We start from the raw sequence: 103,395 nt of genomic DNA on the forward strand, positions 1-103,395 counted from the left end.
CCATCGGCCCCGCCCGCGCCGCCAGGGCCACGCATATTGGGATCGACGCCGGCGTGGCCGTACTGGTCGTAGGCAGCCCGCTTTTGCGGGTCGCTCAGCATCTCGTAGGCTTCTTTGGCCTCTTTGAATTTTTCTTCAGCAGCCTTGGTCGCATCACCCTGGTTGCGGTCCGGGTGGTGCTTCATCGCCAGCTTGCGGTAGGCTTTTTTGATGTCTTCGTCGCTGGCGCTCTTGGGCACGCCCAGGATTTCGTAAAAGTCGCGTTTGGCCATATCGGTACCCGGTTAGTCGTGCAGCGCAAACGCCGCGCCCGGGCGGCAGGGGGCCCGGGTCGCGGCGGCGCGTGTGCTTTAGGCGCGCACAAGGCGCGGCAATACTGGCAGCATCAGTCCTTCTTGACTTCTTTCACTTCGGCATCGACCACATCGTCGGCCGAGGCAGATCGGGCACCGGCATCGGCTGTCGAGCCGCCCGCAGCGCCCGCTGCACCGGCCGCCGCGCTGGCCTGCTGATCGGCGTACATTTTCTCACCCAGCTTTTGGCTGGCGCTCATCAGCTCGGCGCTGGTGGCCTCGATGGCGGCCTTGTCCTCGCCCTTGACGGCTTCTTCAGCAGCCTTGATGGCGGCTTCGATTTTCTCTTTTTCGGCCGCGTCGAGCTTGTCGCCGTACTCTTTCAGGCTCTTGCGCACCGAGCTCACCAAGCCATCGGCCTGGTTGCGCGCCTGCACCAGCTCCACTTTTTTGTGGTCTTCGGCGGCGTTGAGCTCGGCGTCTTTGACCATGTTCTGGATTTCGGCCTCGGTCAGGCCCGAGTTGGCCTTGATCGTGATCTTGTTCTCTTTGCCGGTGCCCTTGTCTTTGGCGCCCACGTGCAAAATGCCGTTGGCGTCGATGTCAAAGCTGACCTCGATCTGCGGCAGGCCGCGCGGCGCGGGCGGAATGCCCTCGAGGTTGAACTCGCCCAGCAGCTTGTTGCCGGCGGCGATCTCGCGCTCGCCCTGGAACACCTTGATCGTGACGGCGGGCTGGTTGTCGTCGGCGGTCGAGAACACCTGCGCGAACTTGGTCGGGATGGTGGTGTTCTTGGCGATCATCTTGGTCATCACGCCGCCCATGGTCTCAATCCCTAGGCTGAGCGGGGTCACGTCGAGCAGCAGCACATCTTTGCGCTCGCCCGAGAGCACCTGGCCTTGGATCGCCGCGCCCACGGCCACGGCCTCGTCGGGGTTGACGTCTTTGCGCGGCTCTTTGCCGAAGAACTCTTTGACCTTCTCTTGCACCCGGGGCATGCGCGTCATGCCGCCCACCAAGATCACGTCGTCGATCTGGCCCACGCTCACGCCGGCGTCTTTGATGGCGGTGCGGCAGGGCGCAATGGTGCGCTCGATCAGCTCATCGACCAGCGCTTCGAGCTTGGCGCGCGTGAGCTTGATGTTGAGGTGGCGCGGACCGTTGGCGTCGGCGGTGATGTAGGGCAGGTTGAGGTCGGTCTGGGTGCTGTTGGAGAGCTCGATCTTGGCCTTTTCGGCCGCTTCCTTGAGGCGTTGCAGGGCCAGCACGTCTTTGGTCAGATCGACGCCTTGTTCTTTTTTGAACTCGGTCACGATGTAGTCGATGATGCGCTGGTCGAAGTCTTCGCCGCCCAAGAAGGTGTCGCCGTTGGTGGAGAGCACTTCGAACTGTTTTTCACCGTCGAGGTCGGCAATTTCGATGATCGAAATGTCAAAGGTGCCGCCGCCGAGGTCATAAACCGCGATCTTGCGGTCGCCCTTGCCGTGCTTGTCCAGCCCAAAGGCGAGCGCGGCGGCGGTGGGTTCGTTGATGATGCGCTTGACTTCCAGCCCGGCGATGCGGCCCGCGTCTTTGGTGGCTTGGCGCTGCGCGTCGTTGAAATAGGCGGGCACGGTGATCACGGCCTCGGTCACGGCCTCGCCGAGGTAGTCTTCGGCGGTTTTCTTCATCTTGCGCAGCACCTCGGCGCTCACCTGCGGCGGGGCCAGCTTTTTGCCGCGCACTTCCACCCAGGCGTCGCCGTTGTCGGCGCGGGCAATGGTGTAGGGCATCAGATCGATGTCCTTTTGCACCTCTTTTTCTTCAAACTTGCGCCCGATCAGGCGCTTGACCGCGTACAGCGTGTTGCGCGGGTTGGTCACGGCCTGGCGCTTGGCCGAGGCGCCGACCAGGATTTCGCCATCCTCTTGGTAAGCGATGATGGAGGGCGTGGTGCGCGCACCCTCGCTGTTTTCGATCACGCGCGTGGTGTTGCCTTCCATGACCGAGACGCACGAGTTGGTGGTGCCCAGGTCGATGCCAATGATTTTGCCCATGAGTGGCTCCTAAGGTTCAAATAAAACGAATGGGGTGCAAATGCGGCTGCAGGGCCGGATTTCAAGCGCCGGGATGAGGGTTTGAAGGGCGGCTTATTTGGGTGCGGTCACCGTGACCATGGCTGGGCGCAGCACGCGCTCGGCGATTAGGTAGCCTTTTTGCAGCACCATCACCACGGAATTGGGCTCTTGGCCGGGTGCGGCCACCACGCCGATGGCCTGGTGCTGGTGCGGGTCGAAGCGGCTGCCGGCTGCGGGTGCGATGGGCTGCACCTTGTGGCGGGCCAGCGCGCTTTGCAACTGCTTGAGCGTGGCCTCGGCCCCTTCGCGTATCTGCTGCGCCGTGGCCTCTTGCACCGCCAGCCCGGCTTCCAGGCTGTCGAGCACCGGCACCAGGCTTTCGGCAAAGCCCTCCACGGCAAATTTGCGCACCTTGCTCACTTCTTCGTCGGTGCGGCGGCGCAGGTTTTCCATCTCGGCCTTGACGCGCAGGTACTGCTCGGCCAGTTCGGCGTTCTGCGCTTGCAGGCGCGCCACTTCGTCCGACAGATCGGCTTGCAAGGCGGCGTCGGCCGCCGCAGCCGCTTCGGCCTCCTCGGGCGAGATCGGCGCATCGGTGGTGTCGGGGCGGGGGTAGGTCGGGTCTGGGTGGGCGGACATGGCGGCTAAAAACGAAAGTGCGCCCGGCGCGGTGGCGGGGCAGGGGGTCTAAAGGCTCAGTGGCCCAGAGTGGGGGTGCCTGGCGGTGCTTTCAAGGGCTGGGGGATGAAAAAATCAGCCTATGATCGTAGCGCATCAGGATACCGACACATGCCACTCCATCCTCCCACCACTGACTGGCCTCCTGCCAGCGGCCCTGTGCTGCACCTCGACGCCGGCGTGGCCACCCTCACCTTAAACCGCCCGGCGCAACGCAACAGCCTGAGCGACGCCGACTTGCAGGAGCTGGCGCAGCACCTGGCCGCGATCGAAGCCGATGCGGCTGTGCGGGTGCTGGTGCTCACGGCGCGCTTGGCCCCTGCGGCGGCGGTGTTCAGCGCCGGCTACCATATGAGCGGCTTTGATGCCGATGCCAGCCAGGGGCCGCAAGGTTTCGAGCGCGTGTGCGAGGCGCTCTCGCGCCTGCGCCCGGTTACCTTGTGCGCGCTCAACGGCAGTGTGTATGGGGGGGCTACCGATCTGGCGCTGGCCTGCGATTTTCGCTTAGGGGTACAAGGCATGGAGCTGCGCATGCCTGCTGCCGCGCTCGGCTTGCACTACTACCCCGGCGGTTTGCAGCGCTGCGTGGCCCGCTTGGGGCTAGGGGGTGCGCGGCGCCTGTTTTTGCTGGCGCAAGCGCTGCCTGCCGACGAACTGTTGCGCATGGGCTACCTTGATGCCTTGGTGGAACCCGAGGCCTTGCCCGCCGAAGTGGCGCGCTGGTGTCAAAACCTCTGCCGCTTGGCCCCATTGGCCCTGCAAGGCATGAAGCAAAGCCTGCAAGAGATGGCCTTGGGCGAGTCGAATTGGCAAGGCTGGCGCGCACGCGAAGCCCTTAGCCAAGGCAGCGCCGATTTTGCCGAAGGCCGCGCCGCCTTTGCGCAGCGGCGGCCGGCGCTGTTTGTCGGACGTTGAGCCCTGCCACCCGGTGCAAACGGGCGCCCAAATGCGCATAGACGCTAAAGCCCCGCTCAAGCGGCTGCGGCCAGCGGTTTGATTGGCCCCAGCGTTTGCGCACAGACTTGGCGGATCAGGTCGCGTGCCGCGCGCTGGGTCAGCGTGGTGGGGCGCTGCGCGCTGCTGGCCAGCGCGACCTGGATCAGCAGCGCCGGCGGGCCGATCGGGCGCACAGCAAAAGCCGCAGGCCGGCCAGATGCCGCCACCGCATGGCGCGACAGCACCGCACAGCCCAAGCCCTCTGCCACCAAATCGAGGATGGCGGGCACGCCGTCGATCTCCAGCGCAATGCGCGGGCGCAGGCCGAGCTTGGCCAGCTCCAGCTCCACGTGCATGCGCAGCGCGTTGGGCCGGGTGGGAATGAGCAGCGGCAGTTGCGCCAGTTCGGCCAGCGGCAGCGGGGCCGGGCGCTGGGCCGTGGCGCTGCCGGGTGCTTGGGCTGCGGCGCCGCTGCGGGCTTGCACCAGCAGCAGCTCTTCGTCCAGCAGCGGTTGCAAGTCCAGCTCGGGCAGCGGCTGCGCGTTGTAGAGCAGCGCCAAATCCAGCCGGCCATTGAGCAGCGCGTCTTGCATGCTCACCGAAAGCCCCTCGGTGATCGACAGCCGCGCCTGCGGCAGTTGCTGGCGAAAGCTGCGCGTGAGTGGCACCGCGACCAAGCGCGCCAGCGAAGGCGGCAGCCCGATGGCCACCCGCCCGGCCAAGGTGCCGCGCACCAAGCCGAGTTCTTCGCGTGCCCGCTCCACTTGGTGCAAGATGCCGCGCCCGTGTTCGAGCAGCAGTTGCCCGGCTTCGGTGGGCACGGCGCCGCGGCCGTTGCGCAGCAGCAGGTTTTGGCGCAGCTCCACTTCGAGCAGCCGCACCTGGCGGCTCAGCGCCGGTTGCGCCACGTTCAGCGCCGCCGCCGCCTTGGTGAAGCTGCCCAATTCTGCGACGCGCACGAAGTAGCCCAGTTGTTTCAAGTCCATCAGCGAATTTTAGATAGCAAGGGGTCGGAAATGCAAATTTTTTATAACTGCTAGAGCCGCGCGCCCACTTGCCAGCCGCTTCTAGGCGCTACACAATCGAAGCCGAACACAGACAGGCTTGATTTCATCATTTAATATTTTGCCCCATATGGCCCCCGCCCTGCACGCGATTTCGTCGATGGCCACCCGAGCCCTGCTGGCCGAATTGGCGCACGACTACCACGCCAAAACCGGCGTGGAGGTTCGGCTGGAATCGGTCGGTGGCGTGGATGCAGCGCGCCGGGTGCAGGCCGGAGAGGTGTTTGACGCCGTGCTGCTGGCCGCCGACGCCATCGAGCGCCTGATCGCCAGCGGCCAGGTGCAGGCCGGCAGCCGGGTGGACTGGGTGCGCAGCCCGGTGGCCTTGGCGGTGCGCGCCGGTGCGCCGCTGCCCGACATCGGCACCGAAGCGGCGCTGCGCCAGGCGGTGTGCGCGGCGCGCAGCCTAGGCGTGTCCACCGGGCCCAGTGGCACCGCCTTGCTGCAACTGTTTGAGCGCTGGGGCGTGCTCGAAGCGCTGCGCCCGCGCCTGGTTATGCCGCCGCCGGGGGTGCCGGTGGGCAGCCTGGTGGCCAGCGGTGCGGTGGAGCTGGGTTTCCAGCAGTTGAGCGAGCTGCTGGCGCTGCCGGGCATCGCGCTGCTGGGTCCGCTGCCGCCGGGCTGCGCCATCGAAACCGTATTTTCTGCTGGCCTGTGCACGGCCAGCGCGCAGCCCGATGCGGTGCGGGCTTGGTTCGATTTTCTGCGCTCCCCCGCCACCGCCGACTGCAAACGCCGCCACGGCATGGCAGCGCTCTAAGCCCCGTGGTTTAAGCCCCACGGTTTTTCACCCCACCCCACCCCACACCCGCCACAGCCCATGAACCCCAGCCCCGCGCGCCAACCTTTGATCATCGACGTTCACGGCCACTACACCACCGCCCCGCCCGCGCTCGGGGCTTGGCGCGATTTGCAGGTGGCGGCGCTGCAGCAGCCCGAGCAGCGGCCCGACCCGCGCAGCCTGCGCATCAGCGACGACGAAATCCGCGACACCATCGAGCGCAACCAACTGGCCAAAATGCGCGAGCGTGGCAGCGACCTCACCCTCTTTAGCCCGCGCGCCAGCTTCATGGCGCACCACATCGGCGATTTCCGTACCTCGTCCGACTGGGCCGCGATCTGCAACGAGCTGTGCGCCCGTGTGAGCCAGTTGTACCCGCAGCACTTCGTTCCGGTGGCCATGCTGCCGCAGTCGCCCGGCGTCGATCCGGCCACCTGCATCCCCGAGCTCGAGCGCTGCGTGCGCGACTACGGCTGCGTGGGCCTCAACCTCAACCCCGACCCCTCCGGCGGGCACTGGAACAGCCCGCCGCTCACCGACCGCCACTGGTACCCGATCTACGAAAAAATGGTCGAGTACGACATCCCGGCCATGGTCCACGTGAGCACCAGTTGCAAGGCCTGCTTTCACACCACCGGCGCGCACTACATCAACGCCGACACCACCGCCTTCATGCAACTGCTGCAGGGCGATCTGTTTGCCGATTTCCCCACCCTCAAGTTCCTCATCCCGCACGGCGGCGGTGCCGCGCCCTACCACTGGGGCCGCTACCGGGGTCTGGCGCAGGAGCTCAAAAAACCGCTGCTGCAACAGCACCTGCTGGGCAATGTGTTTTTCGACACCTGCGTCTATCACCAGCCGGGCATCGACCTGCTCACGCGCGTGCTGCCGGTGGCCAACATCTTGTTTGCCAGCGAGATGATCGGCGCCGTGCGCGGCATCGACCCCGAAACCGGCCACGCCTACGACGACACCAAGCGCTTCGTGCTCGCCACCCCGCACCTGAACGAGGCCGATCGCTTCCAGGTGTTTGAGGGCAATGCGCGCCGCGTATTCCCCCGGCTCGACGCCACCCTGAAGGCGCAGGGGCGCTGATCTCCGGCCCCCGTTTTTTTCTCCGAACTTTCACCCCACACCCGCAAAAGGCACCTCCCATGTACGAACTCGGCGTGGTTTACCGAAACATCGAGCGCACCGAAGCCGCCGTGGCCGATGCGCTGGCCCCATTGGGCAGCGCCACCGTGCACGAGGCCATGGGCCGGGTCGGGCTGATGAAGCCCTATCTGCGCCCAATCTATTCCGGCGTGCCGGTGTCGGGCACTGCCATCACGGTGCTGCTGCACCCCGGCGACAACTGGATGCTGCACGTGGCGGCCGAACAAATCCAGCCCGGCGATGTGGTGGTCGCGGCCCTCACCTCCGAATGCACCGATGGCTACTTTGGCGACCTGCTCGCCAGCAGCTTCCAGGCGCGGGGGGCGCGGGCGCTGGTGATCGACGCCGGGGTGCGCGACGTGCGCACGCTCGCCGAAATGGGCTTTCCGGTCTGGAGCAAGTGCATTTCCAGCAAAGGCTGCATCAAAGAGACGCTGGGCTCGGTCAACGTGCCGGTGGTGTGCGCCGGCATGTGGGTTCGGCCCGGCGATGTGATCGTGGCCGACGACGACGGCGTGGTCTGCGTACCGCGCGAGCGCGCCGCCGCCACGCTGCAGGCCGCACGCCAGCGCGAAGCCAACGAAGGGGCCAAGCGCGCCCAGTTGGCCGCCGGGGTGCTGGGGCTGGACATGTACCGCATGCGCGAGCCGCTGGCCGCCAAGGGCCTGCGCTATGTCGACTGACCGCACACGGGGCACTGGATTATTCAAAGCCAGCCTGGGTAAGCCAGCACAGAGATCCACACCATGAGCAAACCCGTTTCCGGTGACTTCACCAAAACCCCGGGTTGGCTGGACTGGTACACCGGCCCGTCCAAGCCCAGCTTCCAGTTACCCCCCGGCGCGGTGGATGCGCACTGCCATGTGTTCGGGCCGGGGGCGCAATTTCCCTACGCCCCCGAGCGCAAATACACCCCCTGCGATGCCAGCAAAGAGCAGCTATTTGCCCTGCGCGACCACCTAGGGTTTGCGCGCAACGTGATCGTGCAGGCCACCTGCCACGGGGCCGACAACCGGGCCTTGGTCGATGCCTGCTTGGCCAGCGGCGGCCGAGCGCGCGGGGTGGCCACGGTGCGGCGCAGCGTCAGCGACGCCGAGCTGCAGGCGCTGCACGCCGCCGGGGTGCGCGGGGTGCGCTTCAACTTCGTCAAGCGGCTGGTGGACTTCACCCCCAAAGAGGAGTTGCTGGAGATCGCGCAGCGCATCCAGGCGCTGGGCTGGCACGTCGTGGTGTACTTTGAGGCCGCCGACCTGCCCGATTTGTGGGAATTTTTTAGCGCCCTGCCCACCCCGGTGGTGGTGGACCACATGGGCCGCCCGGATGTGAGTCAGCCCCTCGATGGCCCTGGGTTCGGGCTGTTTTTAAAATTCATGCGCCAGCACCCGCACGTCTGGTGCAAGGTCTCGTGCCCGGAGCGGCTCTCGCTGGCTGGCCCGCCCGCGCTCAATGGCCAGACCGCCCCCTACCGCGACGTGCTGCCCTTTGCGCGCCGCGTGGTCGAGCTGTTCCCCGACCGCGTGCTGTGGGGCACCGACTGGCCGCACCCCAACCTCAAAGACCACATGCCCGACGACGGCCTGCTGGTCGATTTCATCGCCCACATCGCGCCCACGCCCGAGTTGCAGCGCAAGCTGCTGGTGGACAACCCGATGCGCCTGTATTGGCCCAAGGAATGAAGCCCCCACGCTTGTCGCTGCGCGCCTGCGCTGCCCCCCGAGGGGGCGCCAATCGCCTTGGGGCGGCCCGGCGGCGATTGGTTAACTTCCTGGAGTTACTCTGATGCCGCTCAACAAACCCTACCTCGACGTACCCGGCACCATCATCTTCGACGCCGAGCAAAGCCGCAAGGGCTATTGGCTGAACCAGTTTTGCATGTCGCTCATGCAGGCCGCCAACCGCGCCCGCTTCAAGGCCGACGAGCGCGCCTACCTCGATGAATGGCCCATGACCGAGGAGCAAAAGCAGGCCGTGCTGGCGCGCGACCTCAACTGGTGCATGCGCACCGGCGGCAACATCTACTTCTTGGCCAAGATCGGCGCCACCGACGGCAAGAGCTTCCAGCAAATGGCCGGCTCCATGACCGGCATGAGCGAGCAGGAGTACCGCGACATGATGATCCAAGGCGGCCGCTCCATCCAAGGCAACCGCTACCTCGGCGAAGACGGCGACGCGCAGCCACACCGCCAGCCCCAGGGCGCGGCCCGCCACCACCCCAACCCGGAAAGCTGAACATGGCCCGCATCACCGCCTCGGTCTATACCTCGCACGTGCCCGCCATCGGCGTGGCCATCGACCAGCACAAAACCCAGGAAGACTACTGGAAGCCCGTGTTCGCGGGCTACGACTACTCCAAGCAGTGGCTGCAAGAGAACCCGCCCGACGTGATTTTTCTGGTCTACAACGACCACGCCACCGCCTTCAGCCTCGACCTCATCCCCACCTTCGCCATTGGCACCGGGGCCGAATTCCGGCCCGCCGACGAGGGCTGGGGGCCGCGCCCGGTGCCGGTTGTCAAGGGCCACCCGGAGCTGGCAGCGCACATCGCGCAGTCGGTCATCCAGCAAGACTTCGATCTCACCCTCGTCAACAAGATGGACGTGGACCACGGCCTAACGGTGCCGCTGTCGCTGCTGTGCGGCGAGCGCGACCCGCTCCAAGGCGCCTGGCCCTGCCCGGTGATCCCGTTTGCCGTCAACGTGGTGCAGTACCCGGTGCCCTCGGGCCGGCGCTGCTTTGCGCTCGGCCAGGCCATCCGCAAGGCGGTCGAGAGCTACGACGACAACCTGAACGTGCACATCTGGGGCACCGGCGGCATGAGCCACCAGCTGCAGGGCGCGCGCGCCGGCCTCATCAACCGCGAGTGGGACAATGCCTGGCTGGACCAGATGATCGCCGACCCGGCCGTCTGCGCCGCCAGGCCACACATCGATTACGTGCGCGAGGCCGGCAGCGAGGGCATCGAACTCGTGATGTGGCTGATCGCCCGCGGCGCCATGCCCGACATCGTCGATGGCAAGGTGCAGGGGCCTGCGCCCGTCGTCAAGCACCGCTTCTACCATGTGCCCGCCAGCAACACCGCCGTCGGCCATTTGATTCTCGAACCCGCCTGAAGGAAGAACCCCCATGACCCTCAAAGTTGCCCTAGCCGGTGCCGGTGCTTTCGGCATCAAGCACCTCGACGCCATCGCCAAAATCGATCAGGTCGAAGTGGTCTCGCTCATCAGCCGCGACCTGGAAAAAACGCGCCAAGTGGCCGCGCAGTACGGCATCGGGCACGTGAGCACCGAACTGGCCGACAGCCTGGCCATGAAGGAGGTGGATGCCGTCATCCTGTGCACCCCCACGCAGATGCACGCCGCGCAAACCCTGGCCTGCCTGCAAGCGGGCAAGCACGTGCAGGTGGAAATCCCGCTGGCCGACAGCCTCCAGGGCGCCGAGGCCGTGGTGGCGCTGCAACAGCAAACCGGCTTGGTGGCGATGTGCGGCCACACGCGCCGCTTCAACCCCAGCCACCAGTACGTGCACCAAAAAATCACGGCGGGCGAATTCCACATCCAGCAAATGGATGTGCAGACCTATTTTTTCCGGCGCAGCAACATGAACGCGCTCGGCCAGCCGCGCAGTTGGACCGACCACCTGCTCTGGCACCACGCCGCACACACGGTGGACCTGTTCGCGTGGCAGTGCGGCTCGCCCATCGTCAAGGCCAACGCCCTGCAAGGCCCCATCCACCCCGGGCTGGGCATTGCGATGGACATGAGCATCCAGCTCCAGGCCGCCAACGGCGCCATTTGCACGCTGTCACTGAGTTTTAACAACGACGGCCCGCTGGGCACCTTTTTCCGCTACATCGGCGACAGCGCCACCTACCTAGCGCGCTACGACGACCTGTTCAACGGCAAAGAGCAGCAGATCGACGTAAGCCAGGTCGATGTGTCCATGAACGGCATCGAGCTGCAAGACCGCGAGTTCTTCGCCGCCATCCGCGAAGGCCGCGAACCCCGATCCAGCGTGGCCCAGGTGCTGCCCTGCTACCGGGTGCTGCAGCAGTTGGAGCGGCAGTTGCAGGCGGGCTGAGGCCAGGGCATGGGTCGGCAACATGCAATGGGCGATAGGCTGGCTGCGGTGTGCGTGACGCCACCGCTGCTTTCCTAGCACCCCGTCATTTACCACATCACCGGCCCGCCCTTGGCCAAGGCGCGCTGGTAGGCCGGGCGCGCCTGCACCCGCTCCAGCCAAGCGTGGATGTGGGGCCATTTGCGGGCTGCGCTGCCGGGTGCGCCACCCAAACGCGAGAGCGCGGCCTCTAGGGGGTAGCTCATCTGAAAATCGGCCAGGCTCAGGTGCGCGCCGGCAAACCACGGGCGCTGCGCCAGCTCTTGCTCGATATAGGGCAGGGCGGTTTGTAGGTTCGGGTCGATCAGCTTGTGCTGCACCTGCTGGCAGACGTAATGCACGATCGGCTGCACCACGGGGCGCACGAAAAAGGGCATGGGCTGGCGCGGCAGCATCTGGAACACCAGCTTCATGAGCAGCCACGGCATCAGCGAGCCTTCGGCGTAGTGCAGCCAGAAGCGGCAGCGCCGGTGCTCGGGCGTGCCGGGCGCGGGCAGCAGTTGCGCCAGATCGCCCGTGGCGCGCTCGGGGAAGGTCTCGGCCAGGTATTCCAGAATGGCACCCGATTCGGCCAGCACCAGCTCGCCGTGGCCCAGCACCGGCGACTTGCCCAGCGGGTGCACCGCCTTGAGCTCGGGCGGCGCCAGCCGGTTGCTGCGCTGGCGGGCATAGGTTTTGAGCTCGTAGGGCAGGCCCATTTCCTCCAGCAGCCAGAGCACACGCTGCGAGCGCGACTGCTCCAGGTGGTGCAGCACCAGCGGCTGGGTGTGGGGGTCGGCTGGCGCTGCGTTTGGGGGTGCGCTGGGGGCGGGGGCAAGGGGGTTCATGGGCGGCTCTGGCTAAAGGGGTAAAGGATGCGAATCTGGCTTATTTGCAGGCAAATGGCTTGATTTTGAGCCGAATTGGCGCAATTTGTTGCAGGATGAGGTTTTCGCTTCAGCCCGTGTTGCGCAGCCCGGCGGCGATGCCGTTGATGGTCAGGTGGATGCCGCGCTTGACCTTTTCGGCCGTGTTGCCGCTGCGGTGGCGCGCGATCAGCTCGACTTGCAGGTGGTGCAGCGGGTCGATGTAGGGGAAGCGCTGCTCGATCGAGCGCGCCAGCGCCGGGTTGTCGGCCAGCCGCTCGCGCTGCCCGGTGATGAGCGTGAGGGCGGCTTGGGTGCGCTGCCATTCGGCCTCGATGCGGCCAAAGATGCGCTGGCGCAGCGCGGCCTCGGGCAGCAGTTCGGCGTAGCGGCGCGCCAGCGACAAATCGCTTTTGGCCAGCACCATGTCGATGTTGGAGACCAGGGTGCTAAAAAACGGCCAGTTGCGGTGCATCTGGCGCAGCAGGCGCTCGGCGCGCTCGCGCCCAAGTTCGGCGCCCAAGGCCTCGACGGCGCTGCCCAGCCCATACCAGCCCGGCAGCGTGAGGCGGCACTGGCCCCAACTGAAGCTCCAGGGGATGGCGCGCAGGTCTTCGATGCGCTGGTTGGCTTTGCGCGAGGCCGGGCGCGAGCCGATGTTGAGCTCGGCGATTTCGCGGATCGGGGTGGCGCTGAAAAAATAATCGGCAAAACCCGGCGTCTCATAGACCAGCTCGCGGTAGGCCGCCATGCTGGTTTCGGACAGGCGCTGGGCGGCGCGCAAAAACCTGGGCGGCACCGCCTGCCCCGGCGGCAGCAGGGTGGCCTCCAGCGTGGCGGCCACCAGCGTTTCGAGGTTGCGCCGCCCGATGTCGGGGTTGGCGTATTTGGAGCCGATCACCTCGCCTTGTTCGGTCAGGCGGATCTGGCCGCGCACCGTGCCCGGCGGTTGCGCCAGGATGGCCTGGTAGCTCGGGCCGCCGCCGCGCCCCACGGTGCCGCCACGGCCATGAAACAGGCGCAGGCCGATGGGCTGGCCGAACTCGCTGCCGAGCCGGTCAAACAGCGCCGCCAGCGCCGTTTCGGCCTGGTACAGCTCCCAGTTGCTGGTGATGATGCCGCCGTCTTTGTTGCTGTCGGAGTAGCCCAGCATGATTTCCTGCTCGCCGTACTCCAGCGCACCGGCGCGGCGCAGCATGGGCTCGATGCCGGGCAGGCGCAAATAGGCCTCCATGATGGCGCTGGCCTGGCGCAGGTCGTCGATGGTCTCGAACAGCGGCACCACGATCAGCTCGGCGCGCGCGGCCCCGTCAAGCGTGCCGTGCAGCAGCCCGGCCTCTTTTTGCAGCAGCAGCACTTCGAGCAGGTCGCTCACGCTCTCGGTGTGGCTGATGATGGCGTGCCGGATGGCGGCCGCCCCAAAGCGTTGGCGCGCCTGGCGTGCGGTCTCGAAGATGGCCAGCTCGCTCAGGGTGTGCGGCTGGTAGCTGGCTTCGGGGATGCGCAGCGGCCGCACGTCGTTGAGCTGGCGCAGCAGCAGCGCCTGCTTGGCGGCTTCATCCAGGCCGCTGTAATCGGCTTCGATGCGCGCCTGCGCCAGCAAGTCGGCCAGCGCCGCCTCGTGCCGATCCGAGCTTTGGCGCAAGTCCAGCGTGGCCAGATGAAAGCCGAATACCTCGACGGCGCGCAGCAGCGGGCGCAGGCGCGCCTCGGCCAGGGCGGAGCAAGCTTGTTCACTCAAGGCGGAGTCGAGCAGGCGCAGATCGGCCAAAAAGGCTTGGGCGCTGGGGTAGGGGTCTTGCGGGGCGACGGCGTGGCGCGTGGCCTGGCCGCCGGTGAGCTCGGTCAGGGTGGCGGCTAGGCGGGCATAGATGCCGGTGAGGGCGCGCCGGTAGGGTTCGTCTTGGCGGTGCGCGTTGGTGTCGGGCGAGCGCTCGGCCAGCGCCTGCATGGCGGGGGGCACCGGCAGCAGCATGGCCGAGAGCGAGAGCTCGCTGCCCAGCCAGTGCACCTCGGTTAGGTGGTGGCGCAAGATCAGGTCGGCTTGGCGCTGCAGCGCCAGCCGCAGCGTGTCGGCCGTGACGTGGGGGTTGCCGTCGCGGTCGCCCCCGATCCACTGGCCCATGCGCAAAAATGGTGGCACCGGCTGGCCTTGGAGCGCCGCCTCCAGGCTGCGGTAGAGCCGGGGCAGCTCGGGGATGAAGGTGCTGTGGTAGTAGCCGAGCGCGTTTTCGATCTCGTCGGCCACGGTGAGCTTGGTGAAACGCAGCAAGCGGGTGTGCCAGAGCTGCAAGATGCGGGCGCGCATCTGCGCTTCGTTTTCGTCCCGGTTGCGCGCCAGCGCCAGGCCGTCGCGCTGGGCCAGCAGGCGCGCCAGTTCGCGTTCCGCGTCCAGAATGCTCTTGCGCTGCACCTCGGTCGGGTGCGCGGTGAGCACCGGCGCCACGTGCGCGCTTTGCAGCGCCTGCGCCCACTGCGCACGGCCCACGCCGGCCTGCTGCAAGCGGCCCCAGGTGTGCGCCAGGCTGCCGGGCTGGATGCGCCCGGCCTGCTCGTGTACGGCGCGGCGGCGGATGTGGTGCCGGTCTTCGGCCAGGTTCGCCAGGTGGCTGAAGTAGGTGAAGGCGCGGATCACGCTCACCGCCTGGTCATCGCTCAGGCCTTGCAGTAGGCGCTTGAGCTGGCGCTCGGCAGACTGGTCGGCGTCGCGCCGGAAGGCCACCGCCAATTGGCGGATCTGCTCGATGAGCTCAAAAATCGGGTCGCCTTCTTGCTCGCGGATTACGTCGCCGAGCAGGCGGCCGAGCAGGCGGATGTCGTCGATCAGGGGCTGGTCTTTTTTGGCCATCGGGTTTCGGGTGTGCAACGCCAGCACACGCTCGTGAGGGGGCGGGGACGGAGGTCAGGCGGGGCTGTGGCTTTGCTCCATGGTTTTGGCCAAGGTTTTGCCCAGTTCCACGCCCCATTGATCATAGGCGTTAATGCCCCAGATGGCGGCCTGGCAAAAGACTTTGTGTTCGTACAGCGCCACCAGCGCCCCCAGTGCGTGCGGCGTGAGTGCGGGCAACCACAGGGTGCTGTTGGGCACGTTGCCAGCAAAGCGGCGGTGTGGCCACAGAGCCTGCACCTGGGGTTCAGGCAGGCCGCTGGCGCGCAATTCGGCTTCGGTGTCGGCCCGGTCGCGCCCTACGGCCAGCGCCAGCGCCTGGGCGCGCAGGTTGAGCAGCACCACCCGGTGGTGTTCGGCCGCCAGGGGCAGCGGGGTGTCTTCCTGTTCGACCCCGATGAAATCCACCGGCACCCGGTGGCAGCCTTGGTGCAGCAGTTGAAAGTAGGCGTGTTGGCCGTCGATGCCCAATCCGCCCCAGACGATTGGCCCGGTGGGTACCTGCGCCGCCTCGCCGCTGAGGTGGGTGGATTTGCCGTTCGATTCCATGTCCAGTTGCTGCACAAAGCGGGTAAAGGAATCGAGCTGGCTCGGGTAAGGGGCCAGCATGTGGGTGGGGCAATGCAGGAAGTTGCGGTTCCAGATGCCCAGCAACGCCATCAGCAGCGGCATGTTGTGCGCCGCCTGGGCGCTCCAAAAGTGCTGGTCCATGGCGTGGCCGCCCTGCAAAAACTCACGAAACGCCTGTGGCCCAATTGCAATCGCCAGCGGCAGGCCGATGGCCGACCAGACCGAATAGCGTCCGCCCACCCAGTCCCAAAAACCGAAGGTGTGATCGCTGCGGTAGCCCTGCTGCGCCGCCATGGCGGGCGCTGCGGTGACGGCAATCAGATGGGGCGCCTGCTGTGCCGGGGTTTGCAGCCCATGCCCGTGCAGCCAGCGCCGCGCCGAGGCGGCCAGCGTGAGCGTCTCTTGGGTGGTGAAGGTTTTGCTCTGGACGATGAAGACGGTGCGCGCCGCATCGAGCGGGCGCAACACCCGGTGCAGGGCCCAGGCGTCGGGGTTGGAGACAAAGTGCACCCGCACCGGGCCGGTGACATGGCTTTCCAGCGCAGTCACCGCCATGCGCGGCCCGAGGTCGGAGCCGCCGATGCCGAGGTTGACCACGTCGGTGATGCGCTGCCCGCTGTGGCCCAGCCAGTGGCCGCTGCGGATGCGTTCGGCGGCCGCCAAAAAACGGCCCAATTCGGCCTCGATGCGCTGCGCCAGCTCGGCCCCCCAGGGCGGATTGGCCATGGCGCCCGCGCGCAGGGCAGGGTGCAGCACGGCACGGCCTTCGGTGGCGTTAACTGGCTCGCCCCGGCACAGGGCCTGGGCTTGGGTGCCGATTTGGCAATCGGCTGCCAGGTCGAGCAAGGCGTCGAGCACCTCGGGCGTCACGGCCTGGTGCCGGGCGTCGAGGCGCAAGCCGGCGGCCCGCAGTTGCAAGCGCTGGCTGCGCCCGGTGTTGGGGGACAGTGTGGAGGCATCGGCATCGGCGTGCAGCAGCTCACGCAGATGCGGCTGGCCTTGTGCGGCCAGGGCTTGCAGGCGCTGCCAACTGCGGTGCCGCGTGGGTGCGGCAGCAGAAAAGGGGAGGGTGAAGGAGGTCAAGGAGGTGGTTCCCGGATCAAAAGCCAAGTTTGGCGATCAGGCCTGTGCCGTGCCCAAGGGCGCTGCCGCTGCCACGGCGCAGGCTTGGCGCGCCAGCGTGGTGATACGGGCCCAGTCGCCCAAGTCTAGCGCTGCCGCTGGGGTGATCCAGGAGCCGCCCACCAGCGCCACGTTGGGCAGGGACAGAAAGGCCCCGAGTTGCTCCAAGCCGATACCGCCGGTGGGGCAAAAGCGCAGCTCGGGCAAGGGGCCGGCCCATGCCTTGAGCAGCTCCACGCCGCCCAGCGGGACGGCTGGGAAGCACTTGAGCAGCCCAAAACCGGCCTCGTGCGCCAGCATGGCCTCGCTGGCGCTGGCCACGCCGGGAATGAAAGGCAGCCGCATGGCCGCTGCCGCCGCCAGCAGGGTCGGGGTGCAACCCGGCGCAAGGGCAAAGCGGGCACCGGCGTCGCGCACCGCCGCCAGATCGGCCGGGCGCAACACGGTGCCTGCCCCCACCACCAGCTCGGGCACCTGGCGCGCCAGCGTTTCGATGGCGGCCAGCGCCGCCGGCGTGCGCAGGGTGATCTCGATCGCATCGATCCCGCCCTCGAGCAGCGCATGGGCCAGCCGGACCGCAGAGTCGGCGCGGGCCAAGGCCACCACGGGCAACACGCGGGTACGAAAGGGGGGCAGTTGGCTGCGCTGCGGCTCGGGCGCATGGGGCGCTGCGGATGGGGCGGTGGTCATTGGCTGGAGGTGGCTGGGTTGAGGGCAGGGGGCTGGACGGGGGTGGCAAAACGCGCTGGCGTTCAGTGGTTGCCAAACAAGGCCGAGCCACCGCACTCGGGCAAGCCGGCGTGGCGCCTAAAGAGCGCAAACAGCTCGCGCCCAAAGCCGTGCTCGTTGGCGCCCAAGTCGATGCGCTGGCCGCTGCGGGCGCTCCATTGCTCGGCTTCGACCTCGACTTGCAGCAGGCCCGCTTCGCAGTCGAACAGCACCATGTCGCCGTCGCGCACCTTGGCGATCGGGCCATCGAGCAGCGCTTCGGGGCTGAGGTGGATGGCTGCGGGCACCTTGCCCGAAGCGCCCGACATGCGGCCGTCGGTGACCAGCGCCACCTTGAAGCCCCGGTCCAGCAGGCTGCCCAGCACCGGGGTGAGCTTGTGCAGCTCGGGCATGCCATTGGCCTGCGGGCCCTGAAAGCGCAGCACGGCCACAAAGTCGCGCTCCAACTGCCCGGCCTTGAACAAATCGAGCAGCGCCTGTTGGCTGTCGAGCACCAGCGCCGGGGCGCGCACGCGCCGGTGTTCGGGCGCCACCGCCGAGTACTTGACCACCGAGCGGCCCAAGTTGCCCTGCAACAGCTTGATCCCGCCGTCGGGACTGAAGGGTCGGCTGACCGGGCGCAGCACCTGCTCGTCGGCCGATTGCTGCGCCGGCGCCCGCCACGCCAGTTGGCCGGCGTCGATCCAGGGCTCTTGGGTGCAGCGGTGCAGGCCCGGCCCCATGACGGTTTGCACGTCCTCGTGCAGCAGCCCGGCGCCGAGCAGTTGGTCGATCAAAAAACCCATGCCGCCCGCGGCGTGAAAGTGGTTCACGTCGGCCTTGCCGTTGGGGTAGATGCGCGTCAGCAGCGGAATGGCGCTTGAGAGGTCGGCAAAATCGTCCCAGTTGATGAGGATGCCGGCGGCCCGTGCCATGGCCACCAAGTGGATTGTGTGGTTGGTCGAGCCACCGGTGGCCAGCAGCCCGATGATGCCGTTGACCACCGTTTTTTCGCTCACGATGTCGGCCAGCGTCTGCGGCGCTTCGGCGCGCGCCAGCTCCAGTACGCGCTGCACGGCATGGCGGTTTAGGGCTTGGCGCAGTTCGGTGCCCGGATGCACGAACGAGGAGCCGGGCAATTGCAGGCCCATGACCTCGAGCAGCATCTGGTTGGAGTTGGCGGTGCCGTAGAAGGTGCAGGTGCCGGGGCCGTGGTAGGCAGCTTCTTCGGCTGCCAGCAAGGTGGCCCGGTCCACCAGACCTTGGGCGTGCTGCTGGCGCACCTTGGCTTTTTCGTCGTTGGCCAGGCCCGAACTCATGGGGCCAGCGGGCACGAACAGCATCGGCAAATGCCCAAACTGCAAGGCCCCGATCAACAGGCCGGGCACGATCTTGTCGCAAATGCCCAGCAACAAGGCGCCGTCATAGACGCTGTGCGTCAGGCCCACGGCGGTGCCCAGCGCGATCACGTCGCGCGAAAAGAGCGACAACTCCATGCCTTCGCAGCCTTGGGTGACGCCGTCGCACATGGCGGGCACGCCACCCGCAACCTGCGCCGTGGCGCCCAGCTCGCGCGCCCACGCCCGCAACTGGGCTGGGTAGTTTTCGTAGGGCTGGTGCGCCGACAGCATGTCGTTGTAGGCGGTGATGATGCCCACGTTGGGCTGGCGCTCTTGGTGCAGCACCAGTTTGTCGGATGCGGGCATGGCGGCAAAGGCGTGCGCGACGTTGGCGCAACCCATGCCGGCGCGGTAGCGCTGCGGGCGTTTTGAGGCCGCCGTGGTTTGTAAATAGGTGGCGCGGGTGGCGCGGCTGCGTTCGATGATGCGCTGCGTGACGCGCACCAGCGTGTCGTGCAAGGGTGGGGTGGGTTTCATGATCAGGGGGCTATCCAAATATCGATCGGGCCAGCGGCCCGCTCCAACACAAACGAGACCGGCCAAGCGGGCGAAGGGGCTTCTAGGGCGCGCTGGTACACCGCCAGCTTGGCCGCGCCGGCCAAGGCCAAGTGGCGCTGGCGTGCGGCCAGCACCCAGGCGCGCGTGAGGGTCAGGCGCGGATGCGCTGCCGTGCGCGGCTGTGTGCACACCACCGGCTGCGTGCCGTGCAGCGCCTCGGGCAAGCCGGGGCTGTCGGGGAACCACGAGGCGGTGTGGCCGTCGTCGCCCATGCCCAGCAGCAGCACGTCGAGCACGTCCCCCAGCGCCCGCAGGCGCTGGCTGGCGCGTTCTGCCAAGGCGGGGCCGGCCCGGAGCGCAGTTGCCACAGGGTCTGCATCGTCCGCAGGCTGTTCGGTCAAGGCCACGGGCCAGGGCGGGTCGAGCCAAGCCGTGAAGCGCGCCTGCGCCGCCGCGCCTTGCAGCAAGTGCGTGCGCACCAAAAGGGCGTTGCTGTCGGGGTGCTGTTCGGGCACGCAGCGCTCATCGACCAGCGTGAGTTGCACCCGCGCCCAATCCACGTCTTGCAGGCGCAATTGCTCGAACAAGGCAATGGGCGAACGCCCTCCCGAAACCGCCAGCGTGGCTTGGCCGCGCTGCGCGATGGCCGCCTGCAACTGCCCGGCTATGCACTGCGCCTGCGCCAAGGCCATGGAAGCCGGGCAGGCGCAGTGGTGTTCGCGCACACCCGGTGGGCGCGCAACGGCCGGATCCGGCGCGGCAAGGGGAGGGGGGTTGGCGGCGCTCATGATTCCTCGAACCAGCTACAGCCCTCGCGGGCCATCAGGGCCGAGGACGCGGCCGGGCCCCAAGTGCCGGCGGTGTAGGGGCGCGGCTTTTCGCCCAGCGCCTGCCAGCCCTGCAAGATCGGGTCAACCCACTTCCAGGCGGCTTCGAGTTCATCGCGCCGCATGAAGTGGGTCAACCGCCCCTTGATCACGTCCACCAGCAGCCGCTCGTAGGCGTCGGCGCGCCGGCCCGCCAAGGCGGATTCGAGGTCGAGGTCGAGGAACACCGGTTTCATGTTCAGGCCCGAACCGGGGATTTTGGCCATCATCTGCAACTGGATTGACTCCTCGGGCTGCAAGGTGATGATGAGCCGATTCGGGTGTTCGTTGGGCGGCTGGGCGCCGAAGATGGAAAAGGGCGGTTGCGCAAAATCGATCACGATCTGCGAGCGCCGCGTTTGCAGCCGCTTGCCGGTGCGCAAAAAAAACGGCACCCCGGCCCAGCGCGCGTTGTTGATGTGGGTGCGCAGCGCCACAAAGGTTTCGGTTTGGCTGCCGGGCGGGACGTTGGCCTCATCGAGGTAGCCGCACACCGATTCGCCCTGTGCCGCCCCGGCAATGTACTGGCCGCGCACGGTGTGCTGGCGCAGGGCGGCGGCATCGAGCCGTTGCAGGCTGCGCAAGACCTTGAGTTTTTCGTCGCGCACGTCGTCGGGGTCGAGCGATATGGGGGGCTCCATGGCGACGATGCACAGCAGTTGCAACAGGTGGTTTTGCACCATGTCGCGCAAGGCCCCGGTCTGGTCGTAAAAGCCGGCCCGACTGCCCACGCCCACCGATTCGGCCACCGTGATTTGCACGCTGCGGATGCTGGGCGCGCGCCACAGCGGTTCGAAAATGGCGTTGCCAAAGCGCAGCACCATCAGGTTTTGCACCGTTTCCTTGCCCAAATAGTGGTCGATGCGGTAGATTTGCTGCTCGCCAAAGTGGCGCGCCACCGCTTCGTTGATCACCTTGGCCGAGGGCAGGTCGTGGCCGAGCGGTTTTTCCAGCACCACCCGCGCCTGCGCATCCACCAGTCCGGCGCTGTCCAAGTGCTGGCAAATTTGGGTAAACAGGGTCGGGGCGGTGGCAAGGTAGAACACGCGTTGTGCCTGCGGCGTCAGGCAGGCGGCCAGCCGCGCGTAGTCGGCGGCTTGGGTGGCATCGAGCGATACGTATTCGAGCCGTTGCAAAAACGCTTGCCACACTTCGGGCTGCATTTCATTGGCGTCGATGTGCTTGATGCTGCCCCCTTGCACAAATTCCACGTACTGAGCCGTGCTCCACGCCTGGCGGCCCAGCGCGATGATGCGGGTGGCCGTTGGCAGCCGCTGGTGTGCATGCGCCATGTACAGCGCCGGCAGCAGCTTGCGCCATGAGAGGTCGCCGGCCCCGCCAAATATGAGCAGATCGAGCGCTCGTTCGGTTGCTGCGGTCATGGAGGCATTCCGGTTTTGGGTTGGGGATGAGGTTGGATCGCAGGATTGTAACTAAATTACAAAAATGCGGGTTATTGACACAGTTGGCTGTAATTTAAATCCGGGTAAGGCAAAAAAACCAGCGCTCGGCGTTATTAAGCCGTGCTGAGCGCTTGCGGTGGCATTGCCGGCAAGCTGATGCGCACCTCCAGCCCGCCTTCGGGTGGGTGCCGCAACGCCACCTCACCGCCGTGGCGGCGCACGATGTCGCGCACGATGGCCAGCCCCAAGCCGCAGCCATTGCCTTGCTGGGTGCCCCTAAAAAAACGCTCGAAGGCGCGCTCGCGCAGTTCGGGCGCGATGCCGGGCCCGTTGTCGCGCACCCAGATTTGCAGTGGGTCAGAGGCCGAGTCGAGCCCGACCGTGATTTCGGCCCCCGTGCCCGCGTACAAAATGGCGTTGTCGATCAGGTTGGATATGGCCTCACGCAGCAGCGTGGGTTCGGCCCATACCCAAGCGGCGGGGCCGTCGCGGTGTTCCCAGCCGAGGTCGATTTGGGCGCGCAAGGCTTTGGGCACCCAATCGGCCACCACGGTTTGCAGCAGCGCCTGCAAGTCGGTGCGCTGCATTTGGGGCAGCGGGGCGCCGGGTTCGGAGCGCGCCAAGCTCAACAGCTGGTTCACGAGGTGGGCGCTGCGGGCGGCGCTCTCGTGCACCTTGGCCAGGCGCTGGCGCAATTCGGCGCGCTCGCTGGTTTCGAGTTGTTGCAACGCCAGTTCGGTCTGCGCCTTCAGGCCCGCCAAGGGCGTTCGCAACTGGTGTGCGGCGTCTCCGATGAAGCGCCGCTGCTGCTCCAGATGCTGGCGCGCATCGGCCAGCAGGGTGTTGAGCGCCTGCGCCAGCGCGTGCAGCTCCAGCGGCGCGCCGTCGAGCTCGATGGGATCGAGTTTGCTGGCGGCTCGGCCCTCAACTTGCTGCCTCAGGCGCCGGATCGGGGCCAAGCCGGCCTGAATCCCGAACCAAACGATCAGGCTCATCAAGACCATCAGGGTCGACAGGGGCAGCAGCATGTCGATCAAAATGCGCTCCACCAGTTGCTCACGCGTGGTTTTGCTGCGTGCCACCTGAATCAGCACCTGCTGCGGGGCGGCCCCGAACTCGGCATCGAGCAACTGGTACAAGGCCACCACGCGCACCTGCACCAGGGTGTCGCTGCCGGGCATGGAGGGCATCAGGCCGTCGTAGAAAAAGGGCAGATCCGGCTGCGAATTGGCCTGCACTTCGGGCGGCGGTGGCGGCAAGGTGTGGTTGCCCAAGATGAAGCTGCCCGGGGGCGAGCTCACTACATAAAACTGGCGGTCTTGCGGGTCGGCTTCGAGTATGGCCTGCGCGGCCCGCGGAAAATCGATCAGCAAGCCATCGCCCAGCGGTTTGAGCTGACGCGCCAAGGCCCGGCTGGATTGCGCCAGCCCCATGTCGAGCGCCTGATCGACGTAGCTGGCGGCCAGCCGATAGGCCGCAGCTCCACCCGCAGCCCAGAGCACGATTTGCGGCAGCAGCAGCCACAGCAGCAACTGGCGCGACAAGCGCAAACGGTGCCCCTTGAGGGGCGGCTTTGCAGCGGCTGGGGCAGTGGATGAAGCGGGGGCGCTCAAGGGGTTTCGGCCTCCATCAGATAGCCCAATCCGCGCACGGTGCGTATCAGCACGCCCGCGCCTTCGAGCTTGCGCCGCAAGCGGTGGATATAAACCTCGATCGTGTTGCCGGGCCCGCTTTCGGCACCTTCGCCCGACCAGGTGGCGGCAATCTGGTCTTTGGTGACCACCTTGCCGCGTTGCTCGATCAGCAGATTGAGCAACGACCATTCGCGCCCGCTGAGTTCGAGCGCCGCGCCGTTGAGGGTGGCGCGCCGGCGCTCGGGTTCCAGCACCAGCCCTTGCCATTGCAGCGCCGTTTGCTGGGGCAGGCTGCGCCGCAGCAAGGCTTGCAAGCGGGCCTGCAATTCGGGCCAGTCAAAAGGTTTGGTCACGTAGTCGTCGGCCCCGGCTTCAAAGCCGGCCACCCGATCATCCAGCGCATCGCGTGCCGACAGCAGCAGCACCGGCAGACCCGGATTGTTGCGCCGCAAGCGCTGCAACACGGTCAGGCCATCGACCATGGGCAGGCCAAGGTCGAGCACCGCAATGTCGAACGGCTGGTGTTCGAGCAGGTAATCGGCCACTGCCCCATTGGGCGCGTGCTGCACCGCATAGCCCGCGCGGCCGAGTTGTTGCAGCAGGGCGTCTGCTAGGAGGGGGTCGTCTTCGGCCAGCAGGAGCTTCATGGGATTGGGTGCGATGGAATCAACGGCGCATCGAGATGGGGCATGGCGGATGCGGCTGGCGTATGGGCCAGCTTGGCGCGCCCCGATGCAGGCCCTTCATTGTGCCGTGCTTGGCCCCAGCCCGGCGCACCCAGAGCGGGCCTGGGCTTCAGGGTTTAACCTAGTATTAATAAATTAATTGTTTGTTAAGATTTCGCCGCTGCCCGGTAACGGGTTCAGCCACCCTCGGGCAGGCAGCGCTCTTCAAAACCCCCAAGCTTCAGGAGACGATCCGATCATGCGCAAACTCATAGACATCAAGAAAACGCTGGTGGCCGCAGCCACCGTGCTGCTGACCGCCACCGCATTTGCCCAGACCACGGGCGGTGAGGTGGAGGTGCTGCACTGGTGGACCAGCGGCGGCGAGGCGCGCGCGGCGGCTGCGCTCAAGCAGCAGTTGCAGCAGCAGGGCCACACCTGGCGCGATTTTGCCGTGGCCGGTGGCGGCGGCGACAACGCGATGACGGTGCTCAAATCGCGCGTGATGGCGGGCAACCCGCCCTCGGCGGCGCAGATCAAAGGGCCGTCGCTGCAAGAGTGGGGCGAGCTTGGGGTGCTGACCAACCTGAACGATGTGGCCCGCGCCGGCAACTGGGACAACCTGGTGCCGCGCGTGATTGGCGACATCATGAAACACAACGGCAACTGGATTGCGGTGCCGGTCAACGTGCACCGGGTCAACTGGCTCTGGACCAACCCCGAGGTGTTCCGCCGCGCCGGTGCCCGCGTACCCACCAACTGGGATGAGTTTTTTGTCGCCGCCGAGGCGCTGCGCCGTGCCGGCGTGATTCCGCTGGCACATGGCGGGCAAAACTGGCAGGATTTCACCTTGTTTGAATCGGTCGCGCTGGGCGTGGGCGGCACCGATTTTTACCGCAGTGCCCTGGTGCAACTGGACCAAACCGCGCTGCGCAGCGCAACCATGACGCGCGTGCTCGAGACCTTCCGCCGCGTCAAGGCGCACACTGACCGCAACGCCCCCGGCCGCGACTGGAACCTGGCCACGGCGATGGTGATACGGGGCGAAGCCGGCATGCAACTGATGGGCGACTGGGCCAAGGGCGAGTTCATCGCCGCAGGTCGGGTGCCGGGGCGTGATTTTGGCTGCGTGGCAGCGCCCGGCACCGCCAATGCCTTCACCTTCAACGTCGACTCCTTTGCCATGTTCCGCCTGCGCAACGAGGCCAACACCCGGGCCCAGCGCGATTTGGCCAACGCCATTTTGTCGCCGGAGTTCCAGGAAGTGTTCAACCTCAACAAGGGTTCGATCCCGGTGCGGCTGAACATGAACCTGGAGCGCTTTGATGAATGCGCCCGCATGAGCTCGCGCGATTTCGTTGAAACCTCGCGCCGCGGCACGCTGGTGCCCTCGATCGCGCACGGCATGGCGGTGCGTTCGGCGGCATCGGGCGCCATGCAAGATGTGGTGAGCCAATTCTGGAACGACGACCGGGTGACGGTGCAAAACGCCCAAGAGCGGCTTGCCCGGGCGGCGCAAACGCGCTGAACGACGGAAGCCTTGTGGCTGATTTGGCTTCAATATTGCAGTCTTGAAAGCGCAGGCGCGCACCCCGAACCGGGTGCCGCCTGCCTGCCTGATTACCAGGCTGTCCAGTGGAGTGGCACATGTTTCGTTCCCCCCAAAGCAAGGCAACGGTCTGGTTGCCCAAGCTGGTGGTCGCCCCCAGTTTTTTGCTCTCGTTGCTGTTTATTTACGGCCTGATGGCGTGGAACGGCTATTTGTCGTTCACCGCTTCGCGCATCCTGCCCAACTACGAGTTCATCGGGCTGGCCAATTACGAGGCCCTGTGGGTGAACGAGCGCTTCCATGTGGCCATGCGCAATCTGGCCGTTTTTGGCGTGCTTTTCATTGGCGGTTCGATGGCGCTGGGGGTGCTGCTGGCAATCTTGCTGGATCAAAAAATCCGCGCCGAGGGTGTGCTGCGCACGATCTACCTGTACCCGATGGCGATTTCTTTCATCGTCACCGGCACGGCCTGGAAATGGATGCTCAATCCGGGCATGGGGTTGGAGCATTTGATGCACCAGTGGGGCTTCGAGAACTTCAGCTTTGGTTGGTTGGTCGATCCCCAAATGGCGATTTACTGCGTCGTAATTGCCGGCATATGGCAGTGCGCTGGCTTCGTCATGGCCCTGTTTCTGGCCGCCTTGCGTGGTATCGATGAGTCCATCATCAAAGCGGCGCAGGTCGATGGCGCCAGCTTGCCGCGCATTTACTGGAGCATCATCCTGCCCAGCCTAGGCCCGGTGTTTTTTAGCACTTTTATCGTGGTCAGCCATTTGGCCATCAAGAGCTTCGACCTCGTGATGGCGCTTACCGCCGGCGGCCCCGGCTTTGCCACCGACCTGCCGGCGACTTTCATGTATGCCCACGCCTTTACGCGCGGTCAGATCGGGCTTGGCGCAGCCAGCGCCATGGTCATGTTGGCGGTGGTGGCCGCCATCGTGGTGCCCTACCTCTATTCCGAACTGAGGAGCAAGCGATGACGATTCGCCTCTCGATCCACCGCATCGTGCTGTGGACTTTGCTGCTGGTGTTTGCGCTGTGGTTTTTGGCGCCTTTGTATGTGATGCTGGTGACCTCGCTCAAAGACGCCGAGCAGTTGCGTGCCGGCAATTTGCTCAGCCTACCGACCGACCCGACCCTGTACGCCTGGTTCAAGGCCTGGGGTTCGGCCTGCACCGGGGTGCAGTGCGAGGGTTTGCAGCCCTTTTTCTGGAACTCGGTGCTGATGGTGGTGCCAGCGGTGCTGATTTCCACCTTCATAGGTGCCCTCAATGGCTATGTGCTGAGCAAATGGCGCTTTCGGGGCAGCGAGTTGCTGTTTGCTTTCATGCTGTTTGGCGTGTTCATGCCGATGCAAGTGGTGCTGCTGCCCATGAGCCAGGTGCTGGGCTGGCTGGGCCTGGCGAGTTCGATCTGGGGCCTGATTCTGGTGCACGTGCTGGCCGGCATTCCCACCACCACCCTGTTTTTCCGCAACTACTATGTGGGCTTGCCGGATGAGCTGATCAAGGCGGCGCAGCTTGATGGGGCCACCTTTTGGCAGATTTTCTGGCTTATTGTGGTGCCGCTCTCGACCCCGATCATCGTGGTGACGCTGATTTGGCAATTCACCAACATCTGGAATGATTTTTTGTATGGCGTGGTGTTTTCCGATTCCGGCAGCATGCCGGTCACGGTGGGCCTCAACAACCTAGCCAACACTTCGGGCGTGGTCAAGGAGTACAACGTGGAAATGGCGGCGGCGCTGATTGCCGCGCTGCCGACATTGATCATTTACATTGTGGCGGGCAAGTTCTTTTTGCGCGGTTTGACCGCCGGTGCGGTGAAAGGTTGATTCATGGGTGCGTTGAGCATTAAGCAAATTCACAAATCCTTCAATGCCACCACGCAGGTGCTAAAGGGCATCGATCTGGAGATCGAGAAGGGTGAGTTCCTGATTCTGGTCGGGCCCTCGGGCTGTGGCAAATCCACCTTGCTTAGCATGATTGCCGGCCTTGATGCCCCCACCTCTGGCCGCATCTATATCGGTGAACGCGATGTCACCGATCTGCCCAGCAAAGATCGTGACATTGCCATGGTGTTTCAGAGCTACGCCCTGTACCCCAACATGACGGTGGCCCGAAACATTGCCTTTGGGCTGGAAATTCGCAAAATCCCCAAGGCCGAGCGCGAGGCGGCGGTGCAGCGGGTGGCGCAAATGCTGCAAATCGGGCATTTGCTGGACCGCAAGCCGGGCCAGCTCTCGGGCGGGCAACGCCAGCGCGTGGCCATGGGGCGTGCCTTGGCGCGCGACCCGGTGTTGTTTCTCTTTGACGAACCGCTGTCCAACCTCGACGCCAAATTGCGCGTCGAGATGCGCGCCGAGATCAAGCAATTGCACCAGCGCACCCGCACCACCACGGTGTACGTGACGCACGATCAGGTGGAGGCCATGACGCTGGGCGACCGCATCGCCGTCATGAAAGACGGCTTGGTGCAGCAGTTTGGCACACCGGCGCAAATTTATCGCCAGCCCGCCAACCGCTTCGTGGCCGAATTCATTGGTTCACCGGCCATGAACATGGTCGATGCCGCTTTCGTGGGCGATCAACTGACTGTTCGTGGCGTGACGCTCGATCTCGATGCACAACAGGCCCAGGCCGTGCGCCGTCACCCCAACAGCGAACTGGTGTTTGGGCTGCGCCCAGAAAACCTCAGCTTTGCCGAGTCCGGCTTGCCCGGCACCCTGACCATGATCGAGCCCACCGGGCCAGAGTCTTACGCCACGGTGGACACCGCGGTGGGCTTGCTCACGGCGCGCGTACCGGGCTTGCTCAATGCCCGGGTGGGCGAGCGCGTGTGCGTGCGTTGGGATCCAAGCGAGGCGCACCTGTTCGACCGCCACAGCGGCCAACGGCTGGTGCTTTAAGGCATGTCGCATTCAGCCGCCACCGGCGTGGCTCTGGTGGGCTGGGGCTACGCCGGCGCCACCCTGCACGCCCCCCTGATTGCCGCCACCAGCGGCCTCAAACTGGTGGCGGTGGCGAGCAGCCGCCACGCGGGCCCGCCTGCATCCCTGACACCCGCGCTTGCGGCGGCGCTTGCGGGTTGTGCTTGGTTGCCCGATCTGGCGTCTGTGCTGGCGCTGCCCGAGGTGCAACTGGTGGTGCTGGCAACCCCCAACCAGACCCATTTTCCGCTGGCCCAGATGGCGCTGGCGGCCGGCAAGCATGTGCTGATCGACAAGCCCTTTGCGCTCACCTTGGCGCAGGCCGATGCCCTGATCGCGCAAGCGCAGGCCACGCAGCGCCTGCTGACGGTGTTTCACAACCGGCGTTGGGACAGCGATTTCATCGAGTTGCAGCAGGTGCTGGCCGAGGGCTGCCTGGGGCGGGTGACGCATGTGGAATCGCACCTAGACCGCTTTCGGCCGCAGGTGCGCGAGCGCTGGCGCGAATCCGCCCAGCCTGGGGCCGGCTTGTGGTTTGACTTGGGGCCGCACTTGCTCGATCAGGCCTTGCAGTTGTTTGGCGAGCCCGAATCGATCCAACTCCACACCCAGCGCCAGCGCGACGGCGCCTTGTGCGACGACTGGTTTCACGCCCTGCTGCGCTATCCGCGGCATTGCATGGTCTTGCATGCCAGTGTGTTGGCCGCGCAGCCCGCACCTCGCTGGACCGTGCACGGCACCCATGGCAGCTACCTGCGCCAGCAAGGCGATGGGCAAGAAGAGGCCCTTAAGGCGGGTCGCATGCCGGCGCTGGATGCGCGCTGGGGGCAGGGCGATGCACCGGGGGCGCTTACGCTGGCGCAGCCCGATGGCGCCCTGGCTGCGGCGGCGCCGCTTTCCGAAGGCGCGGGCGACTGGCGCCATTTTTACGCCGGTGTGTGCGCGGCGCTGGCAGGTCGCGTGGCGGCGCCCCCGGTGACGGCGCAGCAGGCCCGCTGCGTGATGGACTGGCTCGAACGCGGTTGGGGCAGCCAGTCGTCAGCCCATGCCGGGCAAGCGGGTTCCTGATGCCGGGTCTGGCGCCATCTGTGCAAGACTCCCGATGAATTTGACTGGAAGCACCCGATGTCACACGACCCCCACGCCCCGCGGCTGCTGGCCGACATAGGCGGCACCAATGCCCGCTTTGCTTGGCAGGCCGGTTCGGGTGCCACGCCCGAGGCGCTGCAAACGCTGCCCTGTGCCGACTACGCCACGCTGGAACTGGCCATGCAGGCTTATCTGGAGCGGGTGCAGCGGCCACGCCCCTTGTTGGCGGCTTTGGCGATTGCCAACCCGGTACACGGCGACCGGGTGCGCATGACCAATCACCACTGGTCGTTTTCGATTGCCGAGTTGCGCCAGCGCATGGGCTTGCAGCGGCTCGAGGTGCTGAACGACTTTGCCGCGCTGGCCTTGGCCTTGCCCGACCTGTTGCCGAGCGAGAAGCGCTTGCTGGCGGGTTGCAACCCTGCCCCGGACGCCGATGTTCAGGACGGCCCAAACAGAGCAAACGGCCCGCTGGCCCTGATCGGCGCCGGCACCGGCTTGGGCGTATCGGGCCTGCTGCCCTTGCCCAACGGCGGCTGGCTGCCGATTGCGGGGGAAGGCGGGCACGTGACGCTAGCGGCCAGCAACGCCCGCGAACAACAGGTGCTCGAGGCCTTGCAGCAGCGCCACGGCCACGTGTCGGCCGAGCGGGCCATCAGCGGCGCAGGCTTGGTCGATTTGTACCAGGCCCTGTGCCGGGCCGAGGCCAGCCAGCCGCACGACTGGGGGGCGGCGGAAATCAGCGTTGCAGCCCTGCAAGGCCACACCCAGGCGCGCGCCGCGCTTGAGCTGTTCTGCGCCTTCCTTGGAACGGTGGCGGGCAATCTGGCGCTGACCTTGGGCGCGCGCGGTGGTCTCTACATCGGTGGGGGCATCGTGCCCAAACTCGGGGCGTTTTTTGATCAGTCCGCATTCCGCGAGCGCTTCGTCGCCAAGGGGCGCTTTCGGGCTTATCTGGAATCGATACCGGTGTGGGTGATCGTGGCCGAGCAGTCGCCGGCCCTTCGCGGCGCAGCCCGGGTGCTGGAGCGGCTTTGATGCACAGGGGGCTCAGTGGTAGCGCTTGGCGTGCAACTGCGCCTTGATGTCCATCAGCATCGGCTGCAAGCGCGCACTGCCAATGCGCAGCGCCAGGCTGGTGGCCAGAATGTCGATGATCAGCAAGTGAATCAGGCGCGACGTCATGGGGATGTCTTGCTCGAAGCGCTCGCTGTGGTCGGCCGCCAGATGGATGTCGGTGTGCTCTGCCAAGGGGCTGGCACTGGCCGTGATCGAGACCGTGGTGGCACCGCGCTGGCGTGCGATTTGTGCGGCATCGAGCAAGTCGCGCGTGCGGCCGGAGTTTGAAATGATCAGCGCCACATCGGTCGGGCCGAGTAGGGCTGCGCTCATGACCTGCAAATGCCCGTCGCAGTGCGACAGCGTGTGAATGCCGAGCCGAAACAGCTTGTGTTGCGCATCTTGGGCCACAATGCCCGAGTTGCCCACGCCGTAGCAGTCGATCCGGCGCCCGTTCTGGTGCGCCCGGTGCATGGCCTGCACCGCTTGCTCCAGCGCCGCACCGGCCAGGGTTTTGCGGTAGGCCAACAGGGCCGCCATGGTGTTGTCGATCACCTTGAGCGCGAGCTCGGGCACCGCGTCGCGTTCATCCACGCTGCGGTGGATGTAGGGCACGCCATCGTTCAAAGTGCCCGCCAGCTTGAGCTTGAAGTCGATCAAGCCCTTGTAGCCCAGGCTGCGGCAAAAGCGCACCACCGTCGGTTTGCTCACTTGCGCCAGTTCGGCCAGCGCGCCCACGGGCAGGAGCGAGAAGCGCTGCGGATCTTGCAGCACCAATTCCGCCACCCGGCGCTCGGCCGCCGAGAGCGAGGGCAGGCTGGCTTGGATGCGGTCGAGCATCTCAGTGGCGCCCGGCCGTCCGAAGCCACTGAGGCGCCCCCTCGGGGGGCAGCGAACGCAGTGAGCGTGGGGGCGTGTTCATACTCAGTGGCGCCCGGCCGTCCGAAGCCACTGAGGCGCCCCCTCGGGGGGCAGCGAACGCAGTGAGCGTGGGGGCATGTTCATCTTTGACTAGCGCCCCTGCTGCGCCGCAATCAGTTGCTCCAGCCGCAGCGAGTCGGCGCAGAAGGCGCGGATGCCTTCGGCCAGTTTTTCGGTTGCCAGCGCGTCCTCGTTCAAGGCCAAGCGAAAGCTGGCCTGGTCGTGCTGCACGGCTTGCAGATCGAGGGCCAGCGCGGCGGCCGGGTCGAGCGCGCGCGGCAGCGGCTCGGTGCTGGCCGCCAATTGCGCCAGCAGTTCAGGGCTGATGGTGAGTAGGTCGCAGCCAGCCAGCGCCACGATCTGGCCGGTGTTGCGAAAGCTCGCCCCCATGATCTCGGTGGCAATGCCAAAGCGCTTGTAGTACTCGAAAATGCGCCGCACCGACTGCACCCCGGGGTCGTGGGCGCCGGCGCGGGCGGCCTCATCCCACTGGCTGCCGGCCTGTTTTTTGTGCCAGTCGTAAATGCGGCCCACAAAGGGGGAGATAAGCTGCACCCGGGCCTGGGCGCAGGCCAGTGCCTGGCAAAAAGCGAACAGCAGCGTCAGGTTGGTGCGAATGCCGCGCCGCTCCAGGTGCGCCGCCGCTGCTATGCCCTCCCAGGTGGCGGCGATCTTGATCAGCACCCGGTCGATGTGTATGCCTTCGGCCTGGTAGAGCTCGATCAGGCGCTCGGCGCGGGTGATGGTGGCGGCGGCGTCGAAGCTCAGGCGGGCATCGACTTCGGTCGAAACCCGGCCCGGAATCAGGGCCAGAATTTCGCAGCCAAAGCGCACCAGCAGCCGGTCCACGATTTCGTCGGTGTCGCGCGCGCCAAAGCGCGCCACGGTCTGCGCCAGCAGCGGGGCGTAGTCGGGTTTTTGCACCGATTTGAGGATCAGCGAGGGGTTGGTGGTTGCATCCTGCGGCTGGAACTGCGCCAGTTGCAAAAAATCGCCGGTGTCGGCCACCACGGTGCTGTGCTGCTTGAGGGCCTCGAGTTGGTTCATGGTGGGGATGGTGCTTAAGTGGCTGGCTGGTTAGATGAGGGGCAGGCTCAGGCGGTGGATCACCTCGGCGGTGTCCGGGCGCACGCCGCGCCACCAGGCAAAGGCTTCGGCGGCTTGCTCGACCAGCATGCCCACGCCGTCGGCAAGCTGGTGCACCCCGGCTTGCTGGGCCTGGCGCAAAAAGGGCGTCAGGCCCTTGCCATAGACCATGTCGTAGGCCAGGCCATCGGGCTTGAAGGCGCGTGCGGGCAGGGGCAGCCCTTCGGCGCTCAGGCTGGCCGAGGTGGCGTTGAGCACCAAGTCGAAGCGCTGCGATCCGATCTCGTCGTAGCCGCAGGCGGCCAATGTGTTGGCACTGGCCCCTTGGGCGATGAACTCTGCCACCAGCGCTTGGGCTTTGGCCGCGTTGCGGTTGACGACCAGCAGCAGCCCCGCTTGGGTGCGCAGCAGCGGCAGGATGGCGCCCCGGCTGGCCCCGCCGGCCCCGAGCAGCAGCACCGTGCGCCCGGCCAAACGCTGGCCCAAGTTGTGGCTGAGGTCGCGCACCAGGCCGCTGCCGTCGAAGTTTTCGGCTAGGCAGCGATCGCCCTCGAACTTGAGCGCGTTGGCGGCCCCGGCGCAGCGTGCGCTCTCGGCCAGGTGGGTGGCGTAGGCGCAGGCCTCGGGCTTGAAGGGCAGCGTCACGTTCACGCCGCGCCCGCCCTCGGAGCGAAAGCGCTCCACGGTGGCGGCAAACTGGCCCGCCTCCAAGGGGGCTTCGATCGCCTCGTAGCTCAAGCGCTGGCCGGTGGCGGCGGCAAAGGCGCTGTGGATGACGGGCGATTTGCTGTGGCCTATGGGGTGGCCAATGACGGCGTAGCGGTCCATGCGGGGCGGGTAAAAAGGGTGGATTCGGCGTTCAGGCAAACGCCGCATTGTCGCCGATGCGCTGGGCCGCGCTCTGGCCGCGCTCAGCCAAAGTAGCGGGTTGGCGCTACATTGAGCCTCAGAAGCCGTGGTCTGACACCCTTCCCCCTCTTTCCCATGACCCCTTTCATCCGTTGCCATATACAATTGCCATATATTCGTGACTAGGAGATGGGCATGTCTATCGGCACTGTGTTTGTCAATAACCGCACCCAAGCTGTGCGCCTCCCATTGGACGTTCGCCTGCCCGAGGGTGTCCACAAGGTAGCAATCCGGGCCAAGGGCAATGAGCGCATCATCGCGCCCTTGGGGCAAACGTGGGACAGCTTCTTCTTGGGTGGCCCGCCCCAAGTCAGTGACGACTTCTTGCCTGAGCGTGCCACGCAACACCAGTCGGAGCGGGAAGTGCTCTGATGCTGCGCTACCTGCTTGACACCAACATCGTCATCCACGTCTTGAAGCGACGCCCGGTCGAGGTTCTGTCGACCTTCAACGCCCATGCCAGTCGCATGGCCATTTCTTCCATTACCCTAGCCGAACTTTTGCACGGCGCCGAAAAAAGCAGCCGCGTGAGCGAGAACTTGTCTGCCATCGATGACTTCTGCAGCCGCCTGGTCGTATTGCCTTATGGTGCCAAGGCCGCACAGCACTATGGCGCCATTCGTGCCGCCTTGGAAAAACTCGGTCAACCCATCGGGGTGAATGACCTGCACATTGCCGGCCACGCGCGCAGTGAAGGGATGGTTCTGGTGAGCAACAACGTTTCGGAATTTGCGCGCGTTCCTGCGCTCGAGGTAGAGAATTGGGTCCGCGCCCCAGAGTAAGTTCACGGGCACAAAATTGGCGGAAATTGGGGTCGGACTACGGATCCATCCCTTAGGTTGGCGTGTGATTTGCTGTGGCCTATGGGGGTGGCAAATGCTGCATTGGCGCCGATGCGCTGGGTTTGAATCGCAGCGTCAAAGCCCAAACAGCCGGTTTGCGCTACATTGATCCCCTATGTCTGCTGTATCTGCACCCGAACCCGAGCCGGCCACTGCCGCTGCATCCCACGCCGCTCAGCGCCTCAGCCCGGCGCTGTTCATTTCGCACGGCTCGCCCATGCTGGCGCTGGAGCCTGGCCAGACCGGCCCGGCACTGGCGGCTTGGGCGCGCAGCGAATGCGCGCAGCAGCGGCCCCGCGCCGTGCTGGTGTTGTCGCCGCACTGGATGGCCGAATGCGCCGCCGTGATGACGCACCCCCAGCCCGCCACCTGGCACGACTTTGGCGGTTTTCCCGAGCCGCTGTACCGCTTGCAGTACCCGGCCCCGGGCGCACCGGCGCTGGCGCAGCAGGTGCTGGACCTGTTGCAAGGGGCGGGCATTGCGGCGCGGGCCGATGCCGAGCGCCCCTTCGACCACGGGGCGTGGGTGCCGCTGCGTTATCTGCTGCCCGAGGCCGATGTGCCGGTGCTGCAAGTGGCCCTGCCGCACGGCTATGGGCCGGCCGAGGTCTATGCCATGGGGCAAGCGCTGGCCCCCTTGCGCCAGCAGGGTGTGTGGCTGATCGGCTCGGGCAGCATGACACACAACCTGCACGAATTTTTCACCACCCGCCCGGCGCAAGATGCCGTGCCGGCCGACTACGTGCCCGCCTTTGCGCGCTGGGTCGAGCAGCGGCTGCTGGCGCAGGAGCGCGAGGCGCTGCTGCACTACCGCGAGCGGGCCCCGCACGCCGCGCGCGCCCACCCCACCGACGAGCATTTTCTGCCGCTCTTTTTTGCCCTTGGGGCCGCCGCTTGGGGCCAGCCCGGCGGGCCAGACACCCCACCCGCGCAGCCGCACTACCTTACGCGCGAGGTGATGCACAGCCACCTAGCGATGGATGCGCTGGTTTTTCAGTGAGCCACCGCGCTGCGCTTGCTGCTGACTTGCAGGTGCAAGCCCGCGTGCCTAGTCAGGCCGGCTTGGGGTAGAGCACCATCTGGGTGCAGCGAAAAAGGGCAATGGTTTTGCCCTCGTGGCTCACGGTGGCGTCCCAGACTTGGGTGGTTTTGCCCAGGTGCACGGCTTTGGCCACGCAGTCGATGCGGCCTTGGCGTGCCGTGCCCAAGTGGTTGGATTTGAGTTCGAGCGTGGTAAAGCCAGTGGCTGTGGGCGGCAAGCTGGCGATGCAGCCGTAACCGGCGCAGGTGTCGGCCAAGGTCACCACCGTGCCGGCGTGTAAAAAGCCGTTCGGGGCCATCAGTTCCGGGCGCACGTCGAGGTGGGCGCGCAATTCGCCGCTGCCCACGTGCGTGACGACGATGCCGAGCAAGCCGGGCAAGTGCCCGTGGCTGCGCTGGTTGAAGGATTCGGGGTTGAGCATGGCTGGGTGGCTTGCGACAAGGAGGCGGGTTTCGGCTTGCTTTGGGCTTGCCGTGGCGGGTGGCCCATTATCATCGTGGCATGGTCTTGCGCGCTGTCACCGATGCGCGCGGCCTTGTGGCCGGCCCAAAGGAGCACTCTAGTTGGCAGCACAACAACCCCTCATCGCCGTCATCGGCACCGGCGGCACCATCGCCGGTTGCGCACCGCGCCCAGGCGACACCCTCAATTACCAAGCCGCCGTGCTGCCGGTGCAAGATTTGCTTGCCGCACTGGAGCCGCCTCCCGGTTTTGCCATCGAGGCGCAGCAACTGGCTCAGATCGACAGCAAGGACGTGAGCGAGGCGCACTGGCGCGCCCTGCTGCAGGCGGTGCAGCAGCAGCTCGAGCGGCCCCAGGTGCAGGGGGTGCTGGTCACCCATGGCACCGACACGCTGGAAGAGAGCGCCTTTTTGCTGCAAACGGTGCTGCAGCCGGCCAAGCCGGTGCTGCTGGTGGGGGCCATGCGCCCGAGCACGGCCTTGCTCAGCGACGGCGCGCAAAACCTGGCCGACGCCCTGTGGCTGGCCGCAGTGCCCGGTGCCTGCGGGGTGCTGGTGCCCTGCGCGGGCCGCGTCTATGCCGGGCACGAGGTGCGCAAGCTGCATCCGCATCGGCTCGATGCCTTTGGCGCAGGCGACGCCGGTGCCTTGGCGGCGCTGGAGGGTGGGCGCTTGCAGCGCTGGCGGCCGTGGCCGGGCGAGCATCGGCCGCCAAGAGAGGGGGGCGACCCATGCGCTCCAGCCAGCCCTTGCCGCCCAGCCTTGCAGCCTTCAACCCTGTTGCAGCGCCTGCTGGCTGCAGCGCCGTGGCCGAGGGTGGAGTGGATCAGCAGCCACGGCGCCCAGAGCGGGGCGGTGGTGCGGGCGCTGCTGCTGCAGCACGCGCAAGCCGGTGGCGCCGAGGCGCCGCTGCGCGGCCTGCTGGTGGCCGGCACCGGCAACGCCACAGTTCACTCTGCGCTGGCGCAGGCCCTGCGCCAAGCCGAGCAGGCCGGGGTGGTGGTGTGGCGCTGTTCGCGCATCGGCAGTTGTGTGCCGAGCGGGCCGGATGCGGCGCAGTTTTTGCTCGATGGGGTGGGTGCCGCATTGGGCGTGCCTGCCGGTGGCGCAGTTGCGGCCGCGCCAGCAGCCGAACAGCCTGCGCCCCTGTTGGCCGACTTCCCTGTGACCACGCTGGCGCCAGCGCAAGCGCGGCTGGCCTTGCAACTGCATTTGCTGTAGCGTCCAGCCGGCGCGGCGATTTAGCCCTGCAATGCCGCCAAGGCGCGGGCCGTGATTGCTTCCACCGCACCGGTGCCGCTGATTGAGCGGTAGCGCGGGGCCAAGGCCGGTTCGGCGGCCGCCCAGGCCGAGTAGTAGTCGACCAACGGGCGGGTCTGGGCGCTGTAGACCTCGAGCCGCTTGCGCACCGTGTCTTCTTGGTCGTCGGCGCGCTGCACCAGCGGCTCGCCGGTCAGGTCATCGAGGCCGGCAACCTTGGGCGGGTTGAACTTGAGGTGGTAGGTGCGCCCCGAAGCCGGGTGCGAGCGGCGCCCGCTCATGCGCTCAATGATGGCCTCGAAGGGCACATCGATTTCGAGCACGTAGTCGAGCCGCACGCCAGCGGCCTTGAGGGCGTCGGCCTGTGGCAGGGTGCGCGGAAAGCCATCGAACAAGAAACCCTGAGCGCAGTCGGGCTGCGCAATCCGGTCTTTGACCAAGCCGATGATGAGATCGTCCGAAACCAGCCCGCCGGATTCCATCACCGATTTGGCTTGCAGCCCGAGCGGGGTGCCGGCCTTGACGGCGGCGCGCAGCATGTCGCCGGTGGAAATTTGCGGGATGCCAAATTTCTGACAGATGAAGCTGGCTTGGGTGCCTTTGCCGGCACCGGGGGCGCCCAACAGGATCAGTCTCATGGATTGCCTTTGTTTTGAAGTGGTTGCGGATCAATCAGGGCTGCGCAATAGCCGCACGCAAGCCTAGCCGTACAAAGCTCAATGGATGAGGATAGCACGGCTCGGCTTGAGCCAAGCTTACAGGGGGGCTGGGCTTGCAGCGTGCCACAGCGCACGCGCCCGCTCCAGGTCGGCGGGCGTGTCCACGCCCGGCCCCGGGGCTTGCTGCGTCACATGGACCGCAATGCGCTCACCGTGCCAGAGCACGCGCAACTGCTCCAGCGCCTCGCACTGCTCCAGCGGGGCCGCCTGCAGCAAGGGGAAGCGGCGCAAAAAACCGACCCGGTAGCCGTACACGCCGATGTGGCGCAGCGGCGCTGGCTGCAGGAGGAGGGGGTCGGCCATCGGGGTGTCGGGCTGCTGCGCGCAGGCGGGATCGGTAGGCGGTGCAGCGGGCCGGTCGCGCCAGTGCGGAATCGGGGCGCGGCTGAAATACAGCGCCCGCCCTTGGGCGTCGAGCACCACTTTGACCACATTCGGGTTCAAAAACTCGGCCTCGCTGCGCAGGGGGTGCGCGGCCGTGCTCATGACGCAGTCGGGGCGCTGTTGCAGTTGCTGCGCCACGGCTTGCAGCAGTTCGGGGGCCATGAGCGGTTCGTCGCCCTGCAGGTTGACGACCAAGGCCTCATCGGGCCAGCCCAGCAGGGTGCAGGCCTCGGCCAGGCGGTCGCTGCCGCTGGCGTGGTCGGGGCGCGTCAACAGCGCGGCTATGCCGTGGAGTTGGCAGGCCTGCACGATGGCGGGGTCGTCGGCCGCCACCGTGACCGACAGCGCTTGGCTGGCCAGCGCCCGCTGCGCCACCCGCACCACCATCGGCGCACCGCCAAGGTCGGCCAAGGGCTTGCGCGGCAAGCGGGTCGAGCCCAAGCGGGCCGGAATCAGGACGTGAAAGGGGGCGGGGCTCAAGGCGCGGGAAGGGATTTGAAAGGGCGCTTCAAAGCGCGCTGCCAAGCGCGTTGACCGGGGGGTCGGGCCGCGCCGCTTCTTCGGCGCTGATGGCGCGTGCCTCGTTTTCCAGCATGATCGGAATGCCGTCGCGAATTGGGTAGGCCAGCCGGGCGCTGCGCGAAATCAGCTCTTGCTGCTCGCGCAGATAGACCAGCGGCCCCTTGGTGACGGGGCAGACCAACAGGGAGAGGAGTTTGGCGTCCATGGCCGGGATGATACCCGCTTGCTGCGCCCAAGGGTGGCAAGACCGACCCCGCAGCCTGCCCGCCCTTGGGCCGATAGAATGGCCGCATGTCCTACCTCGTTTTGGCCCGCAAGTACCGGCCGCAGAACTTTGCCCAGATGGTTGGCCAAGAGCACGTGGTGCAGGCTTTAGGCAACGCCTTGCGCAGCCAGCGGCTGCACCACGCCTACCTGTTCACCGGCACGCGCGGGGTGGGCAAGACCACGGTGTCGCGCATTTTGGCCAAGTCGCTCAACTGCACCGGGCCCGATGGGGCGGGTGGCATCACGGCCGAGCCCTGTGGCGTCTGCCCGGCCTGCCGCGAGATCGACGCTGGGCGCTTTGTCGATTACACCGAGCTCGACGCCGCCTCCAACCGCGGTGTCGATGAGGTGCAGGCGCTGCTGGAGCAGGCGGTTTATAAGCCGGTGCAGGGGCGCTTCAAGGTGTTCATGATCGACGAGGTGCACATGCTCACCGGTCATGCCTTCAATGCCATGCTCAAAACGCTGGAGGAGCCGCCCGCCTACCTCAAGTTCGTGCTCGCCACCACCGACCCGCAAAAGGTGCCCGTCACGGTGCTCAGCCGCTGCCTGCAGTTCAACCTGCGCCCCATGCCGCCGCAAACGGTGCAGCAGCACCTGGAGCAGGTGTTGCAAGCCGAGCAGATCCCTTTTGAGGCCGGGGCGCTGCGGCTGCTGGCGCGGGGTGCACGCGGCTCCATGCGCGATGCGCTCAGCCTGACCGACCAGGCCATTGCCTTCGGCGCCGGCCAAGTGTTCGAGGCCCCCGTGCGCCAGATGCTGGGCGCGGTGGAGCGCGGCCATGTGTTGCACCTGCTGGAGGCGCTGGCGGCGGGCGACGGCGCGGCCGTGGTGCAGACGGTGCAGGAGCTGCGCCTGCAAGGCTACGCCGCCGCGTCGGCGCTGGAGGAGATGGTGGGCCTGCTGCAGCGCATGGCGGTGCTGCAGGCGGTGCCGGCGCAGTTGCAACCGCACGACCCGGAAGACGCCGACTGCGCCCGCTTGGCCGGCTTGCTGCCGCCAGACCTCACGCAACTGCTCTACAGCCTGTGCCTGCACGGGCGCGCCGAACTCGGGCTGGCCCCAGACGAATACGCGGCACTCAATATGGTGCTGCTGCGGCTGCTGGCTTTTTGGCCCGAGGGGCTGGAAAAAAAAAGCCTGAAAAACGCTGAGCCGCTGCGGCCAAGGCCAGCCGTGGCGGGTAGGCCTGCAGCGGAACCGGCACTGGCGCCCACTCCGCTGCCTTTGGCGGTGGCCGAGCCGTCGCCGCCGTTTCAGGCATCCAATCCCATGCCTGCGCCCACTCGGGCTGTGAGCGAGCCGATTGTGCTCAAAGCCCCTGAGCCCGCCGAACCCAAGCCCACATCCTTAGGGCCCACCTTGGCGTCAACCCCAGCGCCCACTCCAGAGCCAATTGTCCAGCCAGAGCCGCAAGTCACCGCCGACCAAACACTACCCGATTTCTGGCACAGCGTGGTGAGCGAGCTGGTGCAGCGCGAGGCCGTGACGGCGCTCACGCGCGAGCTGGCGCTGCAGTCGGTTCTGGTGCGGCGCGATGCCGATTGTTGGACGCTGCGCCTAGCCCAGACTGCACTGGCCCAAGGCAGCGCGCGCGAACGGCTGCAAGCCGCGCTGGCGCAGGCCGGGTACGCGGTGCGGCTGGAGCTGGAAATCGCCCCCGCCCACGACACCCCGGCCCAGCGCGCCACCGCCGTCGCGCAGGCGCGCCTGCAAGCCGCACACGCGTTTTTGCAGCAAGACCCCTTCGTGCAGGCCATGAAGCGCGACTTTGGCGGCAAAATCATGCCCGGTAGCGTGCAGGCGCTTTAAGCAAGCCCGCTTTAAGCCACAATCCATTCATAAGCAAACCCAAAAGGACAACACCCATGTTCAACAAAGGACAGCTGGCCGGCCTGATGAAGCAGGCGCAAGCGATGCAGGAAAACATGAAAAAGGCCCAGGACGAACTGGCCACGCTCGAGGTCACGGGCGAATCCGGCGCCGGCTTGGTCAAGGTGGTGATGAACGGCAAGCACGCGGTGCGCCGCGTCAGCATCGACCCCAGCCTGCTGGCCGAGGACAAAGACATGCTCGAAGACCTGGTCGCCGCCGCCTTCAACGCCGCCGTGCGCCGGGTGGAAGAAAACTCGCAGGAAAAGCTGGGCAAACTCAGCGCCGGGATGCCGAGCCTGCCGGGCGGCCTCAAGCTGCCGTTTTAAGCCCACCCAGCACGGAGCAGCAGAGCATGGCGCAACCGCTGGAAGCGCTGCTGCGCGCGCTGCAAGGCCTGCCCGGGGTGGGGGCCAAAACGGCCTCGCGCATGGCGTTTCATCTGCTGCAACACGACCGCGCCGCTGCGCTGGAACTGGCGCGTGCGCTCACGCGCGGGCTGGCCGAGCTGCGCCACTGCTCGCGCTGTTACACCTTTACCGACGCCGAGTTGTGCGCCACCTGCGCCGACCCACAGCGCGACGACAGCTTGCTGTGCGTGCTCGAAACCCCGGCCGACCAAGCGGCGCTGGAGCGCACCGGGGTGTACCGGGGGCGCTACTTCGTGCTGATGGGCAAGCTGGGGCCCTTGTCCCCCGCAGGGCCACAAGACAGCGGCCTGCAGCGCCTGCTGGAGCGCCTGCACAGCCCCGAGGCCGCCGCCGTGCGCGAGCTGGTGCTGGCCACCAGCTTCACCGCCGAGGGCGAAGCCACCGCGCACCTGATTGCGCAGGCGCTCAAGGGGCGCGACATCAAAGTGACCCGGCTGGCGCGTGGCGTGCCGCTGGGTAGCGAATTGGAATACGTGGATTTGGGCACCATCGCCCATGCGCTGGCGGATCGACGCTGAGGTTTGTTCCAACCACAGCGCCGACCACTCCCGTCCTAGGGTGCCAAAAAACCCATCAAGCGGCTTTTTTGAGGCAGGTCAGGCCCGGCCAAGTGGCCGCCCAAAGCACCACGCCCACGCCCACCGGGATGCCGATCGCAAACAGCCAGTCGGCGAATTGGTCCAGATCGGCAAAGCTCGAACCGACCAAGGTGGGGAACAAAACAAAAGCCAGCACCATCCCGACCAAACCGATCAGGGCGCTGGTGGGCAAGGCTTTGCGCCATTGGGCTTTGGGGGCGCGCAGCAGCGCCAGCACCAGTGTGGCACCCCAAGCCAAGGCCAGCAGCCCGACCAGCCACAGCACGGGCAGCAGCATGACGATAACGATGTTGAGGCCGAGCCACAAGTTGTACAGCATGAGGGATATCTCCAAAAAGGGTTTAGGCGCGGCCGCGCAACACAGCGACGTAGGCGGGTTTGAGCAGGTGCACCTTCATGGTCCAGGCAAAAAAGCTGTCTTGCAGCGGGTCGATGAAGGGCAGCGAGGGCACCAGGTTGCCGTCGTGGTCGAACTCGACCAGCAGCGCCGAGCCGACGCGGGTGATGAGCGGGCAGGAGGTGTAGCCGTTGAACTGTTGGTCAGGGGCTTGGTTTTGGATGGCCCGGATTAGGTGGCCGGCCACGATCGGCGCCCCGCCCTTGACGGTGGCGGCGGTTTTGCCGCGCGGCGTGCCGTTGATGTCGCCGATGCCAAACACATTGGGGAAGCGCCGGTGCTGCAGCGTCTCGCGGTTCACTTCCAGCCAGCCACCGCCGGCAAAGGGGCCTTCTTTCCACGACAGGTCGCTGTTGCGCACCGCGTCGGGGGCACTCATGGGTGGCACCACGTGGATGAAGTCGTAATCCACGGTGCTTTTCGCGCCTTCCGGGCCGGGGCCGGTGAAGGTGGCGCGCTTGGCACCGATGTCGATGCCGGTCAGGCGCTGCTGCAGGTGGTGCTCGATGCCGCGGGCTTCAAAACGGCGCCCGATGTCTTGGTGATACACATCCACGCCGAACAAGGCCGCGCCGCCGGTGCGGTAGCTGATCTGGGCGCGCTCGCGCGTGCCCACTTCGCGCATGCGGTCGTCGAGCAAGAAGGTGACCTTGACCGGCGCCCCGGCGCATTTCATGGGGGTGTTGGGGGCCGTCATGACGGCGCGCCCGCCGGTCTTGCGAAAGGCGTCGATCAGCTTCCACGTGCTGGCGGCAGACTCTGGGCTGGCATAGACCGAGGCCAAGCCGTTTTGCCCCAAGGCCGCCTCGTCCATGCCTTCGATGGCTTTGTAGTTGAGCTGCAAGCCGGTGGCCACGACCAAAAAGTCGTAGCGGATGCGCTGCCCGCCGCGCGTGACGACGGTGTTGGCGGTGGGGTCGAATTCGGCCACGAAGTCTTTGACCCACTCGATGCCACGCGGGTGGTAGCGCCCGTTGTTGCCCAAGGCAGCGCGGTCGGCTGGCCAGATGCCGCCGGCCAACAGCGTCCAGCCGGGCTGGTAGAAGTGCTGCTCGCGGCCGTCGATGATGGTGATGCGCGCGCCCTCGAGCCCGCGCGCGAGCCGGTTGGCAATGGCAATGCCGCCAGCGCCGCTGCCAGCAATGACGATATGGGCCTGGGTGCGAACCCGCGCCTGAGCGGGCTCGGAGGCGCTGGCCAGCGCAGCGGCCAAGGGGGTGGCGGCCAACCCTGCAAGCAGGGTGCGCCGGTCGAGCGGTGAGAGTGGCATGGTTTTGTCTCCGGTTGGTTGGATACCCTGTGGTGCATTTTGTTTTGAGGCACTGTAGCACCAATCAGGTGCAAAAGATCAGCTCAATACAGAAACATGTAGGGGTATTTACCCTAGTATCGAAAACGCCGTGGAGTTCCCCGGATCGGCCTGAGATGTCGCCCAAGCTTGCGCTGAGTCAAGTGGCTGAATCACCTGTGGCGCCCAGCGTTTGTGTGCACGCTGGGCTAAGAACCACTCAGCCGTAGCGCCCAGTGATGTAATCTTCAGTTCGCTTCACCTTGGGGTTGGTGAAGATGAGGTCGGTGGCGCCAAACTCCACCAGTTCGCCCATGTGCATGAAGGCGGTGCAGTTCGACACCCGCGCCGCCTGGTGCATGTTGTGGGTCACGATCAGGATCGTCACCTTGGATTTGAGTTTGCCGATCAGGTCCTCGATCGAGTCGGTGGCAATCGGGTCCAGCGCCGAGGTGGGCTCATCGAAGAGCAGGATTTCGGGGTCGGTGGCCAGGGCGCGCGCAATGCACAGCCGCTGCTGCTGGCCGCCCGATAGGTTGAAGGCCAGTTGGTGCAGGCGGTCTTTCACTTCCTCCCACAGGGCGGCACCGCGCAGCGCTTCCTCCACCTTTTCATCGATCAGCGCGCGCTGGCGCACGCCGCGCACGCGCAGGCCGTAGGCCACGTTTTCGTAAATCGATTTGGGGAAGGGGTTGGGCTTTTGAAACACCATCGAGATGCGCATGCGCACCTCGATCGGGTCGATGTCGGCGCCCAGAATGTTGATGCCACCCGGGTTGATCACAATCTCACCCTCGTAGCGGTTGCCGGGGTAGAGGTCGTGCATGCGGTTGAAGCAGCGCAAAAAGGTGCTCTTGCCGCAGCCCGAGGGGCCGATCAGGGCCGTGACGCTGTTGGCGGCCAGACTCAGGTTGATCGACTTGAGCGCCTGCACCCCGCCCGCGTAAAAAAAGTTCAGCTTGCGCGCCTCGGCCTTGACTTCAGCGGGCGCAAAGTTTTCCGAGCCAGGGGCCGAGTTCGGTGCAGTAGATGCAGGATGGAGCATGATAGGGTAGGTTTACCAGCGGATGCGTTTGCGGTAGCGGTAGCGCAGCCAGATTGCCAGCGCATTCATGGCCAAGGTGATGCACATCAGCACCACACCGGCGGCGGCGGCCAGTTCGTGAAAAGCCGGTTGCGGGCGCGACACCCAGTTGAACATCTGGATCGGCATCACGGTAAAGGGGTCGAACAGCCAGGCGAACGAGACGAAGGGGAATGCGTCGGTGATGGGCGCAGGCGGCAAAAAGGCGATGAAGGTCAAGGCGCCGATGACGATCAAAGGCGCGGTTTCGCCCACGGCGGTGGCGGTGCCGATGATCACGCCGGTGAGGATGCCGCCCTTGGAGTAGGGCAGCAGGTGGTCGCGCGTGGCCTGGCCCTTGGTGGCCCCGAGCGCGTAGGCGGCTTCGTGGATGGATTGTGGGATCGAGCGGATGGCCTCGCGGGTGTTCATAATCACCACCGGCAGAATCATCAGCGCCATGGTCAGCCCGGCGGTGAGGATGCTCTCCCCCAGGCCCCAGATGTGCACGAACAGGCTCAGCGCCAGCAGCCCGTAGATGATGGGCGGCACACCGGCCAGGTTGGTGATGTTGATCTCGATCAGGTCCATGAGCCAGTTGCGCTTGGAATAGATTTCGAGGTAGATGCCAGCGGCCACCCCCACCGGCACCGCCGCCAAGACGGTGACCGAGATCACCAGAATCGAGCCCACCCAGGCCGACAAAATGCCAGAACGCTCGGCCGAGCGCGAGGGGAAGGAGGTGAAAAAATCTGGCGTAATGCGGTGGTAGCCGTCCACCACCATAGAGAGGATCAGCGCCAGCAGCACCAGCACGCAAAACAGCATGGCCGCCAGGGCGGTTAAGGCAAAAACGTGGTCCCAGCGCTTGTGCGCTGAAATCATGGAGCGCACCGCTTGGATTTCTTGCGTGGTTTGGTGGCTCATGATCAATAGCTCTCGCGGTAGCGGCGCCGCATGAAGTGGCCCAAGATGTTGAGCACCAGCGTCATGAGCAGCAGCACCAGCCCGACGGCAAAAATGCTTTGGTATTCAATCGTTCCGTGCGCCACGTCACCGATCGAAACCTGGGCGATGTAGGCGGTGAGGGTAGCGGCGGGCTGGGTCGGGTCCAGCGTCAGGTTGGCTTGCTGGCCAGCGGCAATGGCCACGATCATGGTTTGCCCCAGCGCCACCGACATGGCCAGAATGTAGGCCGCCACGATGCCCGAGAGCGCCGCCGGGAACACCACGTACCAAGCGGTTTGCAGGCGCGTGGCGCCCATGGCGTAGGAGCCTTCGCGGATGTCCATGGGCACGGCGCGCATGGCGTCTTCGCTCATCGAGCTGATAAAGGGGACGATGCTGATGCCGATCACCAAACCGGCCGACAGCATGTTGAAACCGGGCAGACCGGGGATGATTTGTTGCAACAAGGGCGTGACCAGCAGCAGCGCAAAGTAGCCATAGACCACCGAGGGTACGCTGCTGAGCATTTCGAGCGCGGGCTTGAAGATTTCGCGCACCCGGCTGGGGGCGAATTCACCCAAATAAAGGGCGGCCAAGGTGCCCAAGGGAACGGCCACCAAGAGGCCGATGGAAGTCACCACCAAGGTGGCCCCTACCAAAGGCATGACGCCGTAGCGCGGGTCGGCAAACAGCGGCGTCCATTGCGTGTCGGTGAGAAACTCGCGCAGCGAAACCTCGCGAAAAAAGCTCAACGATTCGAGCACCAAAATCGAGACCACCGCCAGCGTAATGGCGATGGCCGACATGGCTGATAAAAAAAGCAGGGAATGGGCCACGCGCTCCTTGAGGTGGCGGGCGGGTTGCGGGCTAAAGCGGGAGCGCGTGGGATTCATCGACTATTCGGATAGGCCAGTGAGATCAAGTCCAATTTACTGCCGGGGTTCGCGCCGCATCACGTCCTGGATGCGCACGCCCACCACCGGCTCGCCAGTGGCAAAACGGGTGCCCAAGCGGTTGTCGCGCAGGTGCCCGGCCGCCACGGTGTAGGCCTCGGCGGGCAGCGGCACGAAGCCGACTTCGCGTGACAAACGCGCCCCTTGGGCCAGGAAGAACTCGGCGAACTGGCGCACTTCGGGGCGTTGCAACGAGCGCTCGGCCACGTAGATGAACAGCGGGCGCGCCAGCGGCTGGTAGGTGCCGGCGATCACGTTGTCTAGGGTTGGGGCCACGGCGGCCCCGCCAGCCGCCGGGACGATGCTGACCGAGCGCAGCCGCTCCCGGTTGGCTTCGTAGTAGGCCATGCCAAAGTAGCCCAGTGCGCCACGGTCGCGCGCAATGCCCATGACGGTCACGTTGTCGTCTTCGGTCGCCATGTAGTCGGTGCGGCTCTGGCCGCTGCGGCCCATGATGGCTTCGGTGAAGTAGTCGAAAGTGCCCGAAGCCGAGCCGGGGCCAAACAGCGTCAGGGCCTGGTCGGGGAAGGCGGGATCGATCTGGCGCCAGTTGGTGATGCGACCGGTGGCGGTGGGCTCCCAGATGGTGCGCAGTTGCGCCACCGTGAGCTGGCGCGCCCAGGTGTTGTCGCGGTGCACGGCCACGGTAAGGGCGTCGAAGGCCACGGGCAGTTCGATGAAGCGGATGCCGGCGGCGCGGCAGGCCTCGATTTCGGCGGCGCGGGCGGGGCGCGAGGCGCCGGTCACGTCGAGCTCGCCCCGGCAAAAGCGGGCGAAGCCGCCGCCGGTGCCCGACACGCCCACCGTGACGCGCACGTTGCGGTTGGCCCGTTGAAACTCCTCGGCCACCGCCTCGGAGATGGGGAACAGGGTGCTGGAGCCGTCCACCCGCACCGTGGCGGGCTGCGCCCAAGCGGGCGTGAAGGCGGCCACACCGCCCAGCAGGGCAGCAGTGGACAAGGCCAGAAAGGCACGTTTGCTTTGCATGTGAATCTCCAAAGTGAAAAAATCCCTGATCGGCTTGCCTGCGAGCTTTTAACGGCTCTTGGGCAACCGACTGCACCTATCTTCACTGCGCATTGTGAAAAATTGATGACTTTTCCGAGCGCATCGATAGGGCTATGGTCGGCGCTCTGGCTGGCTGGGTTGGATGGGATGGCGGGGCGGTAGTGGGACAATCCAGACCATGCCTGATACGCCCGATTCGCCCGATTCTTCCGATTCGCCCCGCGCACGCCTGCAAGCCCTGCGCGCTTTGTTGCAGCGGCACGCGCACCTCTACCACGTGCTCGATGCGCCCGAGGTGCCCGATGCCCAGTACGACGCCTGGTGGCTAGAACTGTTGCAGCTCGAAGCCCAGCACCCCGAATGGGTGGCGCCCGACTCGCCCAGCCAGCGCGTGGGGGCGCCGGTACGCGAGGGTTTTGCGCCGGTGGCGCACCGGGTGCCGATGCTGAGCATCCGCACCGAAACCGACACCCAGCCCAGCGGCGCCTTGGCCTTTGATGCGCGCCTGCGCAAAGAACTCGGCCTGTCGCCCACCGACCCCGAGCTGGCCTACCTGGCCGAGCCCAAGTTCGACGGGCTGGCCATCAGCCTGCGCTACGAGGCGGGCCTGCTGGTGCAGGCCGCTACCCGGGGTGACGGCGCCACGGGCGAGGACGTAACGCACAGCGTGCGCACCATCAGCACCATCCCCTTGCGGCTCGACGAGCGCGTGCGCCCGGCCCCGGCACGGCTGGAGGTGCGCGGCGAGGTGTTCATGCGCCGCGCCGACTTTGAAGCCCTCAACGAGCGCCAGCGCCAGCGCATCGCGGCCGGGGCCAAGGGCGAAAAAACCTTTGTCAACCCGCGCAATGCGGCGGCCGGGGCGGTGCGGCAACTCGACCCCGCCATCACGGCCGAGCGGAGCCTGAGTTTTTTTGCCTACGGCTGGGGTGAAATTGACTGGCAAGCCGATGCTGCTGCTGCGGGTGCGGGTGCGGGTGCGGGTGCGGGTGCAGGCGTGGGTGCAGGTGAGGTAGGTGCGGCGGCGCAGGCTGGCGCGCCCTCAGCGCCCCCTTTTGCCAGCCAGCACGAGGGCCTGCTGGCCCTGCGCGACTGGGGGCTGCCGGTTTTCGAACTGGTGCAGCGCTGCTGCGGGGCGCAAGAGTTGGTGCAGTACCACCAGCGCATCGGGGCCTTGCGCGACACGCTGCCGTTTGACATCGACGGCGTGGTCTACAAGGTCGATCGCCTCGATTTGCAGCAGCGCCTGGGCTACGTGACGCGCGAGCCGCGCTGGGCCTTGGCGCACAAATACCCGGCGCAAGAGCAGAGCACGCAGGTGCTGGCGATCGAGGTGCAGGTCGGGCGCACCGGCAAGCTCACGCCGGTGGCCCGCTTGGCCCCGGTGTTCGTGGGCGGCGTGACCGTCACCAACGCCACCTTGCACAACGCCGAGGAGGTGCAGCGCAAGGATGTGCGCGTGGGCGACACCGTGATCGTGCGCCGCGCCGGCGACGTGATCCCCGAGGTGGTAGGCGTGCTGCCAGACCTGGGTGCGAGCGGCGCCGCGCGCGGCCCGGCCTGGCAGATGCCGCTGGCCTGCCCGGTGTGCGGCTCTGCCTTGCTGCGCGAGCCCGACTCGCCAGAGCAGCGCTGCGGTGCCGGCTTGAGTTGCCCGGCCCAGCGCAAGCAGGCGCTGTGGCACGCCGTCAGCCGGCGCGCGCTGAACATCGAAGGCCTGGGCGACAAGCTGATCGAGCAACTGGTGGATACGGGCAAGGTGTGCAGCCTGCCCGATCTGTACCGCCTGAACGCGCTCGATCTGGCTGGGCTGGAGCGCATGGCCGACAAATCGGCGCTCAATTTAATGCAGGCGATCGAGGCCTCTAGGCGCACCACGCTGGCCCGCTTGCTGTACGCGCTGGGCATACGCCACGTGGGCGAGCGCACCGCCAAAGACCTGGCGCGCCACTTTGGCAGCTTGCAGCGCTTGCAACAAGCCAGCGAAGAAGAGTTGCTGCAAGTGCCCGATGTGGGGCCGGTGGTGGCGCAAAGCGTGCACGATTTTTTCCGTCAGCCGCCGCACCTCGAATTGCTGGAGCAACTGCGCCAGTGTGGCCTGCACTGGAGCGAGGGCGAAGGGGAGGGTGAAGGTGCGCCTGCGCTCCCTTTGGCTGGCCAAACGCTGGTGCTCACCGGCACCCTGCCCACGCTGTCGCGCGAGCAGGCACAGGCCTTGATCGAGGCCGCTGGCGGCAAGGTCAGCGGCTCGGTGAGCAAGAAAACGGCCTACGTGGTGGCGGGCAGCGAGGCCGGCTCCAAGCTCGAGCGGGCGCGCGAACTGGGTCTGCCAGTGCTCGACGAAGCCGGGCTGCGCGCGCTGCTAAAAGCGGAGGCGGATTAAAGCTGGCCCTCCGAGCCAGCGCCGGGCCGCCCCAAGCTGGCGAGCGCCCCCTCGGGGGGCAGCGCAGCCGCATCAGCGGCAAGCGTGGGGGCTCAACCCAATCGCTGCCGGGCCGCCCCAAGGCGATTGGCGCCCCCTCGGGGGGCAGCGCAGCCGCATCAGCGGCAAGCGTGGGGGCTCCGCTCTAGTCTGATTCGAGCGCGTGCAGCAGGTCGTGGTTTAGCTGCGCCTGCGCCCGCGCCAGGTGCAGGTGTGGGCCGCGAATCAGGAAGGTGTCCTCAACGCGCTCGCCCAGCGTGCTGATCTTGGCCAGTTGCACATCCACCTGATGCTGCGCCAGCACGCGCGCAATCGCGTACAGCAGCCCGATGCGGTCGCTGGACGACACGGTGAGCAGCCAGCGCTGGCCCTTTTCGTCGGGTTGCAGGCCCACGCGAGGCAGGATCGGAAAGCTTTTCACACGGCGCGATAGCCGCCCTTTGCCCGGCGCGGGCAGGGGGCCACCCTGCTGCAGCGCCAGCGGCAAGTCGTTCTCCACCTGCGCGATCCACTCGCGGTGCTGGTCCGGCATGCTGGCCGGCAACACTTGGAAGGTGTCGAGCGCAAAACCATCGAGGGTGGTGTGGATCTTGGCGTCTTGGATGCTAAAACCACCGCGATCAAAATAGGCGCAGGCGCGCACGAACAATTCGGCGTGGTCGGCGGTGTAGATCAAGACCTGCAACCCTTCCCCGATCGGCGACTGGCGCACACGCACCAAGGGGCTGGGCGCGGCCTCGCGCAGTTTTGCACCCAAGCCCGTTGCGCGCTCGTGCAGCACCTTGCTGATCTGGCGCGTGTGCCACGCGATTTCGTCGGCCGAGTGGCGCATGAAGTAGCCCACGTCGAGCTGCTGCCACAGGCGCTGGTGCGCCAGCTGTGGCAGCGCATGCAGCGCCAGCCGGGCCAGCGCCTCGCGTTTGCGCGCTTCGATCTCGGCCGCCGGGTCGGGGGCGCCGCCACCGAGCACGCGCAAAGTGGCGTGGTACAGGTCTTCGAGCAGCTTGCCCTTCCAGGCGTTCCAGACCTTGGGGCTGGTGCCGCGGATGTCGGCCACGGTGAGCAGGTACAGCGCGGTCAGGCGGCGTTCGCTGCCCACCCGGCGCGCAAAGGCGGCGATCACGTCGGGGTCGGACAAGTCTTCTTTTTGCGCCACCCGGCTCATGCTCAGGTGCTCGGCCACAAGGAAGCGGATCAGATCGGCGTCGGCCCGCTCGATGCCGTGCTGGCGCGCAAAGCTGGCCACCTCGCGCGCACCGACCTCGGAGTGGTCGCCCCCGCGGCCCTTGCCGATGTCGTGAAACAAGGCCGCCACGTAAAGCAGCCAGGGCTGGTCCCAGCCTGCGGCCAGGCGCGCGCAAAAGGGGTATTCGTGCGCGTGTTCGGGAATAAAGAAGCGCCGCACATTGCGCAGCACCATCAGGATGTGCTGATCGACCGTGTAGACGTGAAACAGGTCGTGCTGCATCTGCCCAACGGTGCTGCGAAAGGCCCACAGGTAGCGCCCCAGCACCGAGGTCTGGTTCATGAGCCTGAAGGCGTGCGTGATGCCGCTGGGCTGCTGCAAAATGCGCATGAAGGTGGCGCGGTTGCGCGGGTCGCGCCGAAACGCCGCGTTCATCAGCCCGCGTGCGTTGTAGAGCGCGCGCAGGGTGCGCGCCGACAGCCCCGTGATGCCGGGCGCGGTCTGGTGCAGCAAAAAGGTTTCCAGTATGGCTTGCGGGTGCTGCCAGTACAGGTCGTCGCTGGCGATTTCGAGCATGCCGTCTTTGTCGAAAAAATGCTCGGTCAGGGCGCGCAGGGGCGGCGCGTTGCCGCGCTGGTCGGCGTCGATGCGCTCCTGGATGTTGAGCAGCAGCACCTCGTTGAGCTGCGTCACGGCCTTGGCGGCCCAGTAGTAGCGCCGCATCAGGGCTTCGCTGGCGCGGCGTGCGCCGCGGGCGTGCAGGGCTTTGGGGCTTTGTGCCTCATCGCCCTCGAGCTGGGCGCGGTAGCCAAAGGCCTGCGCCAGCGCCGATTGCAAATCGAACACCAGCCGGTCTTCGCGCCGCCCGGCCAGCACGTGCAGCCGGGCCCGAATCAGGCTCAGCAACGCCTCGTTGGCCTTGAGCTGGCGCCCCTCTAGGGCCGTGGCCAGGCCGCGCTGCACCAGCTCGTCCCACGAGTGGCCCAAACCAGCGGCCTTGGCCAGCCAGAGGATGGTGTGCAGGTCGCGCAAGCCTCCGGGCGACTCCTTGCAGTTGGGCTCTAGCGCGTAGGGGGTGTTTTCGAATTTCTGGTGGCGCTGGCGCTGCTCCAGCAACTTGGCCTGCATGAAGGCGCGCGCATCGAGGGCGTCGAACAGCGCGCACACCAGCGACTCAAACGGCTTGCGGGCCCCGGCCAGCCAGCGGCTTTCCAGCAAGGCGGTTTGCACCGTAACGTCGGCGGAGGCCTCGTGCAGGCACTGCGCCTGCGTGCGCACGCTCGATCCGATGCTGAGCCCCATGTCCCAGCAGGCACCAATAAAACCCTCCAACGCCACCTTGACGGCCGGTTGGGCCTCGAGATCGAGCGCCTCGGGCAGCAGCAGCAGCACGTCGATATCGGAATGCGGGAACAGCTCGCCGCGTCCGTAGCCACCCACCGCCACCAGCGTGCAGCCCGGCGGCAGCGCGGCCTGGCGCCAGAGCTGGCGCAACACCTCGTCGGCCAGGCGCGCCAGCCGCCGCAGGGGCGCGTGGATGCCGCGCGCCGTGCCTTCCCAGTGGCCGATGCTCGCCAAAATGGCTGCCCGGTCGCCTTGGTAGCGCTGGCGCAGGGCGGCAAGCGGCAGAGTTGCGGGATCGGCGGCAGGGGTGGCTTGCATGGAATAGGGGGGCATGCAAAACGAGGTGGCTGCGGCAGCCAGTTCGCCAGCCGGCCGGATTGGGTTTAGGCCTGCAGGCGCAGCGCGGTGGGCGGTGGCGGCGGCGAGCCGGCCGAAAGCGTCAGAATTTCGAAGCCGGTTTCGGTGCACAACACGGTGTGCTCCCATTGCGCCGAGAGCGAGCGGTCTTTGGTGGCAATGGTCCAGCCGTCGCCCATTTCGCGGATTTCGCGCCGGCCCTGGTTGATCATGGGCTCAATGGTGAAGGTCATGCCAGCTTGCAGCGCCATGCCGGTGCCGGGGCGGCCATAGTGCAGCACCTGCGGCTCCTCGTGGAATTGCTGCCCGATGCCGTGGCCGCAGAACTCGCGCACCACCGAGTAGCCGGCGGCTTCGGCGTGCTGCTGGATCGCGTACCCGATGTCGCCCAAACGCGCCCCTGGGCGCACACGCTCAATGCCCTTCCACATCGCCTCGTAGGTGATGGTGCACAGGCGCAGCGCCGCCGGGGCCGCGGCACCCACCACGAACATGCGGCTGGTGTCGCCGTGCCAGCCGTCTTTGATGACCGTGACGTCGATGTTGACGATGTCGCCGCGCTTGAGCGGCTTGTCGTTGGGGATACCGTGGCAGATCACCTGGTTGACCGAGGTGCAGATGCTCTTGGGGTAGGGCGCATAACCGCCGGGCGCGTAGTTGAGCGGGGCCGGGATGGCTTGCTGTACCCCAACGATGTAGTCGTGCGCCAGCCGGTCGAGCTCGTTGGTGTTGATGCCGGCTTGCACGAATGGGCCGAGGTAGTCGAGCACCTCGCTGGCCAGGCGCCCGGCGCGGCGCATGCCTTCGATGCCGCTTGCGTCCTTGATGGTGACGGTCATGGGAAGAATGAAAATGGGACGATTGGCCCGCCCGACAGGGGTCGAACCTGTGACCTACGCCTTAGAAGGCGGTTGCGGGCATTTATAGGAAATTGATTTACAACGGGTTTTTGCGTTTTTGCTGAGATTTTGGGCGCATCTGTGGCGCAAACAAATGGCAATGGAGTAACGCAATGATACATGGCGGATGCGGTGCGCCGCCGGGTGTGCTGCCGTGGCGAGGGCCTGTCGCCCAAGGCCCGTCGCGAGCTGCTGGGGCATTCGCAGCTTTCGCTTGCACTGTAAGGCCGGGCAGGTCTAAAATGACCTCATGTAGTCACATAGAGATTCATCATGGAAACATTGCAAATTCGTCAAGCCAAAGCCAGCTTTTCTGCGCTGGTGGCCGCGGCTGAACAAGGCCGCCCCACCTTGGTCAGCCGCCACGGTCAGCCCTGTGCCATGATCGTGCCGGTGGCCGATGGCGCGCGCCTCTACCCGCTGGAAATGCCCAACCTAGCCAACTATCTGTTGGCACTGCCCGAGCCACTGGAAGCGCTGGAGACCGAGCGCGACACCACCCCGCTGCGAGGGGTTGATTTTGACTAAGGGTTATCTGCTGGATACCAGCGTGCTGTCTTTGCTGGCACCCGGACGCGCGGCCTTGCTTGCCACCCCCTTGAGCGACTGGCTGCAAGCGCATCACCAAGCCCTGTTTCTGCCCGCCATAGCCATTGCCGAAATCGCGCAAGGCATCGGCAAGCTGCGCCGCGCCGGTAGCGTCGAGCGTGCCGACCGGCTTGACCGCTGGTTGGACGGCTTATTGGCCAGCTACACCGAGCGCATCTTGCCGCTGGATGCGCAAGCGGCGCGGCTGGCGGGGCAAATTTCCGATGCGGCCATCGCGCAGGGCCGCCACCCCGGCTTTGCCGACGTAGCCATTGCGGCGCTGGCGCAACACGCGGGCCTGCTGCTGCTCACCTGCAACCTCAAACACTTCCAGCCGCTGGGCGTGGCCTGCGCTGACCCACTGGTCGCACTGCCTTCGGAATAAGCATTTACCATGCCCTGATGGCCACCCCAAACTGCAGCGGTGCATTAGCCGATCTTGGATGGTGCTTGCCCTCGAGGGCGTTGAAAGCAGGCGGATGTTCGTCATGCCCGCAGCCGCTATGCAGTTTGTCAGATACTGATCTATATCAGCGACATTAGAAAAGTTCGCTAATCTGTTGTTTTTATGGCCTGCCCGACAGGGGTCGAACCTGTGACCTACGGCTTAGAAGGCCGTTGCTCTATCCAGCTGAGCTACGGGCAGAGGGTGGTGCCGCCATGGTAACGAGACTTGCGCAAGCCAAGGGGCCGTGGGGTCTCAGAGGAAATTGGGATTGATTTTAGCAGTGCGCTGCAAGAAATCGGTGAACGCCGCCGCCGGCATGGGGCGTGCGTAGTGGTGGCCCTGGGCTTCGTCGCAGCCCAAAGCGGCAATGCGTTCGGCCACCGCCGCCGTTTCCACCCCTTCGGCGACGGTGCGCAGCCCCAGGCTGGCGGCCATTTGGATGATGGCGCGCACGATGGCGGCGTCGTCTGGGTCGGTGAGCAGGTCGCGCACAAAAGACTGGTCGATCTTGAGCTTGTCCACCGCAAAGCGCTTGAGGTAGGACAGGCTGGAGTAGCCGGTGCCAAAATCGTCAATCGCGAGCTTCACCCCCATGCCCTTGAGCCGGCGCACCAGGTCGAGCATGGCTTGGGTGTTGTGCAGCAGCAGCGATTCGGTGAGTTCCAGCTCCAGCAGGTGCGCGGGCAAGCCGCTGCGTTGCAGCGCCTGGCGCAGCGTGGCCTCGAGGTCGCCGCGCTTGAACTGCACCGCCGAAAGGTTGACAGCCAGCAGCAGCGGCGGATGGCCGGCATCGAGCCAAGCACGGCCTTGGCGGCAGACCTCTTCAATCACCCAGGCGCCGATGGGCACGATCAGGCCGCTTTCTTCTGCGATCGGGATGAAGCGCGCCGGCGCGATCAGCCCCTGCTCGGGGTGTAGCCAGCGCAGCAGCGCCTCGGCCCCTATCAGGGCGCCAGTGCGCAGATCGAACTGGGGCTGGTAGTGCAATTGCAGCTCGCCTTGCTCAAGCGCCCGGCGCAGGCCGCTGCGCAGCCGCAAGTGCTCGCCAGCCTGCTGACCCATTTCGTCGTTAAAAAAGTGGTGGCTGTTGCGGCCCGACTCTTTGGCCCGGTACATCGCCATATCGGCTTTGCGCAGCAGGGTGTCGAAGTCGCGCCCGTCGCTGGGAAAGAGTGCCACCCCGATCGAAAAACTCAGCACCAGCTCGTGCGAGTCGAGCACAAAGGGGGCCTCCATGCAAGCCGTGATTTTGCCCAGCACCGCCAAGGTGGCGTGCTGGTCAACCAAGTGGCTTAAAAGGGCGATGAACTCGTCGCCCCCTTGGCGGCTCAGGGTGTCGGTGTCGCGCAGACAGCCGAGCAAGCGCTGGGTGACTTGCTGCAGCAGCACATCGCCAGCGGCATGGCCGAGCGTGTCGTTAATTTGCTTGAAATTGTCGAGGTCGAGGCAGAGCAGGGCGAGGTGCTGTTGCTCGCGCTCGGCTTGCGCCAGTGCCTGCTGCAGCCGGTCCTGCAGCAGCAGGCGGTTGGGCAGTCCGGTCAGGGCGTCGTGGTAGGCCAGGTGCGCAATCTGTTGTTCAGCCAATCGGCGTTCAGTGATGTCGCTTGCCAAGGTCAAAAATTCATGCACTTGGCCTTGCTCATCGGGCATCGGGGCCACGGTCAGGCTCACTTCGAAGCGGCTGCCGTCGCGGCGATGGCGTTCGGTTTCAAACTGCAACAGGGTCTGGCCAGCCAGCACGGCATCGATCTGCTGCTGGCATTGCTCGTGCAGGTGCTCGGGCACCATGGGCAGTGTCTGGCCCATGATTTCGTCGGCCCGCCAGCCGAACATGGCCTCGGCCGCCGGGTTCCAGCTCAGCACCTGGTTTTGCCGGTCGCGGGTATAAATGGCCAGCGGGGCGCAGCGAAACATGGCATCGAAGCGCTGGTTGGCGCGCTGCAAGGCCTCGGTGCGTTCGGTCACGCGCCGCTCCAGCTCGGCGTGGGCACTGGCCAACTCCAGCTCTACCGCCTTGCGCTGGCTGATGTCGTCGCTGATCCAGATCGTGATTTTTTCTTCGCCGGCCTGCGGCAGCGCGCGCGCCAGGTGTCGAAACCACACCAAGGAGCCATCGCGGCGGCGGTTGCGCCACTCGATGTCGATGCGCTCGCCGGCGGCCAGACGGGCTCCGATGGCCAAGCCGAAGCGCTGGTAGTCGTCGGCGGAGCTGAAAAAGACCTCGGCGCTGTTGCCCAGCAATTCACCCGGGGCGTAGCCCAGCAGTTCTTCAAAGCGCGGGTTGCAGTGCTCGATCAGGCCGTTGCAGGTAAACAAAATGCCCACGCTGGCGTTTTCGAGTATGGCCTGTTGCTGTATCAGCAGACGGCGCAAGTGCGATTCAGAGCGCTTGCGCTCCCCGATGTCTTCAAGAATCCAAATCGTGCCGTCGGCGCTGTTATCTGGGTTGATGGCTTTGGCGCGCAGGTGGCAATGCACGGCGCTGCCATCGCGCCGGCGCATCAGGCGCTCTTGCTCGAACAATTGGCCTGCGGCCAGCAGATGCGAGGCCTGCTGCCCCATGTCGGCGTAATCGGAGTCGGAAAAGTACAGCACCGAGGCCGGTTGGCCAATCAGTTCGCCCTGCTGCCAGCCAAAAAGCTCGGCTGCGCGCGGGTTGCAATGCTCGACCACGCGCCGGCGCGTGAGCAGAATGCCGACCCAAGCATTTTGCAAAATGGCTTGGTATTCGAGCTCGAGTTGGCTGGGGGCAGAGGCGTTCAAGTCGGGGTTCTTTGCCTAGACATTTCTGTCTTTCTATGGCTATTGAACCGATTTTATTATAGAAATCAGATGGCTGCTCGAAGGCCTTGGGCAAAGTGCGCGGCCATCTGTTGCCGCGCTTGTTCGGCATCGCGCGCTTGCAGCGCCGCCATGAGGGCGCGGTGCTCCTGCAGCGATTGCTGCAAGCGACCTTGGCGCAGCAGCGAGCCGTGGCGGTTGAGCTTCATAACCTTGCGCAGATCGGCCACCACCTGCATGCGCCAGCGATTGCCCGCTAGGTGCAGCAACTGCAGGTGAAAGGCCTCGTTGGCAGCCAGGAAGCGCTCGGGCGAGCTTGGACGGGTGTCGGTGCGGGGTTCGGTGCTGGGCTTTTCCACTTCTTGCGCCGCGTCTTCAAGCTGCTGGTGCAAGTCTTGCAGTTGCTGCATTTGCTCGCCGCTGGCGTGGCGGCAGGCGGCGGCGGCGGCGTCGGCCTCCAGCAGCGCCAGCAGTTCATAGACCTCGCGCAGGTCTTGCTCCGAGACCTCGGTCACGTAGGCGCCGCGGCGCAGCTTCATGGTCACCAGCCCCTCGGCCGCCAGCACCTTGAGCGCTTCGCGCAGCGGGGTGCGGCTGATGCCGAGTTCTTCGGCAATTTTGAGCTCGTCGATCCAACTGCCCGGCGCCAGCTCGCGGCTGAAAATGCGCAGGCGCAGGCGCTCGGCCACCTCTTGGTAGAGGGCGCGCGGGCGCAGGTGGGCGGAAGGAGTGCTCAAAATAGAGGCGCTTGAGGGTTGGGGTGCTGGGTTGTGCAAGCCGCAGATTGTAGCCTGGCTAAAATTTTGAATCAATAATTATAAATGCGCTAGAATCCAGCCACAGCTTGTACGCCCTGCGGGGCTTTGAGAGAGGTTCCCCATGTCGAGTCCCGAGCCTGGTTCCGTGTCTGGCACGCCCTTGCCCCCCGAATTCAAAACCGCCACGCTGGCCGACTGGCGCGCGGCGGCCGCCCAGTCGCTCAAAGGTGCGGCGCCCGAGTCGCTGAATTGGCGCACGCCCGAGGGCATCGTGATCAAGCCGCTCTACACCGCGGCCGATCTGCAGGGCCTGCCCCACACCGACACGCTGCCCGGCTTCGAGCCCTTCATCCGCGGCCCGCAGGCCACCATGTACGCGGTGCGACCTTGGACCATCCGCCAGTACGCTGGTTTTTCGACCGCCGAGGAATCCAACGCCTTTTACCGCCAGGCGCTGGCGGCGGGCGGGCAGGGGGTCTCGGTGGCCTTCGACCTGGCCACGCACCGCGGCTACGACTCGGACCATCCGCGCGTGTTTGGCGACGTCGGCAAGGCCGGGGTGGCGATCGACAGCGTGGAGGACATGAAAATCTTGTTCGACGGCATCGACCTCGGGCGCGTGAGCGTGAGCATGACCATGAACGGCGCCGTGCTGCCGGTGCTGGCCGGCTATGTGGTGGCGGCCGAGGAGCAGGGGGTGGCGCAGGCGGCTTTGAGCGGCACCATCCAGAACGACATCCTCAAAGAATTCATGGTGCGCAACACCTACATCTACCCGCCCGAGCCCTCGATGCGCATCATCGGCGACATCATCGAGTACACGGCGCAGCAGATGCCCAAGTTCAACTCGATCAGCATCAGCGGCTACCACTTGCAAGAGGCTGGTGCCAACCAGGCGCTGGAATTGGCTTTTACGCTCGCCGATGGCCGCGAGTACGTAAAAACCGCCTTGGCCAAGGGCATGGATGTGGACGAGTTTGCGGGCCGCCTGAGCTTTTTCTGGGCGGTGGGGATGAACTTCTACCTCGAAATCGCCAAGATGCGCGCCGCGCGCCTGCTCTGGTGCCGCATCATGAAGGGCTTTGGGGCCAAGAAAGACAAGAGCCTGATGCTGCGCACGCACAGCCAGACCAGCGGCTGGAGCCTGACCGAGCAAGACCCCTACAACAACGTGGTGCGCACCACAATCGAGGCCATGGCGGCGGTGTTTGGCGGCACGCAGAGCCTGCACACCAACTCGTTTGATGAAGCAATCGCGCTGCCGACCGAGTTTTCCTCGCGCATTGCGCGCAACACCCAGCTTATCATCCAAGAAGAAACCCACATCACGAATGTGGTGGACCCGTGGGCCGGCAGCTACCTGATGGAGCGCCTGACACAAGACATGGCGGACCAGGCCTGGGCCCTGATCGAAGAAGTCGATGCCTTGGGCGGCATGACGCGCGCCGTGGATTCGGGCTGGGCCAAGCTCAAAATCGAGGCCAGCGCGGCCGAAAAGCAGGCGCGCATCGACAGCGGGCGCGATGTGATCGTGGGCGTGAACAAATACAAGCTGGCACAAGAAGACGCGATCGACACGCTGGAGGTGGACAACCACAAGGTGCGCGAGCAGCAGGTGGCGCGCTTGCACGCGTTGCGCGCCCAGCGCGACACGGCGGCGGTGCAGGCCGCGCTGGCCGACCTCACGGCGGCGGCACAATCGGGGCAGGGCAATTTATTGGATCTCTCGATTCGCGCCATGCGCCTGCGCGCCACGGTGGGTGAGGTGTCGGACGCGCTGGAGCAGGTTTATGGGCGCCACCGCGCCGACACACAAAAGGTGACTGGGGTGTATGCCGCCGCTTACGACAGTGCCCAAGGCTGGGCCGCCTTGCAGCAGGAGATTGCCGACTTTGCCCAGGCGCAAGGCCGGCAGCCGCGCGTGCTGATTGCCAAGCTCGGCCAAGACGGGCACGACCGCGGCGCCAAGGTGGTGGCCACGGCCTTTGCCGACTTGGGCTTTGATGTGGATATCGGGCCGCTGTTCCAGACCCCCGAAGAATGCGCGCGCCAGGCGATAGAAAACGATGTGCATGCGGTGGGCATCAGCACGCTGGCGGCCGGCCACAAGACGCTGGTGCCGGCCATCATCGAAGAGCTCAAGCGCCAAGGGGCGGATGACATCATCGTCTTCGTCGGCGGCGTGATCCCGCGCCAAGACTACGAATTTTTGTACCAGGCTGGCGTCAAGGGCATCTACGGCCCCGGCACCCCAATCCCAGCCAGCGCCAAGGACGTGCTGGAGCAAATCAAGAAGGCGCTGCGTTGAAGCTGGGCTTGCAGGAATCCAAAACGGTAGCTATCATGGGTAGCTACCTTCAAGGAGCCGCCCGATGAACACATCTGCCCACACCGCCAAGATTTTCACCACGGGGCGCAGCCAAGCGGTGCGCCTGCCCAAGGCGTTCCGCTTCGACACCGACGAGGTGACGATTGAAAAAGTTGGTACAGCCGTGATCCTGCGGCCCAAGCACGAGGACGACGCCGCGTGGGCGGCGCGGGTGCAGTCGCTCCTGGCGGGGTTCGAGGGCATGCCCGAAGCGATTGAGCGCGACCGTCGGCCCGCCGTCGATGACATCGAGAGCCTGGACTGATGGACTCCCTGTACCTGCTCGATACCAACACGGTGATCTACTTGCAGCGCGGCGTGCCCGGCGTGCAGGAGCGGTTGGCGGCGGCTGGCCGGCAGCGGGTGGCGCTGCCCGCGCTGGTGGTGGCCGAGTTGGCCTATGGTGTAGAAAAAAGCGCACAGCAGGTCCGCAACCGTGCCCGGTTGGAGCAACTGCTGCTGGAAATGCGGGTGCTGCCCTGGACGCACAGCGCCATGTGGCACTACGCCAGGCATTTTCATGCCTTGCGCCAGAGTGGGCAGCCCATAGGGCATATGGACTTGCTGATTGCCGCCCAAACGCTGGCCGAAAACGCCACGCTGGTTACCCACAACACACGCGAGTTCGAGCGCATCGAGGGTTTGAAGCTGGAGAATTGGGCCGGCGCATGAAAACCCAGGTTTTTCTCATCGACTACGAAAACGTGCAGCCTGACGTGCTTCCAGCCTTGGCCTTGGAGGATGTGAAAGTACTGGTTTTCGTTGGACCCCAGCAAGCGAAGCTGCCGTTTGCTTTGGTTGATGCGATGCAAAAACTCTGCAGCAAAGCCGAATATGTGCGTGTTGCCTTGGCCGGTAAAGACGCGCTCGATATGCACATTGCCTTTCATCTTGGGCGGTTATGCAATCAAATGCCTGGCGCCTATTTTCATGTCATCGCCAAAGACCGTGACTACGATCCCTTGCTGGCGCACATTAATGAACCGTGCAAACGTGCCGAGAAGTGGAGCGCGCTGTCGGATGTGCCGTTGTTGCAGCGCTCGCTGGCCAATACCGTGCCCGAACGGGCGCAAGCCGTGCACAGATGGCTGCTCGAGCGACCCAAGAATCGGCCTGCGACGCTCAAAACCCTAAGCAACACTTTGATGAAAGCTGTTTTTTTGGAGCGTCTGAACGATGCCGAGATTGCGGCGGTGGTGTCTGAACTGCAGCGCATCGAGGTCTTGCTTGTTGAAGGCCAGAAGGTGCGTTACCTCGTTGCTTTGGAGGGTGCGCCTTGATTGACGCCATCTTGCACGGCACCCCCATGGCCCAGCGCCGCGCGCTGGCCAAGGCCATCACGCTGCTGGAATCGACCCGCGCCGATCACCGCGCCCAGGCCGACGAGTTGCTCACGGCCCTGCTGCCGCACACGGGGCGCGCGTTTAGGCTGGGCATCAGCGGCGTGCCGGGCGTGGGCAAGAGCACCTTCATCGAGGCGCTGGGCTTGCACCTGATCGGCTTGGGGCAGCGCGTGGCGGTGCTGGCGGTGGACCCGTCGAGCAGCATCTCGGGCGGCTCAATCTTGGGCGACAAAACCCGCATGGAGCGCCTGAGCAACCACGAGCGCGCCTACATCCGCCCCAGCCCCAGCAGCGGCACCTTGGGCGGGGTGGCCGAGAAAACGCGCGAAACCATCTTGCTGTGCGAAGCGGCGGGCTTTGATGTGGTGATCGTCGAAACCGTGGGCGTGGGCCAGAGCGAGATCGCCGTGGCCGACATGACCGACCTGTTTTGCCTGCTGCAACTGCCCAACGCGGGCGACGAGCTGCAAGCCATCAAGCGCGGCGTGATGGAGCGCGCCGACCTGGTGCTGATCAACAAAGCCGACCTCGACCCCGCCGCCGCAACCCGCGCCCGGGCGCAGATCTCGGCCGCTCTGCGCCTGCTGGGCTGGAACGAGCGCGCGGCGCACGAGGACGCCCACGCAGCCCCCAGCCACTGGCACCCCCAGGTGCTGGAGCTGAGCGCCCTGCGCGCCCTAGGGCTGGAGGCGTTCTGGGCCGCTGTGAGCGAGTTTCGGCGCCTGCAAAGCGCCGACGGGCGCTTGGCGGCGCGGCGCCAGCAGCAGGCGCTGGCCTGGATGTGGGAGCGGGTGCAGGCCGGCTTGCAGCAGGCCTTGCACCGCAATCCCGCTGTGCAGCAAATCCTCGAACCCACCACCCGCGCCGTGGCCGACGGCAGCTTGGCCGCTTCGGTGGCGGCGCGTCGGCTGCTGTCTGCCTACGAATCCCACACCGTTGACGATTCCCACACCGTTCTGGCTGAGCCCTTCGACAAGTCAGGGCGAACGGTGATTTGATCATCCCCACCCTTTGATAACCCCCCACCATTTGATCGCACCACACCATGCAAGAAATCCTCGACCAATTGGAACAAAAGCGCGCCGCTGCCCGGCTGGGTGGGGGGCAAAAGCGCATTGACGCGCAACACGCCAAAGGCAAGCTGACGGCGCGCGAACGCCTCGAAATCCTGCTCGACGAAGGCACCTTCGAGGAGTGGGATATGTTCGTCGAACACCGCTGCACCGACTTTGGCATGGCCGAGCAGCGCACGCCCGGCGATGGCGTGGTGACCGGCTACGGCATGATCAACGGCCGCCTTGTGTTCGTTTTCAGCCAGGATTTCACCGTTTTTGGCGGGGCCCTGAGCGAGGCGCACGCCGAAAAAATCTGCAAGGTGATGGACCAGGCCATGAAGGTGGGGGCGCCGGTGATCGGCCTCAACGATTCGGGCGGGGCGCGCATCCAGGAGGGCGTGGCCTCGCTGGGTGGCTACGCCGAGGTGTTTCAGCGCAACGTCATGGCCAGTGGCGTGATTCCGCAGATCAGCCTGATCATGGGGCCGTGCGCGGGCGGCGCGGTCTATTCGCCGGCCATGACCGACTTCATTGTGATGGTCAAGGATTCGAGCTATATGTTCGTCACCGGCCCCGAGGTGGTGAAAACCGTCACGCACGAGGAAGTGACGGCCGAGGAGCTGGGCGGTGCCGTGACCCACACCTCGCGCAGCGGGGTGGCCGATCTGGCTTGCAACGACGACGTGCAGGCGCTGCTGATGCTGCGCCGCCTCTACAACTACCTGCCGCTCAACAACCGCGAAAAAGCGCCCCGGCGCCCCAGCGGCGACCCGATCGGGCGCGTCGAGCGCAGCCTCGACACGCTGGTGCCCGACAACCCCAACAAAGCCTACGACATGAAGGAACTGATCGTCAAAACGGTGGACGACGGCGACTTTTTCGAGTTGCAGCCCGACTACGCCAAAAACATCCTGGTAGGCTTTGCCCGCCTCGATGGCCAGACGGTGGGCATTGTGGCCAACCAGCCGCTGGTGCTGGCAGGCTGCCTGGACATCAAAAGCAGCATCAAGGCGGCGCGCTTCGTGCGTTTTTGCGACGCCTTCAACATCCCGGTCATCACCTTTGTCGATGTGCCCGGCTTCATGCCCGGCACCTCGCAAGAATACGGCGGCATCATCAAACACGGGGCCAAGCTGCTCTACGCCTACGCCGAAGCCACGGTGCCCAAAATCACCGTGATCACGCGCAAGGCCTACGGCGGTGCCTACGACGTGATGGCCTCCAAGCACCTGCGCGGCGACGTGAACCTGGCCTGGCCCAACGCCGAGATCGCCGTCATGGGGGCCAAGGGCGCGGTGGAGATCATCTTTCGCGAAGAAAAGAAAGACCCCGCCAAGCTGGCCGAGCGCGAAGCCGAATACAAGCGCCGCTTTGCCAACCCCTTCGTGGCGGCCGAGCGCGGCTATATCGACGACGTGATCCTGCCGCACGAAACGCGCCAGCGCCTGTGCCGCTCGCTGGTCATGCTCAAAGACAAAAAAATCGACAACCCGTGGCGCAAGCACGGCAATATTCCGCTGTGAGACGATGTTTTCCGATCTAACCCATGCCCAGCACGCGCAGCAGCGCGCGCCCGATGGCGTCCAGATCGTTGGGGCTCAAGTGCCCGATGCGGCGCTGCAAGCGGCTTTTGTCCACACAGCGGATGTGTTCGATGCGCGCCTTGGAATTGCTGCCCGCCGAGGGCACTGCGACCAGCAAGGGAAAGCGCGCTGCCTCGGGGGTGGAAGTCAGGGGCACGACAACGACGGTGCGCCGGCTGCGGTTGATGCTGCCCAGCGACAGCAGCACGCAGGGCCGGGTTTTGGCGATTTCGCTGCCGCGCACCGGATCGAGCTCAACCCAGTACACCGTGCCGCGTTCGAGCGCGTCGGCCTGCGTCACCGCTGGGCTTGGGGCGGGGCCGCTGGCGTGTCGAGTTCGGCCTGGGCGGCGCAAAACTCGCGCTCAAAGGTGGCCCGATCAAAGTCGGGGTCTGCCAGTTCGACCGCTGGCGTGAGCCCGCTGCGCACCCATTCCTCGCCCTCACGCGCCAAAACGGGGTGCGTGGCCTCCATCTGGTTCATGTATGCGCAGGCCGCCAGCAGTTGCGCCTCCTCCCGGTCCAGCGCCTGGCGCACCAGATCGACCAAAAACCGGTTGCGCTGCCGTGGTGCAACCGCCCGCGCCAGCCGGACGGCGAGCTCATCGGGCAGGCGCAGCAGCACCTGCTTGGGGTGGAGGCTTGGAGTGCTTGGCATAAGCCAATGCTATCAAGATAACAATTTGTACGCAAGAGGTGTCAACCATGTTTAACAAGATATTGATCGCCAATCGAGGTGAAATCGCCTGCCGCGTCATCGCGACGGCGCGCAAAATGGGCATTGCCACGGTGGCGGTGTATTCCGAGGCCGACCGCGAGGCGCGCCACGTCAAGCTGGCCGACGAGGCGGTGTTGTTGGGCCCGGCCCCGAGCCGGGAATCGTATCTGGTGGCCGACAAGCTCATCGCCGCCGCCAAGGCCACGGGGGCGCAGGCCATACACCCCGGCTACGGCTTTTTGAGCGAAAACGAAGACTTTGCGCGCCGCTGCGAGGCCGAGGGCATTGTGTTCATCGGCCCCAAGGCGCACAACATCGCCGCCATGGGCGACAAGATCGCCTCCAAAAAGCTGGCGCAGGCGGCGGGCGTGAGCACCATCCCCGGTTACAACGACGTGATCGAAAGCCCGCAGCAGGCGGTGCAGATCGCGCGCGGCATTGGCTATCCCGTCATGATCAAGGCCAGCGCCGGTGGCGGCGGCAAGGGGCTGCGCGTGGCCTACTCCGACCAAGAGGCGCTGGAAGGCTTTGTGGCCTGCCAAAACGAGGCGCGCAACAGCTTTGGCGACGACCGCATCTTCATCGAAAAATTTGTGCAAGAGCCGCGCCACATCGAAATCCAGGTGCTGGGCGATGCGCACGGCCACGTGATCTACCTGGGCGAGCGCGAATGCTCGATCCAGCGCCGGCACCAAAAGGTGATCGAGGAGGCGCCTTCGCCCTTTATCAGCGAGGCCACGCGGCGCGCCATGGGCGAGCAGGCGGTGGCGCTGGCGCAGGCGGTGCAGTACCAGAGCGCGGGCACGGTGGAGTTTGTGGTGGGCAAGGAGCAGGATTTTTATTTCCTCGAAATGAACACCCGCTTGCAGGTGGAGCACCCGGTGACGGAGTGCATCACTGGGCTCGATCTGGTGGAGCTGATGATCCGCGTCGCCGCGGGCGAGCCGCTGCCCCTGACGCAAGCGCAGGTGCAGCGCCAGGGCTGGGCGATTGAGTGCCGCATCAACGCCGAAGACCCGTTTCGCAACTTCCTGCCCTCGACCGGGCGGCTGGTGCGCTTTAACCCGCCCGAGCAGACGCTGTTTGCGGCGGGGCCCGCACAGCCCCAAAATCGCGCGGGCTCTGAGCCTGCAGCCGGGCAAGAGCCAGCAGCCTTTGGCGGCGTGCGCGTTGACACTGGGGTGTTCGAGGGCGGCGAAATCCCGATGTATTACGACTCGATGATCGCCAAGCTGATCGTGCACGGCCGCGACCGCGCCGACGCGATTGCGCGCATGCGCGAGGCGCTCAATGGCTTTGTGATACGCGGCATCAACAGCAACATCCCGTTCCAGTCGGCCCTGCTGGCGCACCCGGATTTCGTCTCGGGGCAGTTCAACACCGGCTTCATCGCGCAGCACTACGCCCAGGGTTTTCGCGCCGAGGATGTGCCGCACCCCGACCCGGATTTTCTGATCGCTCTGGCCGCCTTCGTGCGCCGCAAGAGCCGCGAGCGCGCGACCGGCATTTCGGGCCAGTTGCCGGGCTATGGCGTGAAGGTGGGGCAAGATTACGTGGTCATCAGCCTGGCGGCCGATGGCGCGCACCGCTACACCCCGGTGCACGTGGACGAGTTTGTGGGTGAAACCGGCTACGCCTCGGTGCACGTGGGCGCGCGGCACTACCAGATCCACTCGCCTTCGCGCTTGAACGACATTGTCGTCAGCGGCCAATGCAACCGCCAGCCTTTCACGGCGCAGATTGAGCGCGGCGCGTCGAACAACCCGCTGGCGCTGGTGTTGCAGCACAACGGCACCCGGCTGCAGGCGATGGTGGTGTCGCCGCGCATGGCCGAGCTGCACCGGATCATGCCCTTCAAGCAGCCGCCCGACATGAGCCGCTTCGTGCTCTCGCCCATGCCGGGGCTGCTGGTGGACGTGGCGGTGCAGCCGGGCCAGAAGGTGCAGGCGGGCGAGCGGGTGGCGGTGATCGAGGCCATGAAAATGGAAAACGTGCTGTTTGCCGCCGCCGACGGCGTGGTGGCCAAGGTGCTGGCGGCCAAGGGCGAGAGCCTGGTGGTGGACCAGCCGATCGTGGAGTTCGAGAAATGAACCCCCACGCTACACCGCTGCGCGGTTCGCTGCCCCCCGAGGGGGCTGATCCGGCTTGGGGCGGCCCGGCGCCGGACCTGAGCCCCCACGCTGCACCGCTGCCCCCCGAGGAGGGCCGCCCCTTCAAGGTGCTGGGCGTGCAGCAAATCGCCATCGGCGCGCCCGACAAGCAGCGCCTGCACACCCTGTGGGTGCAGCTGCTGGGCCTGCCGGTCACGGGCCACTTTCGCAGCGAGCGCGAAAACGTCGAGGAAGACATCTGCACCATCGGCCGCGGGGTGCACGCGGTGGAAGTCGATCTGATGCAGCCCATCGACGCGCAGGCCAAACCGGCGGTGCACACCACGCCGCTCAACCACATCGGGCTGTGGGTGGACGATTTGCCGCGCGCCGTCGAGTGGCTCACGGCGCAGGGCGTGCGTTTTGCCCCCGGTGGCATCCGCAAAGGCGCGGCCGGCTTCGACATCTGCTTCATGCACCCCAAGGCCAGTGCCGAGTTCCCATTTTCCGGCGAAGGCGTGCTGATCGAGCTGGTGCAGGCGCCGCCGGAGGTGATTGCGGCGCTGGCTTGAGGTAAAACCCGGCCTAGTCAAAAACCGCTGCGGCTGCCAAACTATGCCCATTTCGCACTTCACGGGGTTTACATGAACGGTTTTACGGTTTCGCGCTTTCCCGCTGCGCTGCGGGCCTTGACCTTGCTTGTGAGCGCGCTGCTGTTGACGGCTTGCGCCAGCGTCAACCTCGGGGTGTCGGTGCCCCTGGGGCGCGGCGCCTCGGTGGGGGTGGGTGTGGGCAGCGACGGGCGGGTGGGCGTGGGCGTGGGGGTTTCGGTGGGGGTGGGCAGTGTCAACGTGGGCACCAGCGGTCAGCTTCCTGTCAAGCAATCGTCCGACACTGCACCCCAAAATTAGGTTGACTGGCTGTTATTGCGCTCATTCAGGGCGACACCAAGCCCCCTGAGGGACGGTGTCCGGCAGCACCCCAAGATCCAGGAGACAAGCACAAATTTTTCCCTAAAGCCCGCTAACGGTGGCACAATAGGAGGCTGCACAGGCCATTTTGGCCCGTGTCGCATCCGCCAATCGGTGCAGCCGTGTCGCGGAAGGTTTTCAACCCACTTGTGTTTCCTGCAGGGAAACCGAAGGCGAGCGATCTCATGAATCAGACCTCTGGCGTCTACCAAGCCTATCAAGGCAATTCGTACCTGTTCGGCGGCAACGCGCCCTATGTCGAGGAGATGTACGAAAACTACCTCGCCGACCCGACCTCGGTGCCCGACTCGTGGCGCGGCTACTTCGACGCCCTCCAGCACGTGCCCGCACTTGATGGCACCGATGCGCGCGACGTGCCACACTTGCCCGTCATCAACGCTTTTGCCGAGCGCGCCAAGCAGGGTGTGACGCAGGTGGTGGTGGCCTCCGGCGCCAGCCCAGAACTGGCGCGCAAGCAGGTGTTCTCGCAGCAGCTTATTGCCGCCTACCGCAATGTGGGCCAGCGCTGGGCCGACCTCGATCCGCTCAAACGCGCCGAGCGCGAAGCCATCCCCGACCTCGATCCGGCCTTCTACGGCTTCACCGACGCCGACCAGGAAACGGTTTTTAGCACCAACAACACCTTTTTCCGGCGCGAGACCATGCCGCTGCGCGAGCTGCTCAACGCGCTGCGCGAAACCTACTGCGGCTCCATCGGAGCCGAGTTCATGTACCTCACCGACCAGACGCAAAAGCGCTGGTGGCAAGAGCGGCTCGAGGGCATCCGCAGCAAGCCCAATTTCAGCGCCGACGAGAAAAAACACATCCTCGACCGGCTCACCGCTGCCGAAGGCCTTGAGCGCTTCCTGCACACCAAATACGTGGGCCAAAAACGCTTCTCGCTCGAAGGCGGCGAGAGCTTCATCGTGGCCATCGACCGGGTCATCCAGCAGGCCGGGGCCAAGGGCGTGCAAGAGATCGTGATCGGCATGGCGCACCGCGGCCGCCTCAATGTGCTGGTCAACACCTTGGGCAAAATGCCCAAAGATTTGTTTGCCGAATTCGACCACACCGCCCCCGAAGACCTGCCCGCGGGCGACGTGAAGTACCACCAAGGCTTTAGCTCCGACGTCTCCACCCCCGGCGGCCCGGTGCATTTGAGCCTGGCTTTCAACCCCTCGCACCTGGAAATCGTCAACCCGGTGGTCGAGGGCTCGGTGCGCGCGCGCATGGACCGCCGCGGCGACACCAAGGGCCAGCAGGTGCTGCCCATTCTGGTGCACGGCGACGCCGCCATCGCCGGCCAGGGCGTGGTGCAAGAAACGCTGGCGCTGGCGCAAACGCGCGGCTACTCCACCGGCGGCACGGTGCACATCGTCATCAACAACCAGATTGGTTTCACCACCTCCGACCCGCGCGACGCCCGCTCGACCCTGTACTGCACCGACATCGTCAAGATGATCGAAGCGCCGGTGCTGCACGTCAACGGCGACGACCCGGAAGCCGTGGCACTGGCGGCGCAACTGGCAATCGAATACCGCATGACCTTCTCCAAGGATGTGGTGATCGACATCGTCTGCTTTCGCAAGCTCGGCCACAACGAGCAAGACACCCCGGCCCTCACCCAGCCGCTGATGTACAAGAAAATCGCCCAACACCCCGGCACGCGCAAGCTCTACGCCGACAAGCTGGCGGCGCAAGGCTTGGGCGAAACCTTGGGCGACGACATGATCAAGGCCTACCGGGCCGCCCTCGACGAAGGCCGGCACACGGTGGACCCGGTGCTGACCAACTTCAAGAGCAAGTTTGCCGTGGACTGGGCCCCGTTCCTAGGCAAAAAGTGGAGCGATGCGGCCGACACCGCCATTCCGCTGTCCGAGTGGAAGCGGCTGGCCGAGCGCATCACCACCCTGCCTGCCAGCGTGACCCCGCATCAACTGGTCAAAAAAGTCTATGCCGACCGGGCCGAGATGGGGCGCGGCGAGCTCAACGTCGATTGGGGCATGGGCGAGCACATGGCCTTCGCGTCGCTGGTGGCCAGTGGCTATGCGGTGCGCCTGTCGGGCGAAGACTGCGGCCGTGGCACCTTCACGCACCGGCATGCCGTGATCCACGACCAAAACCGCGAGAAGTGGGACGTAGGCACCTACATCCCGCTGCAAAACGTGGCCGACAACCAGGCCCCGTTCGTGGTCATCGACTCCATCCTGTCTGAAGAAGCGGTGCTGGGCTTCGAATACGGCTACGCCTCCAACGACCCCAACACGCTGGTAATCTGGGAAGCGCAGTTTGGCGACTTTGTCAACGGCGCCCAGGTGGTGATCGACCAGTTCATTGCTTCGGGCGAGGTGAAGTGGGGCCGCGTCAACGGCATCACCCTGATGCTGCCGCACGGCTACGAAGGCCAAGGCCCGGAGCACAGCTCGGCACGCGTGGAGCGCTTTTTGCAACTGGCGGCCGACACCAATATGCAACTGGTGCAACCCACCACGGCCAGCCAAATTTTCCACGTGCTGCGGCGCCAAATGGTGCGCTCGTTGCGCAAGCCGCTGGTGATCTTCACCCCCAAGAGCCTGCTGCGCAACAAAGACGCCACCTCGCCCCTGAGCGAGTTCACCAAGGGCGGCTTCCAGACCGTGATCCCCGAGCACAGCGCCGAGGTGGCAAAAAACGCCAGCGCCGTCAAGCGCGTGGTGGCCTGCTCGGGCAAGGTCTACTACGACCTGGTGAAAAAGCGCGAAGAAAAGGGCGCGCACGATGTGGCCATCATCCGCGTCGAGCAGCTCTACCCCTTCCCACACAAGGCTTTTGCAACCGAGCTCAAGCGCTACCCGAACGCGACCGAGATCGTCTGGTGCCAAGATGAGCCACAAAACCAGGGGGCTTGGTTCTTTGTGCAGCACAACATCCACGACAACATGCTCGATGGCCAGCGCCTGGGCTATGCCGGCCGCGCCGCTTCCGCTTCGCCGGCGGTGGGCTACGCGCACTTGCACCAGGATCAGCAAAAATCCCTGATCGAAGCCGCTTTTGGCAAGCTCAAGGGTTTCATCCTAAGCAAATAAACCCTGAAATTACGCAATTCAGGCCCAGCTCATACGCATTCAAGGATAGCAATCATCATGGCACTCGTAGAAGTCAAAGTCCCGCAGTTGTCGGAATCCGTGGCCGAAGCCACCCTGTTGCAGTGGAAGAAAAAAGTGGGTGAGGCGGTGGCCGCCGACCAGATCCTGATCGAAGTCGAGACCGACAAGGTGGTGCTCGAAGTCCCGGCGCCGGTTGCCGGGGTCTTGGCCGAGATCGTCGTGGCCGACGGCGCCACCGTTTTGGCCGAGCAGCTCATCGCGCGCATCGACACCGAGGGCAAAGTGGCTGCCGCAGCCCCCATCGCCGCCACCAGCCTAGCCAGCGCTGCCGCCGCAGCGGCCCCTGCCGCCAGCGCCTCCAAAGCCCAGGTGGCCATGCCCGCCGCTGCCAAATTGCTGGCCGAGCACCAGCTGGCTGCTGGCAGCGTGAGCGGCACGGGCAAAGACGGCCGCGTGCTCAAGGGCGATGTGCTGGCCGCCGTGGCCGCCGGTGCCGCTGCCCCGGCCAAAGCGCCAGCCGCAGCCACCGCCATCCCCACCGGCGTGCCCACCCAAGCCCTGCCGCAAGTGGCCGCGCCCAGCCTCGACCTCGGCCAGCGCCCCGAGCAGCGCGTGCCCATGAGCCGATTGCGCGCCCGCGTGGCCGAGCGGCTGCTGCAATCGCAAGCCAGCAACGCCATCCTGACCACCTTCAACGAGGTCAATATGGCACCGGTGATGGAAATGCGCAAGCGCTTCCAGGAGCGCTTCGAGAAAGAGCACGGCGTCAAGCTCGGCTTCATGAGCTTCTTCGTCAAGGCGGCGGTGCATGCGCTGAAAAAATTCCCGGTCGTCAACGCCTCGGTCGATGGCAACGACATCGTCTACCACGGCTATTTCGACATCGGCATCGCGGTCGGCTCGCCGCGTGGCCTGGTGGTGCCCATCATCCGCAACGCCGACCAGCTCGGTTTTGCCGAGATCGAGAAAAAGATCGCCGAATTTGGCCAAAAAGCCCAAGCCGGCAAGCTCGGCATCGAGGAAATGAGCGGCGGCACCTTCTCCATCTCCAACGGTGGCACCTTCGGCTCCATGCTCTCGACCCCGATCATCAACCCGCCGCAGTCGGCCATTTTGGGCGTGCACGCCACCAAAGACCGCGCTGTGGTGGAAAACGGCCAGATCGTGATCCGCCCGATCAACTACCTGGCGCTGAGCTACGACCACCGCATCATCGACGGCCGCGAAGCCGTATTGAGCCTGGTGGCCATGAAAGAAGCGCTCGAAGACCCATCGCGCCTGCTGTTCAACCTCTGAGCCGAAAGCGCCCTACCATGACACAGCAAACATTTGACGTGATCGTCATCGGTGCCGGCCCCGGCGGCTACGTGGCGGCCATCCGCGCCGCCCAACTTGGCTTCAAGGTGGCGTGCATAGACGAATGGAGCAACGCCGACGGCGGCCCGGCCCCAGGCGGCACCTGCACCAACGTGGGCTGCATCCCCTCCAAGGCGCTGCTGCAATCGTCCGAGCACTTCGAGCACGCACGGCTGCACTTTGCCGAGCACGGCATCAGCACCGGCGCGGTCAAGATCGACGTGGGCCAAATGCTGGGCCGCAAAAACACGGTGGTCAAGCAAAACAACGACGGCATTTTGTACCTGTTCAAAAAGAACAAGGTGGCGTTTTTCCACGGCCGGGGCAGCTTTGTGCGCGCCTTCGAGGGCGGCTACGAGATCGCCGTGGCGGCGGGTGCAGCGGGTGCAGCGGGTGCAGAGCCGCAAACCTTGGCCGCCAAGCAAGTGATCGTGGCCACCGGCTCCAGCGCGCGCGCCCTGCCGGGGGTGCCTTTCGACGAGGTCAACGTGCTCTCCAACGACGGCGGCTTGCGCCTGGGCGCAGTGCCCAAGCGGCTCGCGGTAATCGGCTCGGGCGTGATCGGGCTCGAACTCGGCTCGGTCTGGCGCCGCCTCGGGGCCGATGTGACCGTGCTCGAAGGGTTGCCGGTGTTCTTGGGTGCGGTCGATGAGCAAATTGCCCGCGAGGCCAAAAAGGCGTTTGACAAGCAGGGCCTGAAAATCGAGCTCGGGGTGCAGGTGGGTGAGATCAAGGCGCTCAAAAAAGGCGTCTCGATTGCCTACACCAACGCCAAAGGCGAGCCGCAGACGCTGGAGGCCGACAAGCTCATCGTCTCCATTGGCCGGGTGCCGAATACGAACGGGCTCAACGCGCAAGCGGTTGGGCTGCAACTCGACGAGCGCGGGGCCATTGTGGTCGATGCCGACTGCCGCAGCAACCTGCCCGGCGTGTGGGCCGTGGGCGACGTGGTGCGCGGCCCCATGCTGGCGCACAAGGCCGAGGAAGAGGGCGTGGCGGTGGCCGAGCGCATCGCCGGCCAGCACGGGCACGTGAACTTTGACACCATTCCCTGGGTGATCTACACCAGCCCCGAAATCGCCTGGGTCGGGCGCACCGAGCAGCAGCTCAAGGCCGACGGCGTGGCCTACCGCGTGGGCACCTTTCCCTTCCTGGCCAATGGCCGCGCGCGCGCGCTGGGCGACACCACTGGCATGGTGAAAATGCTGGCCGATGCCGCCACCGATCAAATCTTGGGCGTACACATCGTCGGGCCCATGGCCAGCGAGCTGATCGCCGAGGCCGTGCTGGCAATGGAATTCAAGGCCAGCGCCGAAGACATTGCGCGCATCTGCCACGCCCACCCGAGCCTGAGCGAAGCCACCAAAGAAGCGGCGCTGGCGGTCGATAAGCGCGCGCTCAACTTCTAAGCCCAGCGCAGCGCGGCCCGCCATGCCCGAGCAGATTCCTTTGCCCGAGTCGGGCTACGGGCCTGTGCGCGCACTCTATGAAGCCGAACTGCGCGCACGCGGCTACCAGAGCGACCCGGCGCAACTGCGCGCCGTCGAGGCGCTGGAGCGCTGTGCCGCCGAGTGGACGCACTTCAAGCAGCGCCGCTCCAACGCCCTGAAAAAGTTCATCAACCGCTTGCCCATCCCGCGCGGGGTGTATTTGTACGGCGGCGTGGGGCGCGGCAAGAGCTTTTTGATGGACTGCTTTTACAACGCGGTGCCCTTGCGGCGCAAGACGCGGCTGCATTTTCACGAATTCATGCGCGAGGTGCACCGCCAGTTGGCCGAGCTGCAAGGCACCGTGAATCCGCTGGACGAAATGGGCCGTCGCATGGCCGTGCGCTATCGGCTGGTGTGCTTCGACGAATTCCACGTGGCCGATGTGACCGACGCCATGATCTTGCACCGCGTGCTCGACGCCATGCGCAAATACGGCATCGGCATCGTCACCACCAGCAACTTCCACCCCGACGGCCTCTACCCCGACGGCCTGCACCGCGACCGCATTCTGCCCGCCATCGAGGGGCTCAAGCAAAGCATGGATGTGCTCAACGTCGATCACGGCATCGACTACCGCCAGCGCACGCTGGAGCAGTTGCCGCTCTACCTGTGCCCGCTCGGGCCCGAGGCCGAGGCGCAGATGGAATCGGCCTTTGAGCGCTTGGCCGAAGCCCACGACGAGGCGCCGCAGTTGCAGATCGAGGCACGCGAAATCCGCGCCATTCGCCGCGCCGGCGGCGTGGTATGGTTCGATTTTCGCACCCTCTGCGGCGGACCGCGCTCGCAAAACGACTACCTCGAACTCGCCACCCAGTTCCACACCGTGCTGCTGAGCAACGTGCCGCACCTGCCGGTGAACATGGCCGCGCAGGCGCGCCGCTTCACTTGGCTGGTCGATGTGCTGTACGACCGGCGCGTCAAGCTCATCGTCTCGGCCGCCGTGCCGCCCGAGCAGCTCTACACCGAAGGCCCGCTGGCGCACGAATTCCCGCGCACCGTCTCGCGCCTAAACGAAATGCAGAGCAAAGCCTATTTGGCGCTGGCGCGGCGCGAGGTGGATACGGGCTTGACCTGAGGGGTGTGGATGCACCTTGACAGAGTAAGGATTATTCCTTACCATCGAAGCCGGTCCAGATTCACAGGAGGCCGCCATGCCCGCCATTCACGAAGTCGCCACCCTCACATCGAAGGGGCAGATCACCCTGCCCAAACCCATCCGACAGGCGCTGGGCGTGGATGCGGGTGGTAAGGTGGCCTTTGATTTGAAGGGTGGCCGCGTCATCGTCACCCGCGTGACCGATGAAGATCACGAAGATCCGGCCATCGGCAGCTTTCTCGCCCTGCTGGAAAAAGACATACAGTCCGGGCTGCACATCACAGCGCTGCCCGACGAGCTGGCGCGCTCCATGCTCGCCAGGCTAGGCAAGCAGGTCGATCTGAACGAAGACATCCAAGGCGACGTGGCGCTGTGATTGAGCGTCATGGATGGAATCTGCTCTTTCACGATTGCCTGATCGAGCAGCTACGGAAACTGGATGCAGCCGCGTCGCGTGCCAAGGCGCAAGACCCAGAGGGTTTCGAGTCCAACGCCAACGTCAAACTGTTTGACGCTTTGGCGACTTTGATCCTGGAGGCCGTCCCAAGCGATCCGAGCCGAGACGAGTACCGGCAAGGCAACACCATGGGGCCTGCGTTTCGCCACTGGCGACGAGCCAAGATCGGCCGCCGCTTTCGTTTGTTCTTCCGCTTTGACACCAAGGCCCGGATTATCATCTTCGCTTGGGTCAATGACGAGCACACCTTGCGCTCATCAGGTGCCAAAACCGACCCTTACGTGGTGTTCCAGAAAATGCTCAAGTCTGGCCGTCCTCCCGATGACTGGGGTGCATTGCTCGCCGCCAGCAAGACCGACTGGAATCGATAGTGCTTCGATGGGTTGCACGCAAGCAACGCCATGCGGGTGCATTGCTGCGGGCCCAGCGCTGCGGCGCAGGCAAGCGGCGCACTGGTTAAGATCGCCGGCCTGAAAGGAAATCCATGTCAGCCGTGTTTGCTCTTGATGATCTGCCGCCGGGGGCTTTCCCGGACGCCCAAGTGGCGCAACTGCGCGTGCCGCCACACTCGATCGAGGCCGAGTCCAGTGTGCTGGGGGGCTTGCTGCTCGACAACGGCGCCTGGGACCGGGTGGCCGACCTAATCGGCGAATCCGACTGCTACCGGCGCGAGCACCAGCTCATCTATGCGGCCATTGCGACCTTGGTCAACGCCGGCAAGCCGGCCGATGTGATCACCGTGTTCGAGCACCTGAGCAGCCAGGGGCGCTCGGATGAGGTGGGGGGTCTGGCCTACCTCAACTCGCTGGCGCAGTACGTGCCCAGCGCCGGCAACATCCGCCGCTACGCCGAAATCGTGCGCGAGCGCGCGATTTTGCGCAAACTCATCGGCGCCAGCGACGACATCGCCAGCAGCGCCTTCAACCCCAAGGGGCGGCCGGTAGCCACCATTCTGGACGAGGCCGAGCAAAAGATTTTTCACATCGGTGAAGAAGGCTCGCGCCTCAAGCAGGGTTTTCAGTCGCTCGATACGCTGGTGGTCAACCTGCTGGACCGGGTGCAGGAAATGGCCGACAACCCGAACGACATCACCGGCGTGCCGACCGGCTTCATCGACCTTGACCGCATGACCTCGGGCTTGCAGGCGGGCGATCTGGTGGTGCTGGCTGCAAGGCCCTCGATGGGCAAAACCGCCCTGGCCATCAACATCGCCGAACACGTGGCCCTGCACGAGGGGCTGCCGGTGGCGGTGTTTTCGATGGAGATGGGGGCGGCGCAGTTGGCGGTGCGCATCGTCGGCTCGATCGGGCGCATCCACCAGGGGCGGCTGCGCACCGGCAAGCTCACCGACGAGGAGTGGCCGCGCCTGACCGAAGCGATCGAGAAGCTGCGCCAGGTGTCCTTGCACATCGATGAGACGGCAGGTCTGACGCCCTCCGAGCTGCGCGCCAACGCACGCCGGCTGGCGCGCCAGTGCGGCAAGCTGGGGCTGATCGTGGTGGACTACTTGCAACTGATGAGCGGCAGCTCTTCGGGCGACGAAAACCGCGCCACCGAGCTGGGCGAAATCTCGCGCGGCCTCAAAATGCTGGCCAAAGAGCTGCAATGTCCGGTGATTGCGCTCTCGCAGCTCAACCGCTCGGTCGAGACGCGCACCGACAAGCGCCCCATGATGAGCGACTTGCGCGAGTCCGGCGCCATCGAGCAAGACGCCGACATCATCATGTTCATCTACCGCGACGAGTACTACACCAAAGACGCCTGCAAGGAGCCCGGCGTGGCCGAAATCATCATTGGTAAACAGCGCAACGGCCCCACTGGCACCGTCAAGCTCACCTTCCTCAACGTGCTCACGCGCTTCGAGAGCATGGCGCAAGAGGGCGGCTACCATGGCTGATGCCACCACCACCCCGACCCGGCCCGCCCCGCTGGCGCGCACCGAATTCCGCCACTTCGTCCCGATCCAGACGCGCTGGATGGACAACGACATCTATGGTCACGCCAACAACGTGGTCTATTACAGCTGGTTCGACACGGCGGTCAACGGCTACCTGATCGAGCGCGGGGTGCTCGACATCCACGCCGGGGCGGTGATCGGGCTGGTGATCGAAACCCAGTGCAACTACTTTGCCCCGCTGGCCTTCCCCGAGGCCGTAGAGGCCGGTTTGCGAGTGGCGCATCTGGGGCGCTCCAGCGTGCGCTACCAGGTCGGCCTGTTTGCGCGCGGCTCGGATCGGTGTGCGGCCGCCGGGCACTTTGTGCACGTCTATGTGGACCGGGCCTCGCGCCGGCCGGTGCCGCTGCCGGCCGATTTGCAGGCGGTGCTGACCGGCTTGCTTTGAGGGCGGCCTTTGAAGGCGGCTCAAGTACCCGCCATAATTGACGCACCCGTCAATTCAACCCGCAGACCCACGGAGCCCCCCGCATGACACCAACCCCTGCATCCACCGCCACCGTGCGCCCCACCGTGAACGACCCCGCCAGCGTCGAGGCAGCGATCGAGAGCCGCCAGTCGGTGCGCGCTTTTTTGCCCACGCCGGTGCCGCGCCCGCTGCTGGAGCGCCTGCTGGCGCTGGCCAGCCGCGCCCCTTCGGGCACCAACACCCAGCCGTGGAAGGTCTATGTGGTGCAAGGGGCCAGCCGCGACGCGCTGGTGCAAAAAGTCTGCGCCGCCCACGACGCCGTGCGCGCCAACCCAGCGCTGGCCGAGCAGTACCGCGAGTCCTACGACTACTACCCCAAGCAGTGGATCAGCCCCTACATCGAGCGCCGGCGCGAAAACGGACTCAGCCTCTACACCCTGCTGGGCATCGGCAAGGCCGACAAAGACCGCATGCACGCCCAGTGGCAGCGCAACTACCGCTTCTTTGATGCGCCCGTGGGCCTGTTCGTGACCATCGACAAGGCCATGGGCGGCGGCTCCTTGCTCGACACCGGCATGTTTTTGCAAAACCTCACGCTGGCGGCGCGCGCGCACGGGCTTGACGCCTGCGCCCAAGCGGCCTGGAACGGCTACGCCAGCATCGTGCTGCCGCACCTGGGGGCAGGGGAGAACGAAATGCTGGTGTGTGGCGTGGCGCTGGGCTACGCCGACCCAAGCGACATCATCAACACCTTCCGCACCCCGCGCCTGCCGGTGTCCGAGTTCACCACCTGGCTCGAATGAGCGCGCCCCGGCCCGGCGTGCTGATCACACGCCGCCTGTTCCCCGAGGTGCTGCAGCGCCTGGGTGAGCACTTCCAGCTGCGCGACAACCCGGACGATGTGGTTTGGAGCCCCGCCGAGCTGATTGAGCGCCTGCAAGGCCAGTGGGGCGTGCTGGCCACCCAGGGCGACCGCATCGACGCCAGCGTGCTGGCCGCTTGCCCCGATCTGCGCGTGGTCGCCAACATGGCGGTCGGCTACAACAACCTCGACCTTGACGCGCTGGCGCGCCACGGCGTGCAAGCCAGCAACACCCCCGACGTGCTGACCGAAAGCACGGCCGACTTCGGCCTGGCGCTGCTGCTGGCCACGGCGCGGCGCATCACCGAGGGCGAGCGCTACCTGCGCGCCGGGCGCTGGCACAAGTGGGCCGCCGACATGCTCTTGGGGGCCGAGGTGCACCACAGCACGCTCGGCATTTTGGGCATGGGGCGCATCGGGCAGGCCATTGCGCGCCGCGCCGCGCATGGTTTTTCCATGCAGGTGATCTACCACAACCGCAGCCCGCTCGATGCCGCCACCGAGCGCGCCTGCGCCGCCCGCTACGTGAGCAAAGCCGAGCTGCTGCGCCAAGCCGACCACCTGCTGCTGGTGTTGCCCTACACGCCGGCCAACCACCACATTGTTGGTGCGGCCGAGCTGGCGCAGATGAAACCCAGCGCCACCTTGGTCAACTTGGCGCGTGGCGGCATCGTCGATGAGCTGGCGCTGGCGCAGGCGCTGCAAAGCGGCCAGATCGCCGCCGCTGGCCTCGATGTGTTCGAGGGCGAACCGCAGGTGCGGCCCGAACTGCTGGCTCTGAGCAACGTGGTGCTCACGCCCCACATCGCCAGCGCCACCCGGGGCACCCGTTTGGGCATGGCGCTGCTGGCGGCCGACAACTTGATTGCACACCACCAGCGCGGTCAACTCTTGACGCCGATCAAAGCCAGCCCAAGCCCATCCCTTTGAATATGCTCATGCTATTGCTAGAGTTGCTGATTTTCATGAAATCATAAAACCTAAGGCGTGTTGGACCTCGGGCCAACCACGCCGCACCCGCGCAGCTTGTGCATGCCCACCAAGGAGCTTCCATTGCAGAGCGTAGAGGCCAAAGATCTGAATGGCGACCAAAATTGGTTGCACCGTTTGTTGCGCGTGCTGGCTTTTGTCGATTTGCCGATTCGTCACAAGTTTTTGTTGCTGGCAGCCGGAACCCTGTTCTGGTTTCTTGCCTTGGCGCTGGTCGCGGTGGGAGCGCTGACGCTGCTGCACTACCAGTTCCACAAGGTGGCGCAGGGGCTGTTGCCCCACCAACAGGCTGCCACCCAGGTGCTGGAGCAATTGCAGGGCTTGGAGCGTGAATTGGTGGCGCTGCCCAGCCCCGACGGGGCGCTGGATCCGGTGGCGGCGCAAGCGGTGCGCGAACGGCTGCAGGTGGTGCGCGGCATTCAGACTGGCTTGAACCTGCAGGCCACCCAAGGCGATGGCACACTGGTCGAGGACATCGTGCGGGCGTTGGCTGCCGATGCAACGCAGCACGCCGATTACATACAAAACAGTCTGGCTGCAATGGGCCAGATCGAGCAAGCGCTCAACCGACTGCCCACGGTGCCGCAGGAGTCTGCGGCGCTGGCCAGCCAGATGCAGGCGCTTGAGGCCGCCTTGGCCAATGCCAAGGCCTTGACGCAGCAGCACGCCCAATCGATGCAGGGCGCCTACCAGCAGGCGCAAGAAAACATAGTCGAGGTGATTCGCTACGCGGTGCACACCGTGATGCTGTTGCTCGTGCTTGCCAGCGCCTTGTTGCTGCTTTTTATCTATTGGATCATCACCGCCTTCCAGCAACCCATTGGCGCCATGATCCGCCAGATTGACTCCCTGAGCGCCGGTGAGTTTGATTCGGCCCAGAAGGTGTCCATCAAATCGCTCGATGAAATCGGAGACTTGTCCAAAAAATTCAATGCCTTGGTCGAGCGCGTCTATGGCATGACGATCTACAAGAAGGTGATCGAAGAAGACGCCTCGCTGGAGGATGTGTATCGTCGGATGGGCCAGATGTTCGAGCGCGAGCTGGGCAGTGGCCAATACACCCTGTACGAAGTCAATGAGCCCAAGCGCGAGATGGCCGTGGTCTATCCGCCACTGGTCGGCGATGAGCACATGCATTGCGAGCCCGACATCCTGAGCGACTGCACCCAATGCCGCGCCGCCAAGACCGGGCATCGGGTGTCCTCATTCGAATTTCCCGGGGTTTGCCGCCGCTATGCGGGCCCGCAAGGGATGGGCCATGTGTGCATCCCCCTGCTAACGGGCGGGCATACCAGCGGCGTGGTGCAGTTGCGCTTCCCCATGGGGGCACAGGGCGCGGCGCTGGAGCCCGAAATGCCACAAAAACTGTTCAACGTCGGCACCTACATCGAGCAATCGGTTTCGGTGATCGAGGCCAAGCGCCTGATGCAAACCCTGCGCGAATCGGCCACCATCGATCCGCTCACGGGGCTCTACAACCGGCGTTTTTTGCAGGAGCATACGCAACAGCTCATCAGCGGCGTGCTGCGGCGCAAAAGCCAGATTGGGCTGCTGCTGTGCGACCTGGACTACTTCAAACAAGTCAACGACACCTACGGACACGATGCTGGCGACCTGTTGCTCAAAGAGGTTTCAATCATTTTGCGCAGTTCTGTCCGCGAATCCGATGTGGTGATCCGCTTTGGCGGCGAAGAATTTCTGGTGCTGTTGCTCGACACCGAAGCGGGGCGGGCGCAACAGGTGGCCGAGAAAATCCGCCTCGCGGTCGAGAAAATGCGTGTCAACATCAACGGTGAGACGCTGAGCAAAACCATTTCGGTCGGGGTGGCGGAGTTTCCTGGTGACACCGACGGCTTCTGGCAGGCCATCAAGTACGCCGACGTGGCGCTCTACCAAGCCAAGGAGCAGGGGCGCAACCGGGTGCTGCGCTTCGCGCCCGAGATGTGGACACAAGGGCAATTTTGAGCCCGGCTTGGCACGATCTCGGAGGCCGGCCCGCTTGTGATGCGTCGGGGTAGGGCAGGCTGGCCGCGTTTCATCTGCATTTATCGGCGGATGCGGGGCCACCGTCAGGTGTTTTGAGACAAAAAATTATTACACTCAGCCCCCATGGCGCAAACTTCCCCTCACGAACACCCGGCCAACGCCATGAGCTTGGGCGCGCGCACGGCCTTTGTGCTGGTTCCGCTGCTGGCTTTTCTTGCGGTGCTGTGGACGGCGGCCACGCAGCCGCTGCCGCTGGACATCACCCTGCCCTGGATTCCGGCGCTGGGGGTGGAGCTGGACTTTCACATCGACGGCCTGACGCTGCTCATGCTGCTGCTGATCACAGGCATCGGCATCGCCGTGTTCATCTATGCCGGTGGCTACTTGGCCGGGCATCCGCAGCAAAACCAGCTCTATATTTTGCTGACGCTGTTCATGTTCGCCATGATCGGCACCGTCATGGCCGACAACCTGATCGTGCTGTTCCTATTCTGGGAGGCGACCAGCCTGCTCTCGTTCCTGCTGGTGGGCTTCAATCACGAAGACCCCAAGAGCCGCAAATCGGCGCAGCAGGCGCTGGTGGTGACGGGCGGCGGCGGTCTGGCGCTGCTGGCCGGGGCGATTTTGCTCGGCCAGATCATGGGCACCTACTCGATCCAAGAGATCATCACCGCGCTGCCCAACACCGAGATCACCCCGGCCCTGACGACCGCGCTGGTGCTGATTTTGTTGGGTGCCTTCACCAAGAGCGCGCAGTTTCCATTTCACTTCTGGCTGCCCAACGCCATGTCGGCCCCGACGCCGGTGTCGGCCTACCTGCACTCGGCCACCATGGTCAAGCTCGGTGTGTACCTGCTGGCGCGGCTCGACCCGGGTTTTGGCGACTGGATGATGTGGCAGTGGACGCTGCAACTCGTCGGTTCGCTCACCGCCGCCTGGGGCATGCTGCTGGCGCTGCGCGAGCGCGATTTGAAACGCATCCTGGCCTGGTCCACCGTGGCTACGCTGGGCACGCTGGTGATGCTGGTGGGCAAGACCGGACACGGGGCCACGGTGGCGGTCAGTGCGCTGCTGCTGGCGCACGCGCTCTACAAGGCGCCGCTGTTTTTCGTCGCTGGCAACGTGGACCACGGCACCGGCACCCGCATCATCGACCGCCTAGGCAACCTGCGCCACGCCATGCCCTGGACGGCGGCTGCGGCCTTGCTGGCCGGTTTGTCGATGGCCGGCATTCCGCTCTCCTTTGGCTACGTGGTCAAAGACGTGGTGGGGCAGGCCGGGGCGCTGGGCGCCATATCGGAATTGGTCAAGTTTGCCAACACCATTTTCGCCGCGGTGGCGGTGGCGGTGGCGGCGGTGGCGGCGGTGCGGGTGTTCTGGCGCCACCCGGGCCACAACCTGACCCCGCCCGACGCCCACGAGGGTGGTCTGGCGCTGTACGGGCCGCCGCTGGTGCTGGCGGGCATCGGCATCGTGCTCGGGGTCTTTCCCTTCTTGGCCGACGGGCTGATGAGCCTGGCCGCGCACGCCATGACACCGCGCGCCGAGGCGATGGCGGTGCATTTTGCGCTCGAATTCGGCCCGGCGGCTTTGCTCTCGCTGGCCACCACCTTGGCCATCGGGGCGTTGGTGTTCATTTACTGGGACCCGCTGCACCGGCGCTTCGACCGCATCTTGGCCAAGTTCGATCGCTCCGGTTCGCTGGCGCAGTACGAGCGCTTCATCAACGGCATTCCGGTGTTGGCGGCGCATTCCACCCGCTGGTTGCAGGGCGGCGATCTGAGCCAGTACAGCTTGGTGTTGGTGTCCTTTGTGGGTGTTTTCATGGGGGCTGCCTTGGTGGCGGGCTGGAGCCAGTGGTTGTGGCCGGCTTGGGTCATGCCTTCAGCCGGCTTCATCGGCGCCTGTGTGCTGATTGCATCTGGGGCACTGCTGGCGCTGTTTCAGCGCGATCGGCTGGTGCTGTTGCTGTCCACTGGGCTGGTGGGTTTTGGCAGCGGCGTGTTCTACCTCTACGCGGGCGCGCCGGATGTGGCTTACACCCAGTTCGCGGTCGAGTCGGTGTTTGTGATCGTGGTGGCTTCGGTGCTGCTCAAGCTGCGCCAGCGCGGCCGTGGCCAAGGGCTGGAGCAGACGCACTCGATGCGCGGGGCGCTGCCGGTGGCGCTGGTGTTTGGCGGCGTGATCGCGGTGTGGCTGCTGGTGGTTTCGGGGGTGGAGTTCAATCCGCAACTGCACCAATTCTTTGGCCAGGTGAGCGTGCCCGAAGCGCATGGGCGCAACGTGGTGAACGTGGTGCTGGTCGATTTCCGCGCCCTCGACACCCTAGGTGAAATCGTGGTGGTCACGCTCTCGTTCTTGGCCGCCATCGCGCTGCTGCAGGCGGTGCGTGGGCACGCTAAGCGCCAACGCGCACTAGACAAAACCAAAGCCGGAGGTGCCGCATGAACCGGCGCGTGGTGATTCTGGAGTCGATTGCCGGCCCCTTGTATGTGACGATCCTGCTGGCCTCGCTCTGGGTGCTGCTGCGCGGGCACAACGAGCCCGGCGGCGGCTTCATCGGCGGCTTGCTGGCCGTGACCGCATCGGTGCTGTGGGCGGTGGCGCACGGGCGTGTGGCGGCCACTGCGCGCCTGCCCTACGGCAGTGCGATGCGCCTGACCGTGATCGGCATTGGCATCGGCGTGCTCTCGGGCATTCCGGCGCTGCTGCTGGGCTTGCCCTACCTAACGCACCTGTGGGGCCATATCCCACTCGGTTTTACCGAGCTCAAGGTTTCGACCGTGATCATTTTCGACCTCGGCGTCTATCTGGCGGTCTGGGGCGGTTTGGCCGGTTACGCCATCGAGCTGCTCGGCATGGACGAGCCCGACGCCCACGACGACACAGCGGCCGATGCGGCCCAGGAGCTGCGCGCATGATCTGGTTGCTGGCCCTCACCATCTGGATCACCGTCACCGCAGGTATTTATTTGGCGCTGTCGCGTGATGTGTTTCGCTGCGTGTTTGGCTTGGGCATATTGGGTAGCGCAGCCATTTTGGTTTTGTTTGCCTCCGGTCGTTTGGGCAGTGTGCAACCGGCCGTGATCCCCTTGGGCGAAACCGTGCTGCGCGACGCCGCCAACCCGTTGAGCCAAGCGTTGGCTCTGACCGCGATCGTGATCGGCTTTGCCCTGATCTGTTTTTCTGTCGTTGTGGCGCTGCGCCTGATTCAGCGTGCCGACACCGACGACACACTGGCCCTGCGCATGTCTGAACCCATCCCGACCGACCCCATCAAGCCGCCCTACAACGGGGCCGAGCACGAACCTGCACAGCCTGCTGCAACCCCTGCCGCCAGCGCGACCAAGCTGGAGGGGGTGGCATGACTTGGCTTGCTGCGACGCCGGTGCTGGTGCCCATGGTCACCATGGTGGCCACGGCGCTGGCGTACAAAAACCCGCGCCTGCAAGCCGCAATTAGCTTGCTGGGTGCTCTGGCTTTTCTGGTTTGCGCGCTCGCCTTGGTGGCGGTGGCGCATCAAGACCAGGCAGCGCAGACCGTGTTTGGCGACTGGGGAGCGCCCTACGGCATCGAGTTTGCCATCGACCGGCTCAGTGCCGCCATGGTCTTGATGGCGGCCTTCATGGGCACGGTTTGCCTGATCTTTATGCTCAGCGACGCCGACACCGGTTCGCGCCACCCCATGGTGTTGCCGCTCCTGCATGGGGTGCTGTGCGGTGCGGGTGGGGCTTTTGCCACGGCCGACTTGTTCAACCTGTACGTCTGGTTCGAGGTCATGCTGGTGGCGGCCATGGGCCTGTTTGCACTGGGGGGCCGAGTTGACCAGCTCGATGCCACTTTCAAGTACTACGTGCTCAACATTTTTGGCACCCTGTTTTTCCTGATCGCCGTCGCCATGGTTTATGCCGCGACCGGGCATCTAAACTATACGGCGGTGGCCCAAGCCATCCCCTATCTGTCAACGGGCATGATGACCTTGCTGGCGGTGGGTTTGCTGCTGTCTTTTCTCATCAAATCGGCGGCTTTCCCGGTCTTTGCTTGGTTGCCGGCCTCCTACCATACCTTGCCGGCCCCGGTGCTGGCGCTGTTTGCTGCCGTCTTGACCAAGGTGGGCGTCTATGCGGTGCTGCGCACCTTGGGCGACATTTTTGTGGGCGCACCCGATTTCATCTACGTGGTGCTGGGCTGGATCGCCGTGGGCTCGATGGTGTTTGGCGTGATTGGTGCCGCTTACCACTGGGACATGCGGCGCATTCTGGCTTTTCACAGCGTGAGCCAGATAGGCTACATTTTGCTGGCCGTGGCGCTTGCCAGCCAAGCGGGCCATGCAGCAGCATTGTTCTACATTTTGCACCACAGCATCGTCAAAGCCAATCTGTTCTTGATCGCTGCCATCATCTGGCGCTTGAGCGGCGACTACGATCTGCGCCGCATCGGTGGGTTGTACAAAACCCAGCCCTTGCTGGCTGTGCTGTTCTTCATCATGGCCATGTCGCTGGTTGGGATTCCGCCCTTTACCGGTTTTTGGGCCAAGGTGATGGTGGTGCAAGAAACCATTGCCCAAGGTCAGATTGCTTGGACTTTCTTTGCGCTGTTGGTCGGCATGTTGACGCTTTACTCAATGGCCAAGATCTGGATGGAGGCTTTTTGGAAGCCGCACCCGAATCCGGCGTGGCGCCCACCGAAAGTCACCCAACTTGGGCCAGCTTGGATTGCCAGCTTGGGTTTGGCTGTGCTGATGCTGGTTATTTCCTTGTATCCGCAGCCGCTGATCGAATACGCCCAAGCGGCCGCCAAAACCCTGGGGGCCCCCTGACCATGATGCGGTTCAAACCCATTGCCGCCGTCGTGCTGCTGGCGCGTTTCCTCAAGGCCGTGGTGCTCTCGGGCATCCAGACCGTGCAGGTGATTTTGCGCGCCAGTTTCGGCCAGCGCACGCCACCGCCAGCGGCCTTTTTGCGCGTCCACTTCGCCCCCATGAGCCCGATGGGCGCTTCGCTGTTGGGTTGCATGATCACCCTCACGCCCGGCACCACCACGCTGGATATCGACATGGAAAACCGCATAATTTTGATGCACGTGCTCGACGCCTCTGACACCGACGCCATCGTGCAAGGCATCCGCGACGACTTCGAGTCCGGCCTGGTGCCGCTGTTTGGGGTGCGCGCATGATGCTCTGGTTGGCCACCACCTTGCTGGTTTTGTGTGCGCTGGGCGCCTGCGGCCTGGCCACTTGGCGCATCGTGCAAGGCCCCACCCACGCCGACCGGGTGGTGGCGCTCGACATCATGCTGGCGGCCGCCGTGGGCTTGTGCGTGGCGGCCTCGATCTATACCGCGCGCACCGTGTTTCTGGATGTGGCGATCGGGCTGGCGCTGGTCGGTTTCGTGGCCACCGTGGGCTGGGCCCGGGTGGTGGACAAAGGGGCGGATCAACAAGGGGCCGATCAATGATGCTCGACGCGCTGGTTTCGGTTTTTCTGCTCGCCGGCGGGGTGCTGCTGCTGATTGCTGCCTGGGGCGTGGTGGCGCTGCCCGATGCGTTGTCGCGCCAGCACGCCGCCACCAAGGCCGGCACCTTTGCGCTGGCAATGGTCTGCATCGGGGCCATGCTGTTTGCGCTCGACTGGGCCTGGAGCTGGCGCATCCTGCTCATTTTGGGCTTTTTGCTGGCCACGCTGCCGGTGGCCTCGCACCTGCTGGCGCGCGCCGCGGTGCGCGAATCCAACTTGGTGCCGGATGCCAGCCAGGTGCGCCTGATTGGCGACGACCCGGCGCAAGCCAGTAAGCCGGGCAGCCGCAGCTGACCCCTCGACCCCCGCCCCCTCAAACCGGCGCAGCGCAGCCGCTATCGGGCAGGTTGTAAAAGCGCCGAATGCCCTCCCAAGCGGCCTCGGGGGTGTCCACGGTCTGGAACAAATCCAGATCGCTGGCGCTGATCGCCCCTTCTTCCACCAGCACCTCCAGCCGGATCAGGCGCTGCCAGTAGTCGCTGCCAAAGAGGAAGATCGGCAGCGGTTTGGCCTTGTGGCATTGCACCAGGGTGAGCACTTCAAACAGCTCGTCTAGGGTGCCAAAACCGCCCGGAAACGCCACCAGCGCCTTGGCGCGCATCAAAAAATGCATTTTGCGCAGCGCAAAATAGTGGAACTTGAAGTTCAGTTCGGGGCTGACGTAAGGGTTGGAAATCTGCTCGTGCGGCAGCGTGATGTTGAGCCCAAGGTTGAGCGCCCCCGCCTCGTGCGCGCCCCGGTTGGCCGCCTCCATGATGCCGGGCCCGCCACCGGTGGCGATGTAGAGGCGGTCTGGCGCCGGGCAGTGCAGGCTGTATTCGGCCACCAAGCGAGCAAAACGGCGCGCCTGTTCGTAGTAGTGGGCGTTGCGCTGCAACATCTGGGCTTCGGCCAGCGCCTGCGCATCGCCGCTGGCTTGTGCCTGGGCCAGCAACTCGGCCGCCACTTCGGGCGATCGAAAGCGCGCGCTGCCAAACACCACCACGGTGTGCTCGATGCCCAGTTCCTGCATTTGCAACTCGGGTTTGAGCAGTTCGAGCTGCATGCGAATGCCGCGCGACTCGCGTCGCAGCAAAAATTCCGGGTCGGCAAAGGCTAGCCGGTGCGCATCGGGCTCAAGCTCCACACCACCAGCGGCCTGGGTCTGCAGCTCGGCCCAGGCATGCGCCAAGCGGTTGACGCGCAAGTCTTGCGGGTTTCCCATTGGTGGGGATGGCTGGGCTGGGGCTGTCTGGCCTTTGCCGAGCCTATGCCTAGCCGATCAGACGCGGCGGCGGTATTCGCCGGTGCGGGTGTCGATCTCGATGCGGTCGCCTTGCTCGACGAACAGCGGCACCGAAACTTCAAAGCCGGTGGCGATTTTGGCGGGTTTCAAGACCTTGCCCGAGGTGTCGCCCTTGACGGCGGGCTCGGTCCAGGTGATTTCGCGCTCGACGCTGGTGGGCACTTCGACCGAAATGGCCTTGCCGTCGTAGAACACCACTTCAACCGACATGCCATCGGCCAGGTAGTTGAGCGCATCGCCCATGTTGCTGGCTTCGACTTCGTACTGGTTGTAGTCGGTGTCCATGCAGACGTACATCGGGTCGGCAAAGTAGGAGTAGGTGCACTCTTTTTTGTCGAGGATGACGTTGTCGATCTTGTCGTCGGCCTTGAACACCACTTCGGTGCCCATATTGCTCAGCAGCGCCTTGAGCTTCATGCGCACCGTGGCGGCACCGCGGCCGCCGCGGGCGTATTCGGTTTTGAGGACGATCATCGGGTCTTTGCCGTGCATGATGACGTTGCCGGCGCGGATTTCTTGGGCGATTTTCATGGTGGGGGGCGCAAATGCGGATTCAGGGTGCAGATTTGGAGTGCGACTCAGGCGACGTGAAGGTTTGGATGCCTGATCACAAGGCAGCTAGACGCTAACGCCAGCCTGGCCGCCTAGCCCAAAAGCAAACCGCAGATTCTACCTTTTTTCGGCGACGAAGCCCAGCAGTTGGCTAACCAAGTCGGCTTGCTGCAACAGGCGCTGGCGCGCGGCTAGGATGCAGTGCCGCCAAGTTTGCAGGCGCTGCACCGTTAAAGGGGGTAGGGCGGCGCCGGACGGCACCCCGTTCCAGACCCGGTGCCACTGGCGCAAGCAGGGCGGGGCGTCTAGCCAGTCCAGAAAGGCGTCGAGCTTGGCGAGGTGTGCACCATCGTGCTGCGGGTAGAGTTGCCACAGCAGCGGCTGGCCGGCCCAGAGCGCGCTCACCAGCGAGTCTTCGCCGCGCACCAGGTTGAGGTGGCAGGTGCGCAGCAGGGCGTCGAATTCGGTTTGTGCCAGCAGGGGCAGCAGGGTGGTTTGGGGTGTGGGTGGGCTGTGGGCTGGGAATGGGGGTGGATTGGTGTTTGCATCGGTGGCGGTGGTCTGGGCTGGGCTGTCGGGCTGGCCTGACCATGCGGCCTGCCAAGCGGCTTGGGCGCGCCCAGCGGTAAGCAACCAATGCGCCTGCGCCAGCGCCGGGTCGGCCAGCAACGCGGGCAGGGCCGGGGCTTGGTAACAGAACAAGAGGATCTGCAAACGGGTGATGTCTGGTGCAGAGGGCTCGGAGGGCTCGGAGGAGGGTGTTGCTTCAGGCGCGGGGCAATTGGCTATTTCGCGCAGCAACCCGCCGCTGCCCGCAGTGAAGCCGGGGTAGTAAAACCACTTGCAGCGCCCGACCAGCGGCCCGCTCAACACCGGGGAGGGCAGGCCGTGGCAACGCTCGGCCCAGGGCTCGGCGCTCAGATACTCGAGGTTGAGCCAGACCTGGCCAGCGCGGCCTTCGGGCTGCAGCGCCTGCACCCAATGCGGCTCGATGTGGCAGCCAAAGGCTTCGATCAGCACGTCGCCGGGTTCGACGGCTGGCGCTGGCGCATCGGGCTGCTGGCGCGGCCACGGGTACACGCGCAGGCCCGCCAGCTCGCCCTGGCCCAGGAGGTGGCCGCCGGGCTGGCCATGGCTTGGGCTTTGCAGCGCCCTGGGGGCCATCCAGGCCAGTGCCGAGGCGTCGTCGGCCCACAGCCGCACGCGCTGGCCGCGCTGCGCCAACTGGCGCGCCAGCCGCCAACACACGCCCAAATCGCCCCAGTTGTCGATCACGTGGCAAAAAATGTCCCAGAGCAGGGGAGCGCAGGGGGGCTCTGGCGGCCGGGTAGGTGCGGCTAGGGTTGCATGCAAAGATTCAGCAGGGCTCATGGCACAGGATTGTCGCTGGCTCAAGGGGCTGTCCCACATCACGCACGGCAGCGCCACGCACGGCGCAGATGTTGCAGCGCCTAGCTGGCCTTCACAACGGGTCGGTACCCTAGGTGACACAATCTTGCCCCATGAGCGAAGCCGAACCCGCCCCCGAATCAGCCCAATCCCCCTTCCCCGAGGCGCTGCTGCACGCCGTGGCGGCCTTGCCGGGGCTGCCGGGGGTGTATCGGTTTTTCGACGCCACCGGGCAGTTGCTCTACGTGGGCAAGGCGCGGCACCTGAAAAAGCGCGTGGCCAGTTACTTCAGCCGCCGCCACGACGGCACCCGCATCGGCCACATGGTGGGCCAGATCGAGCGCCTGGAGAGCACCGTGGTGCGCTCCGAGGCCGAGGCGCTGCTGCTGGAAAACAACCTCATCAAATCCAGCCAGCCGCGCTACAACATCTTGTTTCGCGACGACAAAAGCTACCCCTATCTGCGTTTGGGGAGCGGCGCGGGGCGCTCGGGCGCGTCGGCTGCCGGGCCGGCGCAGCCGCCAGAATTTCCGCGCCTGTCCTACTACCGTGGCGCAGTGGATGCGCGCAGCCAGTATTTTGGCCCTTACCCCAACGGCTGGGCGGTCAAGCAGAGCATCGAGCTGCTGCAAAAGGTGTTTCGGCTGCGCACCTGCGAAGACACGGTGTTCCAGCACCGCAGCCGCCCCTGTCTGCTGTACCAGATCAAGCGCTGCAGCGGCCCCTGCGTGGGGCTGGTGAGCGCGGCCGATTACGCACGCGACGTGCAAGACGCCAGCGCTTTTTTGCGCGGCCAGACCCAGGCGCTGCAATCCGATCTGGAGCGGCGCATGCTGGACTTTGCCGAGCAACTGGCGTTTGAACAAGCGGCCGAGGTGCGCAACCAAATCAGCAGCCTGGCGCAGGTGCTGCAGCAGCAGGCAATGGAAAACGTGCGCGACCAGGAGGCCGACATTCTGGCGGTGAAAGTGCAGGGCGGGCGCGCCTGCGTGAATTTGGCGATGGTGCGCGGTGGGCGCCACTTGGGCGACCGGCCCTTTTTCCCGGCCCAAGTGGCCGACGGCGCGCTGCTGGCGGCATTGGACGAGGGCGCAGATGAGGATGGCGAGGGCGGTGTGCAAGAGAGTACGGAGCAGCCGCCCCAAAGCCTGGAAGCGCGGGTGCTGGAGGCCTTCATCGCGCAGCACTACAGCGTCCACAGCCCGCCGCCGCTGCTGATTTTGGGGGCACCAGTGAGCGCGCACCTGATCGATTTGCTGATTCAGGCCAGCGCGCACAAAATCCATGCGGTCTGGCAGCCGCGCGAGCAGCGCCGCGTCTGGCTGGAAATGGCGCAGCAAAACGCCGACTTGCAACTGGCGCGTTTGCTGTCCGAAGAAGGTTCGCAGCAAGCGCGCACGCGCGCCTTGGCGCAGGCGCTGGACCTGCCCGAAGACGCGCTGGAGCGGCTGCGCATCGAGTGTTTCGATGTGTCGCACAGCGCCGGCGAGGCGACCATGGCCTCGTGCGTGGTGTTCGAGGGCCACAAAATGCAAAGCGCCCAGTACCGGCGCTACCGCATCGAGGGCATCACCCCCGGCGACGACTACGCCGCCATGCGCCAGGTGCTGCTGCGCCGCTACGGCAAGCTGGGGCCAGCCCAAGACCCGGGCGCGGTTGATCCCGGCCCCGAATCCGAAGCGGGCCGTGCGCGCTGGCCCGATCTGGTGCTGATCGACGGCGGCGTGGGCCAGGTGGGCGTGGCGCGCCAGGTGTTTGAGCAGCTCGGGGCCGACGTGGGCCGCCTCGTCGGGGTGGAAAAGGGCACTGGGCGCAAGGTGGGGCTGGAAGAGCTGGTGTTTGCCGATGGACGCGACAAAATCAGCCTCGGGGCCGATTCGGCCGCGCTCATGCTGGTGGCGCAAATCCGCGACGAGGCGCACCGCTTTGCCCTGACCGGCATGCGCGCCCAGCGCGCGCGCACCCGCACCGGCAGCAGCCAGCTCGAAGACATTCCCGGCGTCGGCCCCAAGCGGCGCGCGCGCCTGTTGCAGCGCTTTGGCGGCTTGCGCGGGGTGGCGGCGGCCAGCGTGGCCGATCTGGCCGGTGTGGAGGGCATTTCGACCGAGTTGGCGCAGCAAATCTACCGCGCCTTGCGCTAACAGCCCGCTGCGCCGCACACGCATTCGGGCAAACCCTCGCATAATCGGGCCCATGTTTTTCAACTTGCCAACTTCGCTCACTTGGGCGCGCATTGTCTCCATTCCGCTCATCGTGGCGGTGTTTTACTGGCCTGGGCTGGAGCAAAGCACGCAAAACCTGGTGGGAACGGTGCTGTTCGTGCTGTTTGCGCTCACCGACTGGGCCGACGGCTGGCTGGCGCGCCGCCTCAACCAGACTTCGGCCTTTGGCGCTTTCTTGGACCCGGTGGCCGACAAGTTTCTGGTCTGCGCCTGCCTGCTGGTGCTGGTGCAGCTTGATCGGGCCGATGTGTTCGTCGCACTCATTATCATCGGGCGCGAGATCGCCATTTCGGCGCTGCGCGAGTGGATGGCGACCATCGGCGCGGTGCGCAGCGTGGCGGTGCACGTGGTGGGCAAGCTCAAAACCGCGGTGCAGATGGTGGCGATTGCCTTTTTGCTCTACGACGCCACGCTGCTGGGGGTGATCGACACCCGGCTTTGGGGCACGGTGCTGATCTGGATCTCGGCCGTCCTCACGGTCTGGTCCATGATTTATTACCTGCAAAAAGCGCTGCCCGAAATCCGCGCCAAGTCGCGCTAAGGCCACCCCCCCCCGGCTTCCCGCATGCCCACCCACGCCCATCACGACGCTTGGCTGCGCGCCATGCCGTGGGTGTTTGTGCTGATCTGGAGCACCGGCTTCATTGTGGCGCGCTACGGCATGCCACACGCCCCGCCATTCACCTTTCTGGCCTGGCGCTATGCCTTGTCGATTGCGCTGTTCCTGCTCTGGGTCTGGTGGGCGCGGGTGGCGTGGCCGCACAGCCGCACGCAGTGGGGGCACTTGGCGGTGCTGGGCTTGCTGATGCACGCCGGTTACCTGGGCGGCGTGTGGGCGGCGGTGAAGGCCGGCATGGGCGCGGGCCTGGTGGCGCTGTTGGTGGGGTTGCAACCGCTGTTGACCGCGATCTGGCTCTCGGCCGTGGCCTCGTCGCACGGCCTTGCGGTGACGCGGCGCCAGTGGCTGGGGTTGTTGCTGGGCCTGGCCGGATTGGTGCTGGTGCTGTGGCACCAGTTCGTGCCGGCCGAGGTGGAGCAGGCCGTCGGAGCCACCACGGGCCAGATCGGGGCCACCTGGTTCAATGTCTCGCTGGCCGTGCTGGCGCTGTTGAGCATCACCGCCGGCACCCTGTACCAAAAGCGCTACGTGCAGCCCTGCGATGTGCGCAGCGCCAACACGGTGCAGTTGTTGGCGGCGCTGGCCATCACGCTGCCGCTGGCGCTGCTGGAGCCCGGTGGCATGAACTGGAACGCCGAACTGGCCGGTGCGTTGGCGTGGTCGGTGCTGGCGCTCACGCTGGGGGCCAGCTCCTTGCTGTATCTGCTGATCCAGCGCGGCGCGGCCGCCTCGGTGGCCAGCCTGATGTACCTGGTGCCGCCGTGCACCGCCGTGCTGGCTTGGCTGCTGTTCGACGAGCCCATCACCGCCCTCACCGTGGCCGGCGTGGCCCTGACCGCGCTTGGCGTGAGTCTGGTGGTGCGCAGCCCCAGCCCCAAAGCCTGAAGCGTGCCTAGCTGATGCGTGCCTAGAGGCCCCCCAATCGTCTCTAGGGTGGCACCCGCTTGCCCGCCCCGCATGGCAAATGCCTGCAAGGTGAGGGCAGGGCGCGTCTTCGATCGAAAAACCGGTCAGCGTATGCGCCGGCAGGAGCGCCAGAAGCACCGCAAGCCGTTGTCTGCCCCCAATTTCCACTCATTTTTGGGGCCACAATTTAAAACAACGCGCTTAAAATGTGGTCTTATTTTAAATTTGGGCCTCGGTCATGCATATTGCCGTTCGTGAACTCAAAGCCAGTCTCTCGCGGGTTTTGGCGCTGGCTCAGGGTGGGGAGGTGATTGAAGTCCGGTCGCACCACAAACCCATCGCCCGCATTGTGGGCATACCGCCTCAGGCCGATGAGGGCCTGCGCCGCTTGATTGCCACGGGCGCGCTGTCGTGGGCCGGCGGCAAGCCGCAGTTCGCCCCCCCTTTGGAGCTGGTTGCGGGCGGCACATCGGTCAGCCAAATGGTGCTGGAGGATAGGGGGTGATCCTGTTTTGCGACACATCGGCCTTGATCAAACTCTACCTCAAGGAAGCGCACAGTGCCGAGGTGCAGGCGCTGGCGGCAGCCTCCAAGGGGGTGGTCGTGGCGCGCATCGCCTGGGCAGAAATGATGGCGGCGTTGGCGCGGCGCGTGCGCGAACACCCCGTTGATGCCCCGGCCATTGAAACCCTGCGCACCCGCATGCGCCACGATTGGCCGGCCTTTGCCATGGTCGAAATCACCCAAACGCTGGTGGAGCAGGCCGGGGAATTTGCCGACACCTTTGCTCTGCGCGGTTACGACAGTGTGCAACTGGCGGCTGCACACCAGGTTCAGACTGCCACCAGCGGCGCCTTGTGCTTTGCTTGCTTTGATACGCGACTAAAAAAAGCGGCCAAGGTGCTCGGTATGCAGGTGCTGGTGTAGGCCGCTTAGGATACGGCCAGACGGCTGCGCTGTACCATCGGGGGCTGCCAAACACCCAAGCAAGCACCCAACCATGAAAACGCATCGCATCGCCGTCATCGCTGGCGACGGCATCGGCCAAGAAGTCATGCCCGAGGGGCTGCGCGTGCTGGAGGCCGCCGCCAGCCGCTTCGGCATCGGCCTGCAGTTCGACCACTTCGATTTCGCCTGCTGGCCCTATTACGAGCGCCACGGCAAAATGCTGCCCGACGATTGGAAGGCGCAGATCGGCGGCCACGACGCGATCTATTTTGGGGCCGTCGGCTGGCCCGAGAAAATCCCCGACCACATCTCGCTCTGGGGTTCGCTGCTGCGCTTTAGGCGCGAGTTTGACCAATACGTGAACCTGCGCCCGGCGCGCCTGATGCCCGGCATCACCGCGCCGGTGGTGCGCCGCGACGGCTCGCCGCGCCAGCCGGGCGAGATCGATATGTGGATCGTGCGCGAAAACACCGAGGGCGAATACTCCAGCGTGGGCGGGCGCATGTTTGAGGGCAGCGAGCGCGAAATCGTGCTGCAAGAAACCGTGATGAGCCGCCACGGCGTCGATCGGGTGCTCAAGTTTGCCTTCGAGCTGGCGCAAAGCCGCCCCAAGCAACACCTCACCAGCGCCACCAAGAGCAACGGCATCGCCATCACCATGCCCTACTGGGACGAGCGCGTGGCCGCCATGGCGCAGCAATACCCTGGGGTGCGGGTGGACCAGTTCCACATCGACATTCTGTGCGCCCACTTTGTGCAGCGCCCCGACCATTTCGACGTGGTGGTGGCCAGCAACCTGTTTGGCGACATTTTGAGCGACCTTGGGCCGGCCTGCACCGGCACCATCGGCATCGCGCCCAGCGCCAACCTCAACCCCGAGCGGCGCTTCCCCTCGCTGTTCGAGCCGGTGCACGGCTCGGCCCCCGACATCGCCGGGCGCGGCATTGCCAACCCGATCGGCCAGATTTGGTGCGGGGCCATGATGCTCGACTTTTTGGGCCACCGCGCCGCGCACGATGCGGTGCTGCAAGCCATCGAAACCGTGCTGGCCGCAGGCAGCGCCGCCCCGCGCACGCCCGACCTGGGTGGCCAGGCCAGCACGGCCGATCTGGGGCGGGCCATCGCTGCGGCGCTGTAAGCATGGTTTTTGCTCTGCTCGACGACTGCGACGCCAGCGCCGCGCGGCCCAGCAGCCGGCTCTACACCGGGTTTGTGCGCGAACACCGCTGCACCGACCCGGCTGCGCTGCCCGCCCTCTGGGAAGCGGTGCAAGCCGACCAGCGCGCCGGCCTGCACGCGCTGCTGCTGGCCGACTACGAATGGGGCGAAGCGTTGGTGCTCGGGCACCCCTCAGTGGCCGACCCCGGGGCAGCGCTGCGCCTGCTGATGTTCAGCCAGGTGCAGCAGCTGGCGCGCGCCGAGGTGGACGCCTGGCTGCAAACCCTGCCGGGGGTGGGCGCGGGTGCGGGCACGCTCGGGCTCGAGGAAAACCTCAGCGCGGCGGATTTTCATGCGGCGGTCGAGCGCATCCATGCGGCCATACGCGCCGGCGAAACCTACCAAGTGAATTTCAGCTACCGCCTGCAAGGCCACGCCTGGGGCGAGCCGGTGGCGCTGTACGCGGCCTTGCGCGCGCGCCAACCGGTGCCCTTTGGGGCGCTGCTGCAGTTGCCGGAGCAGCGCTGGCTGCTGTCTTGCTCGCCCGAGCTGTTCTTGCGCCATCAAGACGGGCTGCTGAGCGCACGGCCCATGAAAGGCACCGCAGCGCGCAGCCAGCCGGCCGCAAACGGTGGCGGGGGCAGGGGCGACGACGACCTCGACCAAGCCCGCCACCTGCAGGCAGACCGCAAGAGCCGGGCCGAAAACGTGATGATCGTGGACCTGCTGCGCAACGACATTGGGCGCATCGCGCGCACCGGCAGCGTGCAGGTGCCGGCTCTGTTCGAAATCGAATCCTACGCCACCGTGCACCAGATGACCTCCACCGTGCAGGCCCGGTTGCGGCCCGAAGTGGGTTGGCCCGAGCTGTTGCGCGCCACCTTTCCTTGTGGATCGGTCACGGGGGCGCCCAAGCACCGCACCATGCAGCTCATCCGCGCCCTCGAAAACACCCCGCGCGGCCCCTATTGCGGCGCCATCGGGTGGATCGACGCCGCGCCAGCCGGCCAGCGCGTGGGCGATTTCTGCCTCTCGGTCGCCATCCGCACGCTCACGCTCGGGGCACCGCACCAGGGCAAGCGGCCGCTGCGCTTGGGGATCGGCGCCGGCATCGTCTATGACAGCGTGGCCGCCGACGAGCTGGCCGAGTGCCGCCTCAAGGCCCGCTTCCTAACCGACCTCGACCCGGGTTTCGATTTGTTCGAGACCCTGTTGCACCTGCCCGGCCACGGTTTGCAGCACCTTGGGCTGCACTTGGCGCGCCTGGCGGCGAGCGCGCGCACGCTGGGTTTTGCCTTTGACCCCGACGCGGCGCTGGCGCTTTTGCAGCAAAGCGCAGGTGGGCTGCCCAGCGATTGCCCGGCCAGGGTGCGGCTGGCGCTTTCGCACAACGGCCGGCTCAGCCTGGTGCACGCCCCCTTGGCGGCGCTTGCGCCCGGTGTCGTCACGCTGTTGCTGCACCCCGAGCCGCTGCCGCTGCACGACCCGCTGGCTGCGCACAAGACCACGCGGCGCAGCCATTACGACGCCGGCATTCGCGCCGCCGAGCGCGCAGGCGCCTTCGACAGCTTGTTTTTCAACAGCGCCGACGAGCTGGTCGAGGGCGGGCGCAGCAACGTCTTCTTGCGCCTGGGCGGGCGCTGGTTCACCCCGCCCGTATCCTGCGGTGCGCTGCCCGGCATCCAGCGCAGCGTGCTGCTGGCCGACCCGGCCTGGGCCGCCAGCGAGGCGCGCCTGACCCGGTCCGACCTGCAGCGGGCCGAGGCCATCGTGGTTTGCAACGCCCTGCGCGGTGCGCTGCCAGCCCGCTTGCACGGTGCCGCCATCGCCCCAAGCGCCTGAGGCCTCCCCAGACCCATCCCAACCACCGTTACAATTCGCAAGTCAATCTGGCCCAGCGCACCTTGGTGCATTCGGCTAACATCAGGGGTTTCCCGGTGGGGTGCTTAGCTCAGTTGGTAGAGCGGCGCCCTTACAAGGCGTAGGTCGGCGGTTCGAACCCGTCAGCACCCACCACCACCACAGCCCCACGCCGCAGAGCCCGGCGGTCAATCCCACGTTGCAGGCAGCGCCCACATGTTTGATTTTTTCCGCAACAACATCAAGTTCCTGATGGCGGTCCTGATGTTGCTGATCGTTCCGGCCTTTGTGCTGGTGGGCGTCGAAGGCTATGGCAACTTGGGCGACGACCCCAACGCCGTGGCGCGCGTCGGTGGCACCGACATCACGCGCAACCAGTGGGAAGAGCGGCACCGCAACCAGATCGATCAACTGCTGGAGCGAACGCCGGGCCTGCAGCGGGCCCAGCTCGACACCGAAGCCAGCCGCTTTGCCACGCTGGAGCGCATGATCGACGAGCAACTGCTCCTGCTCGCAGCCCAAGAAGGCCGTTTTCTGGTCACCGACCAACAACTCGCCGCCACGCTGGCGCAAGACCCCACCATCGCCCAACTGCGCCGCCCCGATGGCACGCTCGACCTGGAGCGTTACCGCCAACTGCTGGCAGGGCAGGGCCTGACCCCCGAGCAGTTCGAGGAATCGGTGCGGGCCGACCTGATCCGTCGCCAGTTGATCGAGGGCCTGGGCGTGACCGCTTTCGCGCCCCCCAAATTGGCTGAGCAGGCTTTGCAGCCCTTTTTGCAACGCCGGGAAATCCAGTTCACCGTGTTTCGGCCCGATGCGTTCCGCGCCGGGGTCGCCATTTCCGATGCCGACCTGCAGGCCTTCTACGAGCAAAATCCGAACCTGTTCCAGTCGGCCGAACAAGTCGATGTCGAATACTTGGTGCTCGACCTTGAAACGGTGGCGCAGCGCATCACCCTCAGCGATGCCGATTTGCGCGCCCACTACGAGCAAACCCGCGCCCAGCTCGCGGCCAAAGAAGAACGCCGCGCCAGCCACATCCTGCTCACGCTGGAGCCCGGCGCCAGCCCCGAACAGCAAGCCCAGGTGCGTGCGCGGGCCGAAGAACTGCTGACCCAGCTGCGCCAAAACCCGGCCCGTTTTGCCGAACTGGCGCAGGCGCACTCGCAAGACCCTGGCTCCGCCACCCGGGGGGGCGATCTGGGCTTTTTTGCCCGTGGTGCCATGGTGCCCCCGTTTGAGCAGGCGGTGTTTGCGCTGCAACGCGGCGCCATTTCCGATTTGGTCCAGACCGATTTCGGCTTTCACATCATCCAGTTGGTCGAGGTGCGCCAGCCGCCGGCCGAGCCTTTTGAGGCGGTGCGCGAGCGTTTGGCGACTGAGCTGCGCCAGCAACAGGCGCAACTGCGCTTTGCCGAAGCGGCCGAGTCCTTCTCCAACCTCGTCTACGAGCAAGCCGACTCGCTGGCACCCGCCGCGCAGGCACTGGGCCTGACGGTCAGGCGCGCCCAGGCCGTGGTGCGCAGCGGCGGCACCCAGCCCGCCGGCCTTGCGCCCGCCTTGAGCAATGAACGGCTGCTGCAGGCCCTGTTTGCCAGCGATTCGCTCACGCTCAAGCGCAACACCGAAACCATTGAAATCAGGGCCGGGCAACAACTGGTGTCGGCGCGGGTGCTCGCGCACCGGCCGGCGCAACTGCAAGCCCTGGACGCCGTGCGGCCCCAGGCGCGTGAGCAATTGCTGCAGCGCCGCGCGCTCGAGGCGGCGCGCACCGAAGGGCAAGCCCGCCTGGCGGCTTGGCGCCAAAACCCCGATGCAGCCCAAGGCCGTTTGTCGCCCGCAGTGGCCCTCTCGCGCACCGAACCGCAAGGGGCCCCTCCCGATGTGCTGCGCGCCGTCCTGAGTGCAGCCGCGCCCGCCGCCGACGCGCCAACTTGGGTTGGGGTTGACATGGGCCCCGATGGCTACGCCGTGATCCGCATCAACCGCGTGCTCGAGCGCGCCCCCCCCGACGCCACGCGGGCCGGCTTGGAGCGCAACCAGCTCGCCCAGTTGTGGGCGCAAGCCGAAACCCAGGCCTATCTGCGGCTGTTGCGTGCGCGCTTCGAGGTCGAAATCCTGCAGCCGCGCCCGGCTGCAGCCGCCGCCGCGTCCTAAGCCCTCTTTCTGTATTTTTCGCCCGCAAATCCGGCTATAATCTAAGGCTTGCGGTGGCTGTAGCTCAGTTGGTAGAGTCCAGGATTGTGATTCCTGTCGTCGTGGGTTCGAGTCCCATCAGCCACCCCAAATTTTCAATTAATAATCAAGGCCCTGCGGGCCTTGAATTGTTTCTGTGGATGCCCGGCATCTGCACAAACCACTACACCTCCGTCTCGCTGGATATGTGTGACTGGCTGATGAACCGCGGCCCAGCGGTGCAGGAATGCGTCTGAACGCGGCATCGCTGCAACACGCAGCCGAATTGCTGGAACAGTCCGATGGCCTGATCATCGCGGCCGGTGCTGGGATGGGTGTGGATTCCGGTTTGCCCGACTTCCGGGGCAATGAAGGGTTCTTGAAAGCCTATCCCGCACTGGGCCGAGCCGGTTTGAACTTCTATTAAGTCGCTGCTCCACACACCTTCCAACGTGACCCACGACTGGCCTGGGGCTTCTATGGCCACAGGCTGGCCCTCTACCGAAACACCGTTCCCCATGCGGGCTTCGGCATCCTGCTGGCTGGATCGAACAACGGCAAGCCTTGCAGTTGAAACTTCTGCAGGCATGGCTGGCCAAAGTGGAGCGGCCCTTGGTGATTGAAATCGGTGCGGGCACATCGGTGGCCACTGTTCGGCATTTCAGCCACCAGGTCGTGAAATCTTGGGGTGGGCGGCTCATTCGCATCAACCCGACCGAAGCCGAGGTGCCGACGGCGCAAGACGTGGGGCTGGCTGGAGGTGCGCTGGAGAGCCTGAGCGTGATCAAAGTGCTGAAGCTGGATGGATCGCCTGACTACAATTCCCCATGACCCGCATCGCCGTCATCGACTTCGAAACCACCGGCATGTCGCCCCCCTGCGGTGACCGGCCCACCGAAGTAGCCATCGTGCTGACCGAGCAGGGCCGGGTGCTGGAGCACTTCCAGAGCCTGATGAACCCCGGCATTTCCATTCCCAGCTTCATCAGCCAGCTCACCGGCATCAGCAACGCCATGGTGCGATCGGCCCCCAGTACCGATGCCGTGATGGCCCAAGCCGCCCGTTTTGTCGGCAACGCGCCCTTGGTGGCGCACAACGCCTCATTCGACCGCAAGTTCTGGCAGGCCGAGCTGGCCCGCTTGGGGCTGTACAGCGACCACGCCTTTGCCTGCACCATGCTGCTGTCGCGCCGGCTCTACCCCCAAGCGCTCAACCACAAGCTCGGCACCTTGGCCGAACACTTGCGGCTGCCCCGCGAAGGCAAGGCGCACCGGGCCCTGTCCGATGCCCAGGTCACCGCCGCACTGCTCGGGCGCATCCAGCACGACCTGTGCGAACGGCACGGTATACGCCACGCGGACCACGATGTGCTGTGTGGCTTGCAGCGTTGCACGCAAGCGGCGGTGCCAGCCTGGCTGAAAAAGCGTGCCCAAGTGGTGGCATGACGCACAAGCCCGAAGCCCGCCGCCACATGCACCCTGTCTGCCTCGTAGGCCGGGACATGTGCTACCCCGACGCCCGAGCACGTGGAGCGGTGATGGTCGCCCTCTGCAGCCCACCCGGGTTCCTGATGCCAGCCTGTGGCGTGAATGGCAAAGCATCCTCGTCGCGGGCGCCTGGCGCAAGGTGCTGGGCCGCACACGGAACGGGCCGTCGCGGACTACGGTGGGCGGCATGATCAGACTGTACCGGATAGGTGTGCTTGCGAGGCCTAAGCTTCATGAAGACTGCGCAGTGCGCTGGGTGACGGTGGTCAGACCGGGGAGCAGCAGGTCAGCAACCGGGCAGCGTCGCCGGAGCGCGCGGAGGTGGAGCCGCAGAAGCCAGAGCGAGGCCTGGCGTTGAGGTTAACCGGCGGGCTGCAACGCTCGTCCGAGTTGAACCGCCGGTTAGGCGCTGGAGGGAAGGGTGTTCCGGCCTTGGAACGCTGCGGCGTTGCCGGAGATTATGGCTGTGGATGTGCAGGAAAGCAAGCTCGATGCGCCTGTTTCGTTTCACGAAGGACGAGCAGCATGCCAGCAACCAAGCAGCGCCGCCGGAGCGCGGGGGCATGGAGCGCCGAGACCCAGCCAAGACCTAACGTTCGAGTCAAGCCGCGACTCGCTTACGCGTTGTCGCTCTTGGACGGCTAGTTAAATTTCGCTCCACTTCCATGCGAAGCGCTGCGTTGATTCGAGACTGATAGCCAGCCCCTTTCGACTTGAAGAACTCCAAAATGTCCGCATCCAAACGAACAGAAGTAAGCACCTTCGTTGGAGTGGCTTGCGGCCCACGTCCACGCTTCAGTACTGGCGCACCCAACATATCCTCAGTCCATGCTGGATTGTCCGGGTCGTTGACCTTAGCCGAGGTTTTCTTTGGCAACTTGGCGGTAGTAGCTAGCTTCATGTTTTTCTGCCATTCGCAGCGAGATCACGTGAGGCCCTTTGGGGCGCTCGGTGTAAACCATCACAACCACATCTGACTCCAGAAGACCGAAGCAGACCAAGCGCTCTTCGCCGTAGTCTTGCCGTTTGTGCTCGCGGGTCACTGTGAAGTGGTCCCAGATTGCATCGCATCCAACGAAGTCAAGCCCGTGGTTCTTGATGTTCAACTTGCGCTTTGGTTCGTCCCATGTGAGCATGCTTGATTGTATCTACAAAATACTGAAGCGCAAGGTGAAATTTAACGTTCGAGTTAAGCCGCAGGCTGGGCGCTGGAGGGAAGGGTGCTGTGGCCTTGGAACGCTGCGGCGTTGCCGGAGATTATGGCCGGGGCCTTGCAGGAAAGCAAGCGCGGTGAGCCTGTTCCGTTCCACGAAGGCCGAGCAGCAGGGCAGCAAACGGGCACTGCCGGAGCGCGAGGAAGTGGAGCCGCAGAAGCCAGAGCGAGGCCTAACGTTGAGGTTAACCG

At 65.5% G+C, this 103,395-nt stretch carries 97 protein-coding genes, 3 tRNA genes and 1 pseudogene (1 of these 101 only partly in view); 63 read left to right on the plus strand and 38 right to left on the minus strand.

Annotated features, from left to right (window positions below; genetic code table 11):
- The 3 genes from dnaJ to grpE all read right to left on the minus strand — a co-directional run.
- A protein-coding gene (dnaJ, locus tag SRAH_RS02115) for a molecular chaperone DnaJ (protein ID WP_029461702.1) crosses the window boundary here: on the minus strand, positions 1-272 show its start. Its footprint begins 871 nt before the window's first position; 272 of the gene's 1,143 nt are visible here — the first part of the coding sequence; it begins with the start codon at positions 270-272; its stop codon lies off the left edge, out of view.
- 113 nt (positions 273-385) lie between these two features.
- Positions 386-2,329 (minus strand): molecular chaperone DnaK, encoded by a 1,944-nt coding sequence (gene dnaK, locus SRAH_RS02120; RefSeq protein WP_029461703.1) that lies wholly within the window; start codon positions 2,327-2,329, stop codon positions 386-388.
- A 93-nt stretch (positions 2,330-2,422) separates the two neighbouring features.
- Positions 2,423-2,989 carry a nucleotide exchange factor GrpE gene (gene grpE, locus SRAH_RS02125; RefSeq protein WP_029461704.1) on the minus strand — a complete coding sequence of 189 codons (567 nt, stop codon included), beginning with the start codon at positions 2,987-2,989 and terminating at the stop codon, positions 2,423-2,425.
- 150 nt (positions 2,990-3,139) lie between these two features.
- On the opposite strand from grpE, the gene SRAH_RS02130 reads away from it, so the two are divergent.
- A complete protein-coding gene (locus SRAH_RS02130; RefSeq protein ID WP_029461705.1) occupies positions 3,140-3,943 on the plus strand; it encodes an enoyl-CoA hydratase/isomerase family protein in 804 nt (267 codons plus the stop codon).
- A 56-nt stretch (positions 3,944-3,999) separates the two neighbouring features.
- On the opposite strand, the gene SRAH_RS02135 is transcribed toward SRAH_RS02130, so the two are convergent.
- Complete coding sequence (locus tag SRAH_RS02135) at positions 4,000-4,950, minus strand: LysR substrate-binding domain-containing protein (protein WP_029461706.1); 951 nt, start codon at positions 4,948-4,950, stop codon at positions 4,000-4,002.
- A gap of 148 nt (positions 4,951-5,098) precedes the next feature.
- On the opposite strand from SRAH_RS02135, the gene SRAH_RS02140 reads away from it, so the two are divergent.
- From SRAH_RS02140 to SRAH_RS02170, 7 genes are all read left to right on the plus strand, one after another.
- A complete protein-coding gene (locus SRAH_RS02140; protein WP_029461707.1) occupies positions 5,099-5,788 on the plus strand; it encodes a substrate-binding domain-containing protein in 690 nt (229 codons plus the stop codon).
- Between the two features lie 87 nt (positions 5,789-5,875).
- A complete protein-coding gene (locus tag SRAH_RS02145) occupies positions 5,876-6,904 on the plus strand; it encodes an amidohydrolase family protein (protein ID WP_029461708.1) in 1,029 nt (342 codons plus the stop codon).
- Between the two features lie 59 nt (positions 6,905-6,963).
- Positions 6,964-7,647, plus strand: a complete 684-nt coding sequence (gene ligK, locus SRAH_RS02150; protein ID WP_029461709.1) for a 4-carboxy-4-hydroxy-2-oxoadipate aldolase/oxaloacetate decarboxylase — start codon at positions 6,964-6,966, stop codon at positions 7,645-7,647.
- A 63-nt stretch (positions 7,648-7,710) separates the two neighbouring features.
- Complete coding sequence (locus SRAH_RS02155) at positions 7,711-8,640, plus strand: amidohydrolase family protein (RefSeq protein ID WP_029461710.1); 930 nt, start codon at positions 7,711-7,713, stop codon at positions 8,638-8,640.
- Positions 8,641-8,743: 103 nt separating this feature from the next.
- Entirely contained in the window at positions 8,744-9,193 is a 450-nt protein-coding gene (gene ligA / locus SRAH_RS02160) for a protocatechuate 4,5-dioxygenase subunit alpha (RefSeq protein WP_029461711.1), read from the plus strand.
- A gap of 2 nt (positions 9,194-9,195) precedes the next feature.
- Complete coding sequence (locus SRAH_RS02165) at positions 9,196-10,074, plus strand: class III extradiol dioxygenase subunit beta (RefSeq protein WP_029461712.1); 879 nt, start codon at positions 9,196-9,198, stop codon at positions 10,072-10,074.
- A 13-nt stretch (positions 10,075-10,087) separates the two neighbouring features.
- Complete coding sequence (locus SRAH_RS02170; RefSeq protein ID WP_029461713.1) at positions 10,088-11,041, plus strand: Gfo/Idh/MocA family oxidoreductase; 954 nt, start codon at positions 10,088-10,090, stop codon at positions 11,039-11,041.
- 89 nt (positions 11,042-11,130) lie between these two features.
- Here the strand turns inward: SRAH_RS02170 and SRAH_RS02175 are convergent, their stop codons facing one another.
- The 9 genes from SRAH_RS02175 to SRAH_RS02215 all read right to left on the minus strand — a co-directional run bounded on the left by SRAH_RS02175 (position 11,131) and on the right by SRAH_RS02215 (position 23,660).
- Positions 11,131-11,907, minus strand: a complete 777-nt coding sequence (locus tag SRAH_RS02175; protein WP_082210019.1) for a glutathione S-transferase family protein — start codon at positions 11,905-11,907, stop codon at positions 11,131-11,133.
- A 109-nt stretch (positions 11,908-12,016) separates the two neighbouring features.
- Positions 12,017-14,773, minus strand: a complete 2,757-nt coding sequence (ppc, locus tag SRAH_RS02180) for a phosphoenolpyruvate carboxylase (RefSeq protein ID WP_029461715.1) — start codon at positions 14,771-14,773, stop codon at positions 12,017-12,019.
- Between the two features lie 54 nt (positions 14,774-14,827).
- Complete coding sequence (gene pgi, locus SRAH_RS02185; protein ID WP_045475850.1) at positions 14,828-16,465, minus strand: glucose-6-phosphate isomerase; 1,638 nt, start codon at positions 16,463-16,465, stop codon at positions 14,828-14,830.
- 36 nt (positions 16,466-16,501) lie between these two features.
- Positions 16,502-17,194, minus strand: a complete 693-nt coding sequence (gene eda / locus SRAH_RS02190; RefSeq protein ID WP_082210021.1) for a bifunctional 4-hydroxy-2-oxoglutarate aldolase/2-dehydro-3-deoxy-phosphogluconate aldolase — start codon at positions 17,192-17,194, stop codon at positions 16,502-16,504.
- Positions 17,195-17,256: 62 nt separating this feature from the next.
- Positions 17,257-19,089, minus strand: a complete 1,833-nt coding sequence (gene edd / locus SRAH_RS02195) for a phosphogluconate dehydratase (RefSeq protein ID WP_029461718.1) — start codon at positions 19,087-19,089, stop codon at positions 17,257-17,259.
- A 2-nt stretch (positions 19,090-19,091) separates the two neighbouring features.
- Positions 19,092-19,898, minus strand: coding sequence for a 6-phosphogluconolactonase (pgl, locus tag SRAH_RS02200; protein WP_082210022.1), 807 nt, complete (start codon positions 19,896-19,898; stop codon positions 19,092-19,094).
- The gene (gene zwf, locus SRAH_RS02205; protein WP_029461720.1) at positions 19,895-21,358 is read right to left on the minus strand and encodes a glucose-6-phosphate dehydrogenase; all 1,464 of its coding nucleotides are present in this window, start codon (positions 21,356-21,358) and stop codon (positions 19,895-19,897) included. The genes pgl and zwf overlap by 4 nt, the downstream gene beginning before the upstream one ends.
- A gap of 134 nt (positions 21,359-21,492) precedes the next feature.
- Positions 21,493-22,992 carry a sensor histidine kinase gene (locus SRAH_RS02210; protein WP_082210023.1) on the minus strand — a complete coding sequence of 500 codons (1,500 nt, stop codon included), beginning with the start codon at positions 22,990-22,992 and terminating at the stop codon, positions 21,493-21,495.
- The gene (locus SRAH_RS02215; RefSeq protein WP_029461722.1) at positions 22,989-23,660 is read right to left on the minus strand and encodes a response regulator transcription factor; all 672 of its coding nucleotides are present in this window, start codon (positions 23,658-23,660) and stop codon (positions 22,989-22,991) included. The genes SRAH_RS02210 and SRAH_RS02215 overlap by 4 nt, the downstream gene beginning before the upstream one ends.
- 277 nt (positions 23,661-23,937) lie before the next feature.
- Here SRAH_RS02215 and SRAH_RS02220 point away from each other — a divergent pair, with 277 nt between their 5' ends.
- The 6 genes from SRAH_RS02220 to glk all read left to right on the plus strand — a co-directional run bounded on the left by SRAH_RS02220 (position 23,938) and on the right by glk (position 30,283).
- Positions 23,938-25,206: an ABC transporter substrate-binding protein gene (locus tag SRAH_RS02220; RefSeq protein ID WP_029461723.1), complete on the plus strand. Its 1,269-nt coding sequence runs from the start codon at positions 23,938-23,940 to the stop codon at positions 25,204-25,206.
- Positions 25,207-25,325: 119 nt separating this feature from the next.
- Entirely contained in the window at positions 25,326-26,207 is an 882-nt protein-coding gene (locus SRAH_RS02225) for a carbohydrate ABC transporter permease (protein WP_029461724.1), read from the plus strand.
- Positions 26,204-27,061 carry a carbohydrate ABC transporter permease gene (locus tag SRAH_RS02230; protein WP_029461725.1) on the plus strand — a complete coding sequence of 286 codons (858 nt, stop codon included), beginning with the start codon at positions 26,204-26,206 and terminating at the stop codon, positions 27,059-27,061. Before SRAH_RS02225 ends, SRAH_RS02230 begins: the two co-directional genes overlap by 4 nt.
- Positions 27,062-27,064: 3 nt before the next feature.
- Positions 27,065-28,135: an ABC transporter ATP-binding protein gene (locus SRAH_RS02235; RefSeq protein WP_029461726.1), complete on the plus strand. Its 1,071-nt coding sequence runs from the start codon at positions 27,065-27,067 to the stop codon at positions 28,133-28,135.
- Between the two features lie 3 nt (positions 28,136-28,138).
- Entirely contained in the window at positions 28,139-29,224 is a 1,086-nt protein-coding gene (locus SRAH_RS02240; RefSeq protein WP_029461727.1) for an oxidoreductase, read from the plus strand.
- A 57-nt stretch (positions 29,225-29,281) separates the two neighbouring features.
- Positions 29,282-30,283, plus strand: a complete 1,002-nt coding sequence (glk, locus tag SRAH_RS02245; RefSeq protein ID WP_029461728.1) for a glucokinase — start codon at positions 29,282-29,284, stop codon at positions 30,281-30,283.
- A gap of 12 nt (positions 30,284-30,295) precedes the next feature.
- On the opposite strand, the gene SRAH_RS02250 is transcribed toward glk, so the two are convergent.
- The 3 genes from SRAH_RS02250 to aroE all read right to left on the minus strand — a co-directional run bounded on the left by SRAH_RS02250 (position 30,296) and on the right by aroE (position 33,139).
- The gene (locus tag SRAH_RS02250; protein ID WP_029461729.1) at positions 30,296-31,144 is read right to left on the minus strand and encodes a MurR/RpiR family transcriptional regulator; all 849 of its coding nucleotides are present in this window, start codon (positions 31,142-31,144) and stop codon (positions 30,296-30,298) included.
- Between the two features lie 171 nt (positions 31,145-31,315).
- A complete protein-coding gene (gene tal / locus SRAH_RS02255) occupies positions 31,316-32,272 on the minus strand; it encodes a transaldolase (RefSeq protein WP_029461730.1) in 957 nt (318 codons plus the stop codon).
- 30 nt (positions 32,273-32,302) lie between these two features.
- Positions 32,303-33,139, minus strand: a complete 837-nt coding sequence (gene aroE, locus SRAH_RS02260) for a shikimate dehydrogenase (RefSeq protein ID WP_029461731.1) — start codon at positions 33,137-33,139, stop codon at positions 32,303-32,305.
- A gap of 216 nt (positions 33,140-33,355) precedes the next feature.
- Between aroE and vapB the strand changes: the two genes are divergently transcribed.
- From vapB to SRAH_RS02275, 3 genes are all read left to right on the plus strand, one after another.
- Positions 33,356-33,592: a type II toxin-antitoxin system VapB family antitoxin gene (gene vapB / locus SRAH_RS02265; protein ID WP_029461732.1), complete on the plus strand. Its 237-nt coding sequence runs from the start codon at positions 33,356-33,358 to the stop codon at positions 33,590-33,592.
- Positions 33,592-34,002, plus strand: a complete 411-nt coding sequence (gene vapC, locus SRAH_RS02270) for a type II toxin-antitoxin system tRNA(fMet)-specific endonuclease VapC (protein WP_029461733.1) — start codon at positions 33,592-33,594, stop codon at positions 34,000-34,002. Before vapB ends, vapC begins: the two co-directional genes overlap by 1 nt.
- 175 nt (positions 34,003-34,177) lie before the next feature.
- On the plus strand, positions 34,178-35,062 hold the full coding sequence (locus SRAH_RS02275; RefSeq protein ID WP_029461734.1) for a DODA-type extradiol aromatic ring-opening family dioxygenase: 885 nt from the start codon (positions 34,178-34,180) through the stop codon (positions 35,060-35,062).
- Between the two features lie 52 nt (positions 35,063-35,114).
- Here SRAH_RS02275 and SRAH_RS02280 read toward each other — a convergent pair whose 3' ends face one another.
- A complete protein-coding gene (locus tag SRAH_RS02280) occupies positions 35,115-35,525 on the minus strand; it encodes a PaaI family thioesterase (protein ID WP_029461735.1) in 411 nt (136 codons plus the stop codon).
- A gap of 142 nt (positions 35,526-35,667) precedes the next feature.
- Between SRAH_RS02280 and SRAH_RS02285 the strand changes: the two genes are divergently transcribed.
- Positions 35,668-36,786 carry an asparaginase gene (locus tag SRAH_RS02285; protein WP_045475855.1) on the plus strand — a complete coding sequence of 373 codons (1,119 nt, stop codon included), beginning with the start codon at positions 35,668-35,670 and terminating at the stop codon, positions 36,784-36,786.
- 20 nt (positions 36,787-36,806) lie between these two features.
- Here SRAH_RS02285 and adk read toward each other — a convergent pair whose 3' ends face one another.
- The 3 genes from adk to SRAH_RS02300 all read right to left on the minus strand — a co-directional run bounded on the left by adk (position 36,807) and on the right by SRAH_RS02300 (position 38,655).
- Positions 36,807-37,463: an adenylate kinase gene (gene adk / locus SRAH_RS02290; protein WP_029461737.1), complete on the minus strand. Its 657-nt coding sequence runs from the start codon at positions 37,461-37,463 to the stop codon at positions 36,807-36,809.
- 117 nt (positions 37,464-37,580) lie between these two features.
- Entirely contained in the window at positions 37,581-38,408 is an 828-nt protein-coding gene (gene kdsB / locus SRAH_RS02295; RefSeq protein ID WP_029461738.1) for a 3-deoxy-manno-octulosonate cytidylyltransferase, read from the minus strand.
- A gap of 28 nt (positions 38,409-38,436) precedes the next feature.
- Entirely contained in the window at positions 38,437-38,655 is a 219-nt protein-coding gene (locus tag SRAH_RS02300; protein ID WP_045475858.1) for a Trm112 family protein, read from the minus strand.
- Between the two features lie 86 nt (positions 38,656-38,741).
- On the opposite strand from SRAH_RS02300, the gene dnaX reads away from it, so the two are divergent.
- From dnaX to recR, 3 genes are read left to right on the plus strand one after another with little or no spacing between them, the layout of a single operon-like run.
- The gene (gene dnaX / locus SRAH_RS02305; RefSeq protein WP_029461740.1) at positions 38,742-40,529 is read left to right on the plus strand and encodes a DNA polymerase III subunit gamma/tau; all 1,788 of its coding nucleotides are present in this window, start codon (positions 38,742-38,744) and stop codon (positions 40,527-40,529) included.
- Positions 40,530-40,585: 56 nt separating this feature from the next.
- Entirely contained in the window at positions 40,586-40,918 is a 333-nt protein-coding gene (locus SRAH_RS02310) for a YbaB/EbfC family nucleoid-associated protein (protein ID WP_029461741.1), read from the plus strand.
- Positions 40,919-40,944: 26 nt separating this feature from the next.
- Complete coding sequence (gene recR / locus SRAH_RS02315) at positions 40,945-41,538, plus strand: recombination mediator RecR (protein ID WP_029461742.1); 594 nt, start codon at positions 40,945-40,947, stop codon at positions 41,536-41,538.
- 55 nt (positions 41,539-41,593) lie between these two features.
- Here recR and SRAH_RS02320 read toward each other — a convergent pair whose 3' ends face one another.
- From SRAH_RS02320 to SRAH_RS02345, 6 genes are all read right to left on the minus strand, one after another.
- Positions 41,594-41,938 carry a DUF5368 family protein gene (locus SRAH_RS02320; RefSeq protein WP_029461743.1) on the minus strand — a complete coding sequence of 115 codons (345 nt, stop codon included), beginning with the start codon at positions 41,936-41,938 and terminating at the stop codon, positions 41,594-41,596.
- 22 nt (positions 41,939-41,960) lie between these two features.
- The gene (locus tag SRAH_RS02325; RefSeq protein ID WP_029461744.1) at positions 41,961-43,286 is read right to left on the minus strand and encodes an NAD(P)/FAD-dependent oxidoreductase; all 1,326 of its coding nucleotides are present in this window, start codon (positions 43,284-43,286) and stop codon (positions 41,961-41,963) included.
- 238 nt (positions 43,287-43,524) lie between these two features.
- Complete coding sequence (pstB, locus tag SRAH_RS02330) at positions 43,525-44,349, minus strand: phosphate ABC transporter ATP-binding protein PstB (RefSeq protein ID WP_076606963.1); 825 nt, start codon at positions 44,347-44,349, stop codon at positions 43,525-43,527.
- A gap of 12 nt (positions 44,350-44,361) precedes the next feature.
- The gene (pstA, locus tag SRAH_RS02335; RefSeq protein ID WP_029461746.1) at positions 44,362-45,294 is read right to left on the minus strand and encodes a phosphate ABC transporter permease PstA; all 933 of its coding nucleotides are present in this window, start codon (positions 45,292-45,294) and stop codon (positions 44,362-44,364) included.
- A 2-nt stretch (positions 45,295-45,296) separates the two neighbouring features.
- Positions 45,297-46,208, minus strand: a complete 912-nt coding sequence (gene pstC / locus SRAH_RS02340) for a phosphate ABC transporter permease subunit PstC (RefSeq protein WP_029461747.1) — start codon at positions 46,206-46,208, stop codon at positions 45,297-45,299.
- Between the two features lie 36 nt (positions 46,209-46,244).
- Positions 46,245-47,255, minus strand: a complete 1,011-nt coding sequence (locus SRAH_RS02345; RefSeq protein ID WP_029461748.1) for a PstS family phosphate ABC transporter substrate-binding protein — start codon at positions 47,253-47,255, stop codon at positions 46,245-46,247.
- A gap of 199 nt (positions 47,256-47,454) precedes the next feature.
- Here SRAH_RS02345 and ligA (SRAH_RS02350) point away from each other — a divergent pair, with 199 nt between their 5' ends.
- On the plus strand, positions 47,455-49,659 hold the full coding sequence (gene ligA / locus SRAH_RS02350; RefSeq protein WP_029461749.1) for an NAD-dependent DNA ligase LigA: 2,205 nt from the start codon (positions 47,455-47,457) through the stop codon (positions 49,657-49,659).
- Between the two features lie 184 nt (positions 49,660-49,843).
- Here ligA (SRAH_RS02350) and SRAH_RS02355 read toward each other — a convergent pair whose 3' ends face one another.
- Positions 49,844-52,561: a [protein-PII] uridylyltransferase gene (locus SRAH_RS02355; protein ID WP_082210024.1), complete on the minus strand. Its 2,718-nt coding sequence runs from the start codon at positions 52,559-52,561 to the stop codon at positions 49,844-49,846.
- Positions 52,562-52,611: 50 nt separating this feature from the next.
- On the minus strand, positions 52,612-53,424 hold the full coding sequence (map, locus tag SRAH_RS02360; RefSeq protein ID WP_029461751.1) for a type I methionyl aminopeptidase: 813 nt from the start codon (positions 53,422-53,424) through the stop codon (positions 52,612-52,614).
- Positions 53,425-53,757: 333 nt separating this feature from the next.
- Here map and SRAH_RS02365 point away from each other — a divergent pair, with 333 nt between their 5' ends.
- Together SRAH_RS02365 and SRAH_RS02370 are read left to right on the plus strand one after the other, a co-directional pair.
- On the plus strand, positions 53,758-54,012 hold the full coding sequence (locus tag SRAH_RS02365) for a type II toxin-antitoxin system Phd/YefM family antitoxin (RefSeq protein WP_029461752.1): 255 nt from the start codon (positions 53,758-53,760) through the stop codon (positions 54,010-54,012).
- Complete coding sequence (locus SRAH_RS02370; RefSeq protein WP_029461753.1) at positions 54,005-54,457, plus strand: PIN domain-containing protein; 453 nt, start codon at positions 54,005-54,007, stop codon at positions 54,455-54,457. The genes SRAH_RS02365 and SRAH_RS02370 overlap by 8 nt, the downstream gene beginning before the upstream one ends.
- A 184-nt stretch (positions 54,458-54,641) precedes the next feature.
- Here the strand turns inward: SRAH_RS02370 and SRAH_RS02380 are convergent.
- The 3 genes from SRAH_RS02380 to SRAH_RS02390 form a co-directional block, all read right to left on the minus strand.
- Positions 54,642-54,718 (minus strand) — tRNA-Arg (locus SRAH_RS02380).
- A 54-nt stretch (positions 54,719-54,772) separates the two neighbouring features.
- Positions 54,773-57,283 (minus strand): sensor domain-containing protein, encoded by a 2,511-nt coding sequence (locus SRAH_RS02385; RefSeq protein ID WP_052369049.1) that lies wholly within the window; start codon positions 57,281-57,283, stop codon positions 54,773-54,775.
- 65 nt (positions 57,284-57,348) lie between these two features.
- Positions 57,349-58,038 carry a GntR family transcriptional regulator gene (locus SRAH_RS02390; RefSeq protein ID WP_029461755.1) on the minus strand — a complete coding sequence of 230 codons (690 nt, stop codon included), beginning with the start codon at positions 58,036-58,038 and terminating at the stop codon, positions 57,349-57,351.
- A gap of 142 nt (positions 58,039-58,180) precedes the next feature.
- Here SRAH_RS02390 and scpA point away from each other — a divergent pair, with 142 nt between their 5' ends.
- From scpA to SRAH_RS02420, 6 genes are all read left to right on the plus strand, one after another.
- Positions 58,181-60,367, plus strand: coding sequence for a methylmalonyl-CoA mutase (gene scpA, locus SRAH_RS02395; protein WP_029461756.1), 2,187 nt, complete (start codon positions 58,181-58,183; stop codon positions 60,365-60,367).
- A 64-nt stretch (positions 60,368-60,431) separates the two neighbouring features.
- A complete protein-coding gene (locus tag SRAH_RS02400) occupies positions 60,432-60,692 on the plus strand; it encodes an antitoxin (RefSeq protein WP_029461757.1) in 261 nt (86 codons plus the stop codon).
- Entirely contained in the window at positions 60,692-61,099 is a 408-nt protein-coding gene (locus SRAH_RS02405) for a type II toxin-antitoxin system VapC family toxin (RefSeq protein WP_029461758.1), read from the plus strand. The genes SRAH_RS02400 and SRAH_RS02405 overlap by 1 nt, the downstream gene beginning before the upstream one ends.
- Positions 61,096-61,707 carry a PIN domain-containing protein gene (locus tag SRAH_RS02410; RefSeq protein WP_029461759.1) on the plus strand — a complete coding sequence of 204 codons (612 nt, stop codon included), beginning with the start codon at positions 61,096-61,098 and terminating at the stop codon, positions 61,705-61,707. The genes SRAH_RS02405 and SRAH_RS02410 overlap by 4 nt, the downstream gene beginning before the upstream one ends.
- Positions 61,704-62,768, plus strand: coding sequence for a methylmalonyl Co-A mutase-associated GTPase MeaB (meaB, locus tag SRAH_RS02415; RefSeq protein WP_269799110.1), 1,065 nt, complete (start codon positions 61,704-61,706; stop codon positions 62,766-62,768). Before SRAH_RS02410 ends, meaB begins: the two co-directional genes overlap by 4 nt.
- 47 nt (positions 62,769-62,815) lie before the next feature.
- Complete coding sequence (locus tag SRAH_RS02420) at positions 62,816-64,348, plus strand: acyl-CoA carboxylase subunit beta (RefSeq protein ID WP_029461761.1); 1,533 nt, start codon at positions 62,816-62,818, stop codon at positions 64,346-64,348.
- A gap of 16 nt (positions 64,349-64,364) precedes the next feature.
- On the opposite strand, the gene SRAH_RS02425 is transcribed toward SRAH_RS02420, so the two are convergent.
- Both SRAH_RS02425 and SRAH_RS02430 read right to left on the minus strand, forming a co-directional pair.
- Positions 64,365-64,709, minus strand: a complete 345-nt coding sequence (locus SRAH_RS02425; protein ID WP_029461762.1) for a type II toxin-antitoxin system PemK/MazF family toxin — start codon at positions 64,707-64,709, stop codon at positions 64,365-64,367.
- Entirely contained in the window at positions 64,706-65,065 is a 360-nt protein-coding gene (locus SRAH_RS02430; protein WP_029461763.1) for a hypothetical protein, read from the minus strand. The genes SRAH_RS02425 and SRAH_RS02430 overlap by 4 nt, the downstream gene beginning before the upstream one ends.
- 47 nt (positions 65,066-65,112) lie before the next feature.
- Between SRAH_RS02430 and SRAH_RS02435 the strand changes: the two genes are divergently transcribed.
- The 21 genes from SRAH_RS02435 to mnhG all read left to right on the plus strand — a co-directional run bounded on the left by SRAH_RS02435 (position 65,113) and on the right by mnhG (position 87,680).
- The gene (locus tag SRAH_RS02435) at positions 65,113-67,215 is read left to right on the plus strand and encodes an acetyl-CoA carboxylase biotin carboxylase subunit (protein ID WP_029461764.1); all 2,103 of its coding nucleotides are present in this window, start codon (positions 65,113-65,115) and stop codon (positions 67,213-67,215) included.
- A complete protein-coding gene (locus SRAH_RS02440) occupies positions 67,212-67,787 on the plus strand; it encodes a VOC family protein (protein WP_082210025.1) in 576 nt (191 codons plus the stop codon). The genes SRAH_RS02435 and SRAH_RS02440 overlap by 4 nt, the downstream gene beginning before the upstream one ends.
- 72 nt (positions 67,788-67,859) lie before the next feature.
- Positions 67,860-68,126 (plus strand): hypothetical protein, encoded by a 267-nt coding sequence (locus SRAH_RS12765; protein ID WP_029461766.1) that lies wholly within the window; start codon positions 67,860-67,862, stop codon positions 68,124-68,126.
- A 245-nt stretch (positions 68,127-68,371) separates the two neighbouring features.
- Positions 68,372-71,251 carry a 2-oxoglutarate dehydrogenase E1 component gene (locus SRAH_RS02450; RefSeq protein WP_029461767.1) on the plus strand — a complete coding sequence of 960 codons (2,880 nt, stop codon included), beginning with the start codon at positions 68,372-68,374 and terminating at the stop codon, positions 71,249-71,251.
- Between the two features lie 57 nt (positions 71,252-71,308).
- A complete protein-coding gene (gene odhB, locus SRAH_RS02455; RefSeq protein WP_029461768.1) occupies positions 71,309-72,568 on the plus strand; it encodes a 2-oxoglutarate dehydrogenase complex dihydrolipoyllysine-residue succinyltransferase in 1,260 nt (419 codons plus the stop codon).
- Positions 72,569-72,585: 17 nt separating this feature from the next.
- Positions 72,586-74,037: a dihydrolipoyl dehydrogenase gene (gene lpdA, locus SRAH_RS02460; protein ID WP_029461769.1), complete on the plus strand. Its 1,452-nt coding sequence runs from the start codon at positions 72,586-72,588 to the stop codon at positions 74,035-74,037.
- 22 nt (positions 74,038-74,059) lie between these two features.
- Positions 74,060-75,193, plus strand: a complete 1,134-nt coding sequence (zapE, locus tag SRAH_RS02465) for a cell division protein ZapE (RefSeq protein ID WP_045475862.1) — start codon at positions 74,060-74,062, stop codon at positions 75,191-75,193.
- Positions 75,194-75,269: 76 nt separating this feature from the next.
- Entirely contained in the window at positions 75,270-75,590 is a 321-nt protein-coding gene (locus tag SRAH_RS02470) for a type II toxin-antitoxin system PrlF family antitoxin (protein WP_029461771.1), read from the plus strand.
- Positions 75,590-76,042, plus strand: coding sequence for a type II toxin-antitoxin system YhaV family toxin (locus tag SRAH_RS02475; protein WP_029461772.1), 453 nt, complete (start codon positions 75,590-75,592; stop codon positions 76,040-76,042). The genes SRAH_RS02470 and SRAH_RS02475 overlap by 1 nt, the downstream gene beginning before the upstream one ends.
- A 113-nt stretch (positions 76,043-76,155) precedes the next feature.
- Positions 76,156-77,568, plus strand: coding sequence for a replicative DNA helicase (gene dnaB, locus SRAH_RS02480; protein ID WP_029461773.1), 1,413 nt, complete (start codon positions 76,156-76,158; stop codon positions 77,566-77,568).
- Positions 77,561-78,013, plus strand: a complete 453-nt coding sequence (locus tag SRAH_RS02485) for an acyl-CoA thioesterase (RefSeq protein ID WP_029461774.1) — start codon at positions 77,561-77,563, stop codon at positions 78,011-78,013. The genes dnaB and SRAH_RS02485 overlap by 8 nt, the downstream gene beginning before the upstream one ends.
- An 83-nt stretch (positions 78,014-78,096) precedes the next feature.
- Positions 78,097-78,837, plus strand: coding sequence for a nitroreductase (locus SRAH_RS02490; protein WP_029461775.1), 741 nt, complete (start codon positions 78,097-78,099; stop codon positions 78,835-78,837).
- The gene (locus SRAH_RS02495; RefSeq protein ID WP_029461776.1) at positions 78,834-79,826 is read left to right on the plus strand and encodes a 2-hydroxyacid dehydrogenase; all 993 of its coding nucleotides are present in this window, start codon (positions 78,834-78,836) and stop codon (positions 79,824-79,826) included. Before SRAH_RS02490 ends, SRAH_RS02495 begins: the two co-directional genes overlap by 4 nt.
- A gap of 102 nt (positions 79,827-79,928) precedes the next feature.
- Positions 79,929-81,851 (plus strand): GGDEF domain-containing protein, encoded by a 1,923-nt coding sequence (locus SRAH_RS11900; protein ID WP_149028907.1) that lies wholly within the window; start codon positions 79,929-79,931, stop codon positions 81,849-81,851.
- 144 nt (positions 81,852-81,995) lie between these two features.
- Positions 81,996-84,320, plus strand: coding sequence for a hydrogen gas-evolving membrane-bound hydrogenase subunit E (gene mbhE / locus SRAH_RS02505; protein WP_045475864.1), 2,325 nt, complete (start codon positions 81,996-81,998; stop codon positions 84,318-84,320).
- Positions 84,317-84,793, plus strand: a complete 477-nt coding sequence (locus SRAH_RS02510; protein WP_045475866.1) for an MnhB domain-containing protein — start codon at positions 84,317-84,319, stop codon at positions 84,791-84,793. Before mbhE ends, SRAH_RS02510 begins: the two co-directional genes overlap by 4 nt.
- Positions 84,790-85,239, plus strand: a complete 450-nt coding sequence (locus SRAH_RS02515; RefSeq protein ID WP_076606964.1) for an NADH-quinone oxidoreductase subunit K — start codon at positions 84,790-84,792, stop codon at positions 85,237-85,239. The genes SRAH_RS02510 and SRAH_RS02515 overlap by 4 nt, the downstream gene beginning before the upstream one ends.
- Complete coding sequence (locus SRAH_RS02520) at positions 85,236-86,690, plus strand: proton-conducting transporter transmembrane domain-containing protein (RefSeq protein WP_045475868.1); 1,455 nt, start codon at positions 85,236-85,238, stop codon at positions 86,688-86,690. The genes SRAH_RS02515 and SRAH_RS02520 overlap by 4 nt, the downstream gene beginning before the upstream one ends.
- Positions 86,691-86,692: 2 nt before the next feature.
- Positions 86,693-87,046, plus strand: coding sequence for a Na+/H+ antiporter subunit E (locus SRAH_RS02525; RefSeq protein ID WP_029461782.1), 354 nt, complete (start codon positions 86,693-86,695; stop codon positions 87,044-87,046).
- On the plus strand, positions 87,043-87,327 hold the full coding sequence (locus SRAH_RS02530) for an MrpF/PhaF family protein (protein ID WP_029461783.1): 285 nt from the start codon (positions 87,043-87,045) through the stop codon (positions 87,325-87,327). The genes SRAH_RS02525 and SRAH_RS02530 overlap by 4 nt, the downstream gene beginning before the upstream one ends.
- Positions 87,324-87,680: a monovalent cation/H(+) antiporter subunit G gene (mnhG, locus tag SRAH_RS02535; protein WP_045475870.1), complete on the plus strand. Its 357-nt coding sequence runs from the start codon at positions 87,324-87,326 to the stop codon at positions 87,678-87,680. The genes SRAH_RS02530 and mnhG overlap by 4 nt, the downstream gene beginning before the upstream one ends.
- Positions 87,681-87,699: 19 nt before the next feature.
- Here the strand turns inward: mnhG and SRAH_RS02540 are convergent, their stop codons facing one another.
- From SRAH_RS02540 to earP, 3 genes are all read right to left on the minus strand, one after another.
- Positions 87,700-88,590 (minus strand): LOG family protein, encoded by an 891-nt coding sequence (locus tag SRAH_RS02540; protein ID WP_029461785.1) that lies wholly within the window; start codon positions 88,588-88,590, stop codon positions 87,700-87,702.
- A 57-nt stretch (positions 88,591-88,647) separates the two neighbouring features.
- The gene (efp, locus tag SRAH_RS02545; RefSeq protein ID WP_029461786.1) at positions 88,648-89,202 is read right to left on the minus strand and encodes an elongation factor P; all 555 of its coding nucleotides are present in this window, start codon (positions 89,200-89,202) and stop codon (positions 88,648-88,650) included.
- 138 nt (positions 89,203-89,340) lie between these two features.
- A complete protein-coding gene (earP, locus tag SRAH_RS02550) occupies positions 89,341-90,594 on the minus strand; it encodes an elongation factor P maturation arginine rhamnosyltransferase EarP (protein WP_082210027.1) in 1,254 nt (417 codons plus the stop codon).
- 131 nt (positions 90,595-90,725) lie between these two features.
- Between earP and SRAH_RS02555 the strand changes: the two genes are divergently transcribed.
- The 12 genes and pseudogenes from SRAH_RS02555 to SRAH_RS02610 all read left to right on the plus strand — a co-directional run bounded on the left by SRAH_RS02555 (position 90,726) and on the right by SRAH_RS02610 (position 101,948).
- Complete coding sequence (locus SRAH_RS02555) at positions 90,726-92,753, plus strand: excinuclease ABC subunit UvrC (protein WP_045475872.1); 2,028 nt, start codon at positions 90,726-90,728, stop codon at positions 92,751-92,753.
- Between the two features lie 52 nt (positions 92,754-92,805).
- Positions 92,806-93,375 (plus strand): CDP-diacylglycerol--glycerol-3-phosphate 3-phosphatidyltransferase, encoded by a 570-nt coding sequence (pgsA, locus tag SRAH_RS02560; RefSeq protein ID WP_029461789.1) that lies wholly within the window; start codon positions 92,806-92,808, stop codon positions 93,373-93,375.
- A 24-nt stretch (positions 93,376-93,399) separates the two neighbouring features.
- Positions 93,400-94,338 (plus strand): DMT family transporter, encoded by a 939-nt coding sequence (locus SRAH_RS02565; RefSeq protein WP_029461790.1) that lies wholly within the window; start codon positions 93,400-93,402, stop codon positions 94,336-94,338.
- 259 nt (positions 94,339-94,597) lie between these two features.
- Entirely contained in the window at positions 94,598-94,864 is a 267-nt protein-coding gene (locus SRAH_RS02570; protein ID WP_029461791.1) for a type II toxin-antitoxin system Phd/YefM family antitoxin, read from the plus strand.
- Positions 94,861-95,286, plus strand: a complete 426-nt coding sequence (locus SRAH_RS02575; protein WP_029461792.1) for a type II toxin-antitoxin system VapC family toxin — start codon at positions 94,861-94,863, stop codon at positions 95,284-95,286. The genes SRAH_RS02570 and SRAH_RS02575 overlap by 4 nt, the downstream gene beginning before the upstream one ends.
- Before the next feature lie 73 nt (positions 95,287-95,359).
- Positions 95,360-96,445 carry a tartrate dehydrogenase gene (locus tag SRAH_RS02580; protein WP_029461793.1) on the plus strand — a complete coding sequence of 362 codons (1,086 nt, stop codon included), beginning with the start codon at positions 95,360-95,362 and terminating at the stop codon, positions 96,443-96,445.
- Positions 96,446-96,447: 2 nt separating this feature from the next.
- Positions 96,448-98,307 (plus strand): chorismate-binding protein, encoded by a 1,860-nt coding sequence (locus SRAH_RS02585; protein ID WP_029461794.1) that lies wholly within the window; start codon positions 96,448-96,450, stop codon positions 98,305-98,307.
- Positions 98,308-98,405: 98 nt separating this feature from the next.
- Positions 98,406-98,481, plus strand: a tRNA-Val gene (locus SRAH_RS02590).
- 60 nt (positions 98,482-98,541) lie between these two features.
- Complete coding sequence (locus SRAH_RS02595; RefSeq protein ID WP_029461795.1) at positions 98,542-100,485, plus strand: SurA N-terminal domain-containing protein; 1,944 nt, start codon at positions 98,542-98,544, stop codon at positions 100,483-100,485.
- 53 nt (positions 100,486-100,538) lie between these two features.
- Positions 100,539-100,614, plus strand: a tRNA-His gene (locus tag SRAH_RS02600).
- Between the two features lie 136 nt (positions 100,615-100,750).
- Positions 100,751-101,334 (plus strand): annotated as a pseudogene (locus SRAH_RS02605) (SIR2 family NAD-dependent protein deacylase).
- Positions 101,331-101,948, plus strand: a complete 618-nt coding sequence (locus SRAH_RS02610) for a 3'-5' exonuclease (RefSeq protein ID WP_029461796.1) — start codon at positions 101,331-101,333, stop codon at positions 101,946-101,948. The pseudogene SRAH_RS02605 and the gene SRAH_RS02610 overlap by 4 nt, the downstream one beginning before the upstream one ends.
- A 643-nt stretch (positions 101,949-102,591) precedes the next feature.
- Here the strand turns inward: SRAH_RS02610 and SRAH_RS11905 are convergent.
- Both SRAH_RS11905 and SRAH_RS02615 read right to left on the minus strand, forming a co-directional pair.
- Entirely contained in the window at positions 102,592-102,891 is a 300-nt protein-coding gene (locus tag SRAH_RS11905) for a BrnA antitoxin family protein (protein WP_076606966.1), read from the minus strand.
- On the minus strand, positions 102,845-103,126 hold the full coding sequence (locus tag SRAH_RS02615) for a BrnT family toxin (RefSeq protein WP_029461797.1): 282 nt from the start codon (positions 103,124-103,126) through the stop codon (positions 102,845-102,847). Before SRAH_RS02615 ends, SRAH_RS11905 begins: the two co-directional genes overlap by 47 nt.
- Positions 103,127-103,395 lie beyond the last annotated feature (269 nt).

Origin of the sequence: Serpentinimonas barnesii, from assembly GCF_000696225.1 — a bacterium.
Classification (GTDB): Bacteria; Pseudomonadota; Gammaproteobacteria; order Burkholderiales; family Burkholderiaceae_C; genus Serpentinimonas; species Serpentinimonas barnesii.

Bases quoted from the DNA above. Each gene is read 5' to 3' on its own strand.
- dnaK (WP_029461703.1), bottom strand. From the start codon at position 2,329: ATGGGCAAAATCATTGGCATCGACCTGGGCACCACCAACTCGTGCGTC.
- grpE (WP_029461704.1), bottom strand. From the start codon at position 2,989: ATGTCCGCCCACCCAGACCCGACCTACCCCCGCCCCGACACCACCGAT.
- SRAH_RS02130 (WP_029461705.1), top strand. From the start codon at position 3,140: ATGCCACTCCATCCTCCCACCACTGACTGGCCTCCTGCCAGCGGCCCT.
- SRAH_RS02135 (WP_029461706.1), bottom strand. From the start codon at position 4,950: ATGGACTTGAAACAACTGGGCTACTTCGTGCGCGTCGCAGAATTGGGC.
- SRAH_RS02140 (WP_029461707.1), top strand. From the start codon at position 5,099: ATGGCCCCCGCCCTGCACGCGATTTCGTCGATGGCCACCCGAGCCCTG.
- ligK (WP_029461709.1), top strand. From the start codon at position 6,964: ATGTACGAACTCGGCGTGGTTTACCGAAACATCGAGCGCACCGAAGCC.
- SRAH_RS02155 (WP_029461710.1), top strand. From the start codon at position 7,711: ATGAGCAAACCCGTTTCCGGTGACTTCACCAAAACCCCGGGTTGGCTG.
- ligA (WP_029461711.1), top strand. From the start codon at position 8,744: ATGCCGCTCAACAAACCCTACCTCGACGTACCCGGCACCATCATCTTC.
- SRAH_RS02165 (WP_029461712.1), top strand. From the start codon at position 9,196: ATGGCCCGCATCACCGCCTCGGTCTATACCTCGCACGTGCCCGCCATC.
- SRAH_RS02170 (WP_029461713.1), top strand. From the start codon at position 10,088: ATGACCCTCAAAGTTGCCCTAGCCGGTGCCGGTGCTTTCGGCATCAAG.
- SRAH_RS02175 (WP_082210019.1), bottom strand. From the start codon at position 11,907: ATGAACCCCCTTGCCCCCGCCCCCAGCGCACCCCCAAACGCAGCGCCA.
- ppc (WP_029461715.1), bottom strand. From the start codon at position 14,773: ATGGCCAAAAAAGACCAGCCCCTGATCGACGACATCCGCCTGCTCGGC.
- eda (WP_082210021.1), bottom strand. From the start codon at position 17,194: ATGACCACCGCCCCATCCGCAGCGCCCCATGCGCCCGAGCCGCAGCGC.
- edd (WP_029461718.1), bottom strand. From the start codon at position 19,089: ATGAAACCCACCCCACCCTTGCACGACACGCTGGTGCGCGTCACGCAG.
- pgl (WP_082210022.1), bottom strand. From the start codon at position 19,898: ATGAGCGCCGCCAACCCCCCTCCCCTTGCCGCGCCGGATCCGGCCGTT.
- zwf (WP_029461720.1), bottom strand. From the start codon at position 21,358: ATGACCGCAGCAACCGAACGAGCGCTCGATCTGCTCATATTTGGCGGG.
- SRAH_RS02215 (WP_029461722.1), bottom strand. From the start codon at position 23,660: ATGAAGCTCCTGCTGGCCGAAGACGACCCCCTCCTAGCAGACGCCCTG.
- SRAH_RS02220 (WP_029461723.1), top strand. From the start codon at position 23,938: ATGCGCAAACTCATAGACATCAAGAAAACGCTGGTGGCCGCAGCCACC.
- SRAH_RS02225 (WP_029461724.1), top strand. From the start codon at position 25,326: ATGTTTCGTTCCCCCCAAAGCAAGGCAACGGTCTGGTTGCCCAAGCTG.
- SRAH_RS02230 (WP_029461725.1), top strand. From the start codon at position 26,204: ATGACGATTCGCCTCTCGATCCACCGCATCGTGCTGTGGACTTTGCTG.
- SRAH_RS02235 (WP_029461726.1), top strand. From the start codon at position 27,065: ATGGGTGCGTTGAGCATTAAGCAAATTCACAAATCCTTCAATGCCACC.
- SRAH_RS02240 (WP_029461727.1), top strand. From the start codon at position 28,139: ATGTCGCATTCAGCCGCCACCGGCGTGGCTCTGGTGGGCTGGGGCTAC.
- glk (WP_029461728.1), top strand. From the start codon at position 29,282: ATGTCACACGACCCCCACGCCCCGCGGCTGCTGGCCGACATAGGCGGC.
- SRAH_RS02250 (WP_029461729.1), bottom strand. From the start codon at position 31,144: ATGCTCGACCGCATCCAAGCCAGCCTGCCCTCGCTCTCGGCGGCCGAG.
- tal (WP_029461730.1), bottom strand. From the start codon at position 32,272: ATGAACCAACTCGAGGCCCTCAAGCAGCACAGCACCGTGGTGGCCGAC.
- aroE (WP_029461731.1), bottom strand. From the start codon at position 33,139: ATGGACCGCTACGCCGTCATTGGCCACCCCATAGGCCACAGCAAATCG.
- vapB (WP_029461732.1), top strand. From the start codon at position 33,356: ATGTCTATCGGCACTGTGTTTGTCAATAACCGCACCCAAGCTGTGCGC.
- vapC (WP_029461733.1), top strand. From the start codon at position 33,592: ATGCTGCGCTACCTGCTTGACACCAACATCGTCATCCACGTCTTGAAG.
- SRAH_RS02275 (WP_029461734.1), top strand. From the start codon at position 34,178: ATGTCTGCTGTATCTGCACCCGAACCCGAGCCGGCCACTGCCGCTGCA.
- SRAH_RS02280 (WP_029461735.1), bottom strand. From the start codon at position 35,525: ATGCTCAACCCCGAATCCTTCAACCAGCGCAGCCACGGGCACTTGCCC.
- adk (WP_029461737.1), bottom strand. From the start codon at position 37,463: ATGAGACTGATCCTGTTGGGCGCCCCCGGTGCCGGCAAAGGCACCCAA.
- SRAH_RS02300 (WP_045475858.1), bottom strand. From the start codon at position 38,655: ATGGACGCCAAACTCCTCTCCCTGTTGGTCTGCCCCGTCACCAAGGGG.
- dnaX (WP_029461740.1), top strand. From the start codon at position 38,742: ATGTCCTACCTCGTTTTGGCCCGCAAGTACCGGCCGCAGAACTTTGCC.
- SRAH_RS02310 (WP_029461741.1), top strand. From the start codon at position 40,586: ATGTTCAACAAAGGACAGCTGGCCGGCCTGATGAAGCAGGCGCAAGCG.
- recR (WP_029461742.1), top strand. From the start codon at position 40,945: ATGGCGCAACCGCTGGAAGCGCTGCTGCGCGCGCTGCAAGGCCTGCCC.
- SRAH_RS02320 (WP_029461743.1), bottom strand. From the start codon at position 41,938: ATGCTGTACAACTTGTGGCTCGGCCTCAACATCGTTATCGTCATGCTG.
- SRAH_RS02325 (WP_029461744.1), bottom strand. From the start codon at position 43,286: ATGCCACTCTCACCGCTCGACCGGCGCACCCTGCTTGCAGGGTTGGCC.
- pstB (WP_076606963.1), bottom strand. From the start codon at position 44,349: ATGCTCCATCCTGCATCTACTGCACCGAACTCGGCCCCTGGCTCGGAA.
- pstA (WP_029461746.1), bottom strand. From the start codon at position 45,294: ATGAGCCACCAAACCACGCAAGAAATCCAAGCGGTGCGCTCCATGATT.
- pstC (WP_029461747.1), bottom strand. From the start codon at position 46,208: ATGAATCCCACGCGCTCCCGCTTTAGCCCGCAACCCGCCCGCCACCTC.
- SRAH_RS02345 (WP_029461748.1), bottom strand. From the start codon at position 47,255: ATGCAAAGCAAACGTGCCTTTCTGGCCTTGTCCACTGCTGCCCTGCTG.
- ligA (WP_029461749.1), top strand. From the start codon at position 47,455: ATGCCTGATACGCCCGATTCGCCCGATTCTTCCGATTCGCCCCGCGCA.
- SRAH_RS02355 (WP_082210024.1), bottom strand. From the start codon at position 52,561: ATGCCCCCCTATTCCATGCAAGCCACCCCTGCCGCCGATCCCGCAACT.
- map (WP_029461751.1), bottom strand. From the start codon at position 53,424: ATGACCGTCACCATCAAGGACGCAAGCGGCATCGAAGGCATGCGCCGC.
- SRAH_RS02365 (WP_029461752.1), top strand. From the start codon at position 53,758: ATGGAAACATTGCAAATTCGTCAAGCCAAAGCCAGCTTTTCTGCGCTG.
- scpA (WP_029461756.1), top strand. From the start codon at position 58,181: ATGTCGAGTCCCGAGCCTGGTTCCGTGTCTGGCACGCCCTTGCCCCCC.
- SRAH_RS02400 (WP_029461757.1), top strand. From the start codon at position 60,432: ATGAACACATCTGCCCACACCGCCAAGATTTTCACCACGGGGCGCAGC.
- SRAH_RS02405 (WP_029461758.1), top strand. From the start codon at position 60,692: ATGGACTCCCTGTACCTGCTCGATACCAACACGGTGATCTACTTGCAG.
- SRAH_RS02410 (WP_029461759.1), top strand. From the start codon at position 61,096: ATGAAAACCCAGGTTTTTCTCATCGACTACGAAAACGTGCAGCCTGAC.
- SRAH_RS02420 (WP_029461761.1), top strand. From the start codon at position 62,816: ATGCAAGAAATCCTCGACCAATTGGAACAAAAGCGCGCCGCTGCCCGG.
- SRAH_RS02430 (WP_029461763.1), bottom strand. From the start codon at position 65,065: ATGCCAAGCACTCCAAGCCTCCACCCCAAGCAGGTGCTGCTGCGCCTG.
- SRAH_RS02435 (WP_029461764.1), top strand. From the start codon at position 65,113: ATGTTTAACAAGATATTGATCGCCAATCGAGGTGAAATCGCCTGCCGC.
- SRAH_RS02440 (WP_082210025.1), top strand. From the start codon at position 67,212: ATGAACCCCCACGCTACACCGCTGCGCGGTTCGCTGCCCCCCGAGGGG.
- SRAH_RS12765 (WP_029461766.1), top strand. From the start codon at position 67,860: ATGAACGGTTTTACGGTTTCGCGCTTTCCCGCTGCGCTGCGGGCCTTG.
- SRAH_RS02450 (WP_029461767.1), top strand. From the start codon at position 68,372: ATGAATCAGACCTCTGGCGTCTACCAAGCCTATCAAGGCAATTCGTAC.
- odhB (WP_029461768.1), top strand. From the start codon at position 71,309: ATGGCACTCGTAGAAGTCAAAGTCCCGCAGTTGTCGGAATCCGTGGCC.
- lpdA (WP_029461769.1), top strand. From the start codon at position 72,586: ATGACACAGCAAACATTTGACGTGATCGTCATCGGTGCCGGCCCCGGC.
- zapE (WP_045475862.1), top strand. From the start codon at position 74,060: ATGCCCGAGCAGATTCCTTTGCCCGAGTCGGGCTACGGGCCTGTGCGC.
- SRAH_RS02470 (WP_029461771.1), top strand. From the start codon at position 75,270: ATGCCCGCCATTCACGAAGTCGCCACCCTCACATCGAAGGGGCAGATC.
- dnaB (WP_029461773.1), top strand. From the start codon at position 76,156: ATGTCAGCCGTGTTTGCTCTTGATGATCTGCCGCCGGGGGCTTTCCCG.
- SRAH_RS02485 (WP_029461774.1), top strand. From the start codon at position 77,561: ATGGCTGATGCCACCACCACCCCGACCCGGCCCGCCCCGCTGGCGCGC.
- SRAH_RS02490 (WP_029461775.1), top strand. From the start codon at position 78,097: ATGACACCAACCCCTGCATCCACCGCCACCGTGCGCCCCACCGTGAAC.
- SRAH_RS02495 (WP_029461776.1), top strand. From the start codon at position 78,834: ATGAGCGCGCCCCGGCCCGGCGTGCTGATCACACGCCGCCTGTTCCCC.
- SRAH_RS11900 (WP_149028907.1), top strand. From the start codon at position 79,929: ATGCCCACCAAGGAGCTTCCATTGCAGAGCGTAGAGGCCAAAGATCTG.
- mbhE (WP_045475864.1), top strand. From the start codon at position 81,996: ATGGCGCAAACTTCCCCTCACGAACACCCGGCCAACGCCATGAGCTTG.
- SRAH_RS02510 (WP_045475866.1), top strand. From the start codon at position 84,317: ATGAACCGGCGCGTGGTGATTCTGGAGTCGATTGCCGGCCCCTTGTAT.
- SRAH_RS02515 (WP_076606964.1), top strand. From the start codon at position 84,790: ATGATCTGGTTGCTGGCCCTCACCATCTGGATCACCGTCACCGCAGGT.
- SRAH_RS02520 (WP_045475868.1), top strand. From the start codon at position 85,236: ATGACTTGGCTTGCTGCGACGCCGGTGCTGGTGCCCATGGTCACCATG.
- SRAH_RS02525 (WP_029461782.1), top strand. From the start codon at position 86,693: ATGATGCGGTTCAAACCCATTGCCGCCGTCGTGCTGCTGGCGCGTTTC.
- SRAH_RS02530 (WP_029461783.1), top strand. From the start codon at position 87,043: ATGATGCTCTGGTTGGCCACCACCTTGCTGGTTTTGTGTGCGCTGGGC.
- mnhG (WP_045475870.1), top strand. From the start codon at position 87,324: ATGATGCTCGACGCGCTGGTTTCGGTTTTTCTGCTCGCCGGCGGGGTG.
- SRAH_RS02540 (WP_029461785.1), bottom strand. From the start codon at position 88,590: ATGGGAAACCCGCAAGACTTGCGCGTCAACCGCTTGGCGCATGCCTGG.
- efp (WP_029461786.1), bottom strand. From the start codon at position 89,202: ATGAAAATCGCCCAAGAAATCCGCGCCGGCAACGTCATCATGCACGGC.
- earP (WP_082210027.1), bottom strand. From the start codon at position 90,594: ATGAGCCCTGCTGAATCTTTGCATGCAACCCTAGCCGCACCTACCCGG.
- SRAH_RS02555 (WP_045475872.1), top strand. From the start codon at position 90,726: ATGAGCGAAGCCGAACCCGCCCCCGAATCAGCCCAATCCCCCTTCCCC.
- pgsA (WP_029461789.1), top strand. From the start codon at position 92,806: ATGTTTTTCAACTTGCCAACTTCGCTCACTTGGGCGCGCATTGTCTCC.
- SRAH_RS02565 (WP_029461790.1), top strand. From the start codon at position 93,400: ATGCCCACCCACGCCCATCACGACGCTTGGCTGCGCGCCATGCCGTGG.
- SRAH_RS02570 (WP_029461791.1), top strand. From the start codon at position 94,598: ATGCATATTGCCGTTCGTGAACTCAAAGCCAGTCTCTCGCGGGTTTTG.
- SRAH_RS02580 (WP_029461793.1), top strand. From the start codon at position 95,360: ATGAAAACGCATCGCATCGCCGTCATCGCTGGCGACGGCATCGGCCAA.
- SRAH_RS02585 (WP_029461794.1), top strand. From the start codon at position 96,448: ATGGTTTTTGCTCTGCTCGACGACTGCGACGCCAGCGCCGCGCGGCCC.
- SRAH_RS02595 (WP_029461795.1), top strand. From the start codon at position 98,542: ATGTTTGATTTTTTCCGCAACAACATCAAGTTCCTGATGGCGGTCCTG.
- SRAH_RS02610 (WP_029461796.1), top strand. From the start codon at position 101,331: ATGACCCGCATCGCCGTCATCGACTTCGAAACCACCGGCATGTCGCCC.
- SRAH_RS11905 (WP_076606966.1), bottom strand. From the start codon at position 102,891: ATGAAGCTAGCTACTACCGCCAAGTTGCCAAAGAAAACCTCGGCTAAG.
- SRAH_RS02615 (WP_029461797.1), bottom strand. From the start codon at position 103,126: ATGCTCACATGGGACGAACCAAAGCGCAAGTTGAACATCAAGAACCAC.